Annotated in this window: 84 protein-coding genes, 2 pseudogenes and 1 riboswitch (1 of these 87 cut by a window edge); of the genes and pseudogenes, 41 read left to right on the top strand and 45 right to left on the bottom strand. The window is 55.1% G+C overall.

From position 1 onward, the window contains the following. Positions 1–102: 102 nt before the first annotated feature. On the bottom strand, positions 103–1647 hold the full coding sequence (locus tag RB_RS10565) for a glycoside hydrolase family 5 protein (protein ID WP_007333750.1): 1545 nt from the start codon (positions 1645–1647) through the stop codon (positions 103–105). 233 nt (positions 1648–1880) lie between these two features. Between RB_RS10565 and RB_RS10560 the strand changes: the two genes are divergently transcribed. The 4 genes from RB_RS10560 to RB_RS10545 all read left to right on the top strand — a co-directional run bounded on the left by RB_RS10560 (position 1881) and on the right by RB_RS10545 (position 9645). Then, the gene (locus RB_RS10560; protein WP_164921843.1) at positions 1881–3257 is read left to right on the top strand and encodes a DUF1501 domain-containing protein; all 1377 of its coding nucleotides are present in this window, start codon (positions 1881–1883) and stop codon (positions 3255–3257) included. Beyond that, positions 3254–5758, top strand: a complete 2505-nt coding sequence (locus RB_RS10555; RefSeq protein WP_011120349.1) for a DUF1553 domain-containing protein — start codon at positions 3254–3256, stop codon at positions 5756–5758. Before RB_RS10560 ends, RB_RS10555 begins: the two co-directional genes overlap by 4 nt. An 11-nt stretch (positions 5759–5769) precedes the next feature. Then, positions 5770–8547: a WD40 repeat domain-containing protein gene (locus RB_RS10550; protein WP_164921842.1), complete on the top strand. Its 2778-nt coding sequence runs from the start codon at positions 5770–5772 to the stop codon at positions 8545–8547. Positions 8548–8658: 111 nt separating this feature from the next. After that, positions 8659–9645 carry a PEP-CTERM sorting domain-containing protein gene (locus RB_RS10545; RefSeq protein ID WP_164921841.1) on the top strand — a complete coding sequence of 329 codons (987 nt, stop codon included), beginning with the start codon at positions 8659–8661 and terminating at the stop codon, positions 9643–9645. On the opposite strand, the pseudogene trhA reads toward RB_RS10545, so the two are convergent. From trhA to RB_RS10515, 5 genes and pseudogenes are all read right to left on the bottom strand, one after another. Then, positions 9611–10099, bottom strand: a pseudogene (gene trhA / locus RB_RS10540) (PAQR family membrane homeostasis protein TrhA); the annotation flags it as partial. The gene RB_RS10545 and the pseudogene trhA overlap by 35 nt on opposite strands. An 81-nt stretch (positions 10100–10180) precedes the next feature. Further along, a complete protein-coding gene (locus RB_RS10535; RefSeq protein ID WP_231846389.1) occupies positions 10181–11122 on the bottom strand; it encodes an alpha/beta hydrolase in 942 nt (313 codons plus the stop codon). A 64-nt stretch (positions 11123–11186) separates the two neighbouring features. Next, positions 11187–11756 (bottom strand): hypothetical protein, encoded by a 570-nt coding sequence (locus RB_RS10530; RefSeq protein ID WP_007333743.1) that lies wholly within the window; start codon positions 11754–11756, stop codon positions 11187–11189. Between the two features lie 173 nt (positions 11757–11929). Further along, positions 11930–12484, bottom strand: coding sequence for a hypothetical protein (locus RB_RS10525; protein ID WP_007328536.1), 555 nt, complete (start codon positions 12482–12484; stop codon positions 11930–11932). Between the two features lie 309 nt (positions 12485–12793). Continuing rightward, positions 12794–13129, bottom strand: a complete 336-nt coding sequence (locus RB_RS10515) for a hypothetical protein (RefSeq protein ID WP_164921250.1) — start codon at positions 13127–13129, stop codon at positions 12794–12796. Between the two features lie 187 nt (positions 13130–13316). Between RB_RS10515 and RB_RS10510 the strand changes: the two genes are divergently transcribed. Continuing rightward, positions 13317–13652, top strand: a complete 336-nt coding sequence (locus tag RB_RS10510) for a DUF952 domain-containing protein (RefSeq protein ID WP_164921840.1) — start codon at positions 13317–13319, stop codon at positions 13650–13652. On the opposite strand, the gene RB_RS10505 is transcribed toward RB_RS10510, so the two are convergent. The 4 genes from RB_RS10505 to RB_RS10490 form a co-directional block, all read right to left on the bottom strand. After that, a complete protein-coding gene (locus RB_RS10505; protein ID WP_011120340.1) occupies positions 13598–14677 on the bottom strand; it encodes a hypothetical protein in 1080 nt (359 codons plus the stop codon). The two genes, RB_RS10510 and RB_RS10505, sit on opposite strands and share 55 nt — an antisense overlap. An 11-nt stretch (positions 14678–14688) precedes the next feature. Further along, complete coding sequence (locus RB_RS27750) at positions 14689–15678, bottom strand: hypothetical protein (RefSeq protein ID WP_165447212.1); 990 nt, start codon at positions 15676–15678, stop codon at positions 14689–14691. A 47-nt stretch (positions 15679–15725) separates the two neighbouring features. Next, positions 15726–16331, bottom strand: a complete 606-nt coding sequence (locus RB_RS10495; RefSeq protein WP_011120337.1) for a DNA-3-methyladenine glycosylase I — start codon at positions 16329–16331, stop codon at positions 15726–15728. A 363-nt stretch (positions 16332–16694) separates the two neighbouring features. Then, the gene (locus tag RB_RS10490; RefSeq protein ID WP_007325761.1) at positions 16695–17936 is read right to left on the bottom strand and encodes a hypothetical protein; all 1242 of its coding nucleotides are present in this window, start codon (positions 17934–17936) and stop codon (positions 16695–16697) included. Positions 17937–18370: 434 nt separating this feature from the next. On the opposite strand from RB_RS10490, the gene RB_RS10485 reads away from it, so the two are divergent. From RB_RS10485 to RB_RS10475, 3 genes are all read left to right on the top strand, one after another. Beyond that, complete coding sequence (locus RB_RS10485) at positions 18371–18787, top strand: DUF6384 family protein (RefSeq protein ID WP_007325762.1); 417 nt, start codon at positions 18371–18373, stop codon at positions 18785–18787. A 9-nt stretch (positions 18788–18796) separates the two neighbouring features. Beyond that, positions 18797–20284 (top strand): hypothetical protein, encoded by a 1488-nt coding sequence (locus RB_RS10480; protein WP_007333737.1) that lies wholly within the window; start codon positions 18797–18799, stop codon positions 20282–20284. 82 nt (positions 20285–20366) lie between these two features. Then, positions 20367–21053 carry a YqjF family protein gene (locus tag RB_RS10475; protein ID WP_011120331.1) on the top strand — a complete coding sequence of 229 codons (687 nt, stop codon included), beginning with the start codon at positions 20367–20369 and terminating at the stop codon, positions 21051–21053. Between the two features lie 161 nt (positions 21054–21214). Here RB_RS10475 and RB_RS10470 read toward each other — a convergent pair whose 3' ends face one another. Continuing rightward, a complete protein-coding gene (locus RB_RS10470) occupies positions 21215–21694 on the bottom strand; it encodes a DUF1801 domain-containing protein (protein ID WP_011120329.1) in 480 nt (159 codons plus the stop codon). After that, a complete protein-coding gene (locus RB_RS10465) occupies positions 21657–22928 on the bottom strand; it encodes a hypothetical protein (RefSeq protein WP_011120328.1) in 1272 nt (423 codons plus the stop codon). The genes RB_RS10470 and RB_RS10465 overlap by 38 nt, the downstream gene beginning before the upstream one ends. A gap of 275 nt (positions 22929–23203) precedes the next feature. Between RB_RS10465 and RB_RS10460 the strand changes: the two genes are divergently transcribed. Continuing rightward, complete coding sequence (locus RB_RS10460) at positions 23204–24028, top strand: BPL-N domain-containing protein (RefSeq protein ID WP_007336892.1); 825 nt, start codon at positions 23204–23206, stop codon at positions 24026–24028. A gap of 290 nt (positions 24029–24318) precedes the next feature. Here RB_RS10460 and RB_RS10455 read toward each other — a convergent pair whose 3' ends face one another. Both RB_RS10455 and RB_RS10450 read right to left on the bottom strand, forming a co-directional pair. Further along, positions 24319–26118: a peptidylprolyl isomerase gene (locus RB_RS10455; protein WP_164921839.1), complete on the bottom strand. Its 1800-nt coding sequence runs from the start codon at positions 26116–26118 to the stop codon at positions 24319–24321. Between the two features lie 189 nt (positions 26119–26307). Further along, positions 26308–29136: an HAD-IIB family hydrolase gene (locus tag RB_RS10450; RefSeq protein WP_011120324.1), complete on the bottom strand. Its 2829-nt coding sequence runs from the start codon at positions 29134–29136 to the stop codon at positions 26308–26310. 78 nt (positions 29137–29214) lie between these two features. Between RB_RS10450 and RB_RS10445 the strand changes: the two genes are divergently transcribed. From RB_RS10445 to RB_RS10435, 3 genes are read left to right on the top strand one after another with little or no spacing between them, the layout of a single operon-like run. Next, complete coding sequence (locus RB_RS10445; RefSeq protein WP_011120323.1) at positions 29215–30243, top strand: carbohydrate kinase family protein; 1029 nt, start codon at positions 29215–29217, stop codon at positions 30241–30243. A gap of 41 nt (positions 30244–30284) precedes the next feature. Beyond that, positions 30285–32600: an HAD family hydrolase gene (locus tag RB_RS10440; RefSeq protein ID WP_007336886.1), complete on the top strand. Its 2316-nt coding sequence runs from the start codon at positions 30285–30287 to the stop codon at positions 32598–32600. 25 nt (positions 32601–32625) lie between these two features. Beyond that, a complete protein-coding gene (locus RB_RS10435) occupies positions 32626–34608 on the top strand; it encodes an alpha-amylase family glycosyl hydrolase (protein ID WP_007325774.1) in 1983 nt (660 codons plus the stop codon). A 107-nt stretch (positions 34609–34715) separates the two neighbouring features. On the opposite strand, the gene RB_RS10430 is transcribed toward RB_RS10435, so the two are convergent. Both RB_RS10430 and queA read right to left on the bottom strand, forming a co-directional pair. Next, complete coding sequence (locus RB_RS10430; protein WP_231846386.1) at positions 34716–36188, bottom strand: sulfatase family protein; 1473 nt, start codon at positions 36186–36188, stop codon at positions 34716–34718. Between the two features lie 231 nt (positions 36189–36419). Next, positions 36420–37628, bottom strand: a complete 1209-nt coding sequence (gene queA, locus RB_RS10425) for a tRNA preQ1(34) S-adenosylmethionine ribosyltransferase-isomerase QueA (protein ID WP_011120320.1) — start codon at positions 37626–37628, stop codon at positions 36420–36422. Positions 37629–37820: 192 nt separating this feature from the next. On the opposite strand from queA, the gene RB_RS10420 reads away from it, so the two are divergent. The 6 genes from RB_RS10420 to proS all read left to right on the top strand — a co-directional run bounded on the left by RB_RS10420 (position 37821) and on the right by proS (position 44599). Continuing rightward, positions 37821–39356, top strand: coding sequence for a porin (locus RB_RS10420; RefSeq protein ID WP_231846385.1), 1536 nt, complete (start codon positions 37821–37823; stop codon positions 39354–39356). Positions 39357–39499: 143 nt separating this feature from the next. Next, complete coding sequence (gene ychF, locus RB_RS10415; protein WP_037200879.1) at positions 39500–40591, top strand: redox-regulated ATPase YchF; 1092 nt, start codon at positions 39500–39502, stop codon at positions 40589–40591. 114 nt (positions 40592–40705) lie between these two features. Then, positions 40706–41287 carry a hypothetical protein gene (locus RB_RS10410; protein ID WP_164921838.1) on the top strand — a complete coding sequence of 194 codons (582 nt, stop codon included), beginning with the start codon at positions 40706–40708 and terminating at the stop codon, positions 41285–41287. Positions 41288–41313: 26 nt separating this feature from the next. Beyond that, positions 41314–41673 (top strand): hypothetical protein, encoded by a 360-nt coding sequence (locus tag RB_RS10405; RefSeq protein WP_007325780.1) that lies wholly within the window; start codon positions 41314–41316, stop codon positions 41671–41673. Positions 41674–41930: 257 nt separating this feature from the next. Next, positions 41931–43097: a glutamine-hydrolyzing carbamoyl-phosphate synthase small subunit gene (gene carA, locus RB_RS10400; RefSeq protein WP_164921837.1), complete on the top strand. Its 1167-nt coding sequence runs from the start codon at positions 41931–41933 to the stop codon at positions 43095–43097. Continuing rightward, a complete protein-coding gene (proS, locus tag RB_RS10395) occupies positions 43094–44599 on the top strand; it encodes a proline--tRNA ligase (RefSeq protein ID WP_164921836.1) in 1506 nt (501 codons plus the stop codon). Before carA ends, proS begins: the two co-directional genes overlap by 4 nt. 43 nt (positions 44600–44642) lie before the next feature. On the opposite strand, the gene lnt is transcribed toward proS, so the two are convergent. From lnt to RB_RS10355, 8 genes are all read right to left on the bottom strand, one after another. Further along, positions 44643–46436, bottom strand: coding sequence for an apolipoprotein N-acyltransferase (lnt, locus tag RB_RS10390; protein ID WP_164921835.1), 1794 nt, complete (start codon positions 46434–46436; stop codon positions 44643–44645). Positions 46437–46529: 93 nt separating this feature from the next. Continuing rightward, complete coding sequence (locus RB_RS10385; protein WP_011120312.1) at positions 46530–47759, bottom strand: AAA family ATPase; 1230 nt, start codon at positions 47757–47759, stop codon at positions 46530–46532. 96 nt (positions 47760–47855) lie between these two features. Further along, positions 47856–49616 (bottom strand): type II and III secretion system protein family protein, encoded by a 1761-nt coding sequence (locus RB_RS10380; protein ID WP_231846384.1) that lies wholly within the window; start codon positions 49614–49616, stop codon positions 47856–47858. A gap of 167 nt (positions 49617–49783) precedes the next feature. Further along, positions 49784–50995 carry a Flp pilus assembly protein CpaB gene (gene cpaB / locus RB_RS10375; protein WP_011120310.1) on the bottom strand — a complete coding sequence of 404 codons (1212 nt, stop codon included), beginning with the start codon at positions 50993–50995 and terminating at the stop codon, positions 49784–49786. A 192-nt stretch (positions 50996–51187) separates the two neighbouring features. Next, positions 51188–51745, bottom strand: coding sequence for an A24 family peptidase (locus RB_RS10370; protein WP_007326626.1), 558 nt, complete (start codon positions 51743–51745; stop codon positions 51188–51190). A 446-nt stretch (positions 51746–52191) separates the two neighbouring features. Next, complete coding sequence (locus tag RB_RS10365) at positions 52192–52371, bottom strand: Flp family type IVb pilin (protein WP_007326629.1); 180 nt, start codon at positions 52369–52371, stop codon at positions 52192–52194. A 179-nt stretch (positions 52372–52550) separates the two neighbouring features. Beyond that, positions 52551–52662, bottom strand: a riboswitch (cyclic di-GMP riboswitch). A 296-nt stretch (positions 52663–52958) separates the two neighbouring features. Continuing rightward, positions 52959–54137: a DinB family protein gene (locus RB_RS10360; protein ID WP_011120306.1), complete on the bottom strand. Its 1179-nt coding sequence runs from the start codon at positions 54135–54137 to the stop codon at positions 52959–52961. 69 nt (positions 54138–54206) lie between these two features. Continuing rightward, entirely contained in the window at positions 54207–55505 is a 1299-nt protein-coding gene (locus tag RB_RS10355; RefSeq protein WP_011120305.1) for a hypothetical protein, read from the bottom strand. Positions 55506–55567: 62 nt separating this feature from the next. On the opposite strand from RB_RS10355, the gene lepB reads away from it, so the two are divergent. The 5 genes from lepB (at position 55568) to RB_RS10335 (ending at position 63441) form a co-directional block, all read left to right on the top strand. Beyond that, positions 55568–57751, top strand: a complete 2184-nt coding sequence (gene lepB, locus RB_RS10350; RefSeq protein WP_011120304.1) for a signal peptidase I — start codon at positions 55568–55570, stop codon at positions 57749–57751. A gap of 21 nt (positions 57752–57772) precedes the next feature. Further along, the gene (gene lptB / locus RB_RS10345; RefSeq protein ID WP_011120303.1) at positions 57773–58726 is read left to right on the top strand and encodes an LPS export ABC transporter ATP-binding protein; all 954 of its coding nucleotides are present in this window, start codon (positions 57773–57775) and stop codon (positions 58724–58726) included. Positions 58727–58745: 19 nt separating this feature from the next. Next, positions 58746–59993 (top strand): threonine ammonia-lyase, encoded by a 1248-nt coding sequence (ilvA, locus tag RB_RS10340; RefSeq protein WP_011120302.1) that lies wholly within the window; start codon positions 58746–58748, stop codon positions 59991–59993. A gap of 455 nt (positions 59994–60448) precedes the next feature. Next, positions 60449–61312: a hypothetical protein gene (locus tag RB_RS28075; protein ID WP_231846381.1), complete on the top strand. Its 864-nt coding sequence runs from the start codon at positions 60449–60451 to the stop codon at positions 61310–61312. Next, positions 61309–63441, top strand: a complete 2133-nt coding sequence (locus RB_RS10335; protein ID WP_231846380.1) for a DUF1583 domain-containing protein — start codon at positions 61309–61311, stop codon at positions 63439–63441. The genes RB_RS28075 and RB_RS10335 overlap by 4 nt, the downstream gene beginning before the upstream one ends. A gap of 28 nt (positions 63442–63469) precedes the next feature. Here RB_RS10335 and RB_RS10330 read toward each other — a convergent pair whose 3' ends face one another. The 4 genes from RB_RS10330 to RB_RS10315 all read right to left on the bottom strand — a co-directional run bounded on the left by RB_RS10330 (position 63470) and on the right by RB_RS10315 (position 69591). Then, positions 63470–65038, bottom strand: coding sequence for a sulfatase family protein (locus tag RB_RS10330; RefSeq protein ID WP_011120298.1), 1569 nt, complete (start codon positions 65036–65038; stop codon positions 63470–63472). 235 nt (positions 65039–65273) lie between these two features. Continuing rightward, a complete protein-coding gene (locus RB_RS10325) occupies positions 65274–66404 on the bottom strand; it encodes a sialidase family protein (protein WP_164921834.1) in 1131 nt (376 codons plus the stop codon). 378 nt (positions 66405–66782) lie between these two features. Next, positions 66783–68624 carry a Gfo/Idh/MocA family protein gene (locus tag RB_RS10320; protein WP_007326639.1) on the bottom strand — a complete coding sequence of 614 codons (1842 nt, stop codon included), beginning with the start codon at positions 68622–68624 and terminating at the stop codon, positions 66783–66785. A gap of 16 nt (positions 68625–68640) precedes the next feature. Next, the gene (locus RB_RS10315) at positions 68641–69591 is read right to left on the bottom strand and encodes a hypothetical protein (protein ID WP_011120295.1); all 951 of its coding nucleotides are present in this window, start codon (positions 69589–69591) and stop codon (positions 68641–68643) included. Between the two features lie 703 nt (positions 69592–70294). On the opposite strand from RB_RS10315, the gene queD reads away from it, so the two are divergent. Beyond that, a complete protein-coding gene (gene queD / locus RB_RS10305) occupies positions 70295–70708 on the top strand; it encodes a 6-carboxytetrahydropterin synthase QueD (RefSeq protein WP_011120292.1) in 414 nt (137 codons plus the stop codon). Here the strand turns inward: queD and rdgB are convergent. From rdgB to RB_RS10290, 3 genes are all read right to left on the bottom strand, one after another. Continuing rightward, entirely contained in the window at positions 70684–71301 is a 618-nt protein-coding gene (gene rdgB / locus RB_RS10300) for an RdgB/HAM1 family non-canonical purine NTP pyrophosphatase (protein WP_164921833.1), read from the bottom strand. The two genes, queD and rdgB, sit on opposite strands and share 25 nt — an antisense overlap. Positions 71302–71306: 5 nt before the next feature. Continuing rightward, positions 71307–72488, bottom strand: coding sequence for a hypothetical protein (locus RB_RS10295; RefSeq protein ID WP_007326644.1), 1182 nt, complete (start codon positions 72486–72488; stop codon positions 71307–71309). Positions 72489–72571: 83 nt separating this feature from the next. Further along, a complete protein-coding gene (locus RB_RS10290) occupies positions 72572–74083 on the bottom strand; it encodes a c-type cytochrome (protein WP_231846378.1) in 1512 nt (503 codons plus the stop codon). Positions 74084–74362: 279 nt separating this feature from the next. On the opposite strand from RB_RS10290, the gene RB_RS10285 reads away from it, so the two are divergent. Next, complete coding sequence (locus RB_RS10285; RefSeq protein ID WP_011120288.1) at positions 74363–76093, top strand: HEAT repeat domain-containing protein; 1731 nt, start codon at positions 74363–74365, stop codon at positions 76091–76093. Here RB_RS10285 and RB_RS10280 read toward each other — a convergent pair. Further along, complete coding sequence (locus RB_RS10280; RefSeq protein WP_011120287.1) at positions 76003–76719, bottom strand: hypothetical protein; 717 nt, start codon at positions 76717–76719, stop codon at positions 76003–76005. The two genes, RB_RS10285 and RB_RS10280, sit on opposite strands and share 91 nt — an antisense overlap. Before the next feature lie 103 nt (positions 76720–76822). On the opposite strand from RB_RS10280, the gene RB_RS10275 reads away from it, so the two are divergent. Continuing rightward, on the top strand, positions 76823–79948 hold the full coding sequence (locus RB_RS10275; RefSeq protein ID WP_011120285.1) for a hypothetical protein: 3126 nt from the start codon (positions 76823–76825) through the stop codon (positions 79946–79948). 482 nt (positions 79949–80430) lie between these two features. On the opposite strand, the gene RB_RS10265 is transcribed toward RB_RS10275, so the two are convergent. Together RB_RS10265 and RB_RS10260 are read right to left on the bottom strand one after the other, a co-directional pair. Then, complete coding sequence (locus tag RB_RS10265; protein WP_011120283.1) at positions 80431–83760, bottom strand: efflux RND transporter permease subunit; 3330 nt, start codon at positions 83758–83760, stop codon at positions 80431–80433. Continuing rightward, positions 83757–85352, bottom strand: a complete 1596-nt coding sequence (locus tag RB_RS10260; protein WP_164922810.1) for an HlyD family secretion protein — start codon at positions 85350–85352, stop codon at positions 83757–83759. Before RB_RS10260 ends, RB_RS10265 begins: the two co-directional genes overlap by 4 nt. A gap of 604 nt (positions 85353–85956) precedes the next feature. Here RB_RS10260 and RB_RS10255 point away from each other — a divergent pair. Further along, positions 85957–86505 (top strand): TetR/AcrR family transcriptional regulator, encoded by a 549-nt coding sequence (locus tag RB_RS10255; RefSeq protein ID WP_315851297.1) that lies wholly within the window; start codon positions 85957–85959, stop codon positions 86503–86505. Between the two features lie 737 nt (positions 86506–87242). Here the strand turns inward: RB_RS10255 and RB_RS10250 are convergent. After that, positions 87243–88178 carry a hypothetical protein gene (locus RB_RS10250; RefSeq protein ID WP_164921831.1) on the bottom strand — a complete coding sequence of 312 codons (936 nt, stop codon included), beginning with the start codon at positions 88176–88178 and terminating at the stop codon, positions 87243–87245. A 546-nt stretch (positions 88179–88724) separates the two neighbouring features. On the opposite strand from RB_RS10250, the gene RB_RS10245 reads away from it, so the two are divergent. The 3 genes from RB_RS10245 to nth all read left to right on the top strand — a co-directional run bounded on the left by RB_RS10245 (position 88725) and on the right by nth (position 90960). Further along, a complete protein-coding gene (locus RB_RS10245; RefSeq protein ID WP_231846376.1) occupies positions 88725–89186 on the top strand; it encodes a hypothetical protein in 462 nt (153 codons plus the stop codon). 107 nt (positions 89187–89293) lie between these two features. Then, on the top strand, positions 89294–90268 hold the full coding sequence (locus RB_RS10240) for a serine O-acetyltransferase (RefSeq protein ID WP_011120272.1): 975 nt from the start codon (positions 89294–89296) through the stop codon (positions 90266–90268). A 32-nt stretch (positions 90269–90300) separates the two neighbouring features. Further along, positions 90301–90960: an endonuclease III gene (gene nth / locus RB_RS10235; RefSeq protein WP_011120271.1), complete on the top strand. Its 660-nt coding sequence runs from the start codon at positions 90301–90303 to the stop codon at positions 90958–90960. A gap of 650 nt (positions 90961–91610) precedes the next feature. On the opposite strand, the gene RB_RS10230 is transcribed toward nth, so the two are convergent. Together RB_RS10230 and RB_RS10225 are read right to left on the bottom strand one after the other, a co-directional pair. Further along, a complete protein-coding gene (locus tag RB_RS10230; protein ID WP_011120267.1) occupies positions 91611–91790 on the bottom strand; it encodes a hypothetical protein in 180 nt (59 codons plus the stop codon). Further along, positions 91787–92929: a DUF1559 domain-containing protein gene (locus RB_RS10225; RefSeq protein WP_164921829.1), complete on the bottom strand. Its 1143-nt coding sequence runs from the start codon at positions 92927–92929 to the stop codon at positions 91787–91789. Before RB_RS10225 ends, RB_RS10230 begins: the two co-directional genes overlap by 4 nt. Before the next feature lie 252 nt (positions 92930–93181). Here RB_RS10225 and RB_RS10220 point away from each other — a divergent pair, with 252 nt between their 5' ends. From RB_RS10220 to RB_RS10205, 4 genes are read left to right on the top strand one after another with little or no spacing between them, the layout of a single operon-like run. Further along, positions 93182–95032, top strand: a complete 1851-nt coding sequence (locus RB_RS10220; RefSeq protein WP_011120263.1) for an FAD-dependent oxidoreductase — start codon at positions 93182–93184, stop codon at positions 95030–95032. Further along, entirely contained in the window at positions 95032–96051 is a 1020-nt protein-coding gene (locus RB_RS10215) for a DUF4405 domain-containing protein (protein ID WP_007327229.1), read from the top strand. The genes RB_RS10220 and RB_RS10215 overlap by 1 nt, the downstream gene beginning before the upstream one ends. Beyond that, a complete protein-coding gene (locus RB_RS10210; protein ID WP_007327230.1) occupies positions 96048–96641 on the top strand; it encodes a sigma-70 family RNA polymerase sigma factor in 594 nt (197 codons plus the stop codon). The genes RB_RS10215 and RB_RS10210 overlap by 4 nt, the downstream gene beginning before the upstream one ends. Next, on the top strand, positions 96628–98049 hold the full coding sequence (locus tag RB_RS10205) for a FecR domain-containing protein (protein WP_164921828.1): 1422 nt from the start codon (positions 96628–96630) through the stop codon (positions 98047–98049). Before RB_RS10210 ends, RB_RS10205 begins: the two co-directional genes overlap by 14 nt. An 87-nt stretch (positions 98050–98136) precedes the next feature. Here RB_RS10205 and RB_RS28555 read toward each other — a convergent pair whose 3' ends face one another. Both RB_RS28555 and RB_RS28550 read right to left on the bottom strand, forming a co-directional pair. Further along, positions 98137–98259, bottom strand: coding sequence for a DUF1589 domain-containing protein (locus RB_RS28555; protein WP_390175072.1), 123 nt, complete (start codon positions 98257–98259; stop codon positions 98137–98139). Continuing rightward, positions 98216–98317, bottom strand: a pseudogene (locus tag RB_RS28550) (hypothetical protein); the annotation flags it as partial. The pseudogene RB_RS28550 and the gene RB_RS28555, both read right to left, overlap by 44 nt. A gap of 433 nt (positions 98318–98750) precedes the next feature. Between RB_RS28550 and RB_RS10195 the strand changes: the two are divergent. Together RB_RS10195 and RB_RS10190 are read left to right on the top strand one after the other, a co-directional pair. Then, positions 98751–99773, top strand: coding sequence for a hypothetical protein (locus tag RB_RS10195; protein ID WP_164921826.1), 1023 nt, complete (start codon positions 98751–98753; stop codon positions 99771–99773). Between the two features lie 252 nt (positions 99774–100025). Further along, on the top strand, positions 100026–100934 hold the full coding sequence (locus RB_RS10190; RefSeq protein WP_011120258.1) for a DUF1559 family PulG-like putative transporter: 909 nt from the start codon (positions 100026–100028) through the stop codon (positions 100932–100934). Between the two features lie 241 nt (positions 100935–101175). Here RB_RS10190 and RB_RS28545 read toward each other — a convergent pair whose 3' ends face one another. From RB_RS28545 to RB_RS10175, 3 genes are all read right to left on the bottom strand, one after another. Continuing rightward, complete coding sequence (locus RB_RS28545; RefSeq protein ID WP_390175069.1) at positions 101176–101301, bottom strand: hypothetical protein; 126 nt, start codon at positions 101299–101301, stop codon at positions 101176–101178. Positions 101302–101506: 205 nt separating this feature from the next. Beyond that, positions 101507–102892 carry a DUF1552 domain-containing protein gene (locus tag RB_RS10180; protein ID WP_164921825.1) on the bottom strand — a complete coding sequence of 462 codons (1386 nt, stop codon included), beginning with the start codon at positions 102890–102892 and terminating at the stop codon, positions 101507–101509. Positions 102893–102907: 15 nt separating this feature from the next. Next, on the bottom strand, positions 102908–104842 hold the full coding sequence (locus tag RB_RS10175; RefSeq protein WP_231846375.1) for a DUF1588 domain-containing protein: 1935 nt from the start codon (positions 104840–104842) through the stop codon (positions 102908–102910). Between the two features lie 308 nt (positions 104843–105150). Between RB_RS10175 and RB_RS10170 the strand changes: the two genes are divergently transcribed. The 4 genes from RB_RS10170 to RB_RS10155 all read left to right on the top strand — a co-directional run bounded on the left by RB_RS10170 (position 105151) and on the right by RB_RS10155 (position 110467). Then, a complete protein-coding gene (locus RB_RS10170; protein ID WP_164921824.1) occupies positions 105151–105816 on the top strand; it encodes a PH domain-containing protein in 666 nt (221 codons plus the stop codon). Beyond that, positions 105813–107441 carry a PH domain-containing protein gene (locus RB_RS10165; RefSeq protein WP_011120249.1) on the top strand — a complete coding sequence of 543 codons (1629 nt, stop codon included), beginning with the start codon at positions 105813–105815 and terminating at the stop codon, positions 107439–107441. Before RB_RS10170 ends, RB_RS10165 begins: the two co-directional genes overlap by 4 nt. Positions 107442–107573: 132 nt before the next feature. Continuing rightward, positions 107574–108593 carry an ABC transporter ATP-binding protein gene (locus tag RB_RS10160; protein ID WP_007327241.1) on the top strand — a complete coding sequence of 340 codons (1020 nt, stop codon included), beginning with the start codon at positions 107574–107576 and terminating at the stop codon, positions 108591–108593. Beyond that, complete coding sequence (locus RB_RS10155; protein WP_011120247.1) at positions 108590–110467, top strand: ATP-binding cassette domain-containing protein; 1878 nt, start codon at positions 108590–108592, stop codon at positions 110465–110467. The genes RB_RS10160 and RB_RS10155 overlap by 4 nt, the downstream gene beginning before the upstream one ends. A 332-nt stretch (positions 110468–110799) precedes the next feature. Here the strand turns inward: RB_RS10155 and RB_RS10150 are convergent, their stop codons facing one another. Further along, positions 110800–111720 carry a sugar phosphate isomerase/epimerase family protein gene (locus tag RB_RS10150; RefSeq protein WP_164922809.1) on the bottom strand — a complete coding sequence of 307 codons (921 nt, stop codon included), beginning with the start codon at positions 111718–111720 and terminating at the stop codon, positions 110800–110802. A gap of 215 nt (positions 111721–111935) precedes the next feature. Here RB_RS10150 and RB_RS10145 point away from each other — a divergent pair, with 215 nt between their 5' ends. Continuing rightward, positions 111936–113066 carry an NAD(P)-binding domain-containing protein gene (locus tag RB_RS10145; protein ID WP_011120243.1) on the top strand — a complete coding sequence of 377 codons (1131 nt, stop codon included), beginning with the start codon at positions 111936–111938 and terminating at the stop codon, positions 113064–113066. A 68-nt stretch (positions 113067–113134) separates the two neighbouring features. On the opposite strand, the gene RB_RS10140 is transcribed toward RB_RS10145, so the two are convergent. Beyond that, positions 113135–114748, bottom strand: a complete 1614-nt coding sequence (locus RB_RS10140; protein ID WP_007327245.1) for an amidophosphoribosyltransferase — start codon at positions 114746–114748, stop codon at positions 113135–113137. A gap of 135 nt (positions 114749–114883) precedes the next feature. Continuing rightward, positions 114884–115343: the final stretch of a sodium/glutamate symporter gene (locus RB_RS10135; RefSeq protein ID WP_164921823.1), read on the bottom strand. It continues 1043 nt past the right edge of the window; the window shows 460 of its 1503 coding nt (coding positions 1044–1503); its start codon lies off the right edge, out of view; its stop codon occupies positions 114884–114886.

The raw sequence follows: 115343 nt of genomic DNA, 5'->3' as shown, positions 1-115343 counted from the left end.
CCCGGTTTGCGTCCGCGTACGGTGGGCTCCCAAGCCCGTCGAGATGAAAACGCGTTGCTCTTCGGATTTCTAGAACACAATCCCTGAGGCGAACGCTTGGAACTACTTTCCGAGGATCGCGTCGCGTAGGCCTTCGTGCCATTGTTGTTGTTTCGGATCGTAGATTCCAAACCCTGAGTAGAACTCCCAGTAGGCGATTCCGATTCTTCGCTCGATCGCTTCGTCGGCGACAAAACGCGTCCACTGAATTCGTGATTCCATGTCGGCGGCTTGGTAGGCACCAAACTCACCGAGGTAGATGGGGACCTCGTTTTCAACGCTCCAGCGGAGAGCTCGATCAAGATCGTTGCGGACGGCCTTTTGCTGTTCGGGCGTTCCAGTCCAGGTGGTGCCTTTCCATTGTTTGGATTCGTCACCCAACCATCCCGCGTCTTGGTGAGTGAACTGAAACGGCGAGTAGTAGTGGAACGTTGCGACCAAGTTTTGACGATCTTTTGGGAGTTTGAGAAACTGCAACGCGTCGATGGAATTGAAGTTCGCTGGTCCAACCACGATCGTTCGAGTGGGATGTTTTTCGCGAATGATTGGGAGAGCGTCCGCCAACAGGCGATTCCATTTGCCGGCGTCGAGATTTTCGTGTGGTTCATTCAAAACTTCGAATACCAGTTCCGGCGGAGCATCCTCGAATTCGTTCGCGATCTGACGCCACAGTTCGAGGAACCGATCGTGATGCTGTTCCGGATTGGCGTACAAGCCCTCGTAATGATGGATGTTGATCATCACTTTGAGATCGCGGCGTAACGCTTCGTCGACCACCCAACGAACCCGCTTCATGAAGGTGGAGCTGATCGTGTAAGGGGCGGTGTTGCTGGCATGTGTCGACCAGCGAACTGGCACTCGAACCGAATCAAAACCGGCTTGTTGGATCAGGTCCAAGTGTTTTGCTTCCAGTCGCGGGCCCCAATCGCCTTCGCGAGGAGCCTCCAACGCGTTGCCGATGTTCACGCCTCGGCCGAAGAACGGCGTTTGGTTTTGAAAGAACGCGGTGGTCTTCAGTTGTTCCAGCAAACGAGATTCGCTGACCGCTCGGATGCTTTGGATCGTGATCGAGCTTTGATCGGTTGGTTTCTCGATGATGACAGCCACCGATTGGATTCGGGCTGCGTCAAAGGGAACGTCGGTTTGTCCATGCCAAGTCCCAAACGCGACACGGATGACTCCAGATGAATTGGGTGGTACCGTTGCCGCAGCCGCGCTGCTGCCATCGCGACCGCTCGATCCAGGGTTGCGTGCCGTCAGCACGACTTTGACCGATTGGTTGCCGGGGTTGAAAACTTCGGTCTCCAGGGCATCAAACGCGTCCAAGCGGAGCGGCGTTCCGGTGACATTCCACTGCACATTGGGATAGCCATTGCTGGGCGGAACCGTGACTTTCATCAAAGCGTTGGGGACTGGTTCGATCTTCGCATCCTGCGAAGTGATTTGGATGTCAGTGAGTGGACTCTCCCCAAACAAAACTTTTTCACCCAACGCGGTTTGAGCGGAAGCGTCGCTCAAGCTAGCCCCGACGATTCCAATCGCGGCGAGCATCACGGCAGGCAGCCAACGCAGCGGACGAAGACCAACATCGGTGGTACGAACGAACATTTTTACTCGAGGGGAAATCATGAGAAACACGGATAGGACCACTGTGGTGCTATCGGAAATGATATCTCATCCGAAAGCGGAACGAGGACGCACGAATCGCAACCCAAATGACGTGGCGTGTTCAGCTACAATGGTCAAGATCGTCGAAGGACGATTCCCGCCCATCTGATCCGCCCACTGATCGTCCCCACAACCGATCATCGGCTCTCGATCCAGCCCCTGGAACCGCAGCCATGTTGAATCTGACATCCCGTGCCAAGACTCACACATGCAACGGGACGACCCGTCGCGATTTTTTGCAGGTCGGAACCCTCGGAATGCTTGGCTTTGGGTTACCGCAACTGTTGGCTGCCGAAGCCGCCGGTGCCGCAGGAAAGAACACCGATCGAAAATCATGCATCATGATTTTCAATCTGGGGGCTCCCAGTCAGATGGACACTTTCGACCCGAAGCCGAACGCACCGGTGGAGGTTCGCGGGCCGTTTAAAACCATTGCGACTCGCGGCGATTTTGAGCTGACGGAGATCCTGCCAAAACACGCGGAGATCGCGGACATGTTTTCCATTGTTCGTTCGTGTTATCACACGGCCGCCGCCGTTCACGATGCGGGATGGCAAATGCTGCAGACGGGGCGTCAGTTCACGGGCGGCGTGAACTACCCGCATGCCGGTGCGGTTGTTGAATACCTTCAGGGACGCCGCACGGACTTGCCCGCCCATGTTGTTTTGCCGCAAACAATGGGACGGGGCGGTGGGAATCTGCCCAACGGACAAGCTGGTGGCTTTCTTGGGAAAGCTTACGATCCATTTGCGTTGATGGCGGATCCGAGCCAGCCAAACTTCAAAGTCCCTGACCTGCTGCCTCCATCGTCGCTACCGGATGTTCGCATTGATCGACGGCGGCGGATGCGTGATTCGATCGAAAGCCACATGGCTCGGTTCGAATCCACCGAGTCGGCGAAGCTGTTCGACGCCAACTTTGAAGCTGCTTATCGGATGATGAACAGCCCCGAAGCTCGCATGGCATTCGATCTTTCCAAGGAACCGACTTCGGTCCGTGAACGTTATGGCATGAACCGCTTCGGTCAATGCTGCTTGCTAGCTCGCCGTCTGATTGAAGCCGGCGTGCGGTTCGTCACCATCAACACTTTTTTGACGGTCTTCAATGAAGTCACTTGGGACATCCATGGCAGCAAACCGTTCACGACCATTGAAGGCATGAAAAACATTGTGGCTCCCATGTATGACCAAGCCTACTCGGCATTGATCACTGATCTGCACGATCGCGGTTTGCTCGACGACACCATGGTTTGTGGGCTGGCCGAGTTTGGACGCACCCCCAAAGTCAATCCGGCGGGAGGACGAGATCACTGGCCACAGTGTTTCTCATGCACGTTCGCGGGTGGCGGCGTGGTCGGAGGAAGAGCGGTTGGGAAGTCGGACCCGGTCGGCGGCGTTCCCGCGGATCGCCCGACCAACCCCGGCGAGATCATCGCAACGATCTTCAAAGCAATGGATCTGGATCTGCACGCGGAATTGCCCGGTCCCGGCGGGCGTCCGTTCCCGCTGGTTGACTTCGGCGTTCGAGAGATCAAGGAGCTGTTCGCGTGAAAAGTTCATTCCATCTGACCGTCTTTTGCACGTTGGGGATGTTGGCCGCAACGCTATTCACCAACTCAATCGCGAATGCAGACTCGCATGAGTCGGTGGTTTTGTTGCCAGAGCAACTTGAGCTCTCACATGCAGGTGACTTGCAACGATTATCAGTTGCCACTTGGCAAGACGGAATTGCCGGTGCAACGATTGACGAAGTCGCCATCGAGTCGTCTGACCCGAGCATCGTCAAAGTCGTCGGTCAAACCTTGCACGCGGTTTCCGGTGGGACCGCGACGGTGACGGCCACCACGACCGACGGAAGGACCACCGCGAAGGAAGTGACGGTCGGTGGCACGAAAACGCCTCATCAATGGAGCTTTCGAAACGACGTGCAAAGCGTGTTGGCAAAGCAGGGATGCAACATGGGTGCGTGCCATGGTGCGTTGGCCGGCAAGGGCGGGTTCGTGCTGTCACTTCGTGGGTACGACAGCGACGCGGATTTTCATTCCATCACTCGGCAAGCCCGCGGGCGCCGAATTGAAATGGCCGATCCTGGCCGCAGTTTGCTGCTTGCCAAACCAACGGGAGCCCTGCCACACAAAGGCGGCCTGCGTCTGGATACGAATTCGCGAGACTATGAGATCTTGGCCCAGTGGATTGCCAATGGTGCGGAGGCTCCTTCCGAAGACGATGCTTTGATTGAAAAGATCACGGTGACTCCGGAGAACGCCAAACTGCATCCAGGTGACCACTCCCAGGTCCTCGTGACGGCTCACTACGACGATGGCACCTCGCGGGATGTGACTCATTGGTCGCAATTCACGGCCACCGATGAAGCGGTGGCGGGTGTGGATGAATCCGGCCGAGTGCAGATCAATGGAAGCGGCGAAGCAGCGGTGCTGGTTTGGTATGCCAGCAAAGTCGCTCTGGCGAGAATGACGGTGCCATATCCGAATGAGTTTGCCGCGGAAGTTTACGCGTCAGCGCCGCGTCGCAATTTCATCGATGATCTGAACCTGCAGCAGCTTCAAACGCTTCAGTTGCCGCCGTCTGAACCTTGCGATGACGAGACATTTCTTCGTCGTGCCACCTTGGACACGATCGGGCGATTGCCAACCCAGTCGGAACGTGAGCAGTATTTCTCTGCACCCGAACACCAACGCCGTGATGCGTTGATTGACCAATTGTTGGCGGCGGAATCCTTCACCGATTATTGGTCTTACAAATGGTCGGATCTGCTGGTCATCAACGGGAACAAGCTTCGTCCGGTGGCGGTCAAGTCGTATTACGATTGGCTCCACGACAGTGTCCGCACGAATAAACCGTGGGACGTTTTGGTTCGCGAAATACTGACGTCCACCGGCAGCAGTGCCACCAACGGTGCCACGAACTTTTTCGCGGTCAATCAAACGCCGGAGGATATGACCGAAAGCGCGTGCCAGTCCTTTTTGGGATTGTCGATTGGGTGTGCGAAGTGTCACAACCATCCACTCGAGAAATGGACGAACGATCAATACTACGCCATGGCGAACCTGTTTTCGCGAGTCCGGGCGAAGGGATGGGGCGGAGATTCGCGAAACGGCGATGGCGTGCGACAATTGTATGTTTCGACGTCCGGTGAACTGGTGCAACCCAATCTTGGAAAAGCCCAGCCGCCCGCTCCGCTCGATTCCGAACCGATGGCCTTTGACGACCCACGCGATCGACGCGAAGTCTTGGCGGAATGGTTGACTGATCCAGCCAATCCCTATTTTGCGAGATCAATCACCAATCGCATCTGGGCGAACTTTTTTGGGCGAGGGCTTGTCGAACAAGTCGATGATTTAAGGCTCAGCAATCCTGCTAGCAACGAAGACCTGCTCAACGCGGCGTCCAAGCACTTGAGTGATTCTGGTTTCGATCTGAAGACGTTGATGCGGACGATCTTGCAGAGCGAGACTTATCAGCGGAGCAGTTTGACGGTCGAGGGAAATCGCGAAGATCCAAAGTATCTGAGCCACTACGCACCTCGGCGGTTGATGGCGGAGGTGTTGCTCGATTCGATGGATCAAGTCCTAGGCACATCGACCTCGTTCACCGAGATCGCTTTTGCGGGAGCCGACAAGCAGAAGACGGATTTCTACAAGGCTGGAACACGGGCGATTGAGCTCTACGATTCCGCGGTGGATTCGTATTTCCTAAAAACCTTCGGTCGCAATCCTCGCGAGATTGTTTGTGAATGCGAGCGTGACGCGGAACCATCAATGGTTCAGGTTCTTCATCTGTCCAATGGTGAAACACTGAATCCCAAACTGAATGATCCGGCCAGTTTGCCGAGCCTCGCGGCAGCGGAAAAGTGGGATCGTGACGAGTATCTCGACACCTTGTTTCAAAGGGCGTTGTCTCGAGTCCCAACGGCGGCGGAACGTCAATCACTGGGGGCGGTGATGGATGAATACGAAGATGACCAAGCCACCGCGATGCGAGACGTCGCCTGGAGCGTTTTGACGAGCGTCGAGTTCACCTACAACCATTGAAGCGATCCCCGATGAGAACTCACTGCATCTATTTGTTGTTGGCTGTTTGCTGTTCCTCGATGAACGCTCATGCGGTCGACTTTGTCGAAGACGTGGCACCGATTCTGCAAACGTATTGCACCGGTTGTCACGCCGAAGATGATGCGCAAGGTGGATTGGCGATGGACACGCACGCTGCCTTGCTCCGCGGTGGGGACTCAGGATTGGCACTCACCCCGGGAGTTGTGTCGAGCAGCCGAATGTTTTTGATGGCGTCGGGCAAGCTCGAACCGGTGATGCCACCGGATGACATGGAAGGACCAAGCGAAGAAGAACTCGCGATTTTGGCCGATTGGATCGAGCAAGGTGCCCAGGGGCCGGACGGCGAAATGCCGATTCGTCGGGATCTGAAGACACCGAAGATTGCTACTTCTGCTGATGCGAATTTGCCGGTCACCGCGATTGCTCGGTCCAACGATGGTGCCTGGCAGGCGACTGCAAAGTTTGGGGCAATCACCTTGGTGAACGTCGCCAGCGGCGAATCGAAAGAGGTCGCGAATCCCTGGGGCAAAGTCAATTCGTTGCAGTTCAGTGGTGATAGCACGCAATTGCTGGCTGCATCGGGGCTGACCGGCGGATACGGACAAGCGACCTTGTTCCATGTTGCTGATGGCAGCGTGCTCAAGGAATTGGTGGGGCATCGTGACGTTTTGTACGCAGCCGAGTTTTCGCCCGATGGAAAGCGAATTGCAACGGCGGGCTACGATCGGAAAATTTTGATTTGGGACACGAGCACCGGCGAGGTCGTCCAGGAATTGCTCGGGCACAACGGCGCGATCTTTGGTCTCGCGTTTTCTCCCGATGGCACGCTGCTCATCTCGGCTTGCGCTGACGAAACGGTCAAGGTTTGGGAGGTGGCAACGGGCCAGCGGCTGGACACTCTCAGCCAACCGGAAGGCGAAGTGAATCGCGTGTTGTTCTCAAAGGACGGACGATGGATGTTGGCAGGTGGCGCCGACAATCGTCTGAGAGTTTGGAAGTTGGTTTCGAAGACAGAGGCTGCGATCAACCCGATTGTGCAAACCCGGTTTGTCGATGAGTCTCCGATATCGGGGATGGCGCTGACTCCCGATGGTCGCGGTTTGGTGATCGTCAGTGAAGCGGGCAATGCAAAGGTGCTTCGAACCGATGATTGGTCCGTCGTGGGGGCAATGGAGCCCTTGGGGGAAACACCCAGCGATCTGTTCGTGTCGAAGGATGGGACCAGTGTCACCATCGGCTTGATGGATGGGCGTGTTGTGAAACGCGTCCTCCCCGAGATCGTCCCGCGAGACTCTGGGCCGCGGCGCACAACGTTGGAACCGGTTTACTTGGATTTGGGGCCGCTGGTTTCTTTGGACGAGTCCAGTCTCGACTTCACCGATGGTGTTGCGGATGTGCGGCGTGGTTGCGAAGTCATTGGATCGCTGACAACGAGAGGCGAACAAGACTGCTATCGATTCTCCGCTCGTCGTGGCGAAACGTGGATGATCGAAGCGGATGCGACGTCGGGGGACCTTGATCCGAAGATCGTCTTATTGGATGAGGCTGGCCAACCGCTGCTTCGAACTAGGCTGCAAGCGGTTCGAGACACCTACTTCACATTTCGCGGCAAGAACAGCGGCCAAGTCAACGACTTTCGATTGTTTGGATGGCAAGAAATTGGTCTGAACCAATACCTCTATTCCAGTGGCGAAGTCACCAGGACATGGCGACACCCGCGCGGTCCCGACTCGGGCTTTGACGTGTATCCCGGAGCCGGAAATCGACACACCTACTTCGGCACGACCCACACGACTCATGCGCTGGGTGAACCCGCCTATGTCGTTCGAGAGTTGGGGCTGGAAGAGGAACCAGAGCCCAACGGATTGCCCGTGTTCGATGTGTTCTATGAAAACGACGATGATCCGAGCCGCGTCGCGGGTGAGTCCAGTCGCTTGGATTTCGTTGCCCCACGCGATGGGAACTTTACCGTTTGTGTTGGCGATACCCGCGGGCACTTTGAGGACGATTTTCTGTATCGACTGCGGATTCGACCGGCGGCCCCATCCTATTCGGCATCGATTGGCAAGATGAACGCTAGCCTTCCGCCGGGGGCCGGTCGCAAGATTGACTTGAACGTTCAGCGGATCGACGGGTTCGATGGGCCAATCACGTTTGAGCTGGACGATTTGCCATCAGGCTGGCACTCGAATTTTCCTGTGGTGGTCGAAGCCAACCAATACTCCGCAGAAGGTGCGATCTTTGTTCCCAGCGGAACGAAACCGCCCGCCGAGCCAGTGGATTTGCGTGTCACTGCGACGGCGGAGATTTTGGATCGCCGCGTTGAACGAGATGCGGGAACGATCAAGGGTTTGACCGTTGGCACACCACCGAGCGTGATTCCGATGATCCAACCGATCGATCGGAACGTTCCTGAAAACGAAGATTGGACGCTCGTGATTCCGCGTGGCACAACCGTATCCGCTCGGATCGTGCTGCGACGCGGCAAGGATGCGAAAGGCAACGTTAACAACGGCGAGATCCGGTTTGGCGGTGAGGGCAGCGGCCACAATGCGTCCCATGGTGTCTATGTCGACAACATTGGGTTAAGCGGTTTGCTGGTTCTGCCGGATGAAAATGAGCGTGAGTTGTTCATCACGGCTGATCCGGTTGCGGCATTGGGAAAACGATCGTTGTTTTTGATTTCAGCGAACGATGGCGGTGTGGCTAGCTTTCCCATCACAATCGATGTTCAAGATGCAACCACGCTGAGTGCTTCCGCAGATTGAACTTTTGGGCGTCCAATGTCATCCAACCATTCGGGGAATTGATTCTCAGTCTTTCCCGCAATAGACAGGGGTGTCGTTGTTCATGGAAAGCCGCATTTGCCTAGTCAATTTATGTCTGATCGCCGTTGGACCAAAATCGGTCTCGTTTCCACGTTGCTGTGGTTCGTGATGGCGGAACTGGCGAGTGCGGCGACGTTTGCCAGTTTCTCCGCTTCCCGTCACGATCGTTTTTTGGGCGACGATACTCTCAATCCAGATTTCTGGTTGGATCACTCTCTGCTCACCGGCGTCGCTGTTCGGCGTGCCGTGCTGATCACCCCGTTGCACTACGTCACCGCAACTCATACGGGGATGATCAACCCAACGTTTGTTGCCGCCGATGGCACGCGGCACACTTACACGGCTGCGTCATCGACCGTGTTGCAAACAACCTTGCGAACAGACTTCGAGCTTGAGAACGGCACAACGCTCATGGCCGGAACGGTTCACAACAGCGACTTGCTGCTGGTGACATTGGAGGCCCCGATACCGGCGAGCGACGGGGTCACGCCAATGTCGGTTTTAGGAGGCGGCTACTTTGACATGCTGGGTCGGAGCATCATCATTCAAGGTCAAAACTCACAGTTCGGTTCGGATACGATCGATTTCACGCAGACGGTTGAACTGAACACCGGTGCCATCACCGAGTCGGTTGTTTACCGGTGGGATCATCCGTTGGGAGGCGGCGGCATGGATGAGCTCACCTTGGTTGGCGGTGACTCGGGTGAAGGCTCGTTCATTGAATATGGTGGCGAATATGTATTAACGGGGACCAACATGGGGATCGCCACCGACCCAGATACGTCGGAGAAATTCAGTTTCAACAACTTCGTTTCGCCCTACGTGGATTTGATTGCCGCCGAAGTCGCTGCGGATGGTTTTTCGATCACAGTCGTTGCTGTTCCCGAACCATCGACGTCGTTGGCAATCCTTACAGCCCTGGGCTTTGGTTGGGCGCGACGACGTACCAAGCGATCCCGACTGCATGAACGAGTGACGCCAATAAAACCATCAGGTGCCAAACCGCGTGCAGGTATGGAGCTCGTCGATCGTTCATGAGGAAGATCGTGCCGACGCTGTAAAGGACACCGCCAATGAACATCGCGTAAGCGAGTTCGACGGGCACGTTGCGAATCAAAGGAATGGCAGGCAGCCATCCGAGTAGCAAATACGACACGACGCTGATTGAATGCAGGCGATGCATTCGCACCGCTTTGTTGAAGAATCCCGCCAGGGCGGCGATCCACATCGCCGTCAGCAACGGGATTCGCCAGCCATCAGGTGAGTAGGCATAGGCGATCGGAGTGTAGGTTCCGATAATCATCAAATAGATCGCCGCTTGGTCGCACGCTCGAAAGCGATCGAGCCAAGGTTGTTCCAAAAATACGTGCGACAAGGTCGAGCAAACAAAGGTGGTCACGACCGACGCGGCGTAGACACCACAGGCGATCGCCAACCCAGGTTCGCCCGCAGATGATCGAACTAGTACGGCTCCAACGATACACCAAAGCACCGCCGATAAACCGTGCGTCCATGCGTTGGCCCATTCCTGTTCGGGCTGAATCGGTGGTGCGTCAATGGTGTGATCCAACGTTCATTTTCCCTTGAGAAGGTTTTCGTCACGCAGCCAACGCAAACAGAGTTCAGGCCAAAGATCGTCCGCTCGACCATCCATGCGTCCGCCAAAACCATGGCCGCTGCCCGTGAAGACATGCAGTGCCGATGGAACACCGGCTTCATGAAGTTTGCTAAAAACGGTCACGCAGTTCATGACGGTCAGTCGGTCGTCTTCGCCGTGGACCAAGAACATCGGTGGCGAGTTCTCGTTGATTTCAAACCCGTCCAAATCTTTGGGCGAGTCTTTCTTAACCAGCCAGGCAGGATAGATCAGACAGGCAAAATCGGGCAGGCGAATCTCTTGATCTGCGTCATCGATTGCATCGTACTGACGTTCCAAGATCGTGGCAGAACGACATGCAGCGTGGCCGCCAGCGGAAAAACCCATCACGCCGACCTTCTCCGGAATATCGCCGGTGACTTTGCCGGCTCGAATCAGAGCGATGGCCCGCTGGATGTCTTGAACAGGTGGCTTCCATTTTGGTTCCATTGTGCGAGTCGGAACGCGATACTTCAAAACAACGCTGGTCACGCCGCCCGCCACCAACTGATCGGCAATTTCGGTTCCCTCCAAATCCCAAGCCAGGATTGAAAAGCCTCCTCCGGGACAGATGACCATGATGGTCTTCGATGGATTGCCGTTTGCATCTTTGGCGGGAAAAACATGCATCTCCGGTGTGGACACATTGCCGAGACGAATCAATCGTTTACCACCAACTTGGTTGTCTGTCGGCTTTGTGAAGTCGCTTTCCGGTTCGGTCGGTGCGTCCCACTTCGGTGGATCCGAAGGCCAAACCGGGAGAACGTCGCTGGGTTCAGTTCCAAAACAGTTTGTGCAGACACAAGTGGCGGACATCATCACAGCGGTCAGAGTGATGCCCCAAAACCAATTTCGTTCGGCCAAGCCAGTCGTTTTCATCGCGAGTTCGTCCAGGAGGGGAATTGATTTGCAAGACAGGCCGACATCGTAACCCATGCATCGATTACGCGCGGCTCCACCAAAATCGGACCAGATCGGCGACCTGTTCGCCTTCGATCTCGTCGCCGAGCATCAACTCGTCGGCGAGTGCCGCAATTGCCGACCAACAAGGATCTGATGCAACGATCTTTCTTAGACGGACGATTGCTTCTCGCATCAATCGGATTTGTTGAGCCGCCTGCGGTTTCAAAGCTGCCGCACACAACTGAGCTTGCCGCCAGTCGCTTTCCCAAGCACGTACGTCCAACAAGTCCTCGTCACCGCTTTGATACACAAACTCGGCAACGGGACCCGCGAGAACCGTTAGCAATTCCCGTTGACGTTGCCAGGTGTCACTTGGGTCGACACGTCCCCAGTTGACGATGCAGTCACCGAATCGCCGTGGCAGGTCACCGTCTTCATCATCGAAGATCGATGCTTGTGAAAGCGTGACTCGGTCGATCTGGGCACCAAGTGCGCAACCAACGATCGCGTGACCAGCCTCGTGATAGGCCGTCACCAATTCATCGTCGTCATCTGGCCAAGTCCAATCCATCAACCATTCATCACGCTGGTGTTTCGTTGCGACAATCATCGTAGCGGCGACGGGTGATTTGCACGACCTGACGAATTCAATCGGCGAAGCGAGGCACTGGAGCATGAAAAAACCGCCGCAAGTGATCAATACTTGGGCGGTTCAGTTTGTTTTATCGAAAAGCTCGGGGCCCTAGCTTGTAGGAAACTCGGGCTCCGAGTTTTCAAATTCAATTAGTTCAGCATTTGCTTGACTTCGGACATCACAGCAGCGACGTCGATCTTGTCAGCGTCGAACTCGTGACGGGCGACAACCTGCGAGTCGTTGGCGATCACGACGGTGATTTGTGCTTCGTCAGACAACTTGTAGTTTGCGGGACCGTTTTTGTCTTTGGCAACGACGACTGGCACATTCTTGGCAGCCATCTTTTTGCCTTCGCTTTTTAGACTGTCAGCTTTTTCGCCGAACAGAGTGACAAAGCTTTTCAGTTGTGCGTCACCATTGGCGGCGACGGCGGAGTCAAGTTCCTTGACCAATTTCGCGACGGGTTCACTGGTTTGGCGGGCGAAGACCATGACCATGGGACGCGAACCGTATTTGCAGCGGTAGCACAATGCTTCGCCGGCTTCGACACCGTCATCTTCTGCACCAGCGACCTTGGTCACGTAGAACGCGCCGATTGGGTCACCTTGGCACAGTCCTTTGTCAGCGGTGGCAGGGTCTGCGGCGAACGCAGCGGGGATTGCCATTGCACAGGCCAGGGCAGCAGTCAAAAACAAACGCGACATCAAGCTTCTCCGTTTGAAGCGGGGATACTTCGCGAGATCAGACGAATTTGTCCGATGCCTCGCAGGAAATAGGTCTTTTGCTAAACAATGACGATCAGATCGATTTGTCCGCCATTGGACGCCGAAAAGTTGCGGGAATTCGACAGCTTCGGCGATTGCTGTTCATTATTCCACCGCCGAATCGCTTCGGCTAGTGACGATCGCGTCAATTGTACCGCGACGACTACCGCGATTGGGTTCAAACTGATGGCAACGTTTGCCCCAAACGCACAATTGCGTTGAAGGTTACAGAGTGTATTCACTCTCTACCTACAAGGAATTTCCAATGAATTTCGCTCGTACCATGGCCGCTGTTGCGGTTGCTGTTTGTATCTCGTCCGCTTCGTCCGCCAGTGCTTGTGGCCTTCTCGGCTGTGGCAACGACTGCTGCGACGCGGCTCCTGTTTGCTGCGAAGCTCCAGCACCTGTTTGCTGCGAACCAGCTCCGGTTTGCTGCCCACCAGCACCTGTGAAGGTTTCTTGGTGCGTTAAGAACCCTTTGACCTGCTGCCCTGTTGAAGTCAGCGCCTGCGTTCCAGCTTGCTGCGAAAACGTGATCCCAGAATTGGTTTGCTGCAAAAAGGGTTTCTTGGGTCGCAAAGTCATGACCTTCAAGTTCGGCTGCTGTGACACTTGCGTGGACGTTGTCTTCACGCCGCTGGGCCGCGTTATCGTTCGCGACTGAATTTGAGTTTGGTGGCGAGATCACACACCCGCCACAATTGAACCTCGTCTCTCAGACGACTACAAAGCCGGTTGATAACCTCAGCCGGCTTTTTCTATGCGCAGTGCCATGTCCAACGAACCCATGTCCAGCGACTCACCATCCATCGTCTGCAAAATCGCAACCCAGCAGCAATGGGAGCAGATGCAAGCCACCGGAAAGCTTCCCCCAGCACCGATCGATGTCGCGGACGGATTCATCCACTTGTCCACTGAACAGCAAGTCCCCGGAACATTGGCGGTTCACTTCGCCGGCCAAAGTGGTTTGGTCGTGCTGCATATTCGTGTCACTGACATCGAAGAGAATCTACGCTGGGAAAAGTCTCGCGGCGGCGAACTGTTCCCGCATCTCTATGCCGAGCTGCCGGTCTCGGCGGTAGAGCGAGCCGAATCAGTCTCTGCATGAGCCAGAGAGTTTGATTTCGTGCGAGAGCCAGCCTCGCCACCGGGGGCGATTCGGCGTGACGATTGGATCGTCCACCCGCACCTTCGGATCCAAAGCAGCCCGACGCTGACAGATGCCAGCATGAGAGCCGCGTTGAAAACAGAGGCCGCTGCCAAGGCAAGAATTTCGATGATTTCGTCCCATTCCACAGGCCAAGTCTTATACTGAGCGCCCATCCATACTGCCCACGCAAACGTGGTTGCCGCTGCAACCATCCCAGCAACAAGCAGCGAGAACGCCATCTGTAATCTCGGCTTCAACTTTGTTGGAGGCCGCTGATGAATGGCAACTGACGCAGCGTTGAAGGGCACGATGGTCCTCACCATTGTCGCGATGATCACCGCCGTTGCGATTCCAAATCCTATGGCGGCATAAAACCCTGCTTCAATCGAGTTCTCGCGAAGTGCAAATCGTGCAATTCCGAATGTGAGTGCGGTCGCGAACATCAAACCCATTAGATCTCGAATCGAAACGTGCCGTGGTGCCGACGCAACCTTCATTTTGGGACGCAAGGACTTCGAGGTAATCCACTGCGACGCCATCGACAAAACGCTGAGCGTGACGCAGAAACCAAAAAGCAACGGTGTAATATCTTCGATAACGCTGGTGGCAGGCTCAGAAGCGAGGAGACTCAATGCGCCCGCGAGCAACGAAACGTTGGCAACGACAGTGCCGGCAACAAAGACCGCAGTGAATGCAAGACGCTGAAACAGTAGCAATGGAACGAATACCGCAAGCCCGAAAGCGGTGATCATCGGAATGCACATCAGTCCGAAGACTGCAATGAACTCCGCTTGAGACAACGGGGGCGGAGCCGTGACGCCATTGAGATAACCTAATACTGCGGCACCCCAGACGACACAAACTCCCAGCCAAACCACTAGTCCTAGCAAGCCAAACGCCAAACTTCGCCAGTCAAGAATGCGAACCGCGATACGCCAGTCAGTTGTGGGAGGTTCGGTGGTGACGTCTGAATTCTCAGTCATGACATGACTCGCTATGTCAACTGTCCGTCGAGTAGGTTTGCGTCCGATGGCGAAACCTTCAGGTCTTTGGAATGAGGCCGCTCAAGCGTCCAACCGCAGCGTCGCAGCCAATAGAGGCCCGTGCCGAGCATTGCAACCATCACGGCTGCGTTGAATATGGACGCCACAATCCAGGCCAGGAACCCACCGATCGACCATGTCGCAAAGTCTGCCGTCGATGCCATTAGCACTAGGTGGCCGATCGCAGCAATTGCCCAAGTGATACTCACGGGGCGATATTTGATTGCCGGATCAATGCAAGGAAACCCGACTTGAACTTGATAGTTGGTTGGGATGACGGCGTAGGTCATCGAGGCGGCTGCGAGTCCTGACACGAATCCCGCTGCCGCCAAGATAAGGATTAAGGGGGTGATCTCGTAGGATCCAAAAAAGTATTTCCAGGCAACACAGGCCAACGCAACGGTGAGGACAAGTTCCAGCGAGGTTCCGATGGATATCGGTCTCGTTCGCTTCACAAACAGCATGTTTGGTCGGAGTGTATGCGATCTAAACCACTGAAATGCCGTGGCGACTGTGCTGACCGAGAAGCAGAGAACGAAAATTGGGGGTGCAATTGCCGCCCAAACTTCAGAATGGGAAAATGGCACGGAGCCTAACAGCCACAAAAGAATGATTAGCAGTTCAAGATTCAAGGCGACTGTGACAGCGACATACAGCGATTTTAGGAGGAACCGTTCTGGCAGCAAATATGTGAGGAATGCCAGCAGCGAGACTGACGCAAAGGAGGGGATATAGACAAGCCCGGTGATTACAAACATCAGGGCGAAAGGCGGCCTTGATGGAGACGAAGACTCTAGCAAAGCGATGACGATCGAAGAAAAGACAATGCAAATTGCAGGGAAGAGGGATATGCCGGCCATCCCATGCAGAAAGCTTTTTGCGTCAATGCATTCAAAGCCCTTTGTCCATCGAGAAATGACTCTGTTGGCAAAAGATGTCACGACCTCCGATTCGCTGTCCGAGTTTTCAGAAACCAATAGAAATGTCCTCAGCGAAGAGCCTTGACCGCGCCATGTCGGAAACACCCGGACAAATGATCGTTCACCATTCCGGTTGCTTGCATCAGAGCATAACAGGTCGTGGGGCCGACGAATTTCCAACCGGCCTTCTTGAGTGTGCGGCTCATCTTGGTTGACTCGTCGGTGATCGCTGGGACTTGATCGAGTCTTCGATAGACCCGTTGCTTTTGGGGGGCGAACTGCCAAAGCAGTTCGGCAAGCGACTCGTCCTTGTCCAACATCGCTCTCATCGTTCGAGCGTTCTGAATTGCGGCCTCAATCTTGGCTTGATTTCGGATGATCCGAGAATCGATCATCAGTCGCTCGACATCGGAAGAGGTGAACTCCGCGAGTCGATGAGGATCGAAGCCAGCGAAGCATTCCAGGAACGCCTCGCGGCGTTTCAAGATAGTGATCCAAGACAGGCCGCACTGAAAACCCTCCAAGCAGATCTTCTCGAATAGACGCAGGTCGTCCCGGACGGGCGCGCCCCACTCTTCGTCGTGATAGCGGATGTAGTCCGCGTCGGTGCCGCACCAGCCACAGCGAGCGTTGCCTTCTTCGTCGGTGAGGAGATCCTGTGGCAATGCATTCACCTGTCAATCGTTTTGCGAACAGTATCCGCACAACGTGCCCTTCGCTCACGCGTTTTGAAGTTGCGTTTTATCCTCGAATGGCCAACGGCCTCGTTCAACATAGCCAGGGCATCGCCCCTGGAGCAGAAAAACACGCCTCTACTTTGGCTAATGGCCAAATTCAATTCAAAACGTTTGGGTTGATGTTGGCCATTGGCCAACCAATTTCCCTTCGTTCTCGATCCCTGGGGCGATGCCCCAGGCTACGATGACGAAGGCCGTTGGCCAACAAAACCGAATGCAAACGCGCAACGCTAAAACTCTCGCCGCGGGATAGTTGATCGACGCCTCACGCTCACGTCCAATACCGTCGGAAAAGCCACTTTACAGCAATGACTCGCCACGGGCGTAACGTCCGAGCGTTTGCTGGTACTTCTTCTTGCCTTCTTCGACGCTCTGGCGGATCGCTTTGGTGCTTTCTTCGCTTTCTTTGCGTAGCTCGGCGATCATTTGCAGCGATTCAATTTGGAAACCACTGATCGCGTCGACGAGCTTTTGCACCGATTCGGGATCGATCGTGCTTCCATAGCCGGCTTTCAATGCAGCCCGTTCCAATTCACGACCTAGACCGGCAATGTCTTCCAGTCCTTTGTTGACGCCATCCTTCATGGCCTCGGTGGCCTGGGTGACTTCGTGCAAACCATGTTGGCTGGTGTAGACCGTTCCCAGAATCGTGAAGACATGTTCATTGGTCGTGAAAAATGTGACGGCGCGTCGGAACACACGTTCTTTCACGTCATGCGTTTGCTTCAGTTTGGTGATCAGCGTTTCTCCGACGTCGTAGCCGATTTCGAGGTTCTCGGCGATGTCTTTGAGCAACTGATACGTCTTGTCTTCTTCTTCGAATTTATGGCGAGCTTCGTCTCGTTGAAGTTCCAATTGGCTCTTGCCGGCTTGGTCTTCACCGGTGTAGTTGTCGAGAGCTTCTTGCGCGGTCGCCAGCCCATCTTTGGCTGCTTCGAGGATAGGAGCGTGTGTGTCCAGCAACTCGCGAGCGAGCACTTCGGCTTCTTTCAGTGCGAATCGAAAGTCGATGTATGCGTCCATGATCTGTTCTTCGACCTGCAGCGCGTCTTTGGTGTCCTTGGCGACTTCGCCGTAGACTTCTGCGATTTTCTCGAATCGATCGCTTGGGGTTCCGCGGCGGATTTTCATCCACCAGTTCGACACTTTCTCGGTGCCGCTGATCTTTCCATCGTCGAGCTGTGAGATCAGACGTTTGCTGTCTTCGCGAACCGAATCGAACATCTGCGTGATGTCCATGTAGCGGTTGCCGATTTGAACCGATTCAATGTTGTCTCGGACGAGTGCGTTGAACGAACTCATGTGCTTGATCACGTCGGCGATCGCGAGCACTTTGGCTTCGTCGAGATGCCGGACACCTTCGAGCAAGCTGATTAATTCTTGCGGAGCGGTGTTCTCGGACGTTCCAAACTTTTTCAGCGTTTCGAGAGCACTGTCCAGATATTGCCGCATGGACTGAGTGTCACGTTGCGTCGCCGGAGCGGCCGACGTGGTTTGTTGGGCGGACTCTGCCGGAGCGGAGGCTTTGGCTTGCTGGCTCATGACCAAGAACTCGTGCGTGAAATTAGTAACGTGAAAAGGTAACTCTGCCGCGGACAAACAATCCGTCTCAGGACCATTCGCCGAGGGATTGTACCACTGAAGTGAAAGGCAAATTTAACCGCCATTCGGGGCGCATCAAACTGATCGCAAAGTTGAAATGCGATATCGAAACAAAATGGCCCTCGATCTCGAAAGTCTTTGGGCCGGCGAAGGTGTTTCATGGGCGTCGATTCTTAGATTACGTCGCTGTGCAACCTGGGGCAATCACACGAAAGCTGAACAGACCACTCCCGCGATGACACAATCGGGCGATACAATCCAATCGGCGCCTACGGCCGTTTCCTCGGTTCGGCTGCCGAAACTAGCGCCCCGAAGTTGGCAGAGAGAGGCCTTCTTCCTTCAACGCCAATCACTCTTCATCATTCTTCTTCGTCATGGCCAACGCTCAAGCACAAGCGACCGCACCGTCGACCATGGAACAGCTGCGTGAACGCCGCGCCGCGACCAAATTGCCTGGCGAAGACCTGACAATTGCGGAAACATTGCGGGTGATGGATGTCGCTCGTGAATTGCGAGATCGTCGCACCACCGCGGAGGAGATGTTTCGTTCCGACGATGTCCGTATTCAATTGCGTGAAAAGTTGATGCGAACCGCCGCGATGTCGGGCGATCACGTCAGCGAAGCGGAGATCGACGCTGCGATCGATCAGTACCTTTCGAATCTTCACACTTACGAAGAGCCCAAGCCCGGGCTGAAAAAGTTCGTCGCCTATTGCTGGATCTGGCGGACCCGGATCGCCATGGCGGCCACCGCGGCCGCCGCAGCGGGAGCCTGGTATTTTTTTTCGTAGACTTTCTGCGTGGTCGGTTCCGATTCCGTTGCCACGCCACAGCATTCGCACACGTTCCTTTCGCCCCCTCGTCTCGCCATGCCGCTGACCGGACCCACCGTCCATCAACAACTGCTGACGGCTTACAACCAAGCTGCAGCGAAATTGGAGCAGCTTCGTTCTCAGTTGGGGCAATTCCAATCGACGCAGGACTTGTTGCAAAATCAGCGTGACGAAACGCTGCGCAGTCTGGCCCAGCACTACTTGCCCGAACTGACGCCTGAAGCGATCCAGGAAACGTGGTCCGAAGTGCGGCCATCGATGTCCGAGATCCTGCTTCGTAAACAAGATCACGAGCGGCGATTGCACGAGGATCTGGAGGCCGACACGCATGGTCGCGAAACGCAAGAAGCGGCGCTCTCGCAGTTGAATGAAACGATCGCTGCAGCAGAGTCCAAACAACAGGAATTGATCGCGGCGGTGGAGCAATCGCTTCGAAATAACCCGAGCTTTGTTGCTCTATCGGACCGAGCTGCGATGGCCGAAGCCGCTCTCGAACGGGCGGAAGCGAACTTGGACGAGATCAGCCAAGACGCCGCCAGGAAGTTACCAGCGTATGAAGAGTGCAACCTGTTCTGCTATTTGAAAGATCGAAAGTTTGGAACGTCAGAGTATGCTCATCGCGGGTTCACCCGGCGAATGGATCGTTGGATCGCCAAGCTCAATAATTATCACGAATCCAAACGCAACTACGACTATCTCACAACGACCCCCGAAACGATGCGGACGATCATCGCGGAAGATCGTGATGCACTGGAAACTGTGATGGAAGAATTGGCTCGGCATCGCGATGATGCCGCCGCTGAGCACGGTTTGGATCAACACTTGCGCGAGGTGAGGGCTCTGAATCGGCAGCGTGATGCGACGTTGAAGGATCTCGAGGAATGGACGCAGCGTTGTGAACTGACGCAGGCCAAGCTGACCGAGCTTGAGACGCCTCAGTGTTCCTACTACCGCGAAGCAATCGAGTTGTTCCGTCAAATGCTCGATCGGACTGACACGCATGAATTACGCCAGCAAGCGAGGCGGACTCCAGAGATCACCGACGATCAAATTGTTGCGTCGCTGCGTGGAATTGAGACACGGATGGATCAGACGGAGCTGTCCAGCAATCGTCACCAAGAAGAGATGATGGAGCAGCAACAGATCCACCAAGCGATTGGGCGATTGATTCAACGATTTCGTGCGTCGGGCTACGAGCAAGCTCGTTGCCAGTTCTCGGACATGCTCGACGTGTTGACGCCGCTGGATCGAGCCCGTACCGCGCATGATGTGGACGATCTTTGGAATTCGATTCGTCGGATGCAAAGTTGGGGGCCGACCGCGATGGATCGCGTCACAAATGTCGCGACACATCCGATGACCCAAGTTCTAGTCAACGCGATGGCTCACGCCGCGGCAGGCGCGATGAGCGAACATGCTCGCCGGGCTGGCCGTCGGACTCGCCGACGTCGATAGCCGGCAGGAAACAATCAGGTCCAAACGATAGCCTCGCCCATGGCGTGTCGATCCATTCGTCGCTTTTCTTTCGCTCAACGTCATGAAGTTTCTAACGGCAGTTTGGTGTGACCTGTTGCTAGCGAATTACGAGGTCGATCCGCATGTTCTTCAGCGGTTTGTTCCCTCTGGTACATCGTTGGACGATTTCGAGGGGCGGTACTATGTCAGTCTCGTTGCGTTCCGATTTGAAAAGACATCGGTACTGGGCGTTCCCGCATTTTTTCACCGGCGGTTCGAAGAGGTCAATCTTCGCTTTTACGTCAAACCCAACCGTGATCCGTCACTTCGGGCGGTCACATTTATCAAAGAGATTGTCCCGAGTCGAATCATCCCGTTTGTTGCCAACCATCTTTTTGACGAAAACTACGTTTGTCTGCCGATGAGCCACGGTGTGGATGAACAATCGTGTTGGTTTGCGTGGGGACAGGGACAATTGCAACGATTTTCAGCGACAATCGGCAACGAACGCAGTTTGCCAGCTTCTGATTCATCTTCTGAATTCATCACGGAACACTACTGGGGCTATGCGAAAGGCCCAAAGCGAACGCTCGAGTACGAAGTCACTCATCCCCGGTGGCAATGCAGTGAGGTCTCTGACTACAGCATCAATGTTGACTTCGGCCAAACATACGGCGATGAATTCGCTTTTCTCGATCGCTCCGCTCCAGTCAACGTTCTTTACACGCCCGGTTCCGAAGTCACTGTTTCGTTCCCGCGTCGACTCTAATTCACTCAATCTTGGTCGTCGTTCAGATCTCGATTGAGAAAACGTTTGGTCCGTTCCGCTGCCGTTTCCAGCAATGCATCTGTCTTGTCCGTCGCCGTTCTGGATAGCTGGTCGGCGTCCATCTTTTTGACAGTTTCAATTGCTTTGTCAGCGGGCGTCGTTCATTTTTTGATTGCCTGAATGTATGAATCAACATACGCGTCGACAGTGATTCCGCGAAGGTGATCGGCGATCAGGTCCAATGCCAAGTCGTCTAGCTTTTTGAATCGTATACAAGACTTGCCCATGTTCAGCTTTTTGCCAGTCGCCTTCCAAGCCGATTGAAACGCCGTAAGAGACTCGGTGTCACTGTAGAGCGACATGGCATAGAGCGAACAGTAATTCTTTTGCGATGCGAGTGATAGAAATGGGAGCGGTTCGGATGGTTTGCAGTGATAGCCAGCGGGGAAAATGCTGTGCGGCACGTAGTAGCCGATCATGCCGTACTGCATCCCTTCTTCAAAACCCTCGTTGATGTTGGCGAGGATCATCTTTCGGACATCTTCAAGCATCACACGGCGATCCGCGGGCAATTCAGCGAGGTATTGCTCGACCGTTTTCGCCTCACTTTGCATCGGTTTGCCCTGTGGACTGATTGCCATGTTGTTGGTGGTTGTCGGAAATTCCGTCGCCGTCCTCGTCCTTCACGCCAGAGTACGGATGTTTCGTGACCGCTTGCCAAGCGATCTTGCGAAACGTTTGGTCCAGCTTTGTCGTTGGGAAAGATGGATCTCCACCAAACGTGATCGGAGCCTCGATCCGTTCGGGAGACTCGCCATACAGCGTGGCGTAGAACACATACCCTTCCAATCGTTCGAATCCGGGTCCGAGGTGTCCAAGCTGATCTTTCCATAGTGACCGTTGCTTTCCGCCGATCACTCGATGGACGCCATCAATACCTGGCAGGTCGCCTTGCAGATAGGCTTTTCCGGCAAGCACCATCGCATCGGAGGTAGGAAGTACGAAGACTTTATCGGGATATCTTTTTCGAAGGACATCGATGACTTCGTTCGACATCGATCGGCGTTCCATACCCAGACGATCAAAGACTTCTTCCGTGAAGAACGACTCAGAGGCTGGGTTTTCGCCCAACTGGTAAAGCTGAGGCCACGCATCCGAGAGATAGAACTTCATGTCCGGATTGAACTTCAAGCAGAAGTCAATCCAGCAAGAATAGTATTCCGGTTTGTCATTGAAGTAGGGACCAAACATCATCGCATCCCAATTCGCGTTGGAGATCGATGCGAGTAACTTTGGAACCGGCGATCCTTCAAACTGAAAGATCCCGTTCTCTTGTTCCCACTTGTAGCGTGCGCTTCCGGTGATGCCTCCGCCGGTGTGAGTGTAAAGCATCGGTTGGATTCCGGCTGCTTTACAGATCTTGGGAAGTGTGTTGAATCCTGGTGCCATGAAGCTGTGACCGGTGGCGACAATCCTTCGCTCGCGACCAGTTGGTTCAGGAAACGAAACAATGGTGTCTTGGTTGGCCGGTTTGACGTCTTCGTAGATCGCTTTGATCTGCGTTGGAGTTTTGTAGCACACTGATTCGTCAGGGAATCGAGGTAGGTCCCATCCAGCATCAATCTTGAATTGTCTGGGAGCACCCCTTGCCGAACGATCGTTGTCGGATTGTTTGCTGCGAGTCGCCAGCATCTTTTTTCGGTAGGCGGTCGCTTCTTCAGACGACAAGATTCCGTCGCGATTGGTATCCGCTGCGGGGAATTGTTTGTGCCATCTCTCGAGTTGCTGTTTGGTTGGTGCGGACTGACCCCAGCTGTTGGTGGTAAGCAAACAGCTGGCCATCAAGCTAATCACAGGGATCGTTGCTGGCTTCATCGAGACGCTCGAGTTGAGAGGGATGGACTCTTTCAGGGCACCGAATGGCAAAAGCGGTGTGAGGACAATTTAGCATTCTCGTTCGCCGTCGGGATCGGCAAGCCGTTTGTTGGTCTCTTGGAGAGTAGTCACTCGCGTTTGAGGTCGCCGGGAAATCGACAGTGTTGTGCTGCTTCAGCGTGAAGTCATCAACGATTAGACTGCTTTTCGAACCATCGCTCGGCTTTTTGAAGTCGAAGCCTGCGACGAAGTATCCAAGACAGGAAACCAACACCATGACGAATGTACAGCTGATCGCGTGGATTCAAATGAATGGGCGAACGATGCGATTCATCGGAGGCATGTTGTATCTGTTGTTTGCATCCAGTTCCGCCTTTGGCGAGCAGTGCATTCGCGTGGCGGTTTTTGATGGAAGTGGAGTTGGGCCGAGTTCAAAGAAGTTGATCGCGGCGTTGAAAGAAGGCTCCGGTGATCGATACGAGGTTGGTCGCGTTACAGTCGACGAAATCGCAGGAGGAGAATTGGCGGAGTTCGACGTGTTGGTTCACCCAGGTGGAAGCGGCGGCAAGCAAGGACGCGCACTCGGTGAAGAGGGGAGATTAGCGGTACGTAACTTCGTACGCGATGGAGGTGGTTTCTTGGGCGTGTGCGCGGGCGCTTATCTGGCGACCAATGACTACTCTTGGTCGCTGGGTTTGATCGATGCAAAAGTAATCGATCGCAAGCATTGGGCTCGTGGAAACGGTCCGGTCGATCTCGAGCTTTCTGAACAGGGCGTTGGGTTCTTTGAGTTGGACGAGCCCACTGCGGAAATTCATTACGCTCAAGGTCCGTTGCTGGGCCGTCGTGAATGGGACGACCCTGAAGTGCCGGACTATGAAAGCCTGGCCATTTATTCATCAGAGATTGCTAAGAAGGGAGCGCCAGAAGGCGTGATGAAAGGAACCTCCGCGGCAGTTCGATGTGCCTACGGCGACGGACGCGTGTTTTGCTTTGGTCCACATCCCGAACTGACCGACGGATTGGAACACTGGATCCCCGTCGTTGTAGAGTGGTTGGCGGATGAGCGGCACGCAACAACTACCAAGGCGCCGAGATAAGCACGTGAGCGGGAGTCATTGGGCTTGATCACGTAGCGGCGTCTCTCCGAGACGCTGTCATTTGGGATTCTCAGAGAGACTCGCCTACGTGAGGTTCTACCCGATCATTCCTGCCGACCTGCTGAGTCCAATCTGGACCGCCGCCGATTGGTCACGGGTTGGATGTGCCGGCATGGATTGCAGTCGTTGCGAAACCCATTGTGCCCAAAGAAAAAGCCACGCTCGGATGATGAGCATCCAGGCGTGGCTTCAGAGTTGAGTCGATAAGATTCTTCAAAACTACGTGTCGATCAGCGAGTTCCGCTGGCGACTCGTGGGATTTCTTTGGAGGCGACGAAGAAATTGTCAATCTCAGCAGTTTGTTTGAGTTCGTCGTACTTCAAGCTCATCGCAACGTTCATCTTCTTTTCAATCAAAACGCTACGCAATTCTTCTTGAACGGCTTCGAAGTCGGAAACGACTGGTTCGGTGAATCCTTGGCAACGTAGGATGATGTATTTGTCACCCGTTGCGATGATTCCGCTGAGGTCACCCGGTTTCATTTGGAAGACTTCCTTCTCTACGGAAGGCTGACCACCGTGTTGTCGAATCGGCGGAACCTTGCCGAAGTTGCTAGATGAGACCGGTTCGATGCTGTACTGGTTTGCCAATTGGCCAAAGAACTGATCCGTCGGATTGTCGCGAGCCATCTCCCAAACCTTTTGAGCGCTTCGTTGGTCGGACAGGACGCAGGCCAAGACTTCAGCACGAGGTCCATAGTGTGATTCGAAACCAATTTGCAGGTCTTCTTGTGTTAGCACTGTTTCATCTTCGACCAGTTTCTTCAGTGCAACGCTGGGCCACACAACGTCTTCGATGTAGACTTCGCGAGTTCCTGGACCGCCTTCCAGAACGGCATCAAACCAACCTTGAACGTCAGCGGATCCGTTGTCGGTCATGTAACCAAAGCTGATGGCCGCTCGTTCGATTTCGGCTTTCAAATCTTCGTTGGTGACTTTCTTTCCCGCTTTGGCGAGAGCTTGCGTGAGCAGCTTGCGATTGATCTCGCCTTCCAAGACGCTTTCGCCGTGTCGCTTGATACATTCGGCGGCAACGTTGGAGATGGAAACCTGTTGTCCGTTGATGATGGCGGCGACGCCGGGGTGTTTGGCGGATGCTTGTGGGGCACCCAAAATCTTCACTACTTGAGCTTGTTCTTGAAGCTGTGCGAAGAGCTGGCTGGCGGCCGTCTTCATTTTTTCGTCGCGAATGCGATCTTCTATTTGGTCTTTGATCGCCGGCATTGCTTGCGGTGATGGTGTGCTGGCGGGCATCCGGCGAACGGCTTGCAAGAACATCCAATGATCACCGACTGGCAACAGTTCGGAAACTTCATCGACTTTCAAAGCAAACGCGGCTTCCTCGATGGTTTCGTCACCCATGTATCGGCGAATGGGCGGAATCAATCCACCGACGCTGGCGCTTGTGGGGTCTTCGCTGAACTCTTTCGCGAGGCGGGCAAAACTGCTTGGTTCAGCAACTGCTTGAGCACGCAGTTGGGTTGCTTGAGATTTGTCTTGCACCATCACCATTCGGCACTTAATTGCTTCGCCGAACTGCGAAACGAATGCGCGATTGAATTCATCTTGGGAGACGGCAACTTCGTCGGCCACCAATTTTCGCAGTGCCAGCATCGGCCAAATGATTTCACGACTGTATTGATCAGGCGTGATATCGCGTTCCTCATTCAGAAGTTGCAGATAGCTCTCAACGTTCAGGCCGAACTTCTTAGCAACTCGGTTGATTTCGGTGCGAACTTCTTCGGTCGTGACACCCAAGCCGCGACGTTTGCATTCCTGCATGATCAAGTGTCGGTTGATCAGGTTGTCCAGCACGTCAGTTCCGTAACGCTGAACGCTGGCGGTGGCCAACGAATCTCGCGAAATCGGATCGGCGTTCACTACGGCGACGACCGAGTTTTCGGCCGCTTCGACTCGCATGGTCGAGAAGCCACTCAGGATCGCCACGAAGGCGGCGGCGAGCAAGAGATGCCGACGAGTGATGTTCTGCGGGGGCGATTGTCGCAACGCCATGCGTGATTGATTCGTCATCTTCGGACATTCCTTTATCCGGGTGATTTTCGGTCCTGAAGCCGCGACTTTAGGGAAATCGCATTTTTGGCTCAAGTTCAATCAAACGACGCATTTCATAAACCAGGATCAAAATGAACGCCGCGGTTTGGCAGATTGGGTGGTTCGCGTGGTTCAGCGAGGCCTGACGCCGCGTTTTTCCGCGATTTCTCACGCGGTTGGCTCGTCATGTTCGAAGTAGCAGATGCGAGCATGATTCGGCAGCAGTCCCTCCGTCAGGCGTTCGCCAAATGCTTCCATTGAATCGGCGAGCAATCGCCATGAATCGGGCGAGGCGCCTTCCGGGCGCGACGGCAATGGATCGATTGCTGACGGTTCGTCGACGGAGTCGTCCTCAGTGAGGGGTGACAATCGCACCATCACCTGCAATGCCTCGTTCGGCGTTTGATAGCTGAGTGAATAAAGGTTGGCTTCGCAATTGACGTCGACGCTGAAGTTCTGTGGAGACAGCAGTCCTGACCCGACGAATTGCTTGCGGATCGAGATCAATGTCTTGTACCAATTCCGCATTGTCTCGCTGCCCAATTCAACGCTGCCAATCACCGAGGATCGCATTGCTTCCTCGTCCGTTGGTAGTACACCATCGCTCCAATCGTGTTGTGGGTATTCGCGTTTGCGTCCTCGGACAACGGCACGTTGCAGACGTGGATCACCAAAGTCGACAAAGAAACGAAACGGGTTGGGCGATGCAAACTCTTCTCCCATGAACAACATCGGAATGGATGGCAGCAACATGGCCAGCGTCACGGCGGCGGCTTGCGTTTCCGGTGAAGTCAATTGATGCAAACGCATTCCCGTGGGATGATTGCCGATGAAATCGTGATTTTGAATGCACACGATGGACGACCGTGTGTCGATGCGTTTGAGCATCCCGTCCGTATCAAGCGTCGGTTCAGCCTCTCGGCCTCGATCGCCACGGACGTCACCTGCGAAAACGAAGCCTCGGCGAAGCGTTTGTTCCAGGTCACTGCCCGGTGAGTAGATTCGTTGGGTCAATTGTTCACCGGGGCGGACGGTGGCGAACATGCTGTGCACAAAATCATCGCTCCACTGAGCGTCGAAGCCGGTGCCGCCTTCGCTGAGCGGTTTGACCATCGCGGCGTCGTAGACGTTTGTTTCCGCAATCAGCCAAACACGTCGGCCGGCTTTGTCAGACCAACGGCGAATCTCTTCGCTCATTTGAGTCGTGATGTGTTTGGCGGAGTCATCTTTCATGCAGTGGATCGCGTCGACGCGAAAACCATCCAGGTTGTATTCTTTGAGCCACATGATTGCATTATCGATCACAAATCGGCGTACAAGATCGCCGCGTTTCGGATCGTCAAAGTTGGGTGCCGCTCCCCAAACCGTGTTGTGTTTTCGGGACGTATACGGACCAAACTCGGTCCAGTAGTTGCCTTCCGACCCGAAGTGGTTGTAGACGACATCGACCATCACAAGCAGCCCGCGAATGTGCGCGGCATCGACGAATTGTCGGAATTCATTGGGGCTTCCGAACGCGGTCATCGGTGCGAACCAGTGCGTTCCGTCGTAACCCCAGTTCCAATGTCCGGCACAGGCGGCGATCGGCATCAACTCGATTGCCGTGATTCCAAGATCGACCAGTTCGTCCAATCGTTCGATCGCCGACAGGTAGGTCCCTTGTTCGGTGAAGGTCCCGAGATGCATTTCGTAGATGATCAGTTCGTCCAGCTCGTCTGCGGCTGAGTCAGCTGTTGCTTGGAAAGGGAACTGCGCGTCAACGATGGAGGACGGACCATGGACGCCTTCGGGTTGGTATCGAGATGCAGGATCCGGCAAAGCGTGCAACAGCATGTCGACACTCAGTTCGGTATTTGGATCAGCGAAAGCGGCGACGTGTTCATCGCGAACGAATCGATATTGATAGCGGGTGCCATCAACGACACCGTCCACGATGCAGCGGTGAAAGCCTCTGTCTTCACGCTGCATGCGAACCAGTCGGTCCGGCATCAATTCCAGAACCACCTGTTTTTGTTTGGGAGCCCATAGTGTGAACTCGGCACGATTCGCACCGATCAGTCGTGCTCCCCAGGGAATTGATTCGGGCAGGTCGGTCGCATTGAGGGGCGACGTGGCTTCGATCGATGTTTCTTCGATCGAGTTTTCAAACAGACCAAACCAACGAGCGCCTTCAAGAACGCCGGATGTGCTGGTGCCGCGAGCGAGTTTCAATCGATCGACCCAACCTGCCGCCTGATGCGCATCGGCGACCTTGCGCGCGATCTTGCGATCAGCGTTGCCAACAACCACTGACCGGTAGCCGGCGATCAATGCGGCAGTGTCGTTTCCGGAGTCACCGCAGAACACAATTTGCTCTGGCTGCAACTCATGTTGATCGCACCACCAATGCAGAGCAAAAGCTTTGGAAGCGCCGTGCGGAAGAACGTCGACCAAACCATCGTTGTTGAATGGGTCGATGCTGCTGACGATGCTGCAGGGAAGCTCGTGAAGTTTGAGATAGGCCTCGACCGCTTGATGACAAGCTTCCAATTGATCGGCCGGAACATAGTAGCTCCACTTGTGCCGGCCTTGTTTGTACGACTCTTGCAAAGTGAAATTTTCGAGTTCACCAATCGCGAGACGATGCTTTTGAATATCAATGTCGCCGAGCACTTCGTCGAGGATCTGCTCATACGCGGACTCACGAATGTAGCCGCCTTCACCGTCGGCTTTGTAGATACTGACACCGACGTCACACAGAATCCACTGCGGCTTTGGCAAATTAAATTCGCCAATCGCATCTCGCACCGAATCGAAATGGCGACCGGTGACGAAAACCAATGGCACATCGATTGCTTCGAGTTGCTCCCGAATTTGTTTCATCGAAGCTACGGCGGCATCATCCCCGTCGAGCGGCAAGAACGTTCCGTCTAAATCCGTTGCCAAGACTTTTGGTGGCAAGGACGTGATGGAAACAATTCGCGAAGACGTCGGGTTGGATGCGATCGTGGAATTCATCGTGTAAGATCAGCGTTGTCGCGTGAGGATGATGTTTGAATTTTCAATCAGTTCGCTGCTCAAGGATTACAACGCACGATGACCGATTCGTCGATTGCCCGCAGTCAAGTTCCTCAGGCAGGCGTCGCGATCATTGTGGGAGAAGTGTTGTGGGATTGTTTCCCCGATCGTCAAGTCCTCGGTGGCGCCCCGCTCAACGTGGCATGGAATTTGGCGGGTTTCGGGCTGGAGCCGTTGTTTGTCAGTGCCGTTGGCGATGATGATCTCGGCAACGAAATCCTTCGGCGAATGCGCGAGTGGGGATTGTCCACCGATGCCGTCGCGGTGTTGCCTGGCGTTGCCACTGGAACAGTTGCCGTGACTTTGGAAGACGGTGAACCACAATACGAAATCGTTCGTGATGTGGCGTACGATCAAATCCCTGTGCCGCGCGATTCCGTTCTGCAATCGATCAAGAAACGAATTCGCGAAGCCACCGCGGCTGGTTTTCCCTCGCTGCTGTATCACGGAACGCTCGCGTACCGCAGCCAACGCAATCGAGAGACCATTCACGCTCTTCGCGATCAATTCGCGGCCGACGGCGATCTCAATCTCGACGTGTTCTTCGATATTAACGTTCGCAAACCGCATTACGATGTGGCTTGGCTGGACGATTTGATGCCAGGTGCCGGACTGGTGAAGCTGAACGAAGACGAGATGAGCGATTTGGCTAGTCGCGAATTGTCCAGTTCGAACGATCGGCGAGCGGCGGCACATGAATTGCTTTGCAAATACAGCAGCCTCAAATGCCTGCTTGTGACGCTCGGCGCGGATGGTGCGGAGTGTCATTTGAGCGAATCCAGCCAAACAAACGTTAGCGGTGGTTCGGAACCGATCAGTGTGGCAGCTCCGCAACCAGACCCATTGATTGATCCCGTCGGAGCCGGTGACGCGTTTGCATCGGTGATGATCGCCGGGCATTTGAGAAAGCTGCCGGTAGAAGAATCCTTGAAGACCGCGACTCGTTTCGCGTCTCAGGTGTGCGGTTTACCGGGAGCCACCAGCGACCAAAAAGAGTTTTATCGGATTGATTTCACCGAGGATCCGCATCGCGTTCCAGACGACTGAACGCGGCCCGTGGACTCGGACCTTCTATCGACAGGATTACCATGAGCATGCCCGCCAGCGGGACACTTCGCGTCACTTTGCTTAGCTTGCACGGATTGATCCGTGCTCGAGATTGCGAACTCGGACGAGACGCGGACACGGGAGGACAGGTCAAATACGTTCTCGAGTTAGCGGAAGAACTTTCGCGACGAGAAGAAGTAGAATCCGTCGAGCTGGTCACACGGCAAATTTTTGATGAGCGAGTCGGACCGGACTACGCCCAGGTGGAAGAAATCATCAATCCAAAGGCGAAGATCGTTCGCGTGCCGTTTGGGCCAAAACGATACCTCCGCAAAGAAGGGCTGTGGCCGTATCTGGAGACCTTCATTGATCAGATGCTAGGGCACTACCGACGTGTCGGCCTGCCCGATTTGATTCACGGTCATTATGCCGACGCTGGATACGCGGGCGCTCAATTGGCTCGGCTGCTTCATGTGCCCTATGTCTTCACTGGACACTCACTTGGACGCGTCAAACGTCAGCGACTGATCGCGGCGTCGCAAGAGTCCAAGGCTCCGAAGCCGCCTCGCGAGTTGGACAAGAAATTCAAATTCACCGTTCGAGAAGAAGCGGAAGAATTTGCACTCGAAACCGCATCGATGGTGATCACCAGCACCGGACAAGAAGTCGAAGAACAATACGCCGTCTACGATCATTACCAACCGGACCGCATGGAAGTGATTCCGCCGGGTGTCGACTTGGATCAGTTTTATCCGGTTGACGAATCCGAGCCTTTGCCGCGAATCCATGATCTGCTGACGCCGTTTCTGAAAGATTCGGAGAAGCCGATGGTCGTGGCGATGGCTCGGCCAGATGAACGCAAGAACATCGAGATGCTTGTGCGTGTCTTTGGTGAGAATCCAAAGTTCCGCGAGATGGCGAATCTCGTTCTGGTCCTTGGCTCACGAGACGATCTTCGTGAGATGCCATCTGGGCAGCGTCGTGTTTTGACCAATGTTCTGCACTTGATCGATGTGTATGACCTCTATGGTCACGTTGCTTATCCAAAAGCACACCGTCCCAGTGACGTCCCCGAGTTGTATCGCCTGACCGCGCGGCGGAAGGGAATCTTCGTCAATCCGGCGTTGACTGAACCGTTTGGTTTGACGCTTTTGGAAGCCGCAGCCAGTGGAGTTCCGATCGTTGCGACCAATGATGGCGGACCACGCGACATCATCGCGAATTGCCAGAACGGTCTGCTCATCGATCCGCTTTCGGCAGAAGACATTGACCACGCGTTGATGCGTTGTTTGACCGAGCCGGAACAGTGGCAGACTTGGTCCGAAAACGGGATCGAAGGTTCTCGAACGCATTACAGTTGGGCCAATCACGTCGATCGCTATCTGCGTGATGTCACAGAGATCATTGAGCAGTCCGCGACTCCCGCGTTGGCACAGTCGATGGGACGGACGACGCGGCGATTGCCGGAATTCGACCGGATCATCATGACGGATCTGGACAACACACTGACCGGCGATGACGAAGCTCTCGCCGATTTTGTTGATCTATTGAATACGGCGGGACGTGATGTCGGGTTTGGCATTGATACCGGGCGTTCGCTGGACGAAGCGATGTCGCTGATCACGAAACTGAATCTGCCTCGACCCGATGTTCTGTCGGCGGCGGTTGGCACCGAACTGTACTATGGCGAAGGGCTCACCCCTGACCTGTCGTGGCGGAAACAGATCAAACATCACTGGCAGCCAAAGCTCGTTCACGAAGTGCTCGATTCCATTCCCGGTTTGTTTTTGCAGACCGAGAAGGATCAAACTGAATTCAAGATCAGCTACCGGATCGACCCGGAAGATTCACCTTCGGTTGCTCAAATCCGCAAAATGCTTCGATCGGCAGGATTGCGAGTCAAAGTCGTGTTGTCGTTGGGATCATTTTTAGACATCATCCCGCTGCGTGGCGGCAGCGAATTGTCGCTGCGGCACCTGGCTTATCGTTGGGGGTTTGAACCCGAACGATTGTTGGTCGCGGGCGACTGCGGCAACGATGAAGGCATGCTGAAGGGTGGCACGTTGGGCGTCGTGGTGGGTAACTACAGCCCCGAGCTTGAAAAGCTGCGACGACTGCCACGGATTTACTTTGCCGAAGGCAACCACGCTCGTGGGATCATGGAGGGAATCGAATACTACGATTTCCTGAATCATATCCGGATTCCGAACGATAAGATCGAACACGAGCCCGGGAAGCATCGAACAAGCGAAAAGGCGGGTGAAGAATCGAACGAACATCAAGACGACGAACCCGCAGGCGATACGAATGACGACCGCAACCAACGTCAATCTTCCGAAGCCGCCGCCGCTTCCTGAACCAGAATCCGCACCAGCAGAAACCATGAACGCAATGCTCACCAACGCGCTGATGCACGCGGTTCGCAACGGCGTGAAGGATTCGCGGGCACAGAGTGCGCTGAATCGTTTGCTGCCGAAGTTGGAATCGTTTTGGGAAGTTGAGAATGTTTCCCAGCAAGAAGCCGACGAAATTCAATTGCGGATCGTCCAGCACTGGGACGATCTGTTTGGTTATCTGCTGCACTTGTACGGCGACCAATGGGATTTCTTCTACCACCTCGAACAAATCTTGCTGACGATCATTCGTGGGTGGCGGATGCGCCCCGAACAGTTGAAGCAGGATGACGAGCACCGCATCAACAACCCGGAGTGGTACCAATCCGAAAAGCTGGTCGGCGGTGCTCTTTACGTCGATTTGTTCAGCGAGAACCTTGGCGAATTACGAAAGCAAATTCCGTACTTCCAAGACCTGGGGTTGAGCTACCTGCACCTTATGCCGCTGTTTGCTGTCCGGCCCGGAAACAACGACGGCGGATACGCCATCAGCAACTACCGCAGTGTCGATCCTCGTGTGGGGACAATCGACGATTTGCGTTTGCTGGCGGACGACCTTCGCGAAGCCGGTATTTTGCTGGTGTTGGATTTTGTCTTCAACCACACCGCGGATGACCACTACTGGGCACAACAGGCTCAGTCGGGGAACGAGGAGTACCAAAAGTACTACTTCATCTTTCCCGATCGCGAAGTGCCGGATCAATACGAGCGTACGCTGCGTGAAATCTTCCCGACCGTTCGTCGCGGGAACTTCACCTGGCATGATGGAATGCAACAATGGGTTTGGACGACGTTCAACAGCTTTCAATGGGATTTGAATTATCGAAACCCCGAAGTCTTCCGAGCGATGTTGTCCGAGATGCTGTTCATCGCCAACACGGGGGTCGATCTATTGAGGCTCGATGCGGTGGCGTTCATTTGGAAACAAATGGGGACGAACTGCGAGAATCTTCCCGAGGCACACACGCTGATTCGCGCTTTCAATTCGTGCGTGCGAATCGCGGCACCAGGATTGGTGTTCAAGAGCGAGGCGATCGTTCACCCGGACGATGTCGTTCGGTATATCAGCCACAAGGAATGCCAGACCTCGTACAACCCAACGTTGATGGCGTTGATGTGGGAGTCTCTCGCGACTCGCGACACGAAGTTGTTACGTCGTTCGTTGGCTCGACGTCACAAGTTGCCCGAACGAACGACGTGGGTGAACTATTTGCGTTGTCACGACGACATTGGTTGGACGTTCGATGATGCGGACGCGGCAGCGGTTGGCATTGATGCGTTTGGGCATCGTCAGTTCCTCAATGCGTTTTACACCGGCCAGTTTGAAGGGTCGTTTGCTCGCGGGGTGCCGTTCCAGCACAACCCTGACAACGGCGATATGCGAATCAGTGGAACATTGGCTTCGCTCGCAGGGCTTGAGCAGGCGATCGAGTCGGACCGAGATGATTGGAAAGAGCTCGCGATTCGCCGTATTCTCCTGCTCAATGCGATGATGCTCAGTGTCGGCGGGATTCCGCTGGTGTATCTGGGGGAAGAATGGGGAGCGCTGAACGATTACGACTTCGTCAAAGATCCGGCGAAAGCAGGTGACACTCGGTGGGTGCACCGACCCAAGATGCAGTGGAAATTCTTGGAGGAGCTCGGTGATGACGGTTCCATTCGTGGACGTATCTATCGGTCGATTCGCAAACTGATTGCGATTCGAAAGATGACGCCGGCATTCGGTGGGTTGGACATGGAGCTATTGGTGCTCGAGTCACCGCATCTGCTCGGTTATGTCCGGCAACACGAAGGCAACCGTGTGATCGTGATCGCAAACTTCTGCGAGCATGCTCAGGAGATCGACAGCAACCGATTGCGGACGGCGGGCATGGGACGCTTCTTCGAAGATTTGTACTCCGGTCAGACGATCACCACATCGCATCCGTTGACGCTCGGCCCCTACGAATTCATGTGGCTGCACCGCGTCTGATTCAGTCGGTCGGGCCCACCGACTTAACAACGGGGCGTCAATGACGGTCGTGGTGGACGAGGCAACGCGTCCTTTTGGTAGCGTGACGCCGATTTTACGAGCGATGCTCAGTAGTCCTGGCCCGTTAAACTCTCGAGTACCGATTGTTGCCAGGCCTGCAATTGGTCCGTCAGGCTTTGGGCAATCTCAGGCTGGTTGGCGAGCACGTTTTTGGTCTCATTCGGATCCGCCTGCATCGCGTAGAGTTCCTTGGAACCATCCGCGGAGACAACCAGCTTGTAGCGATCGTCCATAATCACACGGGTGCCACCAAAGTCTTGCGGCTCGATTTCGCGATGATGATAGTTGACAAAATTTCGTGTTGCGTTGCCCCTCATCAATTTCACCAGTGGCGTGGTGCCCTGTTGGGCTTCTTCGGGCAAGTATGGATCCCGGTTGGATTCTCGGCGGTGATCAAAACTCCAGAAACAAATTGGTTGATTGCGTTGCTTCATCCGACCCTCTACCAGAGGAACCAGACTGACGCCGTCGAGTGGTCGTCGCGGTACGTCGACATTTGCCAGCTCACAAAGTGTTGGCAGGATATCGGTTGTCACGGAGGGGATCTGTGAAGTAGTCGGCTGGCCAATTTTCGCGGGCCATTCAATTAGTCCTGGGACCCGAATTCCGCCGTCATACAAGTCCGACTTTTGACCACGCAGTGGAGACGTGACGATTCCATCACCCGAAGTGCCGTTGTCACCGCAATACCACAGCAAGGTGTTGTCACGAAGTTCATTCGCGGCCAGCCAGTGACGAAGCGTTCCGATCGAACGATCCATCGCAGTGATTTCCGCATAACGTTCGCGGAGCACATCACCCAGTGGTCGCTGCACGGGCAGCCCTGTTTCATTGGAGGTCAGGCGAGTCGTCTGATCGGCAAATTGACTTGGAAGTTCATCGTACAACGCCAAGTCTTCTGGCAAGCCGCTGTAGGGTTCATGCGGTGATCCATACCAGATGACGAGAAAGAATGGTTCGTCACTTGGGACCTTTTGAAGGAACTCAATGGCGTGATCGATCAACAGTTCTGAACTCTCGCCTTGAAACTGTTGAGGTGGGCCGCCGTTGCGTGACAACCAAGGGTTGAGCTCGAAGAAATTGTCATGTGACAACCACTCGTCAAAGCCGAACGCTCCGGGATTCGTCGGCGAGGATGCTTTGACCGGTCCAAGGTGCCATTTGCCGAAGTGTGCGGTGTGGTAGTCCGCTTGTTTCAACAAGCTGGCGACACCGATCTCTTCGGGGCGAATCGAATAGTTTGGTGTGAACGTTCCATAGCGGTTCGGATGCCGTCCAGTGATCACACTGCCCCTTGTCGGAGAGCACGTCGGATGGGCAGCATAAAAACGATCCAGTCGCAGTCCCGTCGCCGCCATTTGGTCCAGGATCGGAGTCTGCAGGTGCGGATGGCCGTTGTATCCCGTTTCATCCCAACCATGATCGTCTCCCATCAGCAAAATGACGTTTGGTCGATCAGCTGCGGAAGCGTTGCCAATCCAAATGCTGAACGCCATCAGGCTCGCGAAGGCAACAAGCACCGAGAGGTTTATCGCTCTGGTTCGAGAGACTGGCAGGGTGGGCATCGAAGGTGACTCCGGGGCAGCAAAGACGAAGGAAGGACACGAATGTAACCGTTTCCTCACGCGGTTGCCCACGTTCGCGATATGTACCCGTCGTTGCTTCGAACGAAGCATTGGCTCGGGGGCCAGGTGAGAACCGCACAGCATGTATGCCATGATCTGCAGGATGCCTCGGCTCTGGTTCATTGATCAGACGATCAGCATCGCGTCGCCGTAGCTGAAGAATCGGTATTCGTTCGCGATTGCTTCTTGATACGCTCGTCGGATCAATTCGTGACCGGCGAAAGCACTGACCAACACCAGCAGCGAGCTTTTGGGCAAGTGGAAATTGGTCATCAAGGCATCGACCACACCAAAGCGATAAGGCGGCTTGATAAAAATATCCGTTGCGCCGGTCCAGGTTGCAGCAACGCCTCGGCCGTTGGTTTCGTTGCGGTTGGCGACGCAGCTTTCCAGTACACGAACACTAGTCGTTCCGACGGCGACGCATCGACCGCCACCGCTGCGACGATCATTGATTGTTTCGACCGCATCTTCGTCAATGCGGCCCCATTCTTCGTGCATTTGATGTTGGTCGATGTCATCCACTTCGATAGGCCGGAACGTTCCAATGCCGACGTGCAAAGTGACCTCCGCAGATGCCGTTTGACCCTTGGCAATTTCATCGAGCAGTTGTTTGGTGAAGTGCAAACCAGCGGTGGGTGCCGCGACACTGCCTGCGTCTTCGGGATTGGTGCTAGCGAAAACCGTTTGGTAGTTCGTCACATCCGCATCGACCATGTGTCCATCGCGAATGTATGGCGGAATTGGAACTCGGCCGTACTTATCCAACCATTTGCCTGGCTCGATTGCTTGGGGTGGTCCTTCGAAGGATTCGTTGGGCACTGGCTGGACGAGCAAGTGACCTTGGTCGTCTCTTCCGATAACCATCAATTCGCCGCCGGCGCGGGCGTCGCGATCGTCCAGGGTGATCGTTTCACCGGTTTGGAGGGTGCCGCGAGTCTTGGTCAACAATTCCCAAACGCCCGTCGCTCGATCGGATCGCAAAAACAAACCCTGCCAGCGTCCGCCGGTTTTGGTTCGTCTGCCAAACAATCGTGCCGGGACGACTCGTGAATTATTCTTGACCATCACGTCTTCGGCACGAAGCAACTGTGGCAAATCGCGAACGTGGTGATGTTCAATCTCGCCGGACGCTCGATCGATCACCATCAGCCGAGCGTCGACTCGGTTTTGCAGAGGCTCCTGTGCGATCAGTTCGCGAGGCAGTTCGTAGTCGTAGAGGTCCAAAGATGGCATGCGGAAAGACGCGTACGAGCGGAGGAAAGTGTCGGAAAGAATTGATCGACCAGCATAGGGGCGTTCGGCGATCGTCGCGAGGACAGCTTGCCGGAACACCAAATCGGTTCGCCTGTTCGGCCTCGGTGTGAGAGGCGTTTCACCCAGGTTGGGGTTACGGCATATACAGCGACTTTGCGGGCGACGTTCGCGGTGGATGCGACAGATGAAGCTAATTTGCCGATCAAAAGGGTTGAACCGTCAAGTTTCATTCGGTGTCCACCGGTCTGCTCGCCATGGCGGAGAGCGAAAGTGATTAGCAAACTGTTCCGCAGTCGTCGAGCTTCGTCGCATCCCGCCAGCAGGACGATGCTGCTTTGTGCCGCGGTAATTGCCTTGGCTTGGAACCTCACATCAACTCTCGTTTTCGGGCAAGACACCGCGAACGTGTTGCTGGATTTGCAATCGCAGCTTGACGCCCAAAGGGCAGAGATCGAAGAGCTGCAAAAACGCGTCGAGTTGGCGGAAAGTCCTTTAGGATTGTTTGCCGATGCCGAGAGCGACGGATGCACGCCTGGCATGATTGAGCGTGTTGCGTTGGTCGCCGAACAGCAGTCGGAAGAAAGTTGTGATGGGAGCCTGGAAGCGACGGCATTTCGAACGCTCGATTATTACGTCGATTACGACCGCGGCTTTGTCGTTCGTCCGTTCGATCACAAGAAGCACTCGTTCGATTTGAGGTTCAATGGTTGGACGCAGTTTCGTCACCATGGCTTTGTGACTCAAAGTGACTCGTGGACCGACAACGCCGGGATCAACCGAATTAAATCTGATCGAAATGCATTTGATATTGAACGTGCACGTTTGACGATGCGCGGCCACGTGATCGATCCACGGTTGTCGTATTTCGTTCAAATCGACGGCGACACCGATGGAAGTCACATGCTCGACTTTTTTGATTACTTCTGGGCATGGAAGGCGTCGGACACCTTCCAGATTCAAATGGGCAAACGAAAGGTCTCCGCGAGCCGGCAATGGCTTCTTGGTGCTCGGCGCACGCGGTTTGCTGATCGACCAATGGCGAACGACTTCTTCCGTCCCGACCGAACGGTGGGGCTTTTCGGTATCGGAAAGTTTGCTGAGCACGGGCACTACCAAGTGATGGCTGGCAACGGATATCGAACGGCCAGCTTGCCCAATTCGGCAACCGACAACCGTATCACGTTTGCGGCAACGAGCTACATCGATCCCGCGGGGGATTTTGGGTCGCAAATTGTCGACTACGAAAAGACGCACACGGCACTTTGGCGAATTGGGCACTCGATGGTTTATTCGCCACAGGTCGGTCAGCAGTCCGGTGATCCCTACGACGAAACCAACTTTGTCCGGTTGTCCGATGGCACTCGTTTGACACAGGTCGGCGCAATCTCTCCGGGCGTGACGATTTCGGATTTCGATATCTGGTTTTACGGAGCGGACTTCGCTTGGAAGCGTCGAGGATGGAGTCTGACGAGCGAGATGTTTCTTCGCTGGATCACGGATATACGTGGTGACGGAGCTCTCGCGAAGAACCAGGTTTTTCAACACGGTTGCTACGTCGAGGGCGGCAAGTTCTTGATTGACAAGAAGTTGGATGTGAACCTGAGATTTTCGCGAGTCGATGGGGACTACGGTGCGGCCAACGAGTATGCGGTGGGCATGAACTGGTATCCGTTGTCCAAGCCAAGTTTGAAGGTCACGTTCGACATGACTCAGCTCGACGGAAGTCCGTTGCAGAACACGACCAGCGATATTCTGGTTGGCGACGAGGGAACCTTGTTCCGAACGCAGTTTCAGGCAGAATTCTGACACCGCGGCGGGAGGTCGCTCTGTTCCAACGCGTCGCCTCGACGAATCGCGTTGGAATCGCCATAACAGTGGCCGTTGCGAAAACCGCTGGATCATGGCGGTTCGACTCCCACCTTTCTTTCCCCATTCTTTCAGGCAACTCGATGGAAGCCGGAATCGTCGGCTTGCCCAATGTCGGCAAAAGCACCCTCTTCAACGCTCTGACGTCCAGCGTCGCGGCTCAAAGTGCCAACTATCCGTTTTGCACGATCGAGCCCAACGAAGGGATCGTCAGCGTGCCCGATTCGCGATTGAATCGGATCACCGACTTCATCAAGCCTAAGAAGGTGATTCCTTCGGCGTTGAAGTTGGTTGATATCGCCGGCATCGTGAAAGGTGCGGCCGAAGGTGAAGGTTTGGGCAACAAGTTTCTCAGTCACATCCGACAAGTCGACGCAATCATGCAGGTGGTTCGTTGCTTTGAGGATCCCGACGTGATTCACGTGAGCGGCCAAGTCAACCCGATCGCCGACATCGACACGATCGAAACCGAGCTGGTTTTGGCTGATATGCAAACGCTCGAAAACGCATTGGGTAAGGCTCAACGGACCGCTCGCAGCGGCGACAAGGAAGCCAAGCTTCGCGTCGCGGCAATTGAGAAGTGCAACGCACACTTGGAAAACGAGCAACCGTTGCGGACTTTGGAATTGCCCGAGGCCGAGCAGGTCGCGATCAGCAGCTATGGCTTGATGACCGCGAAACCAATCCTGTACATCGCCAATGTTGACGAAAACGACCTCAACGGCGAGCACGAATTGGTTGACAAAGTTCGCGAGCATGCGGCGAAGACCGGAGCTTCGGTGGCCTGCGTTTGTGCGAAGCTCGAATCAGAAATTGCCGAACTGGACGAAGAAGATCGAGCAGAAATGTTGGCGGACGTGGGCTTGGAAGAACCATCGCTGAACATCATCGCTCGCGAAGCCTACCGAACACTTGGTTTGCAAAGCTTTTTCACAGCCGGCGAAACAGAGGTCCGTGCGTGGCCGGTTCGAATCGGAGCGACTGCTCCCCAAGCCGCCGGGGTGATTCACAGCGATTTCGAGCGTGGTTTCATCCGCGCCGAAATCTACCAGTTGCCGGAGCTGGAAGAATACAAAACAGAGAAAGACATTCGACAAGCCGGTAAACTTCGTGTGGAAGGAAAGTCCTACGTGATGCAAGACGGTGACATCTGTCACTTCTTGTTCAACGTTTGATCGTCATTCCAGCACGCATTTGATCTTCGGTTTGATATTCAGGCACCGATTCGTTTTGGTGCCCATTTGCTGATAGCCCGTGCTCCCACCGCCATCCCTCCTACTGACGGTTCTATGAACAAAATGTTGATTCCAATTCTCTTCGCTATCGGCACAGCGTTGTTTTGGGGCTGCTATGGCCCGACCATCGGCAACGCTCAGGCGCCCCGCATCAACGGTGCACCGTTGTGGTCGCCGTTCAAACCTTACGTCTTCATTGGGATTGCTTACCTGGTGATCGCGATTCTTGGTGGTTTGGCCATGATGGGCGTCAAAGGAGACTCGTTCAATTTTTCGGGCGAGCACTTTGCGACCGTCAAATGGGGTTTCTTGGCTGGTTGTCTGGGGGCCTTTGGGGCACTCTGTTTGACCACCGCAATGATGACCAGCAAAGGCAACGCGTTATTGGTCATGCCGATCGTTTTTGGCGGTGCGGTGTCGGTGACGGCCCTGGTTTCCGTTCTTCGGCTGGGTGGGCATGTGCAAATCAGTCCTGTGCTTTGGGTTGGTATGGCGCTGACCGTCGTCGGCGTTGTGATCGTGGCGATGAACACGCCTCACGGTCATGCACCGACGAAGCCTGCGACCGATGCCACTGAATCAGCCGAACCGCATGCCGCGGTACCGGTCGAAACCGAAGACACGCAAGCGTCCTGATTAACAGAACGAACGAACACAGCGAAATGACTTCTCCTAGTGATCCACTCACGGTTATCCGAGCCATCGATGCGGAGCTGACTCACGTTTGGATGGTCCGCACTTTCCTCAAGCATGCCGATGAATCGGAAGAGGATGAGGATTTGAGGGAAGTCGTTCGAGACTTGTACGACTTCATTTTGGCTGTTGGGCCGGTGACGGACGAAACCGACACGGCCGTTTACATGAAAATGGCCAAGAAGAAATTGCGGCGGCTCCGAGGAGCCACGGAGCTGTACGAGGCGATCCAACCGGAAGTCAGCGGGCACACCAATTTCGCGATGGCGGCGAAGTCGTTGCGTTTGGCGGTCAATCGGATCATTGCTTTGGTTCAACCGCCGCAATAATTCGCCTGTCTTTCCTAGAGTCCGAGGCAGCGGAACCGGTCAGATGGTCCTGCGGCACTCCCCATCGTCGGCCCGTTAAACGGCCGACGCGACCTCAGAATGGTGAGATCCCTCCGACCCGCCAAGAAACCCCGTCAAATCGGCGGGAAAGGGGGCGGACGCACACTCGGGGGACTGGAAGAAAATGGATTCGACAGCGATAACAGGACACCACGTCGAAGGTATCCCATTTTTTCCGCGACTCCCATTGTGCATTGATGAGCTCACCTGCCAAAGCTGCCAAACTCGCTCTCGAAGACGGCACCGTCTACACCGGAACCAGCCTCGGAGCAGAAGGCGAAACGACCGGCGAAGTCGTCTTCAACACCTCGATGACTGGGTACCAGGAAATCCTGACCGACCCCAGCTATCGCGGTCAATTGGTGACGATGACTTATCCCGAAATGGGCAATTACGGGATCAACTCAATCGACCTCGAAAATCGCGGCACTTCGCTGGCGGGATTCATCATCCGCAACGAGAGTCGCATGCACAGCAACTACCGATCGGAAGGTTCGCTGAGCGACTATCTGAATTCGCAGGGTGTTGTTGGAATCGCCGGCATCGACACGCGTGCCCTCGTGCGACGAATCCGCAGCGAAGGCGCCATGCGAGGCGTTCTGTCGACGACCGATTTGGATGACGCATCTTTGGTGGCCAAAGCCAAAGCTTCACCGGGTTTGGTCGGGCGTGATTTGGTACAGGAGGTCATGCCGACTCAATTGGAAAAGTGGACCAACGAACTGGATGACTGGACCATCCGAGAAATTCGCGAAGCAGCCAAAGACGCGTCGATCGGCGACGATAGCCGACCGCACGTCGTCTGCATGGACTTCGGCATGAAGTGGAACATTCCGCGGCACCTGCGTTCACGCGGCAACCGAGTCACGATCGTTCCTGGAAATGCATCCGCCGATGACATCTTGAAGATGGATCCCGACGGTGTGTTCTTGTCCAATGGACCCGGCGACCCCGAACCATTGACCTACGCTCACAAAGCGATTGGTGAATTGCTCGGCCAAGTCCCCGTGTTTGGAATTTGTCTCGGTCACCAACTGCTGTCCGTCGCCTGCGGTGCCAAAACCTTCAAACTGAAATTCGGTCACCGTGGAGCCAACCAACCCGTTCTCGATTTGGAAACGGGCAAGGTTGAAATCACCAGCCAAAACCACGGCTTCGCGGTCGATGATCAAGGTTTGCCAGATTGCTTGGAAGTCACGCACCGCAATTTGAACGATGACACGATCGCAGGTGTTCGTCACAAAGACACCGGAGCGTTTGCTGTTCAATATCACCCCGAAGCTGCGGCCGGTCCTCACGACAGCCACTACTTATTCTCACGATTCCAGGAACAACTGAACGAGAAGTGCGGGGTGACCGCATGAGCAAAGCCCCCAGGACAGCCATCAGCCCAACTCGCGAAGAGAATTATCCCGAGTGGTATCAACAAGTCATTCGGGCAGCCGACCTCGCTGAGAACTCGCCGGTTCGCGGTTGCATGGTGATCAAACCGTGGGGCTACCAGCTTTGGGAAAACGTCCAGCGTGCTTTGGATGACATGTTCAAAGCAACCGGCCACCAAAACGCTTACTTCCCATTGTTTATCCCGATGAGCTTCCTCGAGAAGGAAGCCGAACACGTCGAGGGATTTGCGAAAGAGTGCGCGGTCGTCACTCACCACCGTCTTGAACCAGATCCTGATGGCGGGTTGCGGCCTGCGGGCAAGCTCGAAGAACCATTGATCGTTCGACCAACTAGCGAAACGATCATTGGTGCAACCTACGCGAAGTGGGTGCAGAGTTACCGTGATTTGCCAATTCTGATCAACCAATGGGCCAACGTTGTGCGTTGGGAAATGCGGACGCGAATGTTTTTGCGCACCGCGGAATTTCTTTGGCAGGAAGGCCACACCGTCCACGCGACTTCGGAAGAAGCGGTCGAAGAAACCGAGAAGATGGTCGAGGTCTACCGAGACTTTGCTGAGAACTGGATGGCGATGCCAGTCATCGTCGGTAGCAAGACTCCGCTGGAACGTTTCCCCGGCGCCGTTGAGACGTTGTCGATCGAAGCCATGATGCAAGATCGCAAGGCCTTGCAAGCGGGGACGAGCCACTTCCTGGGTCAGAACTTTTCAAAAGCGCAGGAAATCAAATTTCAAAGTGAGTCCGGCGACATCGAGTTTGCTTGGACAACCTCTTGGGGCGTCAGCACTCGTTTGATCGGTGCTTTGATTATGACGCACAGCGACGATGATGGGTTGGTTTTGCCACCGCGTTTGGCACCAACGCATGTCGTCATTCAACCAATCTACAAAGACGATTCGCGAGCGGAGGTGATGGAATACGTTCAATCACTCCGCGACGAATTGGCGGCTCAAACCTACGCGAATGCACCTGTCCGGGTAACCATCGACGACCGCGACATTCGCGGCGGCGAAAAGAAGTGGTACCACGTCAAACGAGGCGTGCCGATTCGATTGGAAGTTGGACCGAAGGACATCGCCGCGGGCACGGTTTTCTGCGGCATTCGCAACCAACCCAAAAGTGTCGGCATCGACCGAGCGGAATTGGTCGCAACGATCGGCGAGAAACTGGCAACGTTGCAGCAGGAGTTGTTCGACGCCGCTTTGAAGATGCGGGAAGACAACACAGTCGAGCTGACATCCGAAGCTGAGTTTCGCGACTTCTTTGCTGACAAAGGCGACACCGCAATCACCGGCGGGTTCGCTTGGTGTCACTACTGCGATGAAGACTCTTTGCAGCCGTTGTTGAAAGAGTTGAAGGTGACGATACGTTGCGTTCCGCGATCGGACAACGCGACCGAAGGCACCTGCTTCTTGACTGGCAAACCCGCAGCTCAACGAGCCATTTTCGCGAAAGCGTATTGACGCTCTCGCGATGACGCGTTGATTGTCAATTTGGTTGAGCTGATTAGGCGATCACACTGCGTTTCCGCCGACGCATCAGCCACTCAAACGTCATCCATGCCAATCCGCAAAGTGTGGCCGCGCCCATCAAGCCGGCCGGCCAAGATCCTATGCGTACATACAGGCTGATTCGCGAGTCTCGCCTTGGCTGGGCATAGATCACATCGCTTTGTCCTTTTGCCAATCGCTCGACCACTCGACCGGCCGAATCAATCCACACGGTTGGGCCACCGTTGGCGGCGGACAAGATTGGACGCCGACATCCAACCGCAACTAATTGTGCGCATCGCAAATGGTGATCCACGACCGCGGAATCGTGGAACCAAACGTCGTTGGTCAACGTCACGATTGCGTCAGGCAGTTTTGGGTTGGCTCGTGAATTCAGTTGGTGCATGTGATTGACAGGAATTCGTTCCACCGCCGTTTCGATGCACAAATTTGGCATTAACGAAATCCCATCCAAGTCAAAGCGTTCCGGTTGGGTTCCTCGATCCAATCCAAGTCCCGGAGGGACAATGTCGCGGATCCAGGGCAAGCTGTGCACCAATGGGATGGTTTCTCCGAATAGGACGAGGTGATTCTTCGAGTAGGTGCCGGACATGTTTCCGGTCGCATTCACCCAAACCACGCCGCTGTATTGGCTGGGGCGATCCGCGTACTGGACCAATCCACAGCCGCCAATGATTGCCGGTGGCGCCTCGGTTGGCACGGTCGAACTGGCCCTCATCGCTCGCTGAATACTGTTCGCGCGATCCAAGAAGTCGTTCTGCTTGCTTTCCACTGCGAAGCGAAGTTGTTCAGGCTGCAACGGCGCGGCTGCTGGGTTCTGCATGAAGTCAGGAACCACCAGATCGGCGCCGGTCGTCATCCAAGGCAATCCGCCTGAGAACATCGACTCGGGCCAAACAACTGCATCGATTCGTGTGTTCGATTTAGCGACCGCATCGATTGCCATTTGACCGTATGTCGCAAAAATCTCCTGTTCACGCACGATGTCTTGTTCATAGACCGTCAGTTCGTTGTCTCCCAAAAGTGCGATCGTTTTGCCGGTCGGTTCCGTCTCGGCATTCATCGACATTGCTCCGTAGACCATCGTGGCAATCAGTAAACCGCCTGCGGTCACCAATGACTTCATCGGGGAGTCAGAGACACTTGATGTCCGTTGAACGACCCATCGATTCAGTGCGTCGAACATTGCGACGTTGACGCAGACGATCACGAAGCTGACCGCATAGGTTCCGCCCAAGTCTGCGATTTGGATGAGCATTGGCATATCAGCCAGTGCGTGGCCGAGCATCAACACCGAGATCCCGGTGAAGAAGTAGTTCCGAATCCACTCCAAGCCAACCCAAACGACGGCGGCCACAAGACAAAGCGGTACTCGATCTCGCCGTGCTTGAGAGACATCACAGTTGTCTACCAATCGCAGTCGCCGGAGCAACGCGATAAAGAGAACGGGATAGATTGCCAGGTAGCCTGACAATGCAATCCAAGGCAAGAACATCAGCGGATGTGCGTAGCGGAGACCTTGAAGGCTGAGCAACCAATAGGCGAGCGAAGCGGCGTACAGGGGTCGCTTCCAAGAAGAGCTCGGCGAGACTTCCGCGATCGCCAGCAGTGGAACCAGTGCGATGAACACCAAGGGACCGATCGCGAATGGAGGTCCCGAGAGCCAAAGCACCACTGCGAATGCGGACGATGCCGCAGAAAGCCACCTCATCGAGGCGGGGTCGAGCGATGGCTGCTTGGTGGCGACTTCCGAAGCAGGAAGGTCGGAGACGGATTTGTTTTCGCTCAACGGAGGGGCTCACGTTCGCGGGATGATTGATATCCCCGTGAAATACCAGCCCAACCGCGGGCCGGCAACCCGTTTCACATTTCCCGACGCGTGTTAGGCCTTGGCGGCACCCGGCCAGAATCGTTTCCAACGGCTTTCGTTGTTGGCGTGGTCGTCCGCACCGGCGCCTTCTTCCGCAGTTACCCCGGTTTCTCGGTGCGTCAATCGATACGCAACATCCCGGAAAGCCTGGGTCAAGGCTGCCTTCGGGGCTTGCGTGATCAACGGCACACCGTTGTTGCGGACTTCGACCATCGTTCGATAGTCGTTGGGCAACAAAGCGAAGATCTCACGTCCGAGTGTTTCTTTCGCTTTCTTCAGGCTGATTTGTCCGGCGTCCAAACCAGCTCGGTTGACGATGATTTCAACTCGTTCGGCGAGGCCTTCGGTTTCATCGAAGCTCATCATCAAACGAACCACGTTGCGGAGACATGGCAGGTCCAATTGAGTGACCAGCAATACCTTCGACGCGGATTCGATGGCGATCATGTCGAGCGCGTTGTAGGTCTTTGAAAGGTCGACGATCAAATGCGTGAACGAGGCCTTCAGCAAACCGACAACTTTGCGAAGACTTTCGGTGTCGATGGCTTCCAGGTCATGCAGTTCAACTGGTCGCGGCAGCAAATACAGACCGCTGGAGTGTTTCGTGAGCGACTTCTTGAGCAGTTGAATGTCGAGTCGTCCGATGTTTTGAACGACGTCGGCGAGTGTGTAATCCGGAATAGCATCCAAGAAAACGTCGGCGTCACCGAGCGCTAAATCCAGATCCAACAGGGCAACACTGTTGCGGCTTTCTTCGGCCAACACGCAGCCCAGGTTCACCGCGGTGCTGGTCGTTCCCACACCACCGGTTGCTCCAGCGATCGCGATGACTTCGCATGAACGATTGCGTGCGTCTCCACCGCCGAACTTGGTTTGACTGATCCGACCGAGCGCCGAAGACAGTTCTTCTTCTACCAAAGGCAACGTCAGAAACTCACGTGCTCCAGCACGAATCGCCTGCAGGATCAATTGTCCATCGCTGACGGCACTGGTCGCGAGCAACGCCGTGTCGGGCGTTTCGCGAGTGATCCGCTCAATCAGTTTGATTGCGGCGGTGGAATCGGTGTCCAGCGAGATGACCCCGACATCGGGAGTCGTTTGATCGACGATGTCAGGAAAGAACTCGTAGCGTGAGCAGTCCGCTTCCAGCCAAACGGTGTCCATCCCCAAAAGCATCGCTTTCAGTGTTTCGCGGGACGAGTCGTTTGGATCGACCAAGGCCAATCGTAGGACGTTACTCATAACAGGCAGCTTCGATAGACGGAGAAAGGTTTCATAGGGGACAGCCCGCTTGTCAGGCGGGCGACATGGTGGGGCGTATCGAGTTCACTCAGGCGATCATCTGTAGTCCGGTTGGCTGACGATCACACCTTCGGCAACCTTCGTTGGTTGTGGACCAGGGACGATTGCATTCGGTGGAAGCAACTCGCCAGCACCGAAACGATTGTTTGCGGGTGACGCGGTGTTGCGTGCAGTCCGCTGCGGGTAGTAGCCAGACGGATTTGGCATCGCTCGCTGCGGCATGTTTCGCGAAGCTTGCGGGGTCGACATGCTTGGATCGACAATCTCACCTTGCGGGTAAATGAGCTCTGGGGCACCGTTCTGCGAATCTTGGTAGATCGGTGCTTGGTGCATCATCGGACCAGGTTCGATTGGTCCTCCGCGGAAGCCGCCGCTGATGCCAGGTTGCAAGTTTTCGTTGTCGCAATCGTTGGCTTTCAAGTTCGGCACTTCGATGTGACCATAAAGGTAGAACTCTTTATCGTCAGGTGAGTGCGAGTTCATGCCAGGGCCACCACGAGGGACTTCGTGTGGATCCATGGCTTCCACCAATTCTGGAGTGACCAGGATCAGCAATTCGATCTCGTTTCGACGTTCCTGCATTTTGCGGAACAATGTCCCGACGTAAGGCAAGCTTCCGAAGAATGGTGTTCGGGATGTCGTTGATTCGGTGCGGCTTTGCAACAAACCAGCCAAAGCGAACGTTTGTCCCGCTTGCATTTCGACGGCCGTTTCAACGTATCGCGTCGTAAACGCGGTCACATTGGTACCGTTGACCGTGACGGCTCGCGAAGGATCGGGCTCACTAACTTCTGGTCGCACTTCCAGTCGAATACGACCGGGGCCAACGACGAACGGCAAGAAGTCGATGCTTGTTCCGTAATCTTCGTAGGTGATTTGAACTTGGCCGTTCTGCCCGGGAACAATCGTCGGGATTCGACCACCAACGGTGAATCGTGCGGGGCGTCCGTGGGTGGCGACGACAGTCGGTTCCGCTAACAGCTTGGTCAAACGCTGTTCGTGCAACGCGTTGATGAGCGTCTCGAAATTTCCGTTGACATTGAATCGCAGATTCGTATCACCAAGTGGAATGGGGCCAAAGCCAGCGTCACCTTCGACGATACCGGCACCAACATCGAGGACTCCACTAGGGCCGTTTAGCAATGTGAAGTTATCGTCAAGAATTGCCAAGTCGACGCCGAGTTCACGGAGCTTCGTACGGCTGACCTCCATGATCTTGGTGTGCAACAAGACTTGTTGGATGCCGACGACTTGGATGTTGTTGATGACCGTCGTGTAAAATTGTTCGGTGATCGCGACCGCTTTGTCCACGTCGTCAACACTGGTTACATATCCAGAAATGATCGCCGACTCGCCGATGGGCGTGACTCGAAGCGATGCCAGCGGCAGCTGCGAGTTCAAAATGCCTTCGACTTCACGAGCGTCGGCGACGACGGTGACGTCAATGGTGTAAAGCTTGTCTTCGGTGTCCCAAAGGTTGATCTGAGTGGTACCCGGGGTTTTGCCGAAGACCTGGATTTGGTTTTCAGATACCGGGGTCGCACCCAGGACTTCCTCGTTGTGAACTTGGAATCGTGGAATGCGTTCGCCGAGCGAGAGGATGCGACTGCTCTTCACGATCAAGTCCATCCGCTCAACGGTTTGGTTGATCTGGTGATCGCCTGCGGCAGAAGCAAGCGTCGTCGCGGACTGCGCCATCACCGGTTGAGAAACCGAAAGCATCGCCAATCCAAATGCGGTGGCGAGCAGACAGCGGACCGATAGGTCGCGACGGATAAGAAAAGTGCACACTCGCATCTGAGGCATCCTTGCCGGGGCGGGTCGAGTTATTCATTCATCTCCGCGAGAATTCATCCATGAACTCTCGGCGATCAGTCCGTCGATTAAGCGGCGGGCTGGGCGGCGATTCGCTGGGGGCGAACTTGCCTTGGCATCAGTCGTGAATCTTGTTTTCGTCCGAGCCTTTAGCGGCTGGTCGGACCAAACTCATCGGACCTTGAATCATCCGCTTCGGAACGGTTCGGTGGTCCGCTGTTGTAGAACGGACTTTGCGATCCGTTCAGGTAGCTGTAATCGGTCGGTGCACTGGGTTCATCCAGTTCGTTCACGCTAGGGAGGGGATAATCTGCACCCGGACGAGTTCGCAGGTCGTTGTTGGTGTCTTCCAGTTCTTCACGACCTGATTCAGCCAAGACCTTCGGCACGCTGGATCCTTCTTCGATCCAGTATTCAGTCAGCACACCACCGGACATCTTCAACATCTTGAAGCCCCGTTTCTTCTCTTTCTTGGGTGCTTGAATGGAAGGTGTCGTCACTGGAACTTCGACGCGATTGTTGTCTTCTTCGCGTTGTGCTTGAGCGATCTGATAGTCGGACAGCCATCGCAAGAATTCTTGCCCGGCACCGCCATCGGTCTCGCCGTCCTTTGTTTCGTTGATGTCGCTCGGGTTACCCAGCGTCAGACGAATCTTGCCGAGTTCGCTGGCATAGGTCCAAGCGGGAGTGTCTTTTTTATGAATCAGCAGCGAGATCGACCGGGCCGGTTTGGCTTCGGCTTCCGAGTCAACTTCGCGTTCGGTGCGTCCGTCAACGGCGAAGACTCGAACGCCTGTTAAAACCGTTTTCGCGGTCGTCTCAGGAATCAATTCGCTTTTGACAAAGTAAGCCATCACGTCCACACGGTCGCCGGGGCGGACCAGGGTCGCAACGCTACTTTCAGGGTCGGCTCGCATCGACACGACGCTGAAACCGACAGGAATGGTTTGGGATGAACCGTTGGCATCGGCCATCAATTTGACCGGCATCACGGGTTCGCCTTCGTAGAAACGCTGGCGCGCAAATTTGCCTTCGACGTCTTCGAGTTTGCCACTCGCTCCGGTCGGAACACGATCGGCGGGCCATTGTTCGAGACGGATTTTGTCAGCGGTGATTTCTTCGGCGATATCAATGGTTTTCGCAGTGACGAAAATCTCGACCGTTGCTACCGAACTCTGACCCGTCGATTGAGCTTGCATCCATTGGCTAACGCCGATCGCGGCGATCGTGCCGCAAACGCAGGCCAAGATGAGGAAGACTGATTTGTTTCGCATGGCAATCGAGTGGGTAACCAGAGGTGACAGACTGCTCGCGTTGAATTCGATCGATGACCGACCGCCCGCAATGGAAGCGTCACTCACGGTATCGGGTGTGAGTCTTCAAGAGCTAAACACACTTGGGGCAACCGAGTCCCTTTGCGCAATCGCTACAGATTGCCAAACGAACTTTTTGCTTCGAATTTCCAACGCTAGAAGGAAAAACCCCGGGAAATGGGGTGCAAATGATGACAGGCCGCATGGGGGTACCATGCGGCCCTCGATCTTCAATTTGAATCAGACCAATTGGCCCGTCGCGGCGAAGTAGATAATTGTGCCGATGGCCATTGGAATTCCGTATGGCAACAGGTACATGGTCGGTTTTCGCTCTCGAGCAATCGCGGCGAGTTGCTCAGGTTTCCGAATCGTTCGCCATTCATCCATGATTTTCCAGAATTGAGCATAGTGTTTCACCCATGCTCCGCTCTTCCAGATCATGAAGGCTGCCATGATTCCGCCGACGATGGCGGTCGCAGCAAACGCTTTCAACGTGATCATGGTACCGCACCAGGCTCCGATGCCCGCAAGCAGTTTCACGTCGCCTGCACCCATTCCGCCTACGTTGCGAAGTGGCAACAGAAGCATCATGCCGACGAAAGTGCCGAGCAAGCTGTATCCCAGTTCGGGAAAACCGCCCTGGATGAAACAGTGTGCCCATCCGCAAATTATGAACGGGAAAGTCAACCAGTTAGGGACTTTCAAAATCATGCCGTCGATGACGGCAGCAACGATAAGGACAACCGTCACGAACCAGATGGTCCAGTTTTCGGTGATGCCTTGAAGGAGAGTGTCCATGGTGATTTCCCCGTGTTTCTTCGGCCGAGTCGTCCGTGAAACGAGTCGTCCGTTGGTGGTTTCAAATTGGAAGGTGTGTGAGTTGGCGGTGAACGTCTGGTTGGTTTCCGGTTGAAACGGACGGATCAGCGAGGACCGATCATCCAGCTCAACATTGCGAACAGCAAAGTCACGCCACAGCAGGCCAATTGCCAGACATGGGCGGCAGCGTCAGCGGGAATTAGTGGGTAGTTCATTCGCTCGATGCCCGGGGGCAAACCTAAAAGGTGTGAAATGAGTGGTAGCGAAGACTTCCATTGAACTTTCAATGGCGGATTGTCTCATGGCGATCCAATGAGTCGTCGCAAAAGGGCTCCCCCACGGGCGATGCCGAAAGGCGGCGAGAGTGGTCTCGCCGCCATTCGGTATGTCGCCAAATTGACGGGATGGACCCGCCGGATCAGCACTTAGTTGGCAGCGATTGCAGCGCCAGCTTCGCCGAACTTCGCGTTGGCGTTGCTACCGATTGTGGTAACAGCACCGATGCAAACGACGATGATCAGAGCCAACAAGACGGCGTACTCAACAGCAGTTGGTCCGTCTTCTTCTTTCAGGAAAGCAACAACGTTTTCAGCAAACTTTTTCATATCTAACTCCAGACAAAAACGGGGGCCACGATTATGTCTCGTTAACCCGGCGACAAAGTGTCAGTCGATTCGATGTGAACCGACCCAGGTGACAACAGCCTTCGTCAATGGAAATCAAACTGACAAGCCTCGGTTCAAACTCAAACGTGTTTCACATCGAAACGACGTAGAGTTCTTTCCACGGCAACTCGGCTTTCCTGAAGCCAAGCCGAACGCAAACAATGCGATCGACCGACTCACGGACCCGTGGTTTTGCGTGCCGTCCTCTCGAACGGTTTGCCTTTGTCAGGGAACTTCGGCTGACCCAGTCGAGCAGTCCAAGGCAACACACCTTCGAATGCTCGACGTGGCAGTGAACCGCCGCATTTGGGCAATTCACTTTCTCACTACCGAACACTACGACAGAAAACGAAGGTGTCAAAAAAGATCGGTTGGCCGAACCTTAACGGCGAGGCAAGTTGCCGGGTTGCTCCGGTCGTAACGATTGGGCGGCCGGCCACGATTGTAAAAATGACAATTGGGCGCATGCACTTATAGAAGACCGTTGCCCCTCTGCGTGTTAGTTCGAAAACCCGAACCTGGCGGAGCTAATTTTTAGGCCATCCCGGCAGCGCGAACTTCTTTTCCGTATTGGATGTGTGTTCGCTGTAATGCCGATCCATTTGTTTCAGCAACGCCTTCAAAGTTGGCCAGCGACTGCCCGGCACTTTGTCGTCGACTGAGTATCCGTCTAGCAAATAGGCAAACCGACGCGAAAAGTCGCTGACGCGTTGCATCTGGCGAGCTTCTTCGGCCCCATCCCAGTCTGCATTGGCGAATTCATAGTCGGGTGGCATCTGGGCAGGATTCAAATCCATCACTGGAATGGAAGCGTCAGCCTCGTGGTACATCTGAGAGAAGAAAAGCAACTGACGCCCCATCATGTGTTCGACATTCCATCGTGGGGTATGGGTTCCGTTGGCCGGTTTAAAATTCATTTGAGCTGTCGTCAGCTCGGCGAAGACTGCTTGCGACTCAGCACAGGACTTTTCCATCGCGGCGAAGAGTTTGTTCATCCCTTCGGGCATCTGCCAGGGTTTCGGAGAGACGTTCCACCAAACAACAACCGGTTCGGTTGCCGAGTCAGTCGAATTCGATGAAATGGCAACCGTGTTGTGGTCCTGATTTGCGACTTTGACCGAGTCGGGCGATCCCGATGAAGCGGAAATCCAGTTCCGAACGGTCACCGGCATCGGGCGTCCTTCTACGACAAAACGTTGAAGGTCTGATCCAATGACTGCATCAATGTTCTGAATTGATGCCAGCGTCTCGGTAGTGCAACCTGGGCCAGCGACAACGAGGTCAATGCCATCCAATTGAACATGAACCGCGTCTCCACCCAAATGGCTCACTTGAATGTCGTTTGGTGTGACACTGACTGAATCGGTTTTCGTTTCTTCCCGAGATACTTGCTGCCATGTCACTTCTTCTTCGTTGGCTGGCCTGCTGAGTAGGTAGCTACCGGACTCACCAACCGTCACCGTCGCGTCAGCATTTGGGATTGTGGACGCTTTCTCATCTGACAGATCTTCGGTGTTCTTTGTTTCACCTTTGATTGCAACACTCAAACCCCAGTGCGATTCAATCGTTACAGTTCCCCCAGGCCAAACGCGAACCGCAACCGGATCACCCTCGGCGGCTCGGGCGGGAGCACTGATCAATGACGTCAGGAGTGCCGCACCAAAGAGTGATGTGGCAGTTCCCTTCCATAAACAGATTGAATTCATCGCGATGGCCTATCAGTTTGCCACGCAGCGCGAGGCGGCATGGTCGAATCGTGGAATGATCGTGAGAGGCTACTTTAACACGATCGCTTGCACACGTTTCCACTCAGTAATCGCCAATGAAACATCCAATTGCCGGGCGAGTTGATCACCACGCAATTTTTCCAGTTCCAAGCGAATCAGGTCATCCGAGCCAACGGGTTGTTGGTCCAGTTCGATCGCGGCCTTTGTTTCTGCCAACCGTTCCTCCGCCCATTGCAATTGACGATCAATCAGACCGAGACGAGCGTTCGCCAGCCGAACGTCAAGGACAGCTTGCAGTGTTTCGTTGCGAATCACATCCGACAACGATTCGCGAAGTAGTGAACATTGTTGACGTCGGCAACTCAAATCGCTCGTGTTCGCATCTGGCGAGAAACACGAAAAGAGTTTCTTTCCGGCAGCCGACGCGATGGCCAAACCGGCGCCCGGACTGAGGGCACCGATCAATTGTCGTGCCGAGGACAGATTGCAACTTCGCATGCCGGCGCACAGTTGTTTGACCGCTTTCAAATCATTGCGGTTGTCCAAAGCGGTTGCAACGCTGAAGCCCGCGTCGACCGATTCGATGGATTGCAATGAGTCGATTGCTACCGCGAGGGCGACTTCGGATTCGGGCTGACCGGTCCGTCGGGCCAATTCTTGTCGTAGTTTCTGCGTTGCGAACGTTTGTTGGACTTCCATGTCCTGCCAAACCAGTTTGGCTTGTTGCAGTTGCAAAACATTTCCATCGGTGACGCCCAATCGATCGGCTTCGTTTGCCAAGTCGATCAATCGGTTTTGCACCTCGATCCCTTGTCGAGCGATTTGCTTGCCGAGCTGTGCCGCAACCAATCGATCGTAGGCTTTGGCCGCATCTGCGGCGTCGTCCGAACGGCGACCCAACGCGATCTCGGCTAGGACGGACCGGATCAAGCGAAGTTGGCAGACGGCATCGTCATCATCACAATCGACTCCACATGCAACCGCCCGGGATTCTTGGTCGATCATGTTGGCTTCAGGTGAGTGCTGATACGCCCACTGCATGACCTGTTGTCGTGTGTAGCTGATCGACGAATCTGCTCCGATCGGCTCAGTAAGATTCTCGATGACAATCGTTTCAATTGACTGGGGGCCGTCGAGCTTGAGCGATGGCGTCTCTTTCGAGGTCGGAAACGCATCGCTCGAAGAAGCAATTGCCGGGGAATCTGCCAACGACCAATCCATGGCGGGATCGCCGGGTGATTGAGCGGAAAGGACCGCCATCATGGCCATGCCGAGAATCAACGGAAGGATCCAGCGGTGGGCCGGGGACCGAGCGGCTTGGATCGCGGGTTTCACGGCAGAAATCATCCCTGGAATGAACAGAGGCTCCCTTTCGTCCGTGAAAGAGTTTTGCAGTTTCCTCTATTCAGGTGTGTTCGGTCGGATTCTGCGCCCAAAACCAGCCGAGGTTCCCACCACTGCATTGGCGGGATTGCACCGGTTTGGACGAAAAAAACCGATGGTCCGGTCGAGACGATCTTTCGCTAGACTGCGTCCTTCGCAAAATACCCCGATTTTCCAACATCATGAAATCATCGACCGAATCGAAGTCCGGCAAGGACGGTACCGTGTCGGAGGCCCAGGCGGCTTTTGATGCATTGACGATTCCGCAACAAAGAGCAGCCGTCTTCCGATTGCAGGGCGGACGCGAAACCGTGGAAGCCTTCGCGGTGGCGTTCATTTTGGCTTTGTTGTTCCGTGCTTTCATCGCAGAAGCCTTCGTTATTCCCACCGGATCGATGGCTCCAGCGTTGATGGGCGCCCACAAAGATGTCTTTTGCGACCAATGCGGGCAACAGTTCCCAATCGGAGCGAGTTTGGAAAATCGCACGCCCGCTCTGGAGAAGGCCGTCGTCGGTGGCATTTGCCCCAATTGTCGGCACGTGAACCCGTTGGATTTGGCAAACGATCCCGATCACCAGACCTTCAGCGGTGATCGGATTTTGGTCAGCAAATTCGCTTACACGTTGAAAGAACCCAAACGCTGGGACGTGATCGTCTTCAAGGTGCCGGTCAACCCAAAGCAGAACTACATCAAACGCCTGGTGGGATTGCCCGGCGAAACCATTTCGATTCGATACGGTGACGTCTACGCGAGCCAAAACGCGGACGAGGCGTCGGCGGGGATCGGCGAGATCCAACGCAAGTCACCTGAGAAGTTGATGGCGATGAGCCATTTGGTTTACGACAGCGAGCACCAGGCACAGGCATTGATCGAGGCGGGGTATCCATCGCGATTGCAGCCTTGGACACCGGGTGGCGATTCTGTTCCGAAGGATTCTTGGTCGGTCGACCAGTCCACCGAAGGTCTCACCGCAACAGTGCAGGCTGCCGAGGGACAAACCCAGTGGCTTCGTTACTACCACCACTTTCCAAATCAAGAACAGTGGGACGCAGCGATTGCCGGACAGTCGTTGGCGGAAGTGGACCCACACAGTGGGCGCCTCGTGACCGACTTCTACGCCTACGATGCGTATTTGAATGTGGATTCCGATCGTGTCTATGACCAGAAACCGAGTCCGGTAAACGTTTCGCGTATGAAACGTCTTCTTGGTCAATCCCGATCCGATGGCGTTTTCCGAATGGATTACAAATCCGGTGGTGATTTGTCTCAGTTTCGCGGCACAGTGAATTTCGGCGGTTCCTTCCATGGTGCCGATGGGGTGCACTGGGTTGGCGATTTGATCGTTTCCAAAAGTATCGAAACCTCAGCGGATGCGGAGCGGTTGACGTTTGAGATTGTCGAAGCCGGCGTGCGGCATCTTTGTGAGATTGATTTGAAAACCGGTGAAGTAAAGCTGACGCTCGATGACGGAGACGTCCGCGCGTTTGATGGCGATGGAAATCTGCACCCTGTTGCGACAACATCCGTGCGTGCCGGTCAACAACACGATTTTCGGTTCAGCAACGCGGACAACGAACTGACGCTTTGGATCGATGACGAGGTTGTTGCGTTTCAATCACCAACCACTTTCGATTTCGATTCGATTGTCCCGGTCGCTGAGAATCAACCACGGTATGACGGGCCGGGCAATCCGCTGGACGCCGCACCGGTCGCCATCGGTGTGACCGGTGGATCCGCCACGCTGAATCATTTGGTGATTCATCGTGATAAGTACTATATCGCGGTCGATAGCAGAGACTATGACATGCTCGACTATGACATGGGTGCCCTGCGACGCTTCGTCGGTGCTGGATCGCAAACCGAAGAGATTGTTCGTGACATACAGTTGCTAATGGGCGAACCGACAATCTGGTCGGACTTTCCCGGTTGGCAAAATCGCCGCACGGTTTCGTTCCGTATGGAAGAGGACCAGTTCTTTCCGATGGGCGACAACAGTCCTGAAAGTTTGGATGCGCGGTGTTGGGCTGGCAATAAGACTCGGCTGGGCAATTACGCCAGTCCCGATAAAGACGCCTACAAATTCGCGGATGTTTCGTACGTCCCGCGAGACTTGTTGGTGGGCAAGGCTTTGCTGGTGTTCTGGCCGCACCCGTGGAAGTCGCCGTTGCCGTTTTGGCCCAACGTGGACCGGATGCAACGAATCAAGTGATTCACTGAAAGGAATCGAATCATGAGTGACGAATTTACACCGACATCCTTTCCCACCGAATCTGCGATGGGACACGGTGTCATGCCGCAATCGTCCGAACCGGTGCTCGAAGCAGTTGGTCTGCAAAAGACCTATGGTCGTCGCCGCGTCGTCGATGGCGTGAATTTGCACGTGGGCGAAGCGGAGATCGTTGGCTTGCTCGGGCCAAACGGTGCGGGAAAATCGACCAGCTTTCGAATGATATGCGGACTCGTTCAGCCCGACCAAGGTCGCGTGTACTTAGGCGGACAAGATGTCACCGATTGGCCGATGTTCCGGCGTGCTCGCGACGGTCAGATGGGGTACCTGCCTCAGGAACCGAGCGTTTTCAAAAAGCTGACGGTGGAACAGAATATCTCCGCGTTGTTCGAGTTGTTGGGCGTGGATCGCAAGCAACGCAAACAGCGAACCAACGAGTTGTTGGAAGAATTCAATATCACGCACATTCGAAAGAGCCGGGCGGCAGGTTTGTCCGGTGGCGAGCGCCGCCGGCTCGAGATCGCACGATGCCTCGTATCCAATCCACGGATCGTGATGCTTGATGAGCCGTTCGCGGGGATCGACCCGGTGACCGTGCAATCCATCCAAGGCGTTATCCAACAACTGCGTGACTCTGGGATCAGTGTGTTGATCACGGACCACGCGGCTCGCGAAATTTTGACGACGGTGGATCGCTGCTATGTGATCTACCAGGGTCAAGTGTTGATTGATGGCACACCCGATGAAGTCAAACGTCACCCCAAGGTTCGAGAAGAATACTTGGGTGACCTCGACGCTGCCGCTGGCACATCGGTCGATAGCGGTCAGGCAGCTTCCAATGCGCCTGCCGCGAATCAATTCCGAGTCGATCCGGCTCACCCACAACCACCACCTGCGTCACCCGCCACCGCAACACCGCGACGGCAAGTCCCTCGGCGTCGCGTGACCGACGTTTGACACCTACCTGATTAGCACCATGTCCCCTCTGATCGCCGCCGACAAAATTGAAGCGGCTCGCAAGCGAATCGCCAAAGTGGTTCGCCACACGCCATTGATGCGAAACGCTCGGCTCTCTGCACTTTATGATGCGGAGATTTTGCTCAAACGTGAGGACTTGCAGGAAGTTCGCAGCTACAAAATTCGTGGCGCGTACAACCGGATGTCGCAACTCAGTGATGCACAACGTGCCGCGGGAGTCGTTTGCGCTAGTGCCGGAAATCACGCGCAAGGATTCGCCTACGCCTGCCATGCCATGGGGATTCAGGGGCGAGTTTTTATGCCGGCGGTCACGCCGAAGCAAAAGGTCGACAAAGTCAAGCTGTTTGGACAGGAACACGTTGAGGTCATCTTGATTGGTGACACCTTTGACGACGCCGCCGCGGAGGCTCATCGCGCAGCTGAGGAAGGCCTGACGTACATTCCTCCGTTTGATGATCCCGCGATCATTGAGGGACAAGGCACCGTTGGTGCTGAAATTTTAGAGGACCATTCCGAGCCAATTGATATGGTGCTCGTTGCCGTCGGTGGCGGCGGTCTGATCTCGGGATTGGGCAGCATCTTCAAACAGCTTTCACCGAAAACGAAGATCATCGGCATTGAACCCACCGGTGCACCAGCGATGCATGATAGCCTTCGAGCAGGCGAGGTGATCACGCTGGAAAAGATCGACAACTTCGTTGATGGAGCCGCGGTCAGGCGTGTCGGAGATTTGAATTTCAAGATCGCTCAACATGTGATTGACGAAATGATTTTGGTGCCGGAAGGAAAGGTGTGCAGCGTGATGTTGCAGCTCTACAACGACGAAGGTTTGGTCGTGGAACCGGCTGGCGCGTTGTCGATCGCCGCACTGGACCAGCTCGCATCCGAAATTTGCGGCAAAACTGTTGTCTGCGTTGTCGGCGGAAGCAACAACGACATCACTCGCACCGAAGAAATTCGTGACCGAGCAATGTTGTACGAAGGTTTGCAGCACTACTTCATCATCAAGTTTCCGCAGCGAGCCGGGGCTTTGCGAGAGTTCCTCAACAATGTGCTTGGGCCAACCGACGACATCACACACTTTGAGTACACACGAAAGCACAATCGCGAAACCGGGCCGGCGCTCGTTGGTTTGCAGGTCGCCCACCGCGACGACTACCAAGGCTTGCTCGACCGGATGGCCGCCAGCAATATCGAATACCAAGTCGTCAACGAACAACGCATGCTGTTCGAGTTGTTGGTGTAAGGATTGATTTCGACGATGCCGGGATTCGCATCGTCGCTACGTGTTTGTCGCGTATTGTCACCAACAATCTCTGTTGTGTGACACGGTTGCCCTTGCTGGCATACAATCAAATCCCTCAGGCAGGCTGATCGAGATACTGGTCTCAATTGGCTGCTCTGACGCTCTTAAATGGTGCGTTCTATACGGGAGAAGATTGGATGATTTCGAAAGCATGTTGCCGACTCTTGTTGATCGTCGTTTCGCTTTTTACATCGCTGTCGGTTGGAACTCCCCGGCACTTGCATGCGGGAAGTTCCGACGAGTCTGTTCGAGAGCTCTTGTTTACGAGGGAGCACGACGTTCTTTCGCAGGGCTTTGACAGCGTTGTCCTGCAAGCGTCTAAGCTTACCCCTGAAGATCGCTTTGATGTTTTGGCCGATTGGGTGTTGCCTTCAGAAACGCGTTCAAACTTTCGAATGCAATCCAGGTTTGTGCAGATCTCTCCCATCGCAGACTCAGAGGTTGCTCCTAAGGAAAGCGTTGTCGAAGGAATCACATCGCCAGCGTTCTATCTTCTAACATCAGCCAAAGAAACAAACCGTCTGAGCGAACTTCGCCGACGAGTGCATGAGGTTCCGGATTCGTCGCAGTCGGATCAAATTCGAGCGAAGCTGGCTCTGCTGTTCATGATCGATGTTGCGAGTCTCACGTCGAAGTCACCTGCGACTCCGTCTCAATCCACTTCCGCAATTTTGGATGCGTTGGCAACTCTCGTTCGGAAACAATCTCCTGATTCAAACAGGCAGGATTGGCCGGAGATCTTGGCGCTCGCCTACGGGAGACAGAGTGCGTTGCGGCGAAGTGAATTGGTCGAACTTGCCGCCAGTATTTGCTCGCCGAAAATGGAGGACTTCGAATGGGATTCAAACGGGGTTTGGGATGTCTATGCCTTTGGTTCTCTTGCTGCTCTCACCTTGAGCAACGAAACCAATGCAATGCATCGATCGGTGTCGTCGAGTGCCTTCGAGAATTCGCCCTTCCGATCTTGGCAGCGAGCCTCGGTGGTGTCTGCCAACTCTCGGGGCAACGGCTTCGCCGCTGCAACATGGCGGCCTATGGGCTATGCCGTGCACAAGGTCTCGGGCCACAACAACGATTACCTGTATTTGCCTTCGCCGTTGACGGGGGATTTTGAAATTGAATGTGATTTGACTGGTCAACCTTTTCAAGAAATGCAAGTTGCGTATGCCGATTTTTTGCTTCGCATCATTCCTCTCGAGACCAAGCCGAGATCGGCGGGATCCGCAGTCAAGAAATGCTGCCACTGGATCCCCCGATGAGCCCGCCAGACGATTGGATGAGTTGTCGAGTCTCGGTTCGTGATGGGGTCTGTCGTCACTTCATCAACGGAAGGCCCATTTTGCAGCGAACGTTGGTGGACGGGCAGTTCCCTTGGGTGGCGTTGCGAGCACATCGGTTGAGCCACGGAGGCATTCGCAACCTCACTATCACGGGATCGCCTGAAATTCCCTCCTCCATCGACATGGTCAATTCGCCGAAACTAGTTGGTTGGTACAGCTACTACGACGAGCCTGTTGACAACCCGAACGACATGTTTTCATGGCGATCCGTTGCGACGCAAGAAACGGAAGCGTCGTTTGAGGTTCAGCACGCGGCTCGACGTGAACTCGCGGGATCCAATTTGGAGAGTCTGCTGATGTATCACCGGCCGATGATGGAACATGGCTCGATTGAATATGAGTTCTTCTACGCGAAGGGAAAAACGGCCGTCCACCCAGCGATTGATCGGATGGCTTTGATGCTCGAACCGGATGGCGTCAAGGTGCACTGGGTGACAGACGGTGCGCATCAACCAGGCATTCTTTCGCCTGCGAATCGAGTATTCGCAATCAAGGAAGGTCAGAGACGTCCCCAGCTCGACTTGAAAGACAATTCATGGAACCGAGTTCGATTGGAGCTTCGAGGCGATGATGTTCAGTTGCATCTGAATGGAAAGCCTATCGTGGAGAGGACGCTTGAACCATGGAATCAACGGCAGTTCGGATTGTTCCATTTCGCGGACGAAACGAACGTGCGAGTTCGTAATTTGCGATGGTCAGGTGACTGGCCGAATGCGGATCAAGTGTTTGGTGAGAATTTTCGCGTGATGCCGAATACAGCTGAGATGGAACAGTTGGCGTCTGCACTGCCGCAATCGTACCAGCAAGATTTTCGCAAATTGGAATTCGACGCGAGCCATTTCATTCAACGAGGTGGGCCGATCTCAGTCGAAGAGGACGGCATCACAATGAAAGCGAGCGGTAGTCAAAGCACCGATCTTCCCCTTTGGCTCGAGGTGCGCGGCGACTTCGATTTACGCGCACGATTCGAGAACTTTCAACATGCGGACGTCGGCGACGGGGCTCTCGAAATGCTCGCGTACCTGCCAAGTGATGGTCAGAAAATTCGCGTTGCTCGACATCGATGGGATAACAAAGAGCAAAAGCTGCGAACCCGATTTTCGCCGATGACGGATGCCGGCCATCAAGCTCAACGAGCAAGAGATCATTGGGTCGCGAACGAAGCGACATCGGGGGTTTTTCGAATGGTCCGTCTGGGCACCACCGTTCACTACTTGTTCGCTGAAAACGATTCTGAAACCTTTCGTCTTCTGTCGACTGATCAAGTCGGCCGTGGTTCCCTGAACGCGGGAGGCATCACCCTCAAAGCGTTTTCCTCGAAGGGGGGTTCTGCATCGACGACCTGGACCAACATCAGCGTGCGCGCCGAGGAAATATCGGGCGTCGCGGTACCGGACATGCAAGCGTTGCGGAACCAGTTGGACGACTCGAAGAAGCTGTTGAAGAAGTCGTTCGTGCACGACTTTACGAAAGCAGCTCCGGATGCGGAGATGTTTGCCAGGATCAACGATACAAGACCTTGGAACGAAGCTGACGATGGTCTTCGGATGCGAGACATCGGAACGGGCGAGTGGGGGGCGAGTGCCCTCGTCGCGCAAATGCCCGTCGAAGGTGACTTTGATATTCGTCTAGAATTTGATGAACTCAAACTTAGTTCGGGAAACGGGCAACAAGCCATTCTCGCAATCGAGGTTCAGCCGACGTCTGAACCGCGAACGACGGTCAATTCGATGTTGGGTCTGAATGCACCCGGCGTTATTCAAGCGGAAGGCTACGCGCGAGTGCGAATGCCAGATGGAAGTCAATGGTTCAATGGAACCGAACGGCACACCGTGACATCTGCCACCGCGTTGCGAATCGCTCGCCGGGGTGAGCGATTCTTCATGATGGTTCGTGCCGAAGGTGAACAGCACGATCGTATCGTGTCGATGTCAGATCACTCGAACGCGCCGATCAACGGAATCATTATGATGCTGCACAGCGGAGGTGCGGGAAGTGAATCAAGCGTTCGCCTCAAGAAGTTTGAAGTTCACTCAGACGAACAGTGATTATTTAGCCGCTGCTCACTCGATCGGTTCACTCGACGATCGATTTTAGCAACGCTTGCATCTCTTTCCGTTTCGCGGCTTCTTGTTCGTATAGATTCACTGTCTCCATCGGGTCTTGCTTCAGGTTGTAAAGCTGGCCCGGGTAGTCGGTCTCAGCAACCCTTTTCGCGTAGGGTTGGAGCACTCGGTCGTTGTAGTTGTTGCCTCCCGATCCGGTGTGATCCAAGTACTTCCATTCACCGACTCGAAGTTGAAATTCGCCGCGAAAACTTTGTGTGATCATGTGAGGGCGAATGGACTCGCCCGCGGGGACTTGTCCTAGAAGCTCGGGAAGCATGTTGAAACTGTCCAGGGCAACGTTCTTGGGCAGGTTCACGTTTGCGACCGCCGCCAGGGTTTTGTAGATGTCGGTCGTGTTGATCAATTGATCCGAAATGCGACCGGGTGAGATCTGTCCGGGCCACTTCATCATCATGGGGACACGGTGGCCGCCTTCCCATCCATCGCGTTTCATTCCACGCCATCCACCAGCGGCGTCGTGCTGGTGGTCTTCACGCATCCACACGGTGTGCATGGTTTCGGGACCGTTGTCGGAGTTGAAGATGATGAGCGTGTTGTCGTCGACGCCGAGTTCCTTCAAGTAATCGAGCAAGTCCCCGGTGAGCGAATCGAGTTCTCGAACAAAATCGCCTCGGGCACCGGCCTGCGTGGACCCTGAGTATTGATCGGCGGGAAGTACCGGGGCGTGTGCGATCTGGGTGGAGACAATGGCGAAGAAAGGTTGCTCAGGTGACTTGTTGACGTGAGCACCAAGAAATTCTCGCGTCTTTTGAAAGAAGAGCACGTCCGCTTCGACGAACTCGTAGCCGGGGGCTTTCCATCCCTCGTCGTTGTCCCATCGCCATTTTCCGCCGGGGTTAGGAAGCGTGTCGCTCTTGTGTCGTTGATTGGCGGGCACGGGGACCATGCCGTTTTCGATATACAGATACAACGGGTCCGTTGTGGGGCAGTTGGGAGTCACGAATGATTCGTCAAAGCCTTGGTTGTTGGGGCCATCGATCAGCGGCGTGCTTCGTTCGTAATCAATTTCCGTGACATCTTTGAAACCACCTCGCAGTTGTTTGCCGTCGCTGCCGCACCACGTCAGCCCGAGGTGCCATTTGCCAAAAATGGCTGTTTTGTAACCGGCCTGCTGAAGCATTTCCGCGATCGATAAGTCATCCGGTCGCAGGTAGCTCGGCCCACTCGCTCCTTCGAACGCCGTAGTTCGCCGCCCGGTTCGGAAAACACACTGACCGCTCATCAATCCGTAGCGTGACGGGGAGCAAATGGTCGAGGGGCTGTGCGCGTCCGTGAATCGAATGCCTTCGGCTGCCAGTTGATCCAAGTGAGGTGTCTCGTAGGCGCAGTCTTCGTTGTACGAGGACAGGTCTCCGTATCCGAGGTCATCGGCATAGATGATCAGAATATTGGGTTGCTTGTCCGCCGTGACGTTCTGGCTGGTGAGTACCAAAGACAGGCAGGTCATCATTGCAGAGAGGACCGTGATGCGGGATCGCATGACGACGGAGGCACACAGGCGACGTGTGGAAGGCATGTTTCAAATCCTCGAGTGTTTTGTCATTGTTGCTGGATCATTCAGCAGAACGCTCGCGGCATGGGAGCCGGCGTTAGCAGGCAATCCTAGCGACCAGGGCTGAAACTCCGAACCAGTCGATTGAGGCGGGGCCCAAAAAAACGGCGGCCTCAGGCCGCCGTGTCGCAAATCGTTTCTGAAATCCAGTGGGTTACGCCACACATGGAATCGGGTGCGGCGTGACTGACCCGCGGATTTATTCACCAGACGCGTCGCTGATCACCTGTTGCAATTTCACTGAGTCCGTGATCGCTTTCCCTGCCGCAACATCTTCTTCGCGAAAGTTGGCCAAGAGGATGTGCCGGTCTTTGGTGCGGTTGTAGTCATAAATGATGTGGATGACGCCGTCCGCATCTTGTTGACCATCAGGGTAGGAGACGCCTGCACGTTCATCGAGCATCAGTCCGCCTTTCCAGTTTCTGCCATGGTCGATCGATACGAAAGCCATCAGATGAGAACGCCCCGTTCTTTCCTCGATGGGGCCGTGCTTGACCAGAAGCAGGTTGCCCGAATCGAGTCGTCGGATGAAGAAGCGGGCGCTGGGGTGGGCAATTGTTGATGGTGCCAGTTCGGACCAAGTCTTTCCTCGATCGGTGGAGACGCTTTCGCCGATTCCGTATTTCGTGCGAGCGAGCAGCCAGATCGATTGGTCATTCCGCTCGACAAACATGTGCTCGTCGAAGGCGCGAACGTCTTTGGGGACATTGCAGCCACCGCGTTGCGCCCAGGTCTTTCCTTGGTCATCCGAGACAATCATGCGGGCACTTTCATCGGTCTCACGCCAAGTCGAAGCGGGCAATGCCCATTCGCCGGTCGAGAGGACGAGCGGTTTGCACATCATGATTCCATCGGTAACGCGTTTCGCTTCGCCGTGAACTGGTTGCCCCATATCAGGATCTTCGATCTCCAGAAACCAAACTCCCGCAATCGTTCCCAAATGGCCGACGGCCTGTGCCCAGATCAGTCTTAACTTTCCGTCGGGTGCGATCCACAGCTCGGGATCGTAGGCTCGAACCGGGCCATCCTCGTCTGGATCAACAACGAGGACTTCCTCCCAGGTCTCTCCGCCATCGCCACTGGTGCTGAGAACGACGTAGTTGTTGGCGTCCTCCCTTGGGGTTTTGCCTGCATACCAGGTTGCCCAAAGTCGGCCACCGCGTGAGACGGCAAGGCTGGGGATTCCCGTGAAGGCTCGGTTTGTTACCGCGTGAATAGTTTGAGGTGGACCGATGTATTTTGGCGGCGCCAGGAATGTGGAATCTTGTGCTTGAAGGACACCAAGCGTTGAGAGGATGAAACAGACCGCAAGTGGGATGGTTCGGTTCATGAGGTGGGACATTGTTGAGGCGGGGTTTGGGGGGCGGGAAGTCGCGTCAAAATTGATCTTCGCGGCGTCCGGTCTGCTGTGTTTGGGGAATCGAACAACCGCGGAGCGGTGACAGTTGTCAGCCTCGGGTTTTCGACCCGAGGTCTCGGTTGAGAACCCCACGCTCAACAATCTGCGGAGCGGCGGCAGGTGACGAGCGATGAGGTGGGGGATCGATTGAAAAAGTGAAGTTGTAAATTGTCGAATCTGGTGATTGAGGCGACGGTTGGAAGATGGCTGGCACGATATACCCGGGCACCATGTGGCCATGCTGAATGCAAAAAAAAAACGGCGGCCAAGTGGCCGCCGTGTCGTTTGTCATTTTTAGAATCGTGGCAACTATGCCACAGGTTTCTTCATGAACTCGGTTTCCGCAGCGATGTCGCTGTCGTCCGGAGTCGCATCGTTGTCGATGTCGAACCATTCTTCTTTGAACTGCAGGTAACCGCTTTCGCCCTTGGCTGAACGCTTCAGAGCCACGTTGGTTCCAAGCGCGATGACCGCGTCACCCATGGCGACTTCGGGGTAGCAGCGAGGTTTGTTTTCGCCGTCCGGGTTGCGAATGCAGTAGGCCCAGTGCTCGATCTCTTCGCGGTACCCGCGACTGACTGGGCCACTCGAAGCGGCTTGGGCAACCGGAGCGGCATAATCGCCGCTGGCGGATGTGTCCAAGGCGAAGCCAGCGTCCTTCTTCACAACTCCAGCTTTGCTGCTGGTGTCGCTGTTGCGGTACAAGTAAACGTCGGTTTCCTTGTCCAGGATCAGCGTTCCCTTTGTGCCCATGACGACTTCGCCCCAGCCACCAAAGCCGTTGCCGTTGATCGACGAGTAGGTCACAACGACCTTCTTGTTTGGATCGGTTTCGTAGCCAGCAACAGGTCCGTTTCCGGGGCTTTCCGGGTTGGGATAACGCTCGACACGGTCGTAGTAACCAACATCGAACGTGCTGCTGTATTCTGGCCCAGGGAACTCGAACATGCAGTAGACGTGGTCGCCGACTTCACGATCCAATGGCATGATGTGACGTCCACCAACGGCGTGGACGCTCAGTGGGTGAACTTTCTTCTTGTCGTCACGCAACGAGCTGAGGAAAATGCTGACGGCATCCAGTTGGTGGCTGCCCAGTTCTGCCATCAGGCCTGCGCCGGTGCGATCGAACAATCGCCAGCGGTGGAGTTCTTCCATTGCACTGAAGGTTTTGTCGCCGAGCGAGAAGTTTTCGTAGCCAAACTCCTTCGGGTCGACGCTTTTGTCGGCGTCCCAAGCGGTCCACTGATCGATCTCCATTTTCAAACGAATCATTTCGTCTGGGTCAGTGGTCTCGTTCAGCTTCTTCTTGCGGTATTCAATGTCCTTCGCGATCCGATCGAAGTTCTTTCCGTTGACCATTTCGCCACCGGGGATCGGCATCGACCAACTATCTGCGCCAGGCACGTTGCTGCGGTGCCACTGGGCACGGATGTGGTGCAGTTGCCCCAGCAAACCCCATCGGATCAGGTTGATCGCGTCTTGATATTTGACGTTGTAGTGACGTTGGTGACCGGTCGCCAAGTGAATCGGGTTCCCGTTCTTGTCTTCCATGCTGCCGGCCATCCGCGACATGACTTTGCACTGAGCCACGTTGTGGGCCATCAGTTTTTCGGTCAGAACGTGAAGGCCACGTTCCATCGCTTGAGCGGCGACGGGAGCGTGCAACCAAAGTGGCAATGCAATGATCACCGCTTCGATATCGGGATCGTCCAGGCACGCCATGATGCCGCCGTTGGATCCGTCATAGACTTTGACGTTCTTGCGAGCTTCCGCTTCGTCTTTGTAACCAGCAACGCTGATCAAACCCGGACGGCGTTTCAGAGCCGATGAGGACGACCAGTCACCGTGGAAAGCTCGGAATTGGCTGAATGGACGAATGTCGCAGATTGCTTTGACGTCCACGTACTCGGGGTTGCAACCACCAATCAACACGTTGCCTTCGTCGCCGGTGCCGATGACCGCAACGCGGACCGGGTCGGTGACTTTGCTGTATCCGAAGTAAGCCGCACCCAGGCCGGCGCCGCTGACGGCTCCGGTGGCGACGATCCCGCGAAGGAAGTCACGACGATTGACGTCGTAGTAACTGCCGACGGCGGAATAGTAATTGTGTGAGCCGACTTCTTTTTGATCGGCGTTGAGCTTGTCTACCATTTGCTAGGACTCCCGGTCACGCAGTTGCGGCGTCGTCGCCGTTGAATTTTCGAATAATGAGATGCAGAAAGAAATCGAGGCCGGCGAAACGACCAGCGCCCGTGGCGGCAAGCACCAGGCACGCCATGCACTCGATCAGCTGGTAATTGCTGGATGTCGGCCCAGTCAAAGGTGGGTACTGACTCAAGAATACAGAACCGAGAAAACCGGCTGCTGCTAACGCGGCAACGGGTGTGAACAGTCCAAGCAGCAGGCACCAACCCACCAGCATGTCGAAGTAAGGGACGATCGAATCAATCACGCTGGTGTCCATCATTTGCAAGCGTGGTCGCACCAGTGGATACGCAAGATGACGGGCCTGTTGTTCCGCCGTCGCGACTTTGTTTTGAGCGGTTTCGTAATTTTCCCAGATCGCGTCGATTTGGCTGAAAACGGGTTCGATCTTCTGAGACAGCTCTTTTCGAACGCTTTCGCGTTGTCCGCTCAGTGAGCTGACTCCCGAAGCGACCGCATCGCCATCCAGTTCCTCGATCCGGCCGAGGCCAAGCTGGAACTCCTGGATTTCGTTTGCGTTGAGCTCGAGCACCATGGCCAGTTGCTTGGCGGCGATGCTGTAGTTGTTGTGAGCTTCGATCTTCTGCTTGTCATCAAATCCGTAGTGCTCGGAGATTTGATCGCGGTAGTAAGCCCAGGTGAGATTGGTTTGGTCGACATCCAGTCGCATCGTGCCGTCGTAATCCCACACCATTTGGCGGAAATGACCAGCAAATGGGCCGCGAGCGTTGGCGAAGAACGGCTTGGCGGACCAGTTTCCAGCCTGGTATTTGTCGATACCTTCGCTGATGAAGTGCCAGCCGATAGTGAGACGAAGGAGGGTCAGCATGACCACCGCGATCGTTCCGAGCAGCCGGGGTGAGATTCCCCATCCGACAGCCAAACGCAAAGGGGAAAGCAGATACTTGGCCACCGAGAATGGGCTCCGTCGTGGGCAGGGAGGATGGAACGCCTAGGCGACAAAGCGACCACCGACACGTGCCGCGATTGACACGCTCAAGGTTGGTTCAGCTCACGCCAAGGGACGTCCAGTGAAGGGGGAACGCTCATTATGGCAGCCAAGTGACCATTCGCCAACCGAGTGTATACAGAATCACCCGAATCCTTCAGCGGTTGGAATCGCATTCCTCTCTTGGATCTGATTGTGGGGGTCGACAAAGTCGTTTGGATCAGAAACCCTTTGCCGGCGATGGGAAAGAACTAGCTAGACGGCGAACCAACACGCGTGGCTCTGCAGCCCGGCGGTCAAACAGGGGCCAGGCGGCTAGCCAGAGATTGACCAGCGCGGAAAATATCGCGTGCTGGAGTTGCCGGAACGCCTCAGCTCTCACTCGCTCTTTCTGACGTGCTCGACAGGATCCGTTCGGCAGTGGACCTGTCGGCGATTGAGGCGAGTCTCGGTTTCGGTGGGACAGGTGACGGCGAAAATGCGGTCTTCCCGCCAGTGACCTGTCAACTTCCGCGGTTTGCTGCCTCGTGCCACGATCGTTATCCATCGTTTGCCTGTCGATTCGTTTGCCTGTCGATTCGTTTGCGTGTCTATTTGTTCATTTGGCAACCCCTCAACTACCTGACAACTTCTCAACCCAGGAATCTCTCCCTTGTCCATCCGAATCATGCGTCGCTTTACGTTCTGCTCTGGGCACCGATTGGTCGGCCACGAAGGGAAATGCCAAAACCTGCATGGGCACAATTATGTGTTGGAGGTCTACGTGACCGGAGAAGAGCAGGATGCGATCGGACGTATCCTCGACTTCAAACAGCTCAAAACTCGCTGTAAGAACTGGATCGACGAGAACTGGGACCACACGTTTGTATTGTGGAAAAAGGATCAGAACGGATTGGATGCGATCCGCAGTTCAGAGCCTCACCGGATCTACGAGCTGGAAAGCAATCCAACCGCGGAGAACATGGCCAAGCACTTCCTGGAAAAGATCTGCCCTTCGATTCTGGGCGATTCCGGAGCGACCGCTTACAAGGTTCGCCTTTGGGAAAGCGAAGAGACTTATGCGGAAGTCGAGTTGGACTGAACCAATCTTAGCAATTGCGGAATGAAGAGACGCAGTGCTCGTGAGCGATGGCTGAGAGCTCGCTTCACGGTCAGGTTCAGCTCGCCAAATGTTTTGTGATATTCGGGGATCACAAACAGCGGGTCGTATCCAAATCCTGCGCCACCGCTTCGTTCCGTCGCGATTCGACCGCGACAAATTCCGGACTCCGCGAGTCGGACGTTGCCGTCGGGATCAGACAGACAAAGGTGGCAATTGAACTGTGCCCCGCGGCGATCCATTGGCACGTCCGTCAGTTCACGCAGAAGTTTCTCGTTGTTCGCTTCGTCGTCGCCATGTGTTCCGGCATACCGAGCGGAGTAAACGCCCGGGGCGCCTTTCAACGCATCGACGGACAATCCGCTGTCTTCGGCCAAGACCCAGCGTTCAAGATGCTTGGCTTGTTCGGTCGCCTTCTTCGCAGCGTTCGCGGAAAACGTTTCGCCGTCTTCGACCACGTCGATCGCGTTTTCTATTTCTGACAACGCGGTCAGGGCGATTGTTTCTTCGGGCAACATCATCCGAAGCTCAACGAGCTTCTTTGCGTTGCCGGTTCCGAGAACGAGATCAAACATTCGATTCAACGTCCAACTGCCGCGCTGTAGAAGCTGCGTTTGCTAGCCTTCGGAATGCGAATCGGTGTCGGCTGAACATCGAAAGGGATGTTTTCGATGTGTTTAGCCGCTAGCCCGTCGTTGGTCTTGCTTTTGACTTGATTCGCGATGCTCGGATCGACATTGAATGCCCGGTAGTTTGACATGATCGCTTGAATCTCTGGTGCGTATTCAAATCCGCCATCGGGCAGATCGTAGCCCAGCGTTTCGAAGCTGCCGATGGTCACAATCGATCGAGTGCGATCGTGGTACTGGTAGGCTTCTTGGCCTTCTTTTCGAAGTGCGACCACCATTTTATTGGCGTCCATCGCCATGCGGTCCAGGCGATTGATGTTCGGTTGGAAGTTCTTTTCCTTCTTGCCGTCAACGATGGTCTTGTAGCCCTCGAAGGTGCGAACGACGACAGTGAATTTACCATCGCACTCCAGCAAATTGAATTGCTTGTCTTCGTTTAGTTTGCGAACAAACGAATCGACTTCGGGTGCGTGCGAGAAGTCATCGGGCAGCATCGGATTGCGGGTCAGGAATGCACTGCCCATTTCACCACGATCCTTGTCGCCACTGCGACTGACGAATTGACGGTGCAACGCCTTGACCGCTGTGACTGGATTTCGGAAGTCTGTTTCGGCTTCCATCTCTTTCTTGTCACCAAAGACTGGCAGCTTTGCCGACTTGATGCGTTTCAGGTCTTCTGCGATTTGCGGGTGTTCTGCGTGATCGTATTCGCCGACCAGAACCGCGTGAGCGTCATACTGAATGCTGTTCGCGTATCGCATTCGGCGATGGTTGGGACGAGTGGCTCCACCGGCAACTTGGATGGTTGAGGTTGGGGTTTCCACCTCGCCCGAAAAGTCGAAGTTCTCTTCGTAGACATACGAAGGCAAGTTGAGTTCTTGGCGAATTTCGAGTGCCAATCGTTCGGCTCGCTCCTTCGATCCCGCACCGACAAAGGTGTGAGCCAGGATCAACCAAGGCCCATCCTCTTGAGTCAGTTCATAGGTCTTGGTCGTATCGACTTCGACTTTGTTGCCGCGTTTGAACATCCGCAGAAACGGAGAAGTTTGTGCGGCTGCGGGCGAAGGCGAAACGAGGCCAGAGGCGACTACGGCGAGGATTGCGATCAATCCGAGGCGAAGCGAACTGTTCATCGGAACCAAATCCTGAATCGAAACGATGCGAGCGAGTTGTTTGACTCGTCATTAGCAGATTCGGTGGATTCGCAGCAAGAGTGTCAAAGCGTTTTGAGATATTCCAAAACCGCTCGCTTTTCCGCTTCGTTCAATTCGTCGGGATAGTCGTGGCCAGAGGCATTTTTGCCAAACCGACGGGTGTCAAAATAGCTGCGTCGAATCAGGACATCGGGCTGGAACAAAGGCGTTTTCTCTGCCAATTCAATCTGAAAACCAACTCGCTCACGATCGATTGCTTCTTCGGATCGTCTCCACACAACAGGTCGCTCCTCGGGGTGTAGGACATGCCATAGAGTCGGAACGCTGCCGTTGTGAAAGTACGGTGGGCTAGCCCATACGCCATCCAAAGGCGGCGCGACGTAGCCTTCAGGATTGACCAGCGTTTTCTGTGAGTTTCCGGGCCCGAGTTCAGCGAACCAGGAATCCGCGTACTTCTGACGACCTTCGCTGGGAAGGGCTTCGAAACGGACGGGATCAGTTCCAATCTCATCGATCGAAACCATTTGGTTCGGGTAGCTTCCGCCGTCATCGCCGTAAGTTCCGTGGCAACGCGAGCAAGTTTGTGCGAACAAATGACGTCCGGTTTCGGCGAGGTCTTCATCGATCGGGCCGTCATACTTCGGTGCCCGCAATGACGACAGGAACGCGAAAACGTTTCGGAAGTCGTTTTCATGCTCGCGATAAAAATCGGGGCCGTTTTCGGGGACCAGCGTGAACTGCATCAACCCGCGATGCCCCTTTTGTGCGAACCCATCAATGTAGAGGTACGGCCGCTTATAGAAGTGCCACCAAGGCGGAGCGTCCATGTCGTGATGAACGAATGTCTGAGGTGTCTTTTGAACGAGATTCAGTTGCGAATCCCGATAGTGCATCAGCCCCATGCCGAACACCACTGCATTGGTGGTTCCGTTGGTCGTACCCAGGGGAATGACCAGCGAACCCAACTCCATTCGACCCAGCGGTTTGCCCAATCGAAACTTGGTGCTGCGGACTTCTTCGGTGAGCGTTTGAAGAGCGTAACGGTTGTTGGGGGCACCGGGCGTTGGCGTCCCGTAGACGGAACCACCGTGGCAGGAAAGGCAATTCATCGTCCAGTTGCCGTCTTCATCAACGACATACTGCATTGGCGGGCCGACGGAGTCCTGTTCTTCCGCAGAATGAAACGTTGCGACGCCGTCGTCTCGCACGACCAATTCGGGACGTTCCGACAATCCGTAGCGATAATAGATCGCTCGCAGTCGGTCTTCCGGTGACGCGTTTTCGACCTTTTCGCGAGCCTCATCGGGCCAGCTTCTCCAGATGTCGTTAATCACTTCCTGAGAAAAGTCGCTGGGCAACAACGCTTTTCGAGTCAGCACTTCCCAGCCGAGCTCGATCGCGCGAGTGTCCGACCGCAAGGCATTGCCCTGCGGATTCGCCGAAGTCTTCGCGAATTCGGTGGCGTGAACACTCGGGGAAATGGCAGGCAACGCGAGCAAAAAAACGCAACCGGCAATCAGCCGACGCGTTTTCGCGAAGTGGTGGCTATCGAGCTGGGAACAACAACGAATCATCGATTCAAATCGCTGGAAGAATGGATGCGACCGGGAATTCAACTTGCGGGGATCGAGTTTGAAGCAATCCGCGAGTCTGGAGAAAGACCGTGTGGCCCGAGTCAGTTTAACAGTGCGTCCACTGTCGCAGTTCAATGATTGTCCGATTCGCAGGAAACGGATGTGATCGGATCGCATTGAACTCCAGTGTCGGTCTGCTCTTGTGTCGGGTTCTAAGGATTGGCTACTTCCTGAAGTAATCGTGGCCAACCAACTTACGACGAACGCATTCGTACGCTCATGAACGCAACTACCGCTCTCCAACGCTGCCGATTCGGGTTGGTGTGGATCACGCTGTCGCTGACCGCCGCTGGCGGATGCACATCGTTTTGGAAACGTGATCAGAACGACCCGTCGAACAATCCAAAATTGGCCAAATTGCTGAAGGTTCCTGATCCGCCGGATTTAATTCGAGAAGCGGCCATTCCTCATGGAATGCAAAGCGTTCGCGTCAATGGCGTTGCGATTGTCAACGCGTTGCCCGACTCCGGCGGCCCCGCATTGCCTTCTACCTTTCGCGACATGTTGCTGGAGGAGATGAAACGGAAAGAGATTCCAAATCCAAATGATTTCTTGGAACTCAACACCACCGCGCTTGTTCAAGTGCTGGGAACGATTCCACCAGGGTCACGTCGTGGCGACACGATCGATTTGGAAATCTTGACCCCTACGAAAACCGAAGCGACCGACCTACACGGTGGTTGGCTGCTTGACACTCGCCTTCGTCACCAAAAAGTTCTCGACAGTGCCGTTCGCAGCAGCGATGTGTTGGCGGTTGGTACCGGACCCGTGCTCACGCGAGGCGATCATGAAGGCGAAGCAGACGGTGCGTTGCGAGTCCAAGGTACGGTTTTGTCCGGCGGTGTCGTGCAGAACGATCGCAAGTTGGGATTGGTTTTGCGGCCTGATTTTCAACACGTCAAAATGTCGGCGGCAATCGCTCAAGCCATCAACCATCGTTTCTATTTCTTTGACGGATCAACTCGTCGCGGCATCGCCGAACCGATCGAAGACGACTTCATTCAGTTGGATGTCCATCCTCGTTACCGCAACAGTGTCTCTCGCTTGATGGCGGTTATTCGTGCGATCGGTGTGGCACCTGAATCATCCAACACGCAGGTGCGTCTGACGGAACTTGGCGAACGCATGAAGCTGCCTGCGAAGGCTGCCGATGCGGCGTTGCAGTTGGAAGGGCTCGGCGAACCAGCCATTCCAACTTTGCTGGATGCGGTTCAGTCGTCCAACCCCGAATTGCGTTTCTATGCCGCGGAAGCGTTGGCTTACTTGGATCGCGAAGAAGCGGTGGATCCATTGATCGCGGCGATTCGCGCGGAGCCCGCGTTCCGTGCGCCAGCGCTCAAAGCACTCGAAGACATGCAACACCACAATGTGGTCGAGGGTCTGCAGCGTTTGATGGATTCGCCCAGCTTGGAGACTCGCTATGGAGGATTCAGCACACTGCGAAATCGTGAAGATGGCCGACAAAAACTCGCCGGACAAAATCTTCGTGGAACCTATCGGCTCTATCAAGTTGCATCGACCGCGAAACCCGCCGTCGTGGTATCGCTGCGTCGCAATCCAGAGATCGTTTTGTTCGGCGATGTTCAACCATTGCAGATCGAAACGTTCTTCTTAGGCCCATCGGGGATCATGATTCGCTCCGTGCCTGAAACCGGACAGCTTCGGATCAGCCGTTTTCAAGCGGGCAAAGACGATGCGTTTGCCGAAGTCGACAACACGCTCGCTGGGATGCTGGAAGGCCTGACGGAAGTCGGCGGAGGCTATGGCGATGCGGTTGCACTGCTGAGAATGGCCAAGACGCAAGGCATCCTGCCCGATCAGTTGGCTTTCGATCCGCTGCCAAAGAACCTGAGAACCTATTATCGCAACGAAGGTTCTGACGAAGACGACTCGGACGAGGATAGCAAAGGATTCGCCAGTGACTCCGATGAAGAATCCGACGGAGTCTGATCGTCGCCGCCTTGTTTCCGCAGTCGCTTGCTCTGCCGCCCTCGCCCCGTCAGTCTCACGATGGGGTAGATGCACAGTGCCAGCACCATCAAAAGGATGTTGAGCAGAACTCCTTGGATGAGTGTGGTAAAGACGGTGGAAATGAATCCTAATCCCGTGCCGTCGTTGAGCTGTGAGATGGAGGTGACGGTCACCACCGCGATCATTCCGGTGAACATGTCGACAATCATTCCGGCCGGAAGAATGATCGAAACGATCAGGCGGAGTATGTAAACCGTCCGCAAGGTGATCCTGATGTTCCGGTATCGTCGCCACGGCCGATTTCGCGTGACCAGATCGGCCCAAACGTAACCGGCGACGAAGATCGCAATCCCGGTGACCATCCCCAGAAATTGTCCTTCGGTGACGTTTAGCCCGATCACAAAACTGGGGACCGCGGCGATGCCGCAGACCAATGTCCACCGCAGAATGGTGGAAGGCAACGTCGGAAACGGCTTTTCCTCGAGAGGAATGTCCAGCAACAGCTCTTGATCGTCGGCATCTCCCTCTTTTAGAGGGCCCGTCGCGTAGGGGTTCGGTGGGTCGACGACATCAGGCGAGGCGGCATTGTCAGTGTCGGAATTCATGCAACCAGCATAACCGGTTCGGTTGCTTTACACGGAAGTGCTCGCCAATTCTCTGGCGTCGCGGCAAACGTTTCATTCGTCCTGATCCGGCCGCGCGGATAGAATGAAACCCATGTTTCCTTCCTATCGCTTTGCTGGCATGACCGTGCACCCATCACCCACACCACAAAGAACTTGGACGCTTCTCTTGTTTGCGATTGCTGCGTTGTTGACCTTTGGTGCGGCAAATTGCACCGAGGCTCAAGTCGTCGGCGGAGGAAACACGGGTAACCAGTATCCGCCGCAAAACTATTACACGGCGCTGGAAATCTATCGCGACGGCGACATGAAGAACGCCATCAATGCGTTTGAGTCGGCGCTTCGTAGTTCGCGAACGGACGTCAACGGCAAATGGATCGATGCGATTCCCGTGCATGCGATGTTGGCCGAATGCTATTGGCACCTTGGGCATTTGCCTCTTTGCCGAACGCATCTGGACGCGGGAATGCAGATCACGGTCCGCAACCGAGGTTGGTTGGGTGCGATCGATTGGAACGGTTTGAATCAAGGTGGCGCCATCAGGGCCGGGGCGACGAACCTGTGGCCGGAGGCCAACGCGGTGCGGCTGGCTCCGGTTCCAAAAGGATTGATGCTTCACAGCGGCGAAATCTTGACCGAACAGCGGTTGCAACAAGGTGGCCGCATTGAGAATCAGAATTTGAAACGCGTCGACGCGATTGAAATCATGCGATCGATTGCGTTGATGATGTATCGACGCCGAGTTGTGATGGGCGAACTGTCCGCTCAAGAACCCTTGGCCGCAGAGCTGATGGAGTCGACCAAATACCCGAGCGGTTTGAATTCGCCCGGCGGTCGATCATTGATCGGTGCAATGCGAGGTGTCGGGCAGCTAGCTGTTTCAGAAGACTCGACGGTTGTGGATCGCGTCGGGAAATACTCGACGCTTGGTGGTGCCGTGCATCCGATTACGCCGTTGATGTTGCTGGCGGGAATGACGGTCGGCGTTTCTGGTGACGCAACTGGTGCACTGGATCCAAACATGGCAGCGGGATTGGTGGCAACCAGCCAACAAGCCGTCAATTCCGCGGCGGCACTGGAACAGTACGAATTCATTGGAGAAGCCTTGCAGTTGGCAGTTGGTGCGGCCGGACCACAGCAATACGGAAAGGTCGAGCAGACCGCGTTGCTTGCAGGACGCACATTGATTCGCGAATCTCGTCTCGCTTCGCTGCATTGCTATCTCGTCGCGGCGGATGCTGCGATCAGTGCCGGGCGAGTCGATGCGGCTGCGGAGTCGATGACACTGGCGATCGAAATTGCATCCCGGCGCGATGTGGATTTTCCGCGTTTGGAAGCCTACGGTGCCTATGTTGCGGCTCGGATTGCCGCCGCCCGTGGTGAATCACTCGGTGGCCCGGAAGGCAAACTGTCCAACGCGATGGGATCGTTGAATGAGTTCGTGAACAATCGACGGGACCGCAACCGACCGGTCATCTCAATGCCATCGCACTACCAACTGAGTTTGGTGCAATCCATGATGGGACGGTCGATCGGTAACCAGTCGACCAAGAGCTTGTTGGACTACTTCACCTCGCCCGTGTCGTTGCCAACATGGCGGCGAGACCCAGTGGACGCGATTGCATTGATCGGTCTTGATTCGACACCTTTGCACCGTGGTCGGTTGGAATTGGCCGTGGCGGAAAACAACGGGTTGGATGTGCTGAAGTCCACCGACCGAATTCATGCGGCACGTCTGGCTTCTGCTTTGCCGCTGCGAGGTCGCTTGATGGACGTTCGGTCGTTGGTGACGGATCCGGTTGAATCGTTTTGGCCGTCTACCAAAGACATGGTGGTGCAACCGCCGCAGATGATCGCCGAGTTGCGTCAGAGAGTTCAAACGTTTCTGCGAGAAGGGGCGGACGATACTGAACCGCGAGCCGCTGCGGTCGCGAGTGTGGAAGAATCGCTTGTCACCCAGATTGCACTTCAGCGGTTGCGAATTCCTTCGATCTGTCCGCCGTCGGTTGCATCGGAGGATGCCGCGGCGCTTCCACCGGGGACTGGGTTGCTGACCTTTGTGGTGGATGGACCTCGTTTGGTCGCTACGCTTTCGCGAGACGGTGACACGACCGGATGGATTTCACCCGCCGGACGTCGCATCCCAACAATGATCTCGAAGTTGTTGGCCGACATTGGTGCCAACCGAAGTCGCGGCAAGCGGTTGCCTGACGATGAGTCGTGGCGCGATACCGCTGCGAAGTTAAAAGAAGTGTTGTTTCCACCTAACTCGGGTTGGAACGAAACCGGACTGGAGAATCTGGTGATCGTTCCTGATGGGCCACTGTGGTATTTGCCATTTGAATTGCTGCCCGCCAGCGATGGTCCAGACGTGACCGCAGAAGAGAACGACGATGCGGCGGATGATGCCGAAGCCGATCGCGATCCGCTTTCACCCGGACAACTTTGGGCCGACACGATCAAACTCAGCTACGCCCCCACGCCGGGGTTGGCACTTCGGGAAGTCGGTGCCGCGAGTGAAGCGAATCGAGTGGCGGTGATGGCTGGAACGTTCTTCGCACCTCGCCAAAAAGAACTGAACGATCAAATGATCGCGGAGATGTTGGCCGCGGCGGATGACCCGTTGCAATGGACGATCGGTTCCGCACCACCGACCGATCGAGTCGGCTTGGGCGTGGCTCACTTGATTGTCGCATCGCCACTGACACCAAACGTCACGGCGCCGATGGCGACGACGACCATCCCCAGCACCACGTCCACGCCGCGATCGGATGCCAGCGGTCAATGGGATCAGTTGTTCGGTTGGGTTCGTCTTCCCGCCGGTGGTCCGCGGACGGTTGCACTTCCTGGATACCGAACGGCATCGGGGGCGGCAAAGCTTGGCGATGGATCGGAGCTCTTCTTTCCTCTCGCCGCGCTTCGTTGTAGTGGCGTGAAAGAGATCACGCTGAGTCGATGGGTCACCGGAGGCCATTCAGCCGCGACGGTGATCGGTGAATTGATCAATGAAACACCTCACACGTCGCTCGCGTCAGCGACACGCCGCGGAGTGTCGTTGCTTCGGCAAGCGGAACTTGCCGTCGCCGGCGAACCATTGCTCGGCAAAGCGGATGAGGATTCTCAGAACATCACGGGGAATCAGCCGTTGTTCTGGGCCACGTATCTGACGTCTGGGTCACTTGGATTGCCCGCTCCGAAGAGCGATGAGTGACATCGTGGCTGCATGACGCGGAGGAGCCATTTCTCCTGTTATGATTGCGGAACACCATCCATGTTTGCTCGTTTGCGTCGCCATGATCAACCCGTACCAGCCACCTGAATCGGCACCCACGAATCGGACTCACGACTGTCCTGTTTGCGGAGGGCCGGTCGGCTTTTGGCGTTTCGTATTCCCGCTGGGATATTGCGAGCATTGTCGCAACTATCTCACGATCCGTCACTGGGACCGAAAACCGTGGATTTGGTCAATCACCGTCATCGGAATCATCGTCATTCCGAACATTCTTCGTTCGTACCGATACATCACGTTCACGCCACCGATAGGCACCCTCTTGTTACTCTGGTTTGCTGCCTCCATTGTGCACAGCAAACTTTACGGGCGGCTCGTCCCAGCCTATTGCTGGGGCTTCTTTGCGGTGCAGAATGACGACCGAATCATCGCGGAAGATGGCTGAGACTCGACGTTGAGGAATCTTAGGAAGGACTCCATCGCCTTCCGAACGAATACAGAACCGGTACAACGATCAACGTGAGTAGCGTCGCAAAGCTGAGTCCAGAAACCAGCAACCACGCCATGCCTTCCCAAAGTGGTCCGCCATCAAGGGCGAGCGGAACCAATCCTCCTACCGTGGTTGCCGTGGTCAGGAAGATAGCGGTCAATCGCTGCTGTCCCGCCGATACGATCGCGTTTTGAAACTCCTCGGTCGCATCGGCATCGCTCATCTGTTTTGAATCGCTTTCTGAAACCGACATGTCCGCGAATTCGACAAACAAGATGGCGGCGTTGAGCACGATGCCGAAAAGCGCCAAGACACCTAATTGAGGCATGAAGCCGAAGGCACTGTTGGTCAGCCACAAACCCAACAAGGCACCCGCCAGAGCGAGCGGCAAAGTCGCGACGATGATTGAGGTTCGGAACAGGCTATTGAATTGCACGATCAACAAAATGATGATCGCGACAAACGACATGCCAAACGATTTTAGCATCTTGATCTGAGCCTTCTGGGATTCTTCAAGTGCCCCGCCCACTTCGACTTTGTATCCGTCGGGCAGTTCAGCTTGGAGTGCTTTCATCTCGGGCGAATTGAAAACGCCTGTTGTGATATCGTTCCCCGAGGCCCCCACTTTGACTTGCGAGCGAACTTCAATGGTTCGGTTGCCATCGCGACGATCAATCAGAGCGGGACGCCACTGCGGAACGATGCTCGCGATTGAGGCGAGCGGCAGTTTGCCCTGGCTGGTTTCAACGTGTGCGTTGGCAATCGACGACAGGGAACGACTATCTGGTTCGAGTCGGAAATAGACGGGGATCTGGTGCTCCCCTTCGCGGTAGTAAGTCAGCAGGCGTCCCGAGAAGTAGGTGTCCAAAGTCTTCGCGACTTCCGTGTTGCTCACGCGAGCCAGATTGGCTCGATCCGATTCAACGTCAACATACAATTCTTGACTGCTAACGCCCCAGGAATCGCTGAGTGAGATGGTGTCAGGATTCGAGTTCACCATTTTCTTGATGCGATCGGCCGCGTTTCGAAGAGTTTTCATGTTTGCAAAACCGTTGCCGACAACCCGCAACACGACGGGATCAGCCGGTGGGCCAAGCAGTAACTCAATTGGCACGACACGGGCCCCAACGATTGGCTGCAATCCTAAATCAGGATCTCCGTGGGCGATGACGTGACGCAGTTTTTCTGCGAACTCATGTGTCAGCTTTCCGTCGGTCGTTTGAATCAAGATCTCGGCGAAATTTGGTTTCAAGGCCTCGGGTTCCCAGGACAGATACCACCTGGCACCTCCGCCGCCGACCATCGTTCGCATGTTCAAAAGACGTTCTTTTTGGTTGCCGTCTTCATCAAGGAAAACGCTGCAGCGTCGAATCATGTCTTCGACTTCTCGAGCAAGCTCATCGGTTTGAGCGATCGAAGATGATACGGGAAGCCAGACTTCAACGGCGAATTGATTTCTTTGAGTCAATGGAAAGAACTCTGCCGAGATGGGTAGTTGCGTCGTTGCGAGCAATGCACCAAACGCGGCGGCGATCGTGATGAAACGATGTCTCAATGCCCATCGCAGTGAAGAACCATACAACCGAAAGAAAATTCCGTCTGTTGCCGTGGCTTGAGGAGCGAGTTCGGATTCCCCTGCAGGCAACTCGGAGGAAGACGCGGTCGTACGGTGACTTCCAAATCGACGACCCCATCTGGACGAACTCAGTTTGCCCATCAGCCATGGCAGCGGCGCAGTTGGTTTGCTTGGGTCTTTCGGAGGTCGAATGAACCAGGCCGCCAAGATCACACAAAACGTCATCGCCAGCACCCAGCTCACGGCCAGCATCACGGACAGCGTTGTTGGCAAACTGTAAATGAATTCTCGGTTGACCCCGTCCATCGCGATCAGCATCGGCACGAACGCGGCGATGGTTGTCAGCGTTCCGTTCAACATCGACTTGCCGAGCGTTTGGGCTCCTTGAACCGCTGCTTCTTTTGGCGGCATGCCGGCGATTTGGTTGGTTCTCGCTTGGTCGCAGATCTGGACGGCATTGTCGACTAGCAAACCGAGTGAAATGATCATCGAAGCCAGCGACATCTGTTCCAGTTGAACGCCAAACAAAGTCACAATCGCTAGCGATGTGAGCACGACGAAGGGAATGTTAGCCGCCATGACCGCCGCGGTGCGAAACCCAACGACGAGGTAGACCACGACGACCACGATCACGATCGCCGAGATGATGTTCATCACGACTTCGCGGAGCCTTTGATTCACGCTGTCGGATTGGTCTGAAATGATTGGAACGGCCAAGTCCGGCGGCAGTTCACCGCTGTTGCGAAGCTCGACAATGCGTTGCTTAGCACTGCTGCAAATGTCGACGATGTTGGCACCCGATTTCATTTGCACGGCGACCACGTTGGCGGTCGCTTCCAAATGAACGTCGCCATAGCGGCAAATTCGAGTGGGAGGATCCACATAGCCTCGTCGGACTCGAAGTCCCAGGTCTTCCAAGTGAATGGGATTGACGCCACCACGAGACGGCACACCGCTGACGACCAACCGATTGATTTCCGCGAGCGCGTTGACCTCCCCGGCTGGTTTGACGAAAAAACGTCCGTCCCCTGCATCGATTCGGCCACCTGGTTCGACAATGTTTTGGGCCTGCGCCAGATCAGCGATTTGGTCGATTGTCAATTCCAACTGAGACCAGTTGCGTTCGTCCGTTTCGACATAGATGGCTTCTTCGCGGACTCCATGGCGTTCCACTTTGGCAACGCCCGGCAGCAATCGCAGTGCGTCACGAATTCTTTCGGAGTAAATGTCCAGTTCACGGTCGGTGTAGACGAAAGCGGGATCGATCGAATCGCTGCCATCGGTGGGTTGCTGATGGACAGCAAACAAAATGACGCTCGTGTCCGCGAATTCATCGTTCACAAACGGAACCACAGAAGGGTCGGGCATCGGAACGTTTTCAACCCTCGCGCGAACGCGATCCCAGGCGTCGTCAATCTTCGCCCCAGGCAACCATTCTTCGAGTTCGACAAAGATGACCGATTGTTCGCTGCTGGAGGTGGAGCGAATCAGGCGGACCTCCTCCATCCCATCGATGGCTACCTCGAGAGGATCGGTGACCAGTTCTTCCATCTTTTCCGCCGACGCACCTGGCCAGCGTGCCGAAACGACACATATTTTCAATGTGAATTCGGGGTCTTCACGGCGAGGCATTGTCAAAGCGGCGATGACGCCCCAGCAGACAAACATCATCACAAAGGCAATGACGACGGTCGGGCGTGCGACGGCAAATGCGGGTAGGCGATTCATCGGGCAACCACCGATCCGGATTGCTTAGGTACGACTCGAACTCGATCACCGTCGTCGAGGTAGTGAGTGCCGCGGACGACAACCTGGGTTCCATCGAGCACGTCACCGGATTCGACTGGTTCAATGCAGAGAATCAACGAATCTTCGTCCAATGAGTCTTCGTCTTTGACATTGATTTGAACGCGTCTCGCTGTTGGTTCTGACTGCATGTCGTCAACGATATGGACGAACGTCTCACCATTCTCTTGGCGGACCGCCTTCATGGGAACATAGAACCCGACGTTGGAATTGTCGGGGATCAATGCAACCCGAACGGTATCGCCAGCACGAAGCATCCACCGGGTTTGTTCCAAATAGACGTTTTCATTCTGTTTTCGAAGCAGCGCCTCACGTTCCGGTTGCGAACCATCGATCGCCAAGAGTTGGCCCGTGATCAAGTCGTTGTCGAGATCGATGGATGAAGGGTCCGCAAAATCGATGGCAACGAAATTCCAAGTGCCCAAGAACGGAATCACATCGCTGACGAGATTCACTTTCATTCGCTGAACCGTCAATCCGCGATCATGAGCATTTGAAAGTTGGTTCCAGGATCGATTGGTGACCTTCCACACAAACGACTCTTCGCCGATCCGATGGATACAGCGTTGCTCAACCAGAAGACGCCGATCGCCCGTGACAATGGGGCCGATGTTGAGAGGGAAGATGTCTTTGGTTTTCAATTGAGCTTGCGAAGATGCATGCAAATCAACGCTGCTTTCCTGTTGGTTGCGAACGTGCAGCGATACCGTGAACGTTCGGGTGTTGGCATCCGCAATGGAGTCCACGGTGTAGACCATACCTGTGACACGATGTTGGCTTCCGTCATGACCGGTCACCGTCACGCCGAGAGTGTCACCACGTTGATAGCGACGAGAATTCGCCGCAGTGACTTCGAACTCCACTAACATTGGGTCAACCATTTGCACGGTCACGATCGGATCGCCTTCTTTGACGTAAGTCCCAGGGACCGCATGAATCTCAGTGACTTGGCCGGGGAAGGAGCTGTAGAGTGTTGTATTTCTCAGATTTCGCTCCGCTTCGGCCAATCGCTGGCTGGCCTGTTGCACTTGAGCGTCCAGCGCCAATTGTTCCGCGTTGGCCTGGGCCAATTCAGCGGTCGCACTGTCGACCTGAAGTTGTGCTGTCGATGCTCGAGTGCGAGTGGTATCCAGTTCCGATCCTGACATCGCGTTGGAGCGTGATAGCCTTTGAGCGCGATCCAATTCTCGCTGGGCCAATTGCAGTTCAGCTTCCGCTGTGCGGATTCGACTCGGCAACCGTTGTTCGATCGAGATCAGGTTGGCTTCTCGCCGCCGTTGGGCAACTGCCAAGTCGGCACGTGCAGCATCAACCGCAATTTGAAACTGTTCTTCATTGAGCCGAGCCAGTGGAACGCCAATTCGACCGTTCCCGATTCCGGTCACCATTTCGTTGGGTTCAATCACCTGCACCACGCGCCCGGCCTGTTCGAATGCGATTCGTTCGGCTTTCCAAGGAGCGACGGAAGCGGTGGTGTGATGTTGATAAGAAGGACTGCTCGGTTGCAACCTCATCACGGTGACGGTTTTGGGCGGCTTGTCGACTTCAGCGGATTCGGTCGCCGATTCGCTGGAACATCCGATCGTCGCGAGCAATAAGCAAGTCGTGCTGGAGACCGCGAAAAACAAACGCGGTTGAGTTCGGATAGGCACAATCGTTCGTTTCGTTAGTTGGACGCGATGAAAGGTCAGCGAAAGAAGGAGAGCCTGCAATGGCTTTCCACGAAGCGGAGCAGCTCATGTAACAGGGGTGGCATTGGGGAGGCTAAGAGGTTGTTGATTTATTGAGCCGCACCGCGTTAGCGGCGGTTGATTAGACGCCAACCGGGGCTAACGCCCAACGGCTAATGATTGGCATTCGGTACGCGATTAAATCAACAGTCTGCTAAGAGTTAATTCAATGATCGATGATGAGGTCATTCACATCGGTGGCGAGATTGCCCCTGGCGTTCAGGTGGCAGAACTGCAATAAGTAAACCCATCGGTGTACTCTATAACGTGATTTTCAAAAGTAAACCGCCCGGAGCAAGTTTTGCCAGCCCGTCCAACCGAGTCCGAAGACGCCGCGCCACGCCGGCTGACAGATCGCAAACGCCTTGCGATTGTGCAGGCGGCGGCAATGGAGTTCCAGACACGCGGTTATTTTTCGACCAGCATGAATGTGATTGCAGCGACCGCGAACGTGAGCAAGCGGACGCTCTACAACCATTTTGACAGCAAAGAGGCTCTCTTCGACGCGATCATCGAGGAGTTGACGCAGAAGGCTGAGTTGCTGCCCGAGTGCTCTTTCGATCCAACACGCGACTTGCGGGAACAGTTGGTTGAACTGGCTGAGGCCGAGGTGCAATTCATGACCTCGGCATCCGTTGTCGCTTTGGCGCGTGCCGGCATCTCGCGAGTTTTGGCCGAGCCCGAGGTAGGCAAGAAAATCGATCACCGACGCTTTCACAAACGCGTCAAGAGCTGGCTGGATGATGCTCTTGCGGCGGGTTGCCTGAACCACACCAGCACAGAATTTGCGGCCAAGCAGTTCGTTGGAATGCTGATGACGTTTGCGTTCTGGCCGATGATCGTCAACGGCGAGTCACCGCCGAGCAAAAAGAAACGTGTTGACATCATCGAGTCCACCGTCGAGATGTTTCTGTGTTGCTATCGAGAACCAGAGTAGAACAGTTGTCCTCAACTGTTCCGTCGAGCAGCGTTTAAACGTCAAGCCTCATCGCAACCGAGTTCATTTCCGATCGTTTGTATCAGACTGCTCGACAGCACAAGAATTCCCCACGCCGGCCCCGTCCGGGGCGATGTGTCTTGATCGGAATGCACGATGGGGTAACTGCAAATTGTAAAGTGGACATTGCAATTTGGCAATTGCAGATCGGTGGAATCCGGTGGCTTGGCCGAGCTGAAGCACTTTGCAATTTACATTGAACAATTTTCACTTCGCAATTCACCCGCCGCATCTTCACGATAGTCTTGTCCGAGACGATGATGCCGAACTTCGGCCTCGTTGCGAGAATATGGAGAGCACCAGAGTAGAACATTTGTCCTCAATTGTTCCGTCGGGCAGCGTTTAAACGCCAAGCCTCATTGCAACCGAGTTCGCTTCCGATCGTTTGCGTCAGACTGCTAGACAAGATAAACGTTCCCCACGCCGGCCCCGTCCGGGGCGATGTGTCGTGAGCGGGATGCAAGATGGGGCGATTGCAAATTGCAAAATGGACATTGCAAATTGGTAATTGCAGATCGATGGAATCCGGTGGCTTGGCCGAGCTGAAGCACTTTGCAATTTGCATTGAACAATTTGCAGTTTGCAATGCACCCACCGCATCTTCACGACAGTCTCGTCCGAGACGATGTTCGTGAACTTGCAGCACTTCGCGATGCTACCAACTTCGATAACTCTTCTCACGCCCCGGTGTGCGATGTCATCCGAGGTGGGGCGTAGGGATTGTTGTTGCCCAGTGTGTCCGACGCTTGCGATGGGTTGGTTGCCGTCGGCACATAGATCGGTTCGTATTCGCTGCCTCGCGCGATTTCGCAAATCGCATTGACCATCGCGTCGCGCTGACGACGTCGTTCGGATGACTTCATGTTTGCGAATCGGAAGTCGCGGTAGACCAATGGGATTTCTTCCGGACCATCGGGCGTGCGAACATAAATCATGGCCGCATGCAATTGAGTCCATCCGCCGGCGGGCGTGAACGATTGGGGGATCGCACCCAGAATGGAGCTTGGTCCAAAGTGGTAGCGGTTGCGATCGCCTTCCATCCAAACACCGTTGTTGTCGATGCGTACCCAAACCAGATCGGACGCGGTTTCCAATCGCAGCAGATTCCATCGTTCTTGCGGAACGATCTCGCAAAATCTGGATCCATCTTCATTGGGGTGAACCACCGGATTGCGGCGTCCCGCGATGACGCGGCGGAGTTGGCGAGCAAGCAAGAGGTGAAACGGATACTCTTCGTAGCGGCAAACAATCATCAGTTGCGTCGCTGCAATCAGACCACCGACAATCACCGCGGCGACGAATAAAAGGATGCTCTCGATGCCGGCTCGAGAGGTAAAGAACAGGAAACGAATGGTCAGCAGCAAGCACAGGCTGGCAACAAAACTGAGCGTGCCATGAAAGGCTGTGATGCCCAATAAGGTCACAACTTGACGAAACCAATTCAGCACCCGGCCTGGGGGTTCCTCAGGAAGATCCGTCCCAAATGCTTGGATCGAAGCGAAGTGGTCCGCCAGCGTTTCGGTCGCCGAAGCATCCGATCGCTGAGCGTCGGATGGTGTCGTGTCGGACGGTTGCGAGGCGGATGGCTCTGCGGCGGGCGTCTGGAAGTTCATGATCCTCGCCTGCAAATGATGGCTCTTGCTACTTACTGATCCCCGACACCGATCAGTCGCAACGTTGTCGGTGTCGGCTTTTGCTGGACATCTCAGAGTAACGCGGATTCGGGATCTTTGCACGCAGATTCGCGATGGAAACGGTGTCTATCCGCGACAGATCATGCGTCTTGCTGGGTTCGCTTTCCCGAACCTGCCGCAGAGAGATGTTGTCGCTCAAGCGTCTCCGCCTTTTCTCAGACGCACTCGTAAAACGCCACAGGTTGACGTTATTTGTGTTTATATCCAGTTATAAGTCGCTTCTGGCATACTTCCGCGGATCGCAGAGCGATGGACTTGGAGAGAGGTTTAAACACTGTCGAAATCCGCGATTGTCAAGTTAGGTAAACCTTGCCGCCAACCACTTCCGACTTCTGGCGCGGTTGGTGCGATTGTGTGCATCGAATCGGTGTCAACGGCCGAAACGAAGGGTGAAAGACAGACTCGTATCACGTGTCGAGGCGTTTCTCCTCGGCACCCAATTCATATTGGATGGAAGGATTCGGAATGAATCGTTGGCTTTTACTCGGATCGATGGCCGGAATGCTGATGATCAGCACCGGATGCCTTCACCACAACACTCGCGGCGGATGCTCGACTGGCAACTGCGGCGTCGCGTCAAGCGATTGTGGCTGTGGTGATTCGTCTTGCGGAAACGGTGCATGCAGCAATGGCTCGTGCGGTCGTGTCGGTGGTGGCGGACTGTTGGGCAAAACTCGCGGTCGCCTGATGGGTTGCAAAACCGGATGTCGGACTGGCTGCGAAGCCGGACCACTCGGTTGGCAGCAAGGTGGCTTGGACTACAGCTCGCATCTGAACCCAGGTTTGTTGGGTCACGGAGCGGCGGCTCAAATGCAGGGCCAGCCATTTACTCCAGGTGCGCCGTCTGCCCAAGTCGCGTATCCTTACTATACCCACCGTGGTCCTCGCGACTTCTTGCTGGACAATCCGCCCAGCATCGGTCCCTGATCGCACTGGGGTTTGAATTTCGAGTCTGCTCAGGCCGTTGTGCCTGAGGCTCTCGAATTGATTCCGTCTGTGAAGAGTGTTCCGCAGTCGCCCGAGGGAGTTTAGGCGTGGCAACCGATTTTCGGCTGAAAGAGCAGTTACCAGAGCTGACCGAGCAAATCGTCAGCACATACACCTCCGATGATTCAATCAATCATTTGGGGCACTGCCCATTGCCTAGCTACACCGCCGTCGTTGACATCCTTTTGGATCTCAAGGACATCCTTTACCCGGGTTACAAGCGGCATACCAATTTGCATGCCGGCAACATCCGCTACCACGTCGGCGGGTTGATTGATTCCTTGCACGATCAGCTGACGACTCAGATCGCTCGTGCTTTACGGCACGAGCACCGCGTGCTGCAGAATCACAAGGATTGTGAAACGGACATCGACTTCGAAGCCAAAGGCCAAGCCATGGCGATCGAGTTGCTCAAACGCGTCGTGAAATTGCGGCACATGTTGGCGACCGATGTTCAAGCCGCTCACGATGGCGACCCGGCTTGCCAGACGACCGATGAAGTCGTCTTTTGCTACCCCGGTTTCGAAGCGATCACGGTCTACCGAATCGCTCATGAACTGGTGCAGCTCAACGTGCCTTTCATTCCTCGAATGATGACGGAATGGGCGCACAAAGAAACTGGCATCGACATTCACCCTGGTGCGACGATCGGTGAGTACTTCTTCATCGATCACGGAACCGGTGTGGTGATCGGTGAGACGTGCCACATTGGAAAGCACGTCAAACTGTATCAAGGTGTGACGCTTGGCGCATTGAGCTTCCCAACCGACGCCGATGGCCAGTTGATTCGCGGCCAGAAACGTCATCCGACGATCGAAGACGAAGTGGTGGTTTACGCCAACGCGACGATCTTGGGTGGTCGCACAGTGATCGGTCGCGAATCGGTGATTGGTTCGAGCGTTTGGATCACTCGCAGTGTCTCGCCCGGCACCACGGTGGTACTGGAGAAACCGCAACTGAAGGTACGTGGCTCGGATGAGCCCGCCGATGAGTTGCGTCCCGAGGTGAATTACCAAATCTGATCACTGGGTAACCCCAGACGATTCGGTATAGTGTGGCGATGTTGAAGAAAGAACGCGCCGCCATTGTCCTCGAGCGTCTGAACACGCTCTATCCCGACCCGCCGATTCCGCTGGACCACACCGACGAGTTCACGTTGTTGGTCGCTGTTTTGTTGAGTGCGCAATGCACCGACAAAAAGGTTAATGAGATCACGCCGGAGTTGTTTTCGGTTGCCGGAACGCCCTCAAAGATGCGTGAGCTTGGCGAAGAGGGAATCCTCGAAATCATCCGCCCGCTCGGACTTTCAAAGCAGAAAGCCAAGGCGCTCGCGAAGCTATCGGGGATGCTGATCGATCTGCACAAAGGCCAGGTACCAAGCACATTCGAAGAGCTGGAAGCATTGCCCGGTGTCGGGCATAAAACAGCCAGCGTTGTGATGTCGCAAGCGTTCGGCTTCCCAGCGTTTCCGGTTGACACGCACATTCATCGACTGGCCCAGCGTTGGGGATTGTCCAGCGGCAAAAGCGTTGTGCAAACTGAACGAGATCTGAAAAGCTTGTTCCCCGAGTCGTCTTGGAACAAGCTGCATCTGCAAATCATTTTCTACGGTCGAGAGTTCTGCACCGCGCGAGGCTGCGACGGACGCGTGTGTGAACTCTGCCGCGAGCTCTATCCCAACCGCCGCAAACCAGTGACCTGGATCAAACCCTGATCTTTCTTACTCGTCCGCGTGGCTGGATTCGCCAGAATATCAGAGCTCCGGTTGGAATCTCTGGGCCTGTTGCGTGGCGGCTTTCTGTCGATGTAGGCCAGGTTCCACCTGGCTGGGCGAATGGCCGGGGCCTCACGAACTCGCGGATGAATGACTAATCGCCTCGCTTTGTGCCAAAGCATCGGCTGGATGCCAGGTACAACCTGGCCTACGAGACTAGTTAGTTCGTGGTTGAATTCGGCAGAATTCAGATGTTTTAGGTGGGACGCGTCCGAATTTTTGGCGAATCCGGCTACCGTGCGTGACGGCTTTCAGTGGACATCGGCGTAGGCCAGGTTCCACCTGGCGGGGTGATCGGACGGAGCCTCGCGAACTTGCGGATGAATGCTAAACCGCCTCGCTTTGTTCCAAAGAATCGGCTTGGTTGCCAGGTAAGACCTGGCCTACGTGGCTAGCCAGTCCGTAGCTGGCTTCGGCAGAATTCAGGTGTTTCGGTTGGGACGCGTCCAAATTCTTGGCGAATCCGGTGACGGTGCAATGGCGGCTGGACCAAACGAAACGCGGATCCGGCAAGATCGCCTTCCAATTCAAACCAGCGTTCCTCTCGTTGAAAATGCACCGAGAGGAACGTTGATTCGAAACAGGCGTTTCTACTCGCCTTCGCTTTGTGCGTCAGCGATCGAGCCGTCTTGGGCTTCGATGGCTTCCCAGTCGATGCCCTCGGGAGCGGCCAATTTTTCCGCGTCACCGCCGCCCTGCGAGCAGGCCGGCAAGCCCGATAGGCCCACCGCGAAACACAGCGTTGCGATCATTCGTGTCAACTTCATCATTCGAAACCTTCAATCGTTTCCTTGGAAGAAATGGACCCGTGAGCTCCCCACAATCCGTAGGGACTCTTTTGTCCGACATTACCGTAGTTCTTTGAAATGCTTTGGGCTTGTTGATTGCCCGCTTCGATCGAATCGGTGACGAACTTCACGGCTCCATCCGTCAACAGAACATGAACCCCACCTTGATGGTGACTTGCTGAGCTGAATACGCCTGATTGCCAGGCAGTGCCCCAACCCATGGGGCAGGTGGGTGAGTTGGGTGGCAGGACAGTGTTCATGCCCGTGATCATCAAGTGATAGTTCCACCAGCGACCGCCTCGTGACGTTCCCCCACTGTCCCACAGTGGCACACTGCTCTCGATGAATTGGGGACGCTCGGGGTCAATGACGGAAGTGCAGAGAGTCAAATCGGATCCCATCGAGTCATCGGCGGGGAAGTGCGAAAGGTTGACGACGGAACCACCGACGCCGCGGTCGCCGAGGTTGGTCACAATCTCAGCCATCGCAATTGTGTTCGACAATCCATCGAGGACGTCTCGGAATTTACGCGGTTCATCTCGTTTGAACAGACCGCGGAAGACACCTTGGTCGGCCCACTGGTTCGAGGGTGGATACCCGATTCGCAAGATCGCATCGCCATGAGAAAATGCATAATTGGTCATGCCTGTTCCCAAGGGCGACACGCCTGGATCGGAAGGGCAACGGAATGCGGGGGTTTGCATTTGGTAAGGATCGTACTCATTCAAGTCGACCCATGGACGCGGCCCGAATGGCGGCCACAAACCAGCGGCAGTGGCATCCGTTGGTGTTTCGCCGGGTTCGGGCATCAATGGGTTGGACATCATTTCCCATAGACCCTGCTGCTCCAAAAACGGCAACAGTCCAATGTTCGCACTGAGCTGCTTCAGAGCGGGCAACGAAGGGCCGGTTCCGTTGGGTGGCAACCGGTTGTAAGCCGCGTGGTAGTTGTGCAGCGACAAGCCGATCTGCTTGAAATTATTGCTGCATGACATCCGTCGAGCTGCTTCTCGCGCTGCTTGAACCGCCGGCAATAGTAGTCCAACGAGAACTCCGATGATTGCAATGACGACCAACAGTTCAACGAGCGTGAACGCTTTGCGTTTTCTGCCTGTTCTCACAATGTGCTTCCTTTGAATGAACGAAAAGTGTGGCGCTGCTCCATGCACAACGCCAGAAAAGACGAAGGATTTCGTGTCTGATCAAAGAGAGGGGGTTGGGTTGATTTTTGGACAGGATTTTTCCGCAAAATGCAAATTAAGTTGGATTAGTTGTCCAAAATTACCTGGGGTGGACTCTCTGAGTGCATGAATCCGACGAACAGGATCGCCGATTCAATCCATTGATTTCCATCTTGCGACACCAGAGAAACGATGAAAAACAACCAAATTGGACGACGTGGCTTCTTGCGAGTTATGGGAGGAGCAGGAGTGCTTTCCGCCACGGCTCCCGGATACATCATGGGAAGTGAACGTTTGTCTTCGGAGGCGAGTTCAGCGGCGGAAGGCGTCTTGGTCGAGGCCAGCCAGTTCGAGGATTTGGGTGGCTGGACATTGGATACCCAGCACTACCAGCAAATGGGCGGCTGTTATCTGTTGGCCCATGGCATGGGAGAGCCGGTTGCCAACGCGACCACTCACGTCGCTCTGCCTGATGCAGGAACTTGGCACGTTTGGGTGAGGACGCGTGATTGGTGCCAGGGCGAGTGGAAATCTCCCGGTCGCTTTCATGTGACAGTCAACGACAAAACTCTGACACCGGAATTTGGGACGGAAGACACAAAATGGCATTGGCAAAAAGGTGGTGCCATCGAGATCGATGACCCGGCCAAGGTGAAGATTGAGTTGGCCGACCTCACCGGTTTTGATGGTCGCTGTGACGCGGTCTATTTCTCCAAGTCGTCCTCGCCAACGCTGCCGAACGACGCCGCGGAAGTAGTGGCTTGGAAAGATCAAGTCACCGGTCGTGCCGAATTGCAAGTCAATGAACTCGAGTTCGACTTGGTCATCGTCGGCGGCGGGATTTCAGGTTGTGGTGCGGCGCTGGCGGCACGTTCGCAAGGACTGAAAGTGGCATTGATCCAGGACCGGCCCATTTTTGGCGGCAACGCCTCTGAAGAAATTCGTGTTCACACGTTGGGAATCCACGGCCGTGCCGCTGGGATCTTGAAAAAGATCGATACGGAACACTATCCCAACGGCAGCGCGCTGGCTCGCAAGGACCAAAAGAAACGTGAAGCCGCCATGGCCGCATCGGGCGTCGAGCTTTTCGCGGGACACATCGCATGTGGATTGTCCAAGAGCGATGGACGCATCGAAAGCGTGGAAGCCAGGGAAGCGTCCTCCGGTCGTTTGAAACGCTTCTATGCTCCTGTCTTTGTCGATGCGACTGGCGATGGTTGGCTGGGGTATTGGGCCGGAGCTGAATACCGAATCGGCCGCGAATCGCACACGGAATTTGGTGAAGCTTGGGACAAGCACGGCGATCTTTGGAGTCCTGAGGTTCCCGATAAACGTGTGATGGGAACGTCAGTGCTTTGGAATGCCGAGAAAACGAGCCAGCGCAGCACTTTCCCCGACGTGCCTTGGGCGATGCCGGTGGCGAAGGATCACGAAGCGACCGCGGGGGAATGGTACTGGGAATACTCTGACAATGATCTGGATCAAATCGACGATGCGGAAACCATTCGTGACCACATGTTGCGTGCGATCTACGGTTCGTTTGCCAATGCGAAACGGCATCCCAAGAACGCACCCTGGACGTTGAAATGGGTTTCGTTCGTTGGTGGCAAACGCGAATCTCGCCGTCTGACGGGCGATCACATCTACACGATGAAAGATGCCGCTGAACGACGCGAGTTCGAGGATGCGGTGGTGGTGGAAACGCGCGAGATCGATTCGCATTACCAGCAAGTCTTGCAGGGCAATCCGGTCGACTTCTTGTCCAAGGCGTTGTTCTACAAAACCGGTGGAGAATACTTCGTTCCGTTCCGAAGTCTGTATTCAAAGGACATCGATAATCTGATGATGGCCGGACGCTGTTTCAGTTGTTCCCACATTGGATTGGCCGGACCGCGCGTCATGAACACGTGTGGTCAAATGGGAGTTGCAACCGGGTACGCCGCGTCGCTGTGCAAGGCTTATCAAGCAACGCCTCGAGAAGTCGGGCAGAAGCATGTTCGCGAACTTCGCAGTCTGATCGGTTTTGAGGATCGCTCGTCCTGATGAGACACTGGGTCAATCTTGCCTTGCTGTTTTCGTTCAGCACCCTGATGGTCACCGGGGTGCTGGTGTTCACGCTGCCGTTTTCTCAGACGAACACGCGATTGCATGTGGTCTCCGGGGTCGTGTGTGTCGCCTTGGTGGCAAAGCATGTGTTGAGCCGACTCAGCTACTTTCGATCCATTGCATCAAGGAAGTCAAAGGCGATGGGATTGGCTCGCAAAGCAAGCGTGCTTGGGTTCTGGGCGGTGGTGCTGGTGGCCTCGCTTGCCGCGGTCCCGCCTACCAATTGGTTGATGAATCAAAGCTATGAGACTCGCCAGCGAAACCAGATTGTACGAGTGTCCTCACTGGTGGGCTTTGGCGAGTTGTCGCCGCATCAGCGGATTGTTGTGAGAAAACCCAAGCGAGAATCGGACGCGAGGCTTTCGATTCATCTTGGTTATTCGATGTCGCTTGATCGCCTGCCTGCCACGGCGGTTTGGGTGGAATCCACAACCGGGACCATGATTGAGACGTTGTACCTGGACGAAGGGCTTGCTTACAGCGAAGTTGTTCCACGCACCACGTCTTCCGGCGATGGGGCAGTGCTTCGCCGCAGCGATGTGCTTCCGATTTGGCGACACGCCTACACCATGGTCTCCGGGGTCGATCCCGATGGAGAAGTCGATGGAATGACAGGGGCCACTAAGAATCACCGCTTCGAATTGGATCAGTATCTCCAACCGGGGAAAGGCAATCGGTTTGTCGTTTGTGTGGAATTCAATCTGCCGGGTGATTCAAACGATGAGTGGCAAGAAACCGAGTGGGGGCAACCATCGTTGCTGTACACGGCGCTGATTGACGTCGATCGTGAGAGTCCTCATGCGATTTTGGAATTGACGGGGCACGGTGGGGGCTCCGAGGGTGACGGCAACATTCGCTATGACTTGGAAAATATCACCACCGCTCGAAAGATTGCAGATTTGTTTTTAGCGAAGCTGGATCTGCCACACTCAAAGGCAGCCCCAACAAAGGAATGAACTTCCAGGCATACGACGCCCTGAAGAAATCAACGCAACAACAGATGAGTAACAACGACCAGGCAACGACCGAATTCATTCAGCTACTGACCGAGTCTCAACGCTCGCTGTTTTACTACATCCATTCGCTCATCCCCAATCGAATGGACGCGGATGAAGTGCTGCAGGAAACCAACCTCGTGCTTTGGCGAGAGTACGAACGATTCGAACCAGGAACTAATTTCCGGGCGTGGGCGTGCACGGTGGCGCTCAATCAGGTCCGAGCTTTCACGTCGAAGCGACGGGCCAAACGACCCCACTTCGATACCGAAACCGTAATGTTGATTTCCGAGCGGCAGGAGAAACGATCGGCCTATTTGCAGCGTCGGTTGGATGCGTTGGAAGGTTGTGTTCAGAAGCTGCCTGAACGCAAACGATTGTTTGTGGAACAACGTTACCGGCAGGGTGTGCCAGTGGAAAATATCGCAGAGGAGATGGGCTCCAGCGTGGATGCCGTTTACAAAATGTTAAGCCGTATACGTGAGGCACTTCACGCATGTGTTGACCGCACTCTTTCTCTCGAAGGAACTCGCTCCAATGACCCAGCGTGAACGATTTGATCAGTTGCGAAACGCCTTTTTGGGCGGTGTGGCGACTCAAGCGGAAACGGAGGAACTGCAAAGTCTGCTGCATGCCTCGGATGAGTTGCTCGATGACTATATCGAACATGCGAACCAAGATGCAGCGTTGATTTGGAATGGCATTCCGGAGCAAACGTTGCCCCCTGTTTGCCCCGCCGAATCAGCCACTGGTTTGTCTCGGCTGAACCGCTACCTGCCTTTGATTGCCGCCAGTCTCTTGTTTGTTGCGGCGGCGGGCTGGGAATGGATGACGATGCAGCCGCGATCGGTTGCGACGATTATTTCGTCAACCGATTGCCATTGGGGCACCGGGACTTTGCCAACAACCGTTGGTCAAGAACTCACCACGGGACGCTTGCGTTTGATTTCAGGGATCGCGGAATTGCAGTTTCCTCGTGCGACTGTTTCGATGGAAGGACCAGTCGATATCGAACTGATCTCAGCGGAACGTTGTCGCCTGCATTCGGGCAGCATTGTTGGGTCGGTCAGCGAAGGCGGTGAAGGATTTGTGGTCGAAACACCTCGGGCGGAGATCACCGATCGTGGAACCAAATTTGGTGTCTTTGTCGACAACGTCGGTGACGCTCGTTTGGATGTGATGGAAGGCAAGGTCGATGTCAAACATTTGGGAACGGGACGGCAAATGACTTTGGAAGGAACCAGTCGAGCGTTCGCTTCCGTTCATGCGTTGGAAACGTTTGCCCCGAAGCAGAAAAGTGGGGGCGAGCAGAACGGCGTAATGCCTGCCTCTTCCGACAAAGTCATTCACATCAGCTCCGCCTATGGCGATGGCGACGAAGGTGATGTCACCTCTGGGGATCGGCGAGAGGGAGACGTGTTCCCCACGCCGGATCATGTGCTGCTGGTCAAACGTGCTGACAGCGAACCTCATTGGAACCGAAAGGCGTTCATTCGATTTGATCTCACGGGCTTTGACATATCGGAGCTGTCGAGCGTGGAGCTTCGGCTGGAAGGTGTCCACACAGGGATGGGGTACACGTCCTTGTTGCCTGATTCCACCTTTCGCGTTCACGGTGTGAAGCCGGAATACAACACGGATTGGAATTCCAAAACGCTCGATCGAAACAACTTTCCCGCCAGGAAGCCAGAGACTCATCAACTTAATCCGGACAAAGTCGAGTTACTTGGCGAGTTCTTGATTCCACAATCAAAACCGCAAGGACAATTTGTGATCGCCGACCCACGGTTGCTGCAGTTTGTGCAAGACAACTTGGGATCCACGCCGACGCTGGTGATCACCCGGCTGACTTCCGTGAATCAGACCCAAAGCTACGTGCATGGATTCGCCAGCCGAACCCACCCAACCGCCAGCCCACCAACCCTGCGATTGCACGTCAAGCAAACGACCACGGACTGAAGTCGCTTGGTGTCCAGTGCGTGTCGCTGGACTTACCAGAATTCAGATGTTTCGGTTGGAACGCGACCGAATTCTTGGCGAATCCGGCTACGGTGCGTGACGGCTTTCAGTGGACATCGACGTAGGCCAGGTTCCACCTGGCGGGGTGGCTGGCCGGATCTCCGCGAACTCGAGAACGCTGGCGAACCGCCTCGCTTTGTTCCAAAGCATTGGCGGGATGCCAGGTACAACCTGGCCTACGAGACTCGAGGCTTCCAGTCCGAGCCATCAACGAGGGCTCCTTCAGAGCCTTTGTTTGGAATTTCACCGGATGTGGGTGTGGTGGAGGACGGTACGCGGCATAGCTAGTTTTTCGGAGTTTGCCAGATAACAGCCCTGGATGAAGTCCTGGAGTCAGGGGGTTGAATTTTGAGCGATCCCCTCTTTAGGATGGTGTGGTTGTTCCATCGCCGTTCAGAGCCCTGTAGGGAGCCTTGATGTCCGCTGCAAGATGTTCGCGTTCGGATGCCACTGAGGAAGCAGCGGAGTTTGAAATGGTGGGGGCGTTTCATATGCCGAACAAAGACGATTCGACAAGATGGGATCGTCGAATGGTTCGCTCGTGCGTCAGAGTCCTCCTAGCAAGCCTGGTGCTACTCGCGTTTCTTGGCCTTTCACCGGCTAGTTCGCTAGCTCAGTCGTCTAGCGCGGAAGACCGGATATTGAGTGCTGACGAACTGCGTCGCGTGAAGGGGGAGCCTCGCACCTATTTCTACGGCAAAGAGTTTCGGTACACGATCGAAACCGAGAGCCGCACCGATCACGGTGGCGCGACATTTTTCTCGGGGCACTTGGACATCGCTGCCAATGGCGTGCGGACGCTTGCCATTGGCAAGCCAAGTCCAGATCGCTCGAACATTCCGGTTCGTCTGATGCACTATCAGAAGAACCAGGGCGAACCTCACATCGATGACGATCCGTTGCTGACCTATTTTGAGGGCACCGACGGACGGGCCAGCCACAGTTTTCTTCGGAAGTTGCTATTCGACTTTGAAGGCAGGAAAGCAGTGACTTCTTTTGGCAATGCTTCCGTTGGCCATCTCTTACCTGCTTTTCATCAAGACCCACTCGTCAGCCTTCTTGTTAACGATGTTGCTTTGATCAATGGAACTGAACGAACGAATGACGTTGAGTTCGTTCCAATGGGCGACAAGCTTCAAACCGAATGGTTCGAACACGAGGCCGATACAAAAGCAATTCGAATGTCAGCAACCGACCCAGGGGATCAATCCTACGTCGTGTTCACTTCGCAACCGGAACTCCTGCTCGTTGAGCGACGGGAAAGCTATCCCGATGGTCCACTTCAGGTCGACATCTCAGAGTTGATGACGTTCGATGGTTTTCGATACCCCAAGAAGGCAACGTACCGGGCTGTCACTCCCGATGGAAAATCGGGTTACATCTGCTCGATCGAAATGCTCGACATTAGTGAGATCGACGTTGACAGCTTTGAGTGGATTCCGCCCTGGCCGGCTGGTACTGAGTGGGCGCGTATCAAAGATGGGAAACGCTTTCATGTTCCCTATTCGGATGCGCAACTTGCCAAGATTCAGCAGCACGGTTTGGCCAATGCTCGAGCGGATGCACCGTCGCCGGAGTCACCCAAGTTTTTCTATTTCAATGCCGGGTTGGTCGTCCTGATCCTCGGGTTGGTCGCCTACCGATTCTGGCCACGATCCAATTAGAAGGGGGAATTAAGCCATGCGCACGCAATATTTCATTCCTCACCACGCCTAATTTCTGGACAGCATGGTGTCGTTGGTTTCAAGCATCAGACGTTGTAGGCCAGGTTCCACCTGGCAAGGTTGCTGGCCGAATCCATGCGGACTCGAGAAAGCGGGCCAAACCGCCTCGCTTTGTTCCAAAGCATCGGCTTGGTTGCCAGGTGAAACCTGGCCTACGTTGCTTCGACCCTGAACTATCATTGAGGACTCGCCATGAACCAATCTCATTTCGAACCGGGACGCATCACGAACGTTCGCCGCGGCTTTACCTTGATCGAACTGCTGATCGTATTGGCGATTATAGGCTTGCTGGTGTCGTTGTTCACCGGAGCGGTTCAGAATGCACGCGAGTCAGCCCGGCGGACTCAGTGCATGAATCAACAGCGGCAACTTGCGCTCGGCATTCAAATGCACGCTGCCAAGCATGAGTACCTTCCCAGCAATGGCGGTGATGATGGCAAGTGCACCGTCACCTCTGCATCGGGCAAACCGATTCGGGTTGGCACCTATACCTTTGCGGTTGACCATCAATTCTGGTGGGGAGTCGGCCAACCGGGAGCCTCGCCGACACAACAAACGGGGTGCTGGGCCTATGCGATTCTGCCATCGCTGGAACAAGGGGAAGCGTACCAGAATGTTCAGGTCGAATCCGCTGGGCCGCTGTTCCGTTGCCCCAGTCGCTCGCGGGCAGATCCCTTGGTCCCACGAGATGATTCGTACGGCAGATATTCTGGGGGCGGTCGGGCGTGGGCCAAGACGGACTACGCTGGCAACCGCCGAGTGATGTTGAACTTCCCTGACGCCCAGCGGCTCAGTGCGATTGCGGACGGACTGAGCAACACGTTAGGGACGGGGGAGAAAGCATTCGACCCGATCATTCAAACGGAAACGAGTTGGTATTACGACGAACCGATCTTCAGTGGCGGTAGCAACGGAACCGTGCGAAGTGGTTTGTTGATCGAACGAGATGGCCCCGGCGCGCGTTACATGGACAACTGGGGATCGGCTCATCCAGGCGGCGCCCTGTTTTCGCGGTTGGATGGATCGACGGGGTTTCTTACGTCCAGCGTCGATGGCGAGTTGTTCCGCAGTCTGATCGATCCCAAAGACGGGGCCCTTTGAATCGAGAGCATTCGACGTGTCGCTGGACTCGCCAGAATTCAGACGTTTCAGTTGGGACGCGTCCGAATTCTTGGCGAATTCAACGACGGTGCGTGGCGGCTTTCTGCGGACGTCGACGTAGGCCAGGTTCCACCTGGCGAGGTGATTGGCCGGTGCACCGCGAAATCGAGTACGCTGATCAAACCGCCTCGCTTTGTTCCAAAGCATCGGCTGGATGCCAGGTACAACCTGGCCTACGCGGCTAGTTAGTTCGTGGTTGGATTCGGCAGAATTCAGATGTTTTAGTTGGAACGCGACCGAATTCTTGGCGAATCCGGCTACGGTGCGTGACGGCTTTCAGTGGACATCGACGTAGGCCAGGTTCCACCTGGCGAGGTGAATGGACGGAGCCTCGCGAACTCGCGGATGAATGCTAAAACGCCTCGCTTTGTTCCAAAGCATCGGCTTGGTTGCCAGGTGAGACCTGGCCTACGTGGCTAGTTAGTCCGTGGTTGGAGTCGGCAGAATTCAGATGTTTCAGTTGGGACGCGTCCGAATTCTTGGCGAATCCGGCTACGGTGAGTGGTGCCGAATCAGGTTCCTGCCAATTCGGTCAGTTCTGCCTCGCTGTCGCCGAATCGTTCGAGGTCCAATCCGTAGCGTTTGGCCATCGACAAATACAAGTTGCAGACCGGGACTTGGTCTTGGGCAGCGATGTGACGACCGGGCTGGATCGTGCCGCCGCCGCGACCGGCCAGCAGCAACGGCAGGTTGTCAGGGTCGTGACGGTTGCCGTCGGAGAAGCTGCTGCCGAACATGATCATGCTGTTGTCGAGCAGCGTTGACTCGCCTTCCTTGACCGCTTTCATCTTCCGCAGCATCCGAGCGAATTGTTCGGTGTGCCAACGGTTGATGAGTTGATATTGAGCGATCTTTTCTTCTTTGTTCTCGTGGTGCGATAGCTCATGGTGCCCGCCATGAACTCCGTCGAGGAAGCTGAATGAACGCCCCGACACATCGTTGGCGAACATGAACGTCGCGACTCGAGTCGAATCGGTTTGGAAAGCGAGCACCATCATGTCCAGCATCAAGTCAATGTGCTGTCGAAAGTCGCCCGGAGTTCCGGTCTCGGGAATTTCCAGTGCGTGACCGCTCGCAATGCGATCACGTTCTGCTTCGAATCGTTCTCGGTGGCTTTGGTCACGGGTGGCAAACTCAATCCGCTTCTCCACTTCACGGACCGAATCCAAATACTCGTCCATCTTGAACTGATCGTCGCGGCTGAGTTTGCCGCGAACCAAACGAGCGTCTTCCAGCACGTAGTCCAGCAAGTTCTGATAAGACCTTGCTTCTGGTGTGCTGGTCTTCATCCGCTTACCAAACAGACGTTCGTAGACCACGCGAGGATTAATCGCTTTTGCAATCGGGCGGGTTGGCGATTGCCATGAGATATGTGATCCGTACAAACGCGTGTAGCCAACGTTGCTGTCGATTCCGCTGATCACCGGATCGATGCCCAACTCCAGCGACGGCAACGGTGTCTGGTTGCCGACCTTTGCCGCGATCAATTGGTCAATCGAGATGCCGCCACTGCTGATGTCTTTGCCAGTGGTTTTTGCGACCGGCATGCCCGTTAAGTAGTTGGCTGTTTTGGCGTAGTGACCGTCGCCACCGTGCGAGTGTTTTTTGTCGAGTCCTGAGAGTACGAGAAAGTCATCCTTCAAGTCCGCCAGCGGTTCGAGCGAGGGTGACAATTCGTAGTCGGTTCCTTCGGACTGGGGCACCCAATCTTTCTCCCAGACTCCATTGGGGAAATACAAAAACGCGGTGCGAAGTGGCGGTTGCGGATCGCCATTTTGCGAACCCGATGCATCCGGTTTGGCAGCGGCCATGGTTTCTGCCATGGATGCCATCCACGGCAGTCCCAGCAAGACTCCGCTGCCACGAAGGAAGCGACGACGAGGAATGGGCTTTTGCATGATCAACCTAACGGTCTATGGGTTGGCAGGTTTGAAATAACGATTGCGAAATGGATAACTGGTCACGATGGTTTCCAGGATCACTGTGGCGCGTTGCTCATTGTTATCCAACGCTTCCAACGATTCATCGACGACACAATTGTCAAACTTATTGAGCGACCGGCCCAGAGCGAAGCCGTACAGTTTCTTGACGAAGTGCTTCTTGAATTCACCGCTTCGTCGTAACAACAATTGTTTCAGCTCTTCGGGGCCGGAGAACGTTTCCCCTGAAGGAAGTTTGCCGCTGGAGTCAATCGATTGACCGTCTTGTTCGGTTCGCCAACGACCGATCGCGTCAAAATTTTCGAGGCCAAAACCGATTGGGTCCATGCGGTTGTGGCACGCGGCACACTGAGGGTCCTTGCGGTGAATTTCGAGTTGTTCGCGAAGGGTGGCTGCGTGGTCTGCCTCGGCCTCTTCCAAAGCGGGAACCCCTGGAGGTGGAGGAGGCACTCGCCCGCCGAGTACCTCTTCCAAAACCCAACGGCCTCTCAACACGGGGCTGGTTCGGTGTCCGTAGGATGATCGGGTCAGCACGGCGGCGAGAGTGATCACGCCACCACGGCGGCGATCCAAGAGTGGAATGCGTTTCCACGTTTCCGAGTCGTCAAACTCCGTCAGTCCTTGTTCGGAAGCATCCAGGCCGTAGTAAGACGCCAATGTCGCGTTGGCATGGATGGAGTCCGCATCGATCAATTCCATCAACGGACGATCGTCTCGAAATACATTCCACACCGTTCGCACGGCTTCTTCACGCATTTCGGCCGCCAAGCGTTCGTCAAAGTCTGGGAAGAGGGTCGTATCCGGTTTGGATTCGCCTTCAAATTGAGAAAGCCCCAGCCACTGCAATCCAAAGTTCTCTCCCAGTGCCCGCGATCGTTCGTCGGCGAGCATGCGACGCATTTGTGCAATGATCTGTTCGTCGGTCACCAGTTCGTTTGCATCCGCAGCCAACATCAATGCTTCGTCTGGGATGGATGACCATAGGAACAATGCCAACCGAGTTGCCATCTGATGCGGCGTCAGTGGTTGTACGCCACCGGCTTCGGATTCGGTTTCGACGACGAACAAGAAATGAGGTGACACCAAGATTGCTTTGAATGCATCAGCGGTCGCTTCGCGGATTGGCAATCCCGATTGTTGGGATGCGTTCATCAAGGTCATCAGTCGATCGACTTCGGATCCCTCGACGGGGCGTCGCCACGCACGACGGGCAAATTGATTGATCGCTTCGCGTGCATCGGCCTCGCTTGCGATGTTCGTCAACAAACCACCCGCCAAGGAAGCTTTTCCGGCCGAATTCAAAGCATCCGTAATGATTTGGTTGGCAACGGCCAAGTACTGTTCGATGTGCAACGCCGAGGTAAAAAGGGCGTCACCGGCGGTGTCGAATCCTTCGCCTCCGGAACCATCCGACGGGATCTGCAAGGATTCGTCGACGGGCATTCCGACCAAGTCTCGGATGGCGTTGAGATATTCTGTTCGAGTCAGCCGGCGGCTCATCACGACGCCGCGGTACCACGCCTGGGTTTCTTCATTGGCCAGCTTGGCGCACTCGTTGTCATCCGGTCGCGAATCAAACCATCGATGGACGAGAGCCTTTTGTTCGTCGTTGAGCTGCGGGCTTCCTTCGGGTGGCATCTCATTGAGTCGCACGCGTTTGGCGACTTCTTCCCAAACGGTCGCGTTCTTTTGCAGTTTGTCGCTCGCACCGAATTGTTCCAGGTCAAATCCTTCGGCGTCCGCGCCCCGATGGCACTCCGAACAGGCCTGATCCAAAATCGGATAGATTGCGGTTTCATATTCATTTCGCCACGCGGCGAATGGATCTTCATCGCCGAAGGAATGCGTCGGCGCAGCAACCAACGCAATCAAAACGAAGCAGCAGATTGGAGCTCGGGCGAACGGCATCGCGGGGAACATCAATGGATGCTCAAACGGCTAAAGGTGGGGAAGTTCGCGGGTCTGGTGGAATTGTCCGCAGGAGGGAACCTCAGTCTAGCCAATCCAGTTCCATCCTCCAACTTGAATGACCCCGGCATTTCGATAAAGCACGGAAGATTGTTCGGTGAACATTGACGTGTTGGAATCGCGTCGAGTGACGAGTGTTGACTGCGATTTGTGTAGCGAAACAAGCCTTCCGCTAGCTTTGGCACGCTGGAAAACAACCTATAGAGATTTCAAGTCAGACCGACTTGCCCCCCAAAGTGACTCGACCCATGAACACCGAACCCGCCCCGAATTCCAGCGATGAAGCAATCGTCGAGACTGCGCCGGTCAGTGTCGATTCAATGGCAGAGGAAGCAGCTGCAAACGAGCAGCAAGACGTACCGGAGGTCACGCGGCCCAGTGGTTCGGTGACGGTGGATGGCGACGCGTCCTACCAATCCCTGCCTATGGAAGCTCTTCGTTTAGAGAGGTTTGTCGGCGGAATCTTCATTGTCATCGTCGGGGTGGTTTGTCTGATTGGGATGATTGTTCCTTTGTTCGTCTCGCCAGCGACGCCAGAGGTTTTGGCAGGCGTTGTGTTTGGTTGCCTGGTGCTTTTTGCCGCGGTCGTTTACGGCGGTTGGATCTATCCCAAAGCGGCCCACCGTTGTGCCTCTTGGAAGATCAGCGAACATGGTTTGGAAATTCGCCGTGGCGTTTGGTGGCGACATCGAATTGTGGTCCCGCATTCGCGAATGCAACACAGCGACATCGAGCAGGGGCCTTTGCAGCGGATGTATTCTTTGGCGACGTTGGTGATTCACACCGCGGGAACGAAGAACTCTTCGGTTCAGCTCGAGAACCTCAATGCCGAAACCGCGGATCAATTGCGAGATGCGTTGACGAGCGGCCACTGGGAAGTGATCGTCTCGACTGAACAAGTGGTGACCGAATGAGATCGGAACCGAAACCGCTGCATCCAATTTCGATCATCTTTCAAGCTGTCGCGGTGTTGAAACGCACGATCCTTCCTCTTGCCTTGGTTGCTTGGAACGGTGCCCAATCAAGCTGGCTCGGGTTCTTAGGAGCGTATGGCTTTCTCGCGGTGATGGTCGCGGGGTTCGGGATGATTGGATTCATCCGATACTGGTTTTATCGCTATCAGTTGACGCAAGGCGAGTTGATCGTGACGTCTGGGGTTTTCTTCAAATCCAGACGCAACGTGCCGGTCGTTCGAATACAGAACGTGGACCTCGTACAAAACGTGTTCCATCGCATCTTGGGCGTTGCGGAGGTGCGAGTCGAAACCGCCAGCGGAACGGAACCCGAGGCGATCCTCAAAGTGCTTTCACTCAGTGAGGTCGATTCACTGCGTGGACAAATTGAAGCGGCGCGTCAGCAGGCACCAGCTCTCGGTGAGGTGAAGACGTCCAATGCAAGCGCAAGTGAAACGACCCACGCTGTCCCGGCGAGTGCGAATGTTCCGGTGGATCTTGCGCCGGTTTCGGCGAGCACGACGTTGCTGGAAATTCCGCTGAAGTGGTTGGTGCAAGCGGGGTTGGCCAGCAACCGTGGCTTTGTGATGGTCGGGATCGTCATCGGGGTTCTCTCGCAAATGCTTGGCCCCGACGATGACTTTGCTCGTCGGATTGCGAGAAGTCTGCGGTCATCCCGCAGCGTGGATGTCACCGCAATGCAAACCAGTTGGTGGGAATCATGGCTGCTTTGGATCGGGGCATTGTTGCTCGTGTTGGTGGCAATTCGTTTGCTTGGGATCGCGTGGTATGTGCTGCGGTTCTACGGTTATCGTCTCGAACTTCGCGACGAAAATTTGCAGCTTTCGTGTGGGTTGCTGACGCGTGTATCCGCGACGGTTCCGCGTCGGCGTATTCAGTGGATCAGCATTCATCGCTCGCCCTTGCAACGCTGGATGAAGCTGGCGTCGATTCGAATTGAAACCGCTGGTGGTGCTGGCAAGCAAAACGAAGACGCCGCGACCACCGTCACCCGTCGCTGGTTCGTTCCAATCATCCCCGAATCAAGTTTGGACGAATTGGTGGAGCAACTGCGACCAGGGCTAAAGTGGTCGGAAAGTTCGCTCGAGTGGCAATCGCTCGACCAACGGGCGCTGAAACGGATGCGGCGGAAATCCAGCCTGCGGGCTCAGGGAATCAGCATTCTGGCCGGTTGGCTGGCGTATGTCTTGTTCGATTTTCCGTATGCCTGGACACTGGGATTGTTGGTCGCGGCGGTTCTCATTCCGCTGCACATTTGGGTTGCTCAGCGTCGACATCGTCACTTTGGATTCGCGGAATTGCCGTCGGGAGAAGGCGTCGTCATTCGCGAAGGATTTTGGGATCGAAAGGTGAGCTGCACGTTCTACGATCGAATCCAATCCGTCAGTTGTTCGGAAACGCCGTTTGATCGCCGTTGGAACATGCAAACGCTTCGAATTGATACCGCGGCGGCGGGCCCAGCGGACCACGTTTACAGGCTGCCCATGTTGTCTCGTTCAACTGCCAGCGAATTGTTTGATCGTTTGTCGAGTAAGACGTCACGAATCGAGATGGTTTGGGACTGATTCACCCAATTTGCCGGGGAATTCCAAAAGCGTGTTCGCTGGGGGTGGGTGCCGCCTCGCGGGATCGCAAACTGTCCTTACAATGGCCGGTTTTTGCGACCGCAATCGCACCTCTTCCTGCAAGTCCTACTCATGTCGATCATTGAAGTCCGCGATTTGACAAAGAAGTACCGCGTTTACCAGAAACGCGAAGGAATCGGAGGCAGCATTCGCGGTCTGTTCCACCGTGAATTTCGCGAGGTCACGGCCGTTCGCGGGATTGATCTGCAGGTCGAGCAAGGCGAGTTTGTCGCTTTCTTGGGACCCAATGGTGCCGGCAAAACGACCACGTTGAAGCTGCTGAGCGGAGTCATTCAACCGACCTCCGGCACCGCCAGCGTCATGGGGTATGTTCCGTGGGAACGAAAAGACGGATACCGCCGCCGGTTCGCGTTGGTGATGGGACAAAAAAATCAATTGTGGTGGGATTTGCCGGCCCGCGAATCGTATCGGTTGCATCAACACATTTATGGCATTCCCGAAGGCGAATTCAAAACTCGCTTGGATGAAATCAGCGATCTGCTCGACGTGACTCGGTTACTCGATCAACCTGTTCGAGAATTGTCGCTTGGGGAACGCATGAAGATGGAACTGATCGCGGCGTTGCTGCACAGTCCCGAGGTGTTGTTCTTGGATGAGCCAACCATTGGCCTAGACGTGATCGCCCAACACAACATTCAAAAGTTTCTTCGGTACTATCAAGAGAAACGCAAGATCACGATCTTATTGACCAGCCACTACATGAAGGATGTCGCGGCTTTGTGTCGTCGCGTTGTCGTGATTGCTCAGGGCACCATTCAATACGATGGTTCGCTGTCGGGAATCGTCGATAAGTTCAGCGGGTACAAGCTGGTCACGCTGCAATTCGCGGCGTCGGAGAACCTGACCCGACCGGAACGTCTTGGCGAAGTGGTCGACGAGAATTGGCCGAAGTTGACCTATCGCGTTCCGCGGGCCGAAGTGCCCAAATTGCTGGCCGAAACATTACGGGACCATGCAATCGAGGATGTGGTCGTTGAAGACCCGCCTCTCGAAGATGTGATTGCAGATCTATTCCGTGAATCCATGGACGATTCCACCAACGACGCTACCGAAAGCACCGCGACAGTATGATTTCACTGGATGATTTGACCATCGGTTTTCGCGGTCCAGCTTTGCTGGACGGGGTTTCCGCACGTATCGAACGAGGGCAACGCATCGGTTTGCTCGGTCGCAATGGAGCGGGCAAAACCACGCTCTTGAAAATGTTGTCGGGCGACGTCACGCCTGACAACGGCCAAGTGATTTTGGACCCGAATGTTCGTTTGGCTCGGTTGACTCAAGACGTTCCGCAGAATGTCAAAGGGACCGTCCAAGACATCATGACGTTGCCGGCCGAACAGTTTTCCAAAATGGGAACGACCGCCGGATTGGGCACCGCGCTTGGACCAACCGACCATGGCACCTGGGAACCATGGGAGATCGAGCAAAAGATCGAGGAAACACTTTCGCGGATGAACTTGGATCCGGCGACTGCTTTTGAAAGCTTGTCCAGTGGCATGCGGCGGCGGGTGTTGTTGGCGCGGGCTATTGCCAGCGAACCTGACATGCTGTTGCTCGACGAGCCGACGAACCACTTGGACATTCAATCCATCATTTGGCTCGAAGACTTCCTAAGTCGATGGTCCGGCACGCTGATGTTCATCACTCACGACCGGTCGTTTTTGCAATCGCTCGCGAATCGTATTTGGGAAATTGATCGCGGGCGTTTGTTCGATTGGACGTGCGACTACCAAACGTTTCTTCAACGCAAAGCTGCCGCCTTGGATGCGGAAGAAAAACAAAACGCTTTGTTCGACAAACGCCTCGCCGAAGAAGAGGTCTGGATTCGACAGGGCATCAAGGCTCGACGGACCCGTAACGAAGGTCGCGTGCGAGCGCTGAAGGCGATGCGGAACGAGGCCAACCAACGCCGCAGTCTTGAGGGCAAAGCCAAGCTCAACCTGCAAGTCGCTGAACGCGGAGGTGCCTTGGTCACCAAACTCGACAATGTGTCGTTCACTTATCCCGGAACCGACCGTGTGATCATTCGCGACTTTTCGTCTTTGATCATGCGTGGGGACAAGATTGGAATCATTGGCCCCAACGGTGCTGGTAAGTCGACCTTGCTGAAGTTGATCTTGGGCAAGCTGGAGCCAACTTCGGGCTCGGTGCGATTGGGAACGAACCTGAAGATCGCCTACTTTGATCAATTGCGAGACACGCTGGATCCAGAGCTCACCGTCCAAGAAAACGTGGGCGAGGGCAGTGACAAGATTCAGGTGGGCAACGCGACAAAGCACATCATGGGCTATCTGCAGGATTACCTCTTCACGCCCGAAAGGGCTCGAACACAAGTCAAGTTCTTGTCCGGTGGAGAACGCAATCGTGCTTTGTTGGCCAAACTGATGACCCAGCCCGCCAATGTCATCGTGTTGGACGAACCGACCAACGACTTGGATGCCGAGACACTGGAATTACTTGAGGAGCAATTGGTCGGCTTCGACGGCACACTGTTGATGGTCAGCCACGACCGGACGTTCTTGAACAATGTCGTGACCAGCACGCTGGTTTTCGACGACGACTCCGATCCGGGAATTGTCAACGAATACGTCGGCGGTTACGACGACTGGGAAGCGGTCGCCAAGCGACGACGCGCTGAATCGGGTTCCGGAAAAGTGAGTGGCAAAAAGGCGACGTCGAATCCCGACGCCAAAAACAACGCCACTTCAAAGCCTGCCGCGAAGGCGGTCAAGCTTTCCTACAACGACCAACGAGAATTGAAATTGTTGCCGGGGAAAATTGAAAAGCTCGAGGCAGAGATCGCGGCGATTCACGAAGAGATGGCCGCTCCCGAGTTCTATCAATCCGGCGGCGATGTGATCGCCAAGAAGAGTGAGGAGTTGAAGGTGAAGGAAGAGGAACTTGCCCAGTCTTATGAACGTTGGGAAGCGCTCGAAGCTCATTGAGCCCAAGTGCAGCACCAGAGTAGAACAGTTGTCCCCAACTGTTCCGTCGGGCAGCGATCAACTTCCAAGTTTCTTTGCACCGAGTTTACTTTCAAGCGATCGCGTACGCGGCGCAACAACGCTGCATCTCCCACGACGGCCTCTTCCGGGGCGATGTGGCGTGATCGCAATGTGGGGCGAGGTGATTGCAAATTGCAAAATGGACATTGCAAATTGGCAATCGCAGGTCGGTTAAACAGGTGGCTTGCCAGGCCGGAAATACTTTGCAATTTGCATTGAACAAATTGCACTTTGCAATGCACTCTCACGCCGTACCCGTCCGGGGCGACCCGTTACATCCTTGGCAAGTAGTTCCGAAGATAATCGTGGCTTTGTTTCAAAGCTCGAATTCGATTCTCGATCGAGCCTTCGTAAGCACGGTCTTCAACTTCCACGCAAACAGGTCCACTGTATCCAGTGTCGGTCAGGATCGAAAAGAACTGCCCCCAATCGACTTGTCCGAGTCCTGGTAGCTTTGGTGTGTGCCATTCATTTGGATTGGCAAACACTCCGACTTGGTCCAGCATCATTTGGTCGACGCGAACGTCTTTTGCGTGGACATGAACCAAACGATCTGCGAAGGCTCGCATTGGCGTCAGGTAATCCATGTGCATGAACACTGGATGAGATGGATCGTAATTCAGTCCGAAGTGTTCGCTCGGGAATGTCTCAAACATTCGTCGCCATACCGCCGGACTGATCGCCAAATTCTTTCCGCCGGGCCATTCGTCGTCGGAGAAAAACATGGGGCAATTTTCGATGCCGATTCGAACGTCGGACTTCTCGGCCGCTTCGATGATGGGGCCCCAAACGTTTTCAACACGGGGCCAGTTGTCGTCGATCGTTTTCTTCGGATCGCGGCCAACGAACGTGGTCACGCGGCCGATTCCCAGTTGAGAGGACGCCCCGATCAATCGGATCAAGTGTTCTGCTGCTACCTTTGACTCGGACTCGTCGGGTGACAACGGATTGGGGTAGTAGCCCAAGGAACTGATTGCGACATCGTATCGCTGGCAAAGGGACTGAATCTCTTCGATACGTTTGTCGGTCAGATCGTTGACATCGATGTGCGTCGTTCCCGCGTACCGACGTTCTGCTTTGCCCGGCGGCCAGCACATGACCTCGACACATTCGTAGCCACACTGGCTCGCGACGGCGAAGACTTCTTCCAGATCGTATTCTGGCAAGATGGCGCTGACAAAACCAAGTTGCATCATGAGAATCGCTCGTGCAGGTGGCAGAGAGTTGAAACAAACGGGGACTCGAAAAACGATTCGAACCAACCCGAATTTTGCTAGACTATAGCGTGTTTGATCGTCATCGGATTCATCGCATTCCGGGCGGTTGCCAAGTCCTGAAAATGAACCGCGTTCGTTCGGAAACGTGATCCGCGCGATATCAATTCAATCGTTCCAGCACAGACTGACTCGTGAAACCATCTGAATCCACCGATCCCGCACCGCACGAACCCAATCGCGTTTGCGACGTGGTGGTGGTTGGCGGCGGACCCATCGGAATCGAAACGGCGATTGAGATGCGTCGAAACGGGATTGATGCGTTGGTTTTCGAGGCCGGACCGCTCGGTCACACGATCTCGTGGTGGGCACCCCAAACGCGATGGTTCAGCAGCAACGACCGCATCTCAATTGCCGGCGTTCCGTTGAACACGATTGACCAAGCGAAAGCGAGCCGGGAAGAGTACCTCAACTACTTGCGAAGTGTCGTCGATCAGTTTGATGTTCCGGTGGAAACGTTTTCGAAGGTCGACAAAATCGAAGCTCGGCCGGATGACCCTCGTCGCTGGCAGGTTCAAGTCCGTTCGAAGTGGATCGAAGCATCGGCGGTGGTGCTGGCGATTGGTGGAACGGACCATCCGAATCGATTGAATGTTCCCGGTGAAGATCTACCGCATGTCGACGGTTACTTACGTGAAGCTCACCACTATCACGGGCGTCGCGTGCTGATCGTCGGCGGTCGCAACAGCGCAGTCGAAGCCGCTATCCGTTTGCACCGCGTCGGTGCAAAAGTCACGTTGAGTTATCATCGAGAAGAACTGCCAGAGGCCAGCATCAAGTATTGGCTGCGTCCGGAGATCGATGGTCTGATTCGAAGCAAAGCGATCGAAGCTTTGTTTGAAAGCCGAGTGACCGCGATCACGCCGGAACGAGTCGATTTGGATCAGACGTTGCCTGACGGGCGGCATCACACGTTGCACATGCATTTCGACGATGTGCTAACGCTGATCGGCTACGAACAAGACAAAACCTTGTTCAAGCAGCTGGGAATTCGTATGGAAGATCCTGGCGGCAAACCGATCTACAACGACGAGACAATGGAAACCGAATTGCCGGGTATCTACGTCGCTGGAACCGCCGTCGGTGGCACGCAAAGCAGCAAGTACCAAGTATTCCTCGAGAACTGTCATGTGCATGCGGCGAAGATCACCAAGCACTTGTTGGAGTATGGTATCGGCAGTCGCAACACGGATGCAAAGAGACAAGCGAAACCGTCAGCCACGCCTGAGCTGAACCGTCAAATTGAGATGAATCCAGAGAGCTGATCCATTTGCGATCAAGCTCTCAATTCGATTCCGTACTCAGCAACCAATCTGGATTCAACCAGTCTGCATCACTGTCCGGCAACAGCCGCAGCGAGTTGCTCGTAGGTTCGCTGATTGTTGACTCTCGCCCCACGATTGTCGCATGCAATCTGATACAGGTGCTGGCCGATAGGCGTTGGGTATTTGCCCGTCACGCAAGCCTGACAGAGGTGTTCCTCCGGCAAGTTGATGGCTCGTGCGATTGCGGATACTGGCAAGTATTGCAGCGAATCAGCACCGAGATCGTCGGCCATCCGTTGCTGCGATTCTTCGTCCAGTTCACCGGTCAACGAGAAGTACTTCGGCGCGATCAATTGATCGATCGTGCTCATGTCGATTCCGTAGAAGCACGGAGCAACGATCGGCGGGCAAGCCACGCGAACGTGGATTTCCTTCGCGCCACCAACGTCACGAATACGATCCAGCAACGCGTTCATGGTCGTGCTTCGAACGATGGAGTCCTCCACCAGGATGACTCGTTTCCCTTGCAAGACTTCGCGAAGCGGCGTGTACTTTGCCGCCGCCTTTGCTTTGCGAGCGCGACCGCCTTCGATGAATGTCCGCCCGGCATATCGGTTGCGGATCAAGCCTTCGCGGCATGGGATCGATAATTCATAGGCCATCGAGTCTGCGGCAGCTTTGCTGGTGTCAGGAACCGGCACAATGATCGTGTCTGGATCGTCCAACGGAACTCGACCGAACTCACGTTCCGCGGTGGCCAGTTCACGACCCAAGTTGGTTCGCGAAAGATAGACGCTTCGGTCGTCCAGCGTGCTGGCGACGTTGGCGAAATAGATCCATTCAAAGAAGCAGTGTTTGGGCGTTTCGGGTTCCGCGAATCGTTCCATCCGGAAACCTTCGTCAGGATCAATCAAGATCGCATGACCAGGAGGCAACGATCGAATTTGATCTGGTTCGAACCCGAGATTCAAAAGAGCGACGCTTTCGCTGGCACAGGCAAACAGCGGGCCTTCGTGGATGTAGCACATCGGTTTGATGCCCAATGGGTCGCGAGCGACCAACATCTCACCTTCTGCGGTCAACAATGCCATTGAGTAGGCACCGTCGAAACCGGCCGTGACCTGTTTCAGGACGTCGATCCAGTCGACTCGTTCCTGCGACTGCGATAGCAATCGAGCGATCTCGTGGAGAATGATTTCGGTGTCGGTGTCGAGTGCCAAGTGGTGATCGCCATCGGCGAGCAACCGCTGCTTCAAAAGGGTGTAATTGGCCAGTTGGCCATTGAAGCAGAAGCTGAACCATTTGCGTTTATGGATATGCCGTCGCTCGAAAGGTTGAGCGTAGTTCCGGTCATCGGCGCCACAGGTGGCGTAGCGAACGTGTCCGATGGCGGCGCGACCGGCCAGCGATTTCATCAACGATTCGGCTTTGGCCCGATGATTCAGGCGGAAGACTTCCGTCACCGTTCCGACATCACGCCGCGTTTTCAGCAGCGCGGGACGATCGGGGTCGAACGTGGACATCCCAGCGGCAAGCTGCCCGCGATTTTGGATGTCGAGCAACATGCGGGGCAACAGACGCGAAATTTGTCGCGGTCCATCGTCCGTGCACACCGGGCTGCGCCCGCGACCAGAAAGGTGGTAGATCGCGGCAACGCCGCATTCGTGATTCAATTCAGCCATGAAATCTGCAATGAGGTGATCGCTGGGGCGAGGAAACTACAGTCTACCGATGAGAGGCCAGAACGCAATTCGCTGAACTGCCTGGTTTGCCAAACCCGCCACCAATCGGGCGGGTCAAATGACGGTTTCGAAGGGTCAGCAGGATCGTCTCGATCGAATCCCCAGAACGATCAGCACCACCAGCAAAGTCGCCAGCAATAGGGCTGGCCAAACCACGGAAATTCGAGAAAGGACGACCAAGGGCATCGCAACGGTGATCATGCCACCGCCAACGAAGGGTGCTGACAAAGGAGCCGCCAACGCGTAATCCTCGGCCGCACCCGACTTCAGATCAGGATCGACGACTCGCAACAGTACAAATCCGGTCGCGGTCGTGCCCGTCGACATTCCAAAGTTGATCAAACCCAGCGGGAACCATTTTTCAGCGGGCAAAATTTTTCTCGAAAGAAACAGCAGGCAGAACGTCGACCAGATCGATCCGGCCACAAAGAGAATGACCAAAGGCATCCACAAAGACGCCACGGCGGCCAAATTCAGAGTCGCGACGGCGGCAACGACCAACAAATCCATCGAGGTTCCTGAAATTCGGTGGATC

The organism is Rhodopirellula baltica SH 1, from assembly GCF_000196115.1.
In the GTDB taxonomy this organism is placed as follows: domain Bacteria; phylum Planctomycetota; class Planctomycetia; order Pirellulales; family Pirellulaceae; genus Rhodopirellula; species Rhodopirellula baltica.
This window is presented reverse-complemented; position numbering and strand designations above follow the sequence as displayed.

Coding starts and splice junctions, on each gene's coding strand:
- RB_RS10565 (WP_007333750.1), bottom strand. CDS start 1,647: ATGTTCGTTCGTACCACCGATGTTGGTCTTCGTCCGCTGCGTTGGCTG.
- RB_RS10560 (WP_164921843.1), top strand. CDS start 1,881: ATGTTGAATCTGACATCCCGTGCCAAGACTCACACATGCAACGGGACG.
- RB_RS10550 (WP_164921842.1), top strand. CDS start 5,770: ATGAGAACTCACTGCATCTATTTGTTGTTGGCTGTTTGCTGTTCCTCG.
- RB_RS10545 (WP_164921841.1), top strand. CDS start 8,659: ATGTCTGATCGCCGTTGGACCAAAATCGGTCTCGTTTCCACGTTGCTG.
- RB_RS10535 (WP_231846389.1), bottom strand. CDS start 11,122: ATGAAAACGACTGGCTTGGCCGAACGAAATTGGTTTTGGGGCATCACT.
- RB_RS10530 (WP_007333743.1), bottom strand. CDS start 11,756: ATGATTGTCGCAACGAAACACCAGCGTGATGAATGGTTGATGGATTGG.
- RB_RS10525 (WP_007328536.1), bottom strand. CDS start 12,484: ATGTCGCGTTTGTTTTTGACTGCTGCCCTGGCCTGTGCAATGGCAATC.
- RB_RS10515 (WP_164921250.1), bottom strand. CDS start 13,129: ATGACTTTGCGACCCAAGAAACCCTTTTTGCAGCAAACCAATTCTGGG.
- RB_RS10510 (WP_164921840.1), top strand. CDS start 13,317: ATGTCCAACGAACCCATGTCCAGCGACTCACCATCCATCGTCTGCAAA.
- RB_RS10505 (WP_011120340.1), bottom strand. CDS start 14,677: ATGACTGAGAATTCAGACGTCACCACCGAACCTCCCACAACTGACTGG.
- RB_RS10490 (WP_007325761.1), bottom strand. CDS start 17,936: ATGAGCCAGCAAGCCAAAGCCTCCGCTCCGGCAGAGTCCGCCCAACAA.
- RB_RS10485 (WP_007325762.1), top strand. CDS start 18,371: ATGGCCAACGCTCAAGCACAAGCGACCGCACCGTCGACCATGGAACAG.
- RB_RS10475 (WP_011120331.1), top strand. CDS start 20,367: ATGAAGTTTCTAACGGCAGTTTGGTGTGACCTGTTGCTAGCGAATTAC.
- RB_RS10470 (WP_011120329.1), bottom strand. CDS start 21,694: ATGGCAATCAGTCCACAGGGCAAACCGATGCAAAGTGAGGCGAAAACG.
- RB_RS10465 (WP_011120328.1), bottom strand. CDS start 22,928: ATGAAGCCAGCAACGATCCCTGTGATTAGCTTGATGGCCAGCTGTTTG.
- RB_RS10460 (WP_007336892.1), top strand. CDS start 23,204: ATGACGAATGTACAGCTGATCGCGTGGATTCAAATGAATGGGCGAACG.
- RB_RS10455 (WP_164921839.1), bottom strand. CDS start 26,118: ATGACGAATCAATCACGCATGGCGTTGCGACAATCGCCCCCGCAGAAC.
- RB_RS10450 (WP_011120324.1), bottom strand. CDS start 29,136: ATGAATTCCACGATCGCATCCAACCCGACGTCTTCGCGAATTGTTTCC.
- RB_RS10445 (WP_011120323.1), top strand. CDS start 29,215: ATGACCGATTCGTCGATTGCCCGCAGTCAAGTTCCTCAGGCAGGCGTC.
- RB_RS10440 (WP_007336886.1), top strand. CDS start 30,285: ATGAGCATGCCCGCCAGCGGGACACTTCGCGTCACTTTGCTTAGCTTG.
- RB_RS10435 (WP_007325774.1), top strand. CDS start 32,626: ATGAACGCAATGCTCACCAACGCGCTGATGCACGCGGTTCGCAACGGC.
- ychF (WP_037200879.1), top strand. CDS start 39,500: ATGGAAGCCGGAATCGTCGGCTTGCCCAATGTCGGCAAAAGCACCCTC.
- RB_RS10410 (WP_164921838.1), top strand. CDS start 40,706: ATGAACAAAATGTTGATTCCAATTCTCTTCGCTATCGGCACAGCGTTG.
- RB_RS10405 (WP_007325780.1), top strand. CDS start 41,314: ATGACTTCTCCTAGTGATCCACTCACGGTTATCCGAGCCATCGATGCG.
- carA (WP_164921837.1), top strand. CDS start 41,931: ATGAGCTCACCTGCCAAAGCTGCCAAACTCGCTCTCGAAGACGGCACC.
- proS (WP_164921836.1), top strand. CDS start 43,094: ATGAGCAAAGCCCCCAGGACAGCCATCAGCCCAACTCGCGAAGAGAAT.
- RB_RS10385 (WP_011120312.1), bottom strand. CDS start 47,759: ATGAGTAACGTCCTACGATTGGCCTTGGTCGATCCAAACGACTCGTCC.
- RB_RS10380 (WP_231846384.1), bottom strand. CDS start 49,616: ATGCGAGTGTGCACTTTTCTTATCCGTCGCGACCTATCGGTCCGCTGT.
- RB_RS10370 (WP_007326626.1), bottom strand. CDS start 51,745: ATGGACACTCTCCTTCAAGGCATCACCGAAAACTGGACCATCTGGTTC.
- RB_RS10365 (WP_007326629.1), bottom strand. CDS start 52,371: ATGAAAAAGTTTGCTGAAAACGTTGTTGCTTTCCTGAAAGAAGAAGAC.
- RB_RS10360 (WP_011120306.1), bottom strand. CDS start 54,137: ATGAATTCAATCTGTTTATGGAAGGGAACTGCCACATCACTCTTTGGT.
- RB_RS10355 (WP_011120305.1), bottom strand. CDS start 55,505: ATGATTTCTGCCGTGAAACCCGCGATCCAAGCCGCTCGGTCCCCGGCC.
- lptB (WP_011120303.1), top strand. CDS start 57,773: ATGAGTGACGAATTTACACCGACATCCTTTCCCACCGAATCTGCGATG.
- ilvA (WP_011120302.1), top strand. CDS start 58,746: ATGTCCCCTCTGATCGCCGCCGACAAAATTGAAGCGGCTCGCAAGCGA.
- RB_RS28075 (WP_231846381.1), top strand. CDS start 60,449: ATGCAATCCAGGTTTGTGCAGATCTCTCCCATCGCAGACTCAGAGGTT.
- RB_RS10335 (WP_231846380.1), top strand. CDS start 61,309: ATGAGCCCGCCAGACGATTGGATGAGTTGTCGAGTCTCGGTTCGTGAT.
- RB_RS10330 (WP_011120298.1), bottom strand. CDS start 65,038: ATGCCTTCCACACGTCGCCTGTGTGCCTCCGTCGTCATGCGATCCCGC.
- RB_RS10325 (WP_164921834.1), bottom strand. CDS start 66,404: ATGAACCGAACCATCCCACTTGCGGTCTGTTTCATCCTCTCAACGCTT.
- RB_RS10320 (WP_007326639.1), bottom strand. CDS start 68,624: ATGGTAGACAAGCTCAACGCCGATCAAAAAGAAGTCGGCTCACACAAT.
- queD (WP_011120292.1), top strand. CDS start 70,295: ATGCGTCGCTTTACGTTCTGCTCTGGGCACCGATTGGTCGGCCACGAA.
- rdgB (WP_164921833.1), bottom strand. CDS start 71,301: ATGTTTGATCTCGTTCTCGGAACCGGCAACGCAAAGAAGCTCGTTGAG.
- RB_RS10295 (WP_007326644.1), bottom strand. CDS start 72,488: ATGAACAGTTCGCTTCGCCTCGGATTGATCGCAATCCTCGCCGTAGTC.
- RB_RS10290 (WP_231846378.1), bottom strand. CDS start 74,083: ATGATTCGTTGTTGTTCCCAGCTCGATAGCCACCACTTCGCGAAAACG.
- RB_RS10285 (WP_011120288.1), top strand. CDS start 74,363: ATGAACGCAACTACCGCTCTCCAACGCTGCCGATTCGGGTTGGTGTGG.
- RB_RS10280 (WP_011120287.1), bottom strand. CDS start 76,719: ATGAATTCCGACACTGACAATGCCGCCTCGCCTGATGTCGTCGACCCA.
- RB_RS10275 (WP_011120285.1), top strand. CDS start 76,823: ATGAAACCCATGTTTCCTTCCTATCGCTTTGCTGGCATGACCGTGCAC.
- RB_RS10265 (WP_011120283.1), bottom strand. CDS start 83,760: ATGAATCGCCTACCCGCATTTGCCGTCGCACGCCCGACCGTCGTCATT.
- RB_RS10260 (WP_164922810.1), bottom strand. CDS start 85,352: ATGAGGTTGCAACCGAGCAGTCCTTCTTATCAACATCACACCACCGCT.
- RB_RS10255 (WP_315851297.1), top strand. CDS start 85,957: ATGGAGTTCCAGACACGCGGTTATTTTTCGACCAGCATGAATGTGATT.
- RB_RS10250 (WP_164921831.1), bottom strand. CDS start 88,178: ATGAACTTCCAGACGCCCGCCGCAGAGCCATCCGCCTCGCAACCGTCC.
- RB_RS10245 (WP_231846376.1), top strand. CDS start 88,725: ATGAATCGTTGGCTTTTACTCGGATCGATGGCCGGAATGCTGATGATC.
- RB_RS10230 (WP_011120267.1), bottom strand. CDS start 91,790: ATGATGAAGTTGACACGAATGATCGCAACGCTGTGTTTCGCGGTGGGC.
- RB_RS10220 (WP_011120263.1), top strand. CDS start 93,182: ATGAAAAACAACCAAATTGGACGACGTGGCTTCTTGCGAGTTATGGGA.
- RB_RS10215 (WP_007327229.1), top strand. CDS start 95,032: ATGAGACACTGGGTCAATCTTGCCTTGCTGTTTTCGTTCAGCACCCTG.
- RB_RS10210 (WP_007327230.1), top strand. CDS start 96,048: ATGAACTTCCAGGCATACGACGCCCTGAAGAAATCAACGCAACAACAG.
- RB_RS10205 (WP_164921828.1), top strand. CDS start 96,628: ATGACCCAGCGTGAACGATTTGATCAGTTGCGAAACGCCTTTTTGGGC.
- RB_RS28555 (WP_390175072.1), bottom strand. CDS start 98,259: ATGCTTTGGAACAAAGCGAGGCGGTTCGCCAGCGTTCTCGAGTTCGCG.
- RB_RS10190 (WP_011120258.1), top strand. CDS start 100,026: ATGAACCAATCTCATTTCGAACCGGGACGCATCACGAACGTTCGCCGC.
- RB_RS10180 (WP_164921825.1), bottom strand. CDS start 102,892: ATGCAAAAGCCCATTCCTCGTCGTCGCTTCCTTCGTGGCAGCGGAGTC.
- RB_RS10175 (WP_231846375.1), bottom strand. CDS start 104,842: ATGCCGTTCGCCCGAGCTCCAATCTGCTGCTTCGTTTTGATTGCGTTG.
- RB_RS10170 (WP_164921824.1), top strand. CDS start 105,151: ATGAACACCGAACCCGCCCCGAATTCCAGCGATGAAGCAATCGTCGAG.
- RB_RS10165 (WP_011120249.1), top strand. CDS start 105,813: ATGAGATCGGAACCGAAACCGCTGCATCCAATTTCGATCATCTTTCAA.
- RB_RS10160 (WP_007327241.1), top strand. CDS start 107,574: ATGTCGATCATTGAAGTCCGCGATTTGACAAAGAAGTACCGCGTTTAC.
- RB_RS10155 (WP_011120247.1), top strand. CDS start 108,590: ATGATTTCACTGGATGATTTGACCATCGGTTTTCGCGGTCCAGCTTTG.
- RB_RS10150 (WP_164922809.1), bottom strand. CDS start 111,720: ATGCAACTTGGTTTTGTCAGCGCCATCTTGCCAGAATACGATCTGGAA.
- RB_RS10140 (WP_007327245.1), bottom strand. CDS start 114,748: ATGGCTGAATTGAATCACGAATGCGGCGTTGCCGCGATCTACCACCTT.